The following is a 101,160-nucleotide window of genomic DNA, read 5'->3' as shown; positions in this document are numbered from 1 at the left end:
CAGGGTTTCCCCCATTGTGCAATATTCCCCACTGCTGCCTCCCGTAGGAGTTTGGGCCGTGTCTCAGTCCCAATGTGGCCGGTCGCCCTCTCAGGTCGGCTACTGATCGTCGGCTTGGTGCGCCGTTACCGCACCAACTACCTAATCAGACGCGGGCCCATCTCACACCACCGGAGTTTTTACCCCTGCACCATGCGGTGCCGTGGTCTTATGCGGTATTAGCAGTCATTTCTAACTGTTATCCCCCTGTGTGAGGCAGGTTGCCCACGCGTTACTCACCCGTCCGCCGCTAAGTCACAGACCTCGTCATTCCGAAGAAATCAAAAGTAAGTGCTTCGCTCGACTTGCATGTGTTAAGCACGCCGCCAGCGTTCATCCTGAGCCAGGATCAAACTCTCGTAAAAAAGTTCTCTCTCGGTCAGGAAAACTACTAGCTTTCCTATCCCGTTATTTACTGTTGGCATCAGATCTTCGCTTTCGCTCGATCTGATTTCCGTTCTGAATATTTCTCTTAGAAATTTTCAGGGTCGTTGTCTATTGTTCAGTTATCAAGGTTCTTTGTTTTGTTTTCGCATCTCAGCGACAACTTCTGTATCTTATCATGTCGCTTCCGATTTGTCAACAACTTTTTTCAGGTTTTTTCTTTCTTTTTGAAAGACATTTTTTTGCGGATGTTGCTAAACCACGCTCCCGCGCTGCTCTTATCCGGCAAAAAATCCACCCTCTTGCGTGGTGGATTTTTATAATATCATCATACTTGCATACTGTCAATGCTTTTTTTCATTTTTTTGATTTTATTTATGTTCAGGCTTTTTATTTAAAGGAGACCGCCATCTTCAGGACAGGGTTGTATTCATAGATCACCCGGAGAATATCATTTCCCTGGATCACGTCGTAAGCCTCCCGCCCAAAGGAAGTGGTATACAGCATCGTAATGATCATAAAGAGGATCCACACAATGATCAGTCCGCCTGCTGCCCCAAGCAGCGCCCCGCCAAGACGATTGAAAAAGCCAAGCACCGGAAGATTTGCCACAATATCCAACGCGAAGATGATAGCCCTCATCACCACCGTTATGATCACAAACGTCAGGATAAAAGCAAGAATATTGATGATCAGCCTTGCCGCGTAAGCCGAGATATATTCTATAAAGTTCTCTGCCCCCAGTTCATCATACATCTCGCTGTTATTGTTATTTAGAAGAAGTGCTTTGAACACGCCTGGTATATCCGCCCCCTCTATCGCCGCGATCTGGGTATCCCGCGGGATCTCCACACCTTCCAGCACGCTCTCCGCATCTCCGTCGTCCCCCTGCAATCCGTCCAGAAGGCTGCTGGATATGCCATACTGCGCCAGCTCATCGCTGGTAACATTTCCATTTACAATATCTTCCACTGTGATGCCCACCGCGTTCAGCTGGGCTTCTGTGATGCCGGCAGACCCCAGGACCCGCCGCACGTTTTCCACCGTGAGCCCTGTCTCGCCTTCATCTCCTTCTCCCTGGAGGACAGAGGACGCCATCCCTATGATAGACTGCTCTGCCTGACTTTCGATCATCTCATCCAGCGGTGTAACTGACATAATCCCCTGGCTGACGTAGGGCGTCAGGAAAAACACCAGAATAAATGTAACGACTGTGGCCACCAGGGAAACCGCGATCTTGACCGCTCCTCTGTATAGGCCTACGATTACGCATATGAGGAAAATCAACCCTGTAGTTATGATCACCCAATTCATATTTTCTCCTTATTTTACAAACCGGACGACTTCCATCCCGTTTGCATTCATCACTATGTATTTATTGACTCCAAAAACAGGGAACATTTCCAGGATCGCCTCATCCATCTCCCCTTCAAACTTGTGAACGCCGGCCCGGGTGAACACACTGCACTGCGTCCCGCCGTACATGATGACCTGCATGCCGCATATCTTCACATTCGAGTAGTCTCCGGTAAATTTCTCCGACATGACCATGCTACCGCTCTTATTATAAAGGCGCAGCTCATATCCTGCCTCCCCCTCATTCTTCAGCACCAGTCCTATATAAGAAGGACTGTAGAAAGCACTTTTAATCTGCTTATCCAGCTCAATGGTATTCTGAAGGGAGGGTGTATCCTGCCCCCGGTAGATCAGCACTCTGTCATTTCCCACTACGGCGGATGTATCCCCATCCATAAAAAAAGCAGTGGGCGCTATCACATCTTCATATGTATCTGTCAGCACCTCATAGTTCTCTGCCTGAGCTCCCGCCTCACCAAAATTGTAATAATAAATATTGGAAACTGTACGGCCGTTTTGCACGGTCATGTAAGATACCAGGAGAAGCTGTCCATTCTCCGAGAGACTGATATCCAGCGGATAGCCGTTTCCGGTCACTGTGGTGTCCAGCTCTGCAAGGATATTCCCCGCCGCGTCATAGCAGACGATCTGGGGGTCACCATCCCCGTGCAGTACTGCCGCCACAATCCCCTGGGAGGACACTGCCACTTTTTCTATGGGAAGCGTGGTCTCGATCTCACCTTTCACCCCCTCCTGATCTACCACGATCATGCTGTTCCCGCCTTTATCCGCCACAACCGCGGCATCTCCGAATGCGGAAACCATCGGATTCTGCATCTGATAAGACTGGTTCCACACCTCCTCCCCTTTCCTGTCCATCAGGACAATGCCGTCCCGGCTGTACTTGAGCACTCCGTCCCCGAATTCCCGGTAACTGCTGTTTCCGGCGTCTTCTGCCTCGTATACATCTATGATCCTCACGGAAGTGTAGGTCTGGAGATTGATCACCAAAAACACCCCCACCAGAACCAGGACCACAGCCGCAGCTGCGATGATCATCCGCCGTCGGGTCCTTTTTCTGTAGTCCTTCACCTGCGCATCCAGCTCCTGCATGGTGGGATCATGTTCCAGCTCTCCCGGCTGCTGTCCGGGATCCTGCTCTCTGCCCCTCAGGATGCGAAATCTGTCTCTTATCTTTTGCCTCATACATCAACCTCATTTTCTTCTATGGTTTGCTGTCCATGTGGTTATTATAACACACCTTCCCCAGTTCTCAAGTGACAATCCATAGGAGGGGACTCCGCCGGCCCTTTCCGCCCCGGCACAAGCCGCTTTTAGCCGGGCATCAGGGGAGCAGCAGTTTCTGGCCTATAAAGATCAGGTTCCCGTCTGTGAGGCCGTTCATTTTGCAGATAGCCTCCGCCTCATCTGTGGTCCCGTAAAGTTTCAGGCTGATCTTATCCAGCGTGTCACCTCTCTGTACTGTATAGTATTCCTCTCCGCTCTCCCCCTCCTGGATGGACATCCCGCTCTCCCCGGTCTGCACATCCCCGGCGCCTGCGCTGACATCAGAGGCGGCTGCGCCGTCCGGCTGTTCCTCCTGCTGATCTGCTGCGGCATCTTCTTCGGCAGTCACTGTGTTTTCACTGCTTCCCTGTACAGATTTCGAGAGGGTCTCTATGGAGGACTGTACGGAGTTCATTTTGTCATAATTATTCATGGCTGAGATACCGATGGCCAGCACAACGACTACCAGCAGAACACTCGTCAGGTATACAAGGTGGGAATTGCTCCTCTGCTCCTGCGCCTCGAGTTTTTCCTTTACTGCAGAACGAAAATTCTTTGCAGCTCGATCCTCAACCACTTCACTGGGTGTAACGCCGATCTGTTTGCGTGTATTGATCATATAATTCTGCATATCCGGATTTTTTTCATAAAATATGTAATATCCGCCCATCTGCATCAGCTCGTGAAATTTATATGCAAAATAAATCTCCTCATCCTCCTCGGGATGCTTCATAATAAAAATACTGTTTTTCTTCAGGCCCAGCTGCTCGTGGATCTGCACCATACTGCCGCTGAGCACAAGGGGTCTGCCGGGCGCGGCCAGAGCCCACCCAACTACATCCCTGCCGGGGAAATACTCTGCACACTCTCTGAGAGCCGCCTCCCTGGCCGGGTCGCTGATACAGATTTCGCCATTTTCCTCCGACACCTCTTCGATCCGAACCGCTCCGGTTATATAGACACATTCCAGTCCTTCCACCACTGCATTCTCCCCCAGCAGCAGCGCGCCTGTGGGCTCTTCCTTGGCCCGCGACCTCAACTGATCGAGGTAGGTATCCACGTAGTCTTCCAAATAAATCTTTGGAATATCCGAAACATTTCCTACCTGCCTGACATTTTTGGGAAATTTTCTTTCCATATACTCTCACCTCACTGAATATTTTTGCTTATCATAGCACACGGTTTTTGCGCATTTTAGCATTTAGTGGAGCCTGTCCATGGAAATTTACGTTATTTTCCCTCCGCCTTCGACGTTTTCGGACTGTTTCTCTTTTTCTCTGTGTCTATATATAGAAAAAGAGCCGGCCAAAAAGCCAGCTCCTCTTCTGTATATCCTGTCCTCTTATTTCAGGAACTCTTTTACTTTTGTGTAAATGCTTTCGCTGTCCAGGCCGTATTTCTTGACCAGCTCGACAGCCGGACCGGACTCTCCGAACGTATCGTTAATACCGATCTTCATCACTTTTGCAGGTGCTTTCTCCGCCACTACGTCGCAGACAGCGCTTCCCAGACCGCCGATGATGGAGTGTTCCTCCACTGTCACGATCTTTCCTGTCTTGGCTGCCGCCTTGATCACAGCCTCCTCGTCAAGAGGTTTGATGGTGTGGATATTGATGACCTCCGCGCTGATGCCGTCTGCCGCCAGCTTCTCAGCTGCCGCCAGGGACTCGGATACAGGAAGGCCTGTAGCGATGATGGTCACATCTGTTCCTTCCCGCAGTGTCACAGCTTTTCCAAGCTCAAATTTATAATCCGGATTGTCATTGATTACCGGCACAGCCAGTCTGCCGAAGCGCAGGTATACAGGTCCCTGGTGCTCGTAAGCTGCCTCCACTGCCGCTTTCGCTTCCACATCGTCGGAGGGGTTGATGACTACCATGCCCGGGATCGTTCTCATAAGAGCGATATCCTCGTTGCACTGGTGGGTAGCACCGTCCTCACCTACAGAGATACCTGCATGTGTAGCTCCGATCTTTACGTTCAGCTTGGGATAGCCGATGGAGTTGCGGACCTGCTCAAAAGCGCGGCCAGCCGCAAACATGGCAAAAGAGCTGGCAAAGGGAACCTTGCCTGTGGTAGCGATACCTGCCGCCACGCCCATCATGTTGCTCTCAGCGATACCGCAGTCAATGTGACGCTCCGGAAATTCTTTCTTGAATGTGCCTGTCTTTGTAGCGTTTGCCAGGTCAGCGTCCAGAACAACGACATCCCCATGTTTCTTTCCTAATTCTACTAAAGCATTACCGTAGCTTTCTCTTGTTGCGATCTTCTTTACATCTGACATAATGCTTCACCTGCCTTTTCTAATTCTTCCATAGCAGTCTTGTACTGCTCATCGTTGGGAGCGGCTCCGTGCCAGGATGCCTGGTTCTCCATGAAAGATACGCCTTTGCCCTTCACTGTCTTTGCGATGATAGCTGTAGGCTGGCCCTTCACTGTCTTTGCCTCTTTGAAGGCAGCATCGATGGCGTCAAAGTCATGTCCGTCTATATTGATCACATGGAAGTTGAATGCCTCAAATTTCTTATCAATCGGATAAGGTGAGTTTACTTCTGTGATAGCCCCGTCGATCTGGAGGTTGTTGTTGTCCACGATCACCACAAGGTTGTCCAGTTTTCTGTGGGCTGCCAGCATGGATGCCTCCCACACCTGTCCCTCCTGGATCTCGCCGTCGCCAAGCAGCGTGTATACCCGGTAATCATCGCCGGACAGCTTAGCGGAGATAGCCATTCCAACTGCTGCGGAGATGCCCTGTCCAAGAGAGCCGGAGGACATGTCCACACCCGGAATGTGCTTCATATCCGGATGTCCCTGCAGATAGGAACCGGTGTGACGCAGTGTAGTCAGATCCTCTACCGGGAAGAACCCTCTGTTTGCCAGAGCAGCGTAGTATCCCGGCGCTGTGTGGCCCTTGGAGAGAACAAAGCGGTCTCTGTCGGCCTTTTTGGGATCTTTTGGATCGATGTTCATTTCTTCAAAATAAAGATAGGTAAAAATATCTGCTGCTGACAGAGATCCGCCCGGATGACCGGACTTCGCGCTGTGGGTGGCTGTGATGACACCCTTGCGGACCTCGTTTGCAGTCTTCATAAGTTCTAATTTGTTCATGAAAAATGCCTCCTGGTGTTTATCGTTTCCTTACTTGTGTATTATTCTCCGAAAACTGCCTTGTAGTCTTCCTGGAATTTAAGAATTCCCGCATCTGTCAGAGGATGTTTGGTCATCTTCTCGATCACTGCGTAGGGAACTGTGGCAATGTCTGCGCCTGCCAGTGCACAGTCTGTCACGTGCATCGGATTGCGGACGCTGGCTGCGATGATCTGTGTGTCGATGTCTCCGGCAACTGCAAAGATCTCAGCGATCTCACGGATCAGGTCCACACCTCTCACAGAGATGTCATCGAGACGTCCCAGGAAAGGAGATACATAGGTAGCGCCTGCTCTTGCTGCCAGAAGCGCCTGGTTTGCAGTAAAGATCAGGGTCACATTTGTCTTGATGCCCTCAGCTGTAAGCTGCTTGCAGGCTTTAAGCCCCTCCACAGTCATGGGGATCTTTACGACCATGTTCGGATGGATCTTTGCGATCTCGCGTCCCTCCTTGATCATACCCTCAGCATCTGTGGTAGTAGCCTTTACCTCTCCGCTGATCGGTCCGTCCACGATAGATGCGATCTCAGCGATCACTTCCTCGAACACCCGGCCCTCTTTTGCGATCAGTGACGGGTTGGTCGTTACACCGCAGATAACACCCATGTCATTTGCTTTTTTAATGTCTTCCACCTTGGCTGTGTCGATAAAAAACTTCATTTTTCTTCCTCCTTGATTCGTTGAACGTCTGGCCTAAGCCCATTTGTCTAAATTATATCCCATAGGAAAGGAGGTGGTCAATAGGAGTTCTTTTTTATTAATAATTCGCTTAATTAATAATGCATAATTATTAATTCTATTTTTCTATATCTCATGTTAAATCCTTGTTAACATGGACGAAAACATCCTTTTTCGGAGTTTTCTCCATTACTGTAAGGAAACGGAATTACATTTTATTATTAATATTTTTTCAAAATACATTAATTTTTCTTTTTTCTGCTCTTCGGATAGGACGTAGTCCCCCGGATGATCAGCTTCGGTTCATACTCCACATGGTAGGTGCTGATAGGCTCTACCTCCGTGTATTTTTCCCTCCTGCTGTCAATCTTCTTCATAATAATATCGCAGGCATCCCGGCCTTTAAAGATGACAAAGTGCTCAATGGTGGTAAGGGACATTTTGTGCATGCTGGCGAACAGCGTGTTGTCGCACCCCATGACAGACACATCTCCGGGGACTTTCAGCTTGGCCTCCTGGAGAGCGTCCAGAATCCCAAAGGCGATCATGTCGTTCAGCCCCACAATGGCTGTCACATCCCTCTGTTCCTCCAGAAGCTCCCTGGTGAGTTCGTAGCCGATCTTGTACTCCGAGTCGATGTGAGCAATATCCAGATCGATCTCCTCGTCTGCAGCCTTGATGATCACCTGATCCTTAAGCCCGGCTCTCTCGAATTCTTTTAAAAATCCTTCCACCCGCTTTGACCTCTGCTTCTGCCGCACAGTCAACGGAGGTGCTATATAAGCAACTTTTCTGTGTCCCAACTCCAGTAGATGGCGGGCCATGATCCTGCCAAGTTTGGAGTTGTCCAGCTCCACCGCATCCACGTTCAGATGCTCATTCTGGTTGTTGACGATCACCACCGGGATCTCATCCGCCAGCTTTTCCACCCTGTCCATAAAACAGTGGCTGGGATTGCAGGTGTAGATGATCCCCACCGGGTGCAGCTCATTCATCATTTTCAGATAGCGCTCTTCCATCCGCAGATCTCTCTGGGTGTTGCAGACAAAGAGTCCGTATCCCTGCTCTTTTGCCCGCAGTTCGATCCCCTGTAGGAGCATGACATAGTAGGGGTTGGTGAGGTTAGAGCAAAAGACCACCAGGAGTTTCTCCCGGCGGCTTTCTTTCCGTGTTTTCCGTCTCGGCAGGACATAGCCCAGCTCTTCCGCTGCCTCCTCCACCTTTTTGACCGTCTCTTTCGAGAAAGACACATTGTACTTCCGGTTCAGCACCATGGAGACAGTAGACTGTGACACGCCTGCCGCCCGGGCAATATCTGTCGAAGTCACTTTTTTCTTTCCTGCCATCCTCTATATCTCCGTTCTTCCTTCCAGCGCCCGAAGGAGCGTCACTTCATCTATATACTCCAGATCTCCTCCCACAGGCACACCGCTTGCGATCCGGCTCACCTTGATCCCCACCGGCTTGATCAGCTTGCTGATATACATGGCTGTGGTCTCTCCTTCCAGGCTGGAGTTGGTCGCTATGATCACCTCATCCACATCATCCCGCAGTCGCTCCATCAGCTCTTTGAGGCGGATATCTCCGGGACCGATCCCCAACATGGGGGAGATGGCCCCGTGGAGCACATGGTAGACCCCACTGTACTTACCTGTCTTTTCATAGGCAGCCAGGTCCCTGGGCGTCTCCACCACCATGATGGTCCTGTGATCCCTGTCCGGATTGGCGCAGATCGGGCAGACTTCCTGGTCTGTCAGCGTGCAGCACTTGGCGCAGTAGCGCACATTGTCCCTGGCCTCCACAATGGACTGGGCCAGCTCATGGACCTGTTCTTTTGGCATGCTGATGAGATGGAAAGCCAGCCGCTGGGCCGACTTGGGACCGATCCCCGGCAGCCTGGAAAACTGCTCAATGAGACGGCTTATCTGACTGCTGTAGTAATCCATTCTGTTTCACCGCCGCTTCTGTCCTAGAACAGGCCCGGCATCCCGCCGCCCATTCCTCCTGTAAATTTGGACATGCCGGCCGCTGACTCCTGATCCACTTTCTCAAGGGCCTCGTTCACAGCTGCCACGATCATATCTTCCAGCATCTCCACATCATCCGGATCCACTGCCTCTTCGTCCAGTTTTACCTTCAGCACTTTCTTGGTACCGGACACAGTCACTTCCACTGCCCCGCCACCGGCTGTGGCAGTGAACTCTTTTGTCTCCATCTCCTTTGCCTGCTCTTCCATCTGGCGCTGCATCTTCTGCGCCTGCTTCATAAGATTTGCCATGTTTCCGGGCATGCCTCCCGGAAATCCTCCGCGTCTTGCCATAATATTCCTCCTTAATCTTCTATCGTAATATCCATATGGATCAGCTTCTCAATATCCACAAATCTGTCCTCGAAGCGTCTGCCCTCTTCCACCTGGCGGACATCCACCTCCATCTGCTTGCCTGTCTTCTCGGCGATCAACCTCTCGATCTCTTCCCGGTGCTCCGGTTTCGCCACAAAGGCAGCGCTCACCTCGTCCTCCAGGACGATCATGAGCCGGTCATTTTCCCCTGCGGCCAGGCGGGCCTTCTTTAGATAACTCCGAAGCATGGGGGAAGCCTCCTGGGCCACGGACCTGAAATCCGCCGCCACTGCCTTCACGTCTTCGCTGAGCGCTTTGGGAAGCTTCGGCGCCGGCGCAGGTTCCCTGGCTTCCTCTCTGACCACCCGGACCGTCTGTCCCGGCGCAGCGGCCACTCCCACCTCGCCCATCTTCTGCACTTCCGCCTCCAGGGCCCGTATTCTGGACAGAAGGGCGTCCTGGCCCACCTCCATCTGGGGACGGCACAGGCGGATAAACGTGACTTCCAGAAGCACTCTCTTCTGAGCCGCATATTTCAGCTTGCCTGTCAGCTCAGAAAAGATGCGGATATACCGGATCAGCTCATCCGTCTCGATCATCTGGGATTCTTCCTTGATCCTGGCCAGGTTCTCCGTGGACACATCCAGCACATCCTCCATCTCCTCCGAACTTTTCACCAGGAGAAGGTTCCGCAGATACCAGGTAAAGTCCGCCGCCATCTGGGACAGCTCCCGCCCCTGCATGACCAGCTCATCCACGGTCTCGATGACCTTTTTCACATCCCGCTCCAGCAGCTCACGCAGCAGACGGCTGAACACGTCCGCATCCACCGCGCCCAACACTTCCAGGACATTGTCATAGGTGAGCCGCTGACCGATATAAAAGGCTGTGCACTGGTCAAGAAGGCTCAGGGCATCTCTCATGGAGCCGTCAGCCATCCTGGCGATATAGCGCACCGCCTTGTCCTCTACATCCAGGTTCTCCTTTTCGATCAGCTCACGCAGCCTTCCGGAAATGGTCTCAATGGAAATCCTCTTGAAATCATACCGCTGGCATCTGCTCAGGATGGTCACCGGTATCTTGTGAGCCTCTGTCGTTGCCAGAATAAAAATGACGTATTCCGGCGGTTCCTCCAGCGTTTTTAAAAGCGCGTTGAAAGCTCCTATGGACAGCATATGAACCTCGTCGATGATGTAGACCTTGTACCGCCCTTCCGTGGGGCGGTAGGCCACTTCCTCCCGGATCTCCCGGATGTTGTCCACGCCGTTGTTGGACGCCGCGTCGATCTCGATCACGTTCATAGAAGTGCCGGCCGCTATGGACCGGCACATGTCACACTGACCGCAGGGGCTTCCCTCCACCGGGTGCTGGCAGTTGACAGCTTTTGCAAATATCTTCGCCACCGTAGTTTTACCTGTTCCCCTTGTCCCGCAGAAGAGATAGGCATGTCCGATCCTGTCTGTCTGTATCTGATTTTTTAATGTAGTTACGATCGCATCCTGCCCTTTGACATCCTCAAACTCACTGGGTCGGAATTTCCGGTATAACGCTGTGTAGCTCATCTGCTGCACTCCTTCTTATCAGTCTCTTTCATATTATCTATCCCCGAAGCTGATACCTGTCATCCTGGCTTCCTGGATGATGCCGGCCTCCGGGTCCACACATTTCAGCTTTCCTGCCACTTCCGCAAGAGGCACTTTCGTGATCTCGCCACTCTTTATCGCCATCATATAGCCGAAATCTCCCTCCAGGATATGCTCCGCGGCCGCAGCTCCCAGTCTGGTGGCCAGCACTCTGTCGTAAGGGCAAGGCGAACCGCCTCTCTGGGTGTGGCCCGGCACAGTGATCCTGACTTCCTGATCCATCTTCTTCTGGATCCGCTCTGCGATCTCATAAGCCACAGACGGATAATTCTCTTTCGCCTTCTTTGCCTTCAGCTCCTTTTTGGAGAGCTTTGCGTCATCCTTGGAAATAGCGCCTTCAGCTACAGCGATGATTGTAAAATGTTTGCCCTCGGCCGCTCTCTTCTTGATGGCATCCACGACCACCTTGATATCATAGGGAATCTCCGGAAGAAGAATGATATCCGCCCCGCCGGCGATACCTGCATGAAGAGTCACCCAGCCAACCTTATGTCCCATGACCTCCACGATAAAGACACGGCTATGGGATGTGGCTGTGGTGTGGATCCTGTCGATGGTATCTGTCGCTATGTCTACGGCACTCTGAAATCCGAATGTCATATCGGTTCCCCAGAGGTCGTTGTCAATGGTCTTCGGAAGCGTGATCACATTCAGCCCCTCCTCTCGGAGAAGGTTTGCTGTCTTGTGCGTCCCATTTCCGCCTAAAATCACAAGGCAATCCAGATTCAGCTTGTGATAGGTGTGCTTCATAGCCTCCACTTTGTCAAGCCCGTTTTCGTCGGGTACCCTCATTAATTTGAAAGGCTGCCTGGAAGTCCCCAGAATGGTTCCTCCCCTTGTCAGTATTCCCGAGAAATCTCTGGAAGTGAGCATCTGGAAATTTGAGTAAATAAGGCCCTTATAGCCATCCTGGAACCCATAGATCTCCACATCATTTCTCTTTGAACACACTCCTTTTACAACTCCACGCATGGCAGCATTCAGCGCCTGACAGTCGCCGCCGCTGGTAAGCATTCCTATCCGCAACATAGTCTGATCACTCCTTCCTTTTTATACCTAACATATTATACCCTATTTTCAAAGGGGGTACAAGGAAAAAACAGGCTTCCGCCCCTTCCCTCCCTTTACCTGACGCCCAAAAACGAGTATACTGTTAAAGGGAACGCCCTGCGTTTCCGGAAATCAAACAGAAAGCTGGTAACGAACTTATGGATAAACTGGACATCAAACTCTGGTCCCTGGCCGCCAAAGGCGAGATCGTCCCGGACAGGTCCCTTCTCAAGACCCCGGAGCAGATAAGGGAGATCAGAAGGAGCGCCGACCTGAACACGGCGGTTCTGGACCATGTGGCCGCCCACATAAAGGCGGGCATGAGCACCGCCGAGATAGACAGGCTGGTGTACGACTACACCGTCTCTCACGGAGGCATCCCCGCCCCGCTGGACTACGAGGGCTTCCCGAAGAGCGTGTGCACCTCCATCAACAATGTGGTCTGCCACGGCATACCGGATGAAAACGAGATCCTCCGGGAGGGGGACATCATCAACGTGGATGTCTCTACTATATTAAACGGCTATTTCTCCGATGCCTCCCGCATGTTCACCATCGGGGAGATCACTCCCCGGGCAGAGAAGCTTGTCCGGGTCACAAGAGAGTGCGTGGAGCTGGGACTTGCCGCCGCTAAGCCCTGGGGCCACTTAGGCGATATCGCCTGGGCCATCAATTCCCACGCACAGGCCAACGGCTACTCTGTGGTGGAGGACATCGGCGGCCACGGCATCGGCCTGGAGTTCCACGAGGAACCCTTCGTCAGCTACGTCACGCCCAAGGGAAGCGAGATGGTCCTGGTGCCCGGCATGATGTTCACCATCGAGCCCATGATCAACGAGGGGAGTCCGGACTTTTTCATCGATGAGGAGAACGGCTGGACTGTCTACACCATCGACGACGGCCTGTCCGCCCAGGTAGAGTACATGGTGCTTGTCACCGAGACCGGCGTGGAGGTCCTGACAAAATAAAAAAAACAAAACAAAAAGGACTGTGCATGTGCATAGTCCTTTTTTGCTGAGCTGTATGTCTTTCCGCCGCATGTATAATAACCACGCCGTGGCTATTATATCATAGTTACCAGTTTGAACAGGAAGTTTGCCGCCACACCGGCGCACAGGCCGCCGATGGTATGGCTGACGATCGCCTTTCCCGTCATGTGCGGGCACTTCAGGGCTGACATCATTCCCACATGTGTGCTCAGGTAGCCGCTCCAGCACATACACATAGCTGTAAACACCGCGATGTCATTTGCATGGACAGATCCTGCGGACACCATGTCCGGCACAAGGCCGATGGCTGCTCCCGCCGCTCCCAAGGCCGTGACCGGCACTGCCACGGCAGAGGCGGAGGAGAACCCGAACAGCGGAGTCAGGATGAAGTCGATCTTCTCTCCCAGCCAGGGAAGGAGTGCCACTCCCTCGTAGGCTGCTCCTGTATATGTACCATCGGCAGAAGGGCCGTTGGTAAGCATCATCACGATCGTGCAGATGACCAGGACGCCGGGGATGATGGCCATACCCACATCCACACCGTTCTTTCCGCCGTCCAGCAGGGACTCCAGGAGTCTTCCTCCCACACTGCCGCCTCGTACCTGACGCTTGTTGAGGAGGTCGTCAATGGACTCTCCCTCCGCCTCCGGCATGCAGTACTCTGTCACACCGAATTCCTTTTTTGTAAAAAGCATCATGATCCGCACGCTGATGATACTTCCGATGATAGCGCCCACATTTCCGATGAGGGCCGCCATTCCCACATTCTCTCCCGGAAGGCTGATGCCCAGCATGAAGGTGGTAACGATGAGTCCCATTCCAAACGCCGTCCCCAGGTTAGTCAGCGCCGGAAGCTGATACTTTTTAAAATACTTCCGGAAATTGGTGTCCTCCGCCAGGCCCAGGATCGCCGGGTTATCTGACAGATACGTGGTCATGATCCCCAGAGAAGCCGCGCCGGGCAGGTCGTACAGCGGCTTCATCAGCGGTGTGATCGCCTTGTTTACAAGCGCGATGACACCAAACTCCGAGAGGGCTCCCGAAACCGCGCCGGCGATGACCGCGATGGCCATGATATTGAACACCGTGTCGATCAGAAGCTGATAGGCTGTGTTCATAAGTGTCTGCATCATGTTGGCTCCGCCCATCACGGCCGCCAGTCCTCCGAAAATGGCAATAAAGACCGCCAGGAAGACAAACGCTTCCAGACTTACTGCTTTTTTAAATTGTTTCTGCATACTTTTCCCCATTTCTTTGTCTCTTTGTTAATTCAAAGACAATCAGTCTTTCCCAATACCATACATTAAATTCACTCCAACTGCAACTTTTTTTCTACTCTCAGTTGATTTTTTTTAATTTTCCACAGACAAAAAAAACTTATACCCCTGTTTTCGCATCATTTTTTACAAATTTTCTTAATTTTTTTGCAAATTATTATGGAAAGCGCCGCCCAAGAATTATATAATATTGTATATCACAGTAAAGGAGGAGGGCGCATATTATGAAACAGAACAATATGTTAGCCATGATTTTAGCCGGCGGCCGTGGTTCAAGGCTGCACGAGCTGACTAATAAGGTTGCCAAGCCTGCCGTTTCATATGGCGGTAAATACAAGATCATCGATTTTCCCATCAGCAATTGTGCCAACAGCGGCATTGATGTAGTCGGAGTCCTCACACAGTATGAGTCCATTCAGCTGAACAGCTATGTGGCAGCGGGACGCCGCTGGGGACTGGACGCGAGGGACAGCGGTGTGTACGTACTCCCGCCCCGTGAGAAAGCGGACGTGGATCTGAACGTCTACAGGGGAACCGCAGACGCCATCTCACAGAATATTGATTTTATAGACTCCTACTCCCCGGAGTACCTTCTCATCCTCTCCGGCGACCACATCTACAAGATGAACTACGCAAAGATGCTGGCCTACCACAAGGAGCATGACGCAGATGCCACCATCGCCGTCATCGAGGTTCCCATGAGAGAGGCGAGCCGCTTCGGCATCATGAACACGGACGAGGAGGGCCGCATCGTGGAATTCCAGGAGAAGCCGGCCGAGCCCAAGAGCAATCTGGCTTCCATGGGCATCTACATCTTCAACTGGAAGCTGCTCCGCAAGATGCTGACGGCCGACATGAAAGATCCGGACTCCAGCCATGACTTCGGCAAGGACATCATACCCGCCATGCTGAACGACGGCAAAAAGCTGGTGGCCTACAAGTTCAAGGGCTACTGGAAGGATGTGGGGACCATCGACTCCCTGTGGGAGGCAAACATGGACCTGCTGGACAAGAACAATGAGCTGGACCTGAATGACTCCACCTGGAAGATATACACGGAGGACGCAGTGGCGCTCCCACAGTACATAGGTCCTGATGCCGAGATCGACAGAGCCTTCATCACGCAGGGCTGTGTCATCGAGGGTTCCGTCAAGAACTCCGTTCTGTTTACCGGGGCAAGAGTGGGCGCAGGTGCGAAGATCATCGACAGCGTGCTCATGCCGGGCGCGGAGGTTGCGGAAGGTGCTGTTGTCCAGCGCGCTCTCGTAGCTGACAACGTAAAGATTGGAAAAGAGGCACAGGTCGGCAGCGCTGACAGTGAGCATATCGAGCTGGTCTCCAAACGCGTAAAGGGGGTTGAGTAATATGGCGAAAGCATTAGGTATTGTAAACTTTTCCGGAAACCACATCTGGGTAGAGGGGATGCAGGCTTACCGCCCTATCGGCGCCTTCTCCTTCCTGGGACGGTACCGCGTCATCGATTTCCCGATCTCAAATATGAGCAACAGCGGCATTGACCAGATCCAGGTATATATCCGCAGAAAACCCCGTTCTCTGGCAGAGCACCTGGGAACCGGGCGTCACTATAACATTAACTCCAAGCGCGGAAGACTCCACATCCTGTTCTCGGAGACAGGTCTGGAGCACGATATCTACAACAACGATATCGCCGCCTTCCAGGAAAATATGGAGTGCATCCGCAATGTAAACTGCGATTATGTGGTCATTGCGCCCAGCTACATGATCTACTCACAGGATTTCAGCGAGCTGCTCCAGACCCACATCGACTCCGAGGCGGACATCACTCTCCTCTATCACTCCACAGACGATGCAAAGGAGCACTTCCTGAACTGCAACACAGTCAATCTGAACAAGCAGAAGGGCGTCCTGTCTCTGGAGATGAACCGGGGCACCGCAAAGAACCGTCACATCTTCATGGACACATATGTGATGTCAAAGGAGCTCTTCATCGACCTGGTGAGCAAGGCTCACAAGACCTCCTCCATGTACAGCCTGGCGGATATCGTGAACGTGGCCTGCGAGGAGCTGGATGTGCGGGGCGTCTCCCACCGGGGATACTTTGCCTCCATCACCGACTTCAAGAGCTATTATGACGCGAATATCTCCCTCATTGACTTCAAGATGGCTCTCAGCCTCTTCGAGGATGAGTGGCCCATCTACACGAGGACCAATGACTCCTGTCCGACCCAGTATTTCGAGGGCTCCAATGTAAAGAACTCTATCGTGTCAAACGGCTGTCTCATCGAGGGGACCATCGAGAACTCTGTCATTGGCCGCGGATGCGTCATCAAGAAGGGGGCTGTCGTGAAAAACTGCGTGATCCTTCCCCATGTCATCGTGGACACGGATGTCCACCTGGAGAACATTGTGGCGGACAAGCACGCCAAGATCACTCACGTGAAAGAGGTTGTAGCTGCCCCCAATGAACCGGGATACATCAGAAGAAACGATATCATTTAAAAAGGCATAAAAAAGAAGCCCGTCATCTGTCGGGCTTCTTTTTTCATATCCTGTATCCGCTCTACCCCAGCATCATCCTGTCGTTGTCCAGCTCTCCGCCGCTGACCTCCTCGAATTTCTTCAGCAGGTCAGACACATGGAGCTTCCGCTTCTCCTCGCCGGACACATCGTAGATGACGCGTCCCTCGTGCATCATGATGAGGCGGTTGCCGTGGGCGATGGCGTCCTTCATATTGTGGGTGACCATCATGGCCGTGAGCTGGTTCTCTTCGATAATCTTGTCGGAAATCTCCAGCACCTTCTTCGCCGTCTTCGGGTCCAGGGCAGCCGTGTGCTCGTCCAGGAGCAAAAGCTTGGGCTTCTTGATGGCCGCCATGAGAAGGGTCACGGCCTGCCTCTGCCCGCCGGACAGGAGCCCCACCTTGGTGGAGATGCGCTCCTCCAGCCCCAGTCCCAGAGCCGCCAGCTTTTTCTTGAACTCTTCTCTCTCTTTTCTGGAAATCCCCCATCTGAGTCCTCTTCTGTGTCCTCTCCTGGCAGCGATGGCCATGTTCTCCTCAATGGACATGGTGGAGGCGGTGCCGGTCATGGGATCCTGGAACACCCGCCCCAGATAGACGGCTCTCTTGTGCTCCGGCAGCCGGGTAATGTCCACTCCGTCTATGATGATATTCCCCTCGTCCACCAGCCAGCTTCCGGCTATGGCGTTCAGTGTCGTCGATTTCCCGGCTCCGTTCCCGCCGATGATGGTGACAAAGTCTCCCGGGTTCAGGTTCAGGTCCACTCCGTCGAGGGCTTTCTTTTCGTTGATCGTCCCCTTGTTGAATGTCTTGTGGATGTTTTTTATCTCAAGCATGTATCCCATTTCCTAGGCCCTCCTTCTCACTGCCCAGCGGCCTTTTAAGTAGGGCACAGCCAGGAACACCGCAACAACAAGTGCGGAGAACAGTTTCATATAGTCTGAAGGCATCTTCAGCCAGAGTACCAGCGCGTACGCCACGTAGTAGAGGATGGCTCCCACGAACACCGCGGCCAGCGTGTAGGCAAAGGCAATCTTTTTGCCTGCGCAGAGCCTGCCAAATATCACTTCGCTGATGATCACAGCGGCCAGCCCGATGACGATGGCTCCACGCCCCATATTGACGTCCGCCGCTCCCTGATACTGGGCCAGGATGCCGCCGCACAGGCCCACCAGGCCGTTGGATATGGTCAGAGCCAGCACCTTTGTATAGTTGGTGTTGATGCCCTGGGCCCGGGCCATCTGCGGATTGCAGCCTGTGGCCCTGATGGCAGCGCCCATCTCGGTCCCGAAAAACCAGTAGACGATGGCCACCAGGATCAGACATCCCAGGATCAGCTTCAGGAAGAAAAAGACTCTGTCATCTCCTGTCACATATCTGGAGGAGGCCACCAGCCCCTGCTGGGTCAGACTGATACCCTGGTTGGATTTCCCCATGATCCCCAGATTCACGGAATACAGGGATACCTGGGTCAGGATACTGGCCAGGATCCCCGGTATGCCAAGGCCCGTGTGGAGAAGGCCCGTGACCATCCCCGCCGCCATGCCTGCCAGCAGTGCAAACACGAGGGAGAGCGCCGGGCTCATCCCTCCCTGGATCAGCATGACCGCCGTCGCCGCTCCTGTAGCTAAAGACCCGTCCACTGTAAGGTCCGGGAAATCAAGGATGCGGTAGGTTATATAAACTCCCAGTGCCATAATGCCCCATATGATCCCCTGTGCCGCTGTTCCCGGCATTGCCCGCAGCAGCGCCAGGGGGTCCAGGGAAAGAAAATATTCTGCTATCATTTTTCTGCCTCTGCCTTTCTTCTCTTATTCTGCCGCAGATGCGGACTCAATGGGCTCGTATCCTTCCGGGACCGTGATGCCCAGCTCCTCGCATATCTCCGGATTGTACATCCTGGTCGGCTCCGGTGCTGTCTGCACTTCCATGGACGTGATGTCCTCGCCGTTTGCAAGGATGTCATAGGCCATCTCGCCTGTGGTGTACCCCAGCTCATAGTAGCTGATGCACAGAGTGGCTATCCCCGCCACGCTGCATGTGCCCTGCTCGCTGGCCACTACCGGGACTTTTGCCGGCCGGCAGATATTGTCGATGATGCCCGGGTTGGCTGCCATGGTGTTGTCTGTCGGGATGTAGATGGCGTCCACCTCCTGGACCGCGCTGGTCACAACAGACTGGATCTCATTGGAGTCCGCCGCCGTGTACTCCTTGTAGTCCACGCCGTCCTCCTCCAGCTCCTTCTCAAACATCTCCGCCTGGTACTTGGAGTTGGACTCCGCGGAGCAGTAGAGGATGCCAACGGTCTTTACATCCGGCAGGAGCTCCATCATCACGTCCTCCTGCTCAGAGATGGGGGCCAGGTCGCTGGTACCTGAAATATTTACCCCTGTGGTCCCTGTCCAGTCATCTATGCCAAGGGCGCTGCCGTAGTCTGTCACAGAGGTTCCAAGAATAGGAATGTCCGCTGTGGCCTGGGCCGCTGTCTGGAGCGGCAGGGTGGCATTAGCCAGGATCAGGTCCACGTCAGAAGAAACAAAATTATTCATGATGGTGGAGCACATGGTCTGCTCCCCCTGCGCGTTCTGCACATCAAACTCTACATTGTCCTCACCGAACAGTTCCTTACATGCATCCTGGAAGCCTGCCGTCGCGTCATCCAGAGATGGATGCTCCATCTGCTGACAGATGCCGATCACATATTTGCCCGGATCATCACCGCTCCCGCTTCCGTCTGACGATGACTCGCTCCCGCAGGCCGCAAGACCGGCAGTCATTGTCATCACCATCAGGATTGCCGCTGCTTTTTTCAACTTCATCTCTTATTCCTCCCTGTTGCTTTTATACTTTAAAAATTTCTCACTTCACTGCGCGAAAGTCGTCTACGAAAGGTAGTATACAACGACAAAAAAAAGAAGTCAATCTATTTTTACAAAATAGACTGACCTCCTGCGAAATTTTTATTCCTTCTTATTTTTATTCTTTTTAGTCCTCCATGTAATCGTAGTACTCTTCCTCGCTTGCGAACAGCATGTACCTGCCCTCCACATATCCCATATAGCCTTTGTCTGTATTGTAACCCTTCATAAAAGAACAGCTCCCTTCTACAACCAAGTTTTCTTATCTTTAAACTCAGTGTAATCCGAAAGCTGTCCTATAAAAATGCCACCTCACACTCCGTACTGTTCCGTGAGCCGGCGTATCTCCCGGTGTACCTGCTCCACCACAGGCTCCGGTCCCAGGATCTTCACCTCGTCTCCCAGGGAGAAGACCCAGCTGATGAACTGGCCGCTCACCGCCACGTCCACATGTACCGTGAAATGCTCTTCATCCGCCGGTATCATCATGATATCCTTCCCGAACCGGTCAATGATCACTCCGGCCAGGCGGTTGTGCACCAGCAGCTTTACCTGCTCCTCCCGGCCGCCGAACATGCCGAAGCTCTTCTTCGTGTAGGCCGCCATGTCCAGCCCCCTGAAGCGCTCCCGCCCCTCTCTCTCCTCGTCGGACATGCGGATGCGCAGCATCTTGTCCACCCGGTAGTGCTTGATCATGTCCGCTTCCGAGTCATATCCTACCAGGTAGTAGTTCTCATTGTCCCAGGCAAGTCCCCAGGGGCTTATCTTATAAACGGCGCCGCCGTGGCGCAGCTCCATCTCCTTTTTTGCATTCCACTGAAAATACTGGAAGAGGATCTTCCTGTTGCTGGCAATGGCGCTGTAGATAGCGTCCACCGTGTAGTAGATGCTCTCGTTCATAGTCTTGATGCGGCCGGACACGTAGACCTGACGCTGCAGCTCCCTGGCCTCGTACTCGCTGACCAGGCTCTCCAGCTTCCGGATGAGCTCGTTGGATTTCTTTGCCGTGATGAACCGGGAGGACTGGATGGCGTCCACCAGCAGCTTCAGCTCCGGCATCTCGAACTGCCGGCCCACCACGTGGTAGCGGTAGGATCTGCCCCAGGGCTCCCCCTCCACCTCGATCCCCAGATGCTCCAGGTCCTTCAGGTCCGTGTAGATGCTCTTCCGGTCCGCCGTCACCTCATAGGAGCGCAGCGCTTCCAGGATTTCGGGCATGGTCAGGTAGTGGTCGTCGTCCGTCTTCTCCAGCATGATCTTCGCAAGATAGTAAAGCTTCAGTTTCTGGTTCTGTCCTCTGGGCATATGAAAAAGGCTCCCTTCCTGTTTGTTTTTCAAGTATAACACGCAGGAAGAGGCGCCTTCAACTTATATATTGACACTTATATATTATATAGTATTTCTTTCCGTCAGTTCAGAGCGTCATCTCTCAGACATCCGCTCAGGTCACTGCCAGCCAGCCTCCTCACCCCCAGCCAGTAGGCCATGGCTACGGCAAGGACGATACATGCCCCGTAGACCGACACTGGCACAAACGGCGCTTCCTCAAGAAAGACAGAGAGCTCCAGGTGGCTGGCGCTGGCCATAAAGACAGTTACAGGCACTGTGATGCCTAGTCCCAGCAGAATGGGCCGCCCGGCAATGACCGCCGCTTCAATGCAGAAGATTTTTCTCATCTCCCCGCTGTCCATCCCCACAGCCAGATACCGGGCAAATTCTCTTTTTCTCTGCCGCAGAAAGCCGAATGTATTTGTGAAAATGCCTGCAAGACCGATAACTCCCAGAAGCACACAGAAAGCTCCGCCTATCATCTGCGCCCCCTGGAGCATCTGGTCATTGGTCAGCCTCTCCTGGATCCGGTTCTCGCTCTCCACCTCCAGGGAAGGGGTCAGCAGCTCTGTCACTTGTTTTTCTATCTCATCCAGAGCCTGCAGATCCGCCCCCTCCGGCCCCAGTATGCGTATAAAGGTATCTCTGTCTTTGTCCAGCGCCTGCCCGGGAAGCGTTTTCCACAAAGAGAGGGGCATAAACTGCACCAGGGCATAATCTTCATACTCCTCCCTGAGGAGCGGCGCTTCCTCTGTGTAGGAAAGGACCGGTATATCCAGCGTGGCTCCGTCCTCCCCGCCCATGGCAAGCGTTTCTTTTTCTTCATTTACAAAGGGAATATACGCCCGCTCCCGGAAACTGCTGCTGGTGCTGTCCCAGATCCGGTTCAGCACAACCGTTCCCCAGACGCCCGGCTCCGCTCCGATCTGCTGGCAGTATTCCAGAAAGCTTGCATCGTCCATGACCACCACCTGGGAGGGGATCTGCCCGTCACTTTCCGTCCCGGCAAGAACCTTGTATCCGCCGGCCTCCACCAGCCTGTCACTGAACCAGTCCTCCCCCGGCAGCACCGTACCGTCCGCCTTCTGATAGGAAATGCTGCCTCGGACTCCCGGAATTTTCCTGACCTGCTCCGACAGAGAAAAATCTGCCAGATCCGTGTCTTTCACTGTCACCATCACATCCCAGGCGTCCTGGTACCTTTCAAAATAGGTGTATCTGGTACTGATCCCGGAGAGGGTAAAAAAGCACAGCATAGCCGTAAATCCGAGGAAAGACAGCGTGAGAGACAGATTGGAGATGCGCAGAGCTTTCTTCTGCATCTTCAGGGCATTTCCCGCCAGCTCCCCCTCGATCCCGAACAGACTTCCCAGGACCCTCTGGCGGCTTTTTTTCTTCAGTTGCAGCCCCGTCGGCTCACGCAGCGCCTGGAGGGGCGTCATCCTGGAAAGTTTCCGCGCCGGCGCCCAGGCAGAACAGAGTACCGTCAGCACGGCAGATATGGCTGTAACCAGCAGCACAGCGGGGTGGTACTGGAAAACAGCTTCGTGTCTGCCCGGCACATCTGCCGCAAATCTGTTGACAGCCTCCAGAATACCGGCACAGCCCGCAGTTCCAAGCAGGATTCCTGCGAGTACAGGCAGCGCGCAGAGGGCGGCCGCCTCCTGCACAAGGCACAGCCGGATCTGTCCCGGTGTGGCTCCAATGCTGGAGAAGATGCCGAACTGGCGCACCCTGGCCTGCATGGAGATCTCAAAGGCCGTGCGGATCACCAGAACAAGAGACACACACAGGACCAGCAGCACCGCAGCAAAGAAAGGCAGAAGCAGAGGCGGCTCGCTGTCCCGGGGATCTGTAACAAAATACCTGGACAGAAGTGTCTCGTGCCAGGATACATCCGCCATATCAATCCCCAGCTTCCCGCAGATCAGAGCAGTCTCCTTGTATACGTCCCCCATATCCTCAAAGCGCAGCTCCACCACAGTCTTGTCTTCCGAAAGTCCTTCATTTATCTCAGCCCGGTCAACCCCGGAAAATCCCCGGATCAGCTCCAGATCCTCCCGGTCAAAGGATCCCGCAATGCGCACATGCCAGTCCCCCTCTTCCAAAAGGATCCTCTCCACATCATAGGCCCAGAAATTATAAAAGAGACTACAGAGCAGGGACAGAAAAAAAGCGGCCAGCAGGGCCGCCGCCATGACAGAAACCCCGGCTGATCTGTTCTGCTTCAGATATCCTTTTGAATACTCCTTCCACATGGTTCTCACCTTACCTTTCTGTCACTGACGATCTGCCCGTCTTCCAGTGTGATGATGCGCTCCGCCTCAAGGGCCAGCTTCTCATCATGGGTGACAAGAAGAATAGTCTGGTGAAAGTTTCTGTGAAAGAGATGGAAAAGATCCATGATCTCCCTGGCATTTCTCCGGTCCAGATTTCCCGTAGGCTCGTCGGCAAGAAGGAGCAGCGGCCTGGCCATGAGAGCTCTCCCGATGGCCGCTCTCTGCTGCTGCCCGCCGGAGAGCTGCCAGGGCAGCGCTTTCAGCTTTTCCTCAAGCCCGAGCATCTCCACGATCTGACGGAAATACGCGGGATCCGGCTTTCTTTTGTCAAGAAGAAGGGGCATCTGTATATTTCTTTCTACTGTCATAGAGGGTATCAGATTATAGAACTGATAGATAAGCCCTGCTTTCCTTCTCCGGTACAGGGCTGCTTCCCTGGGAGAAAGCCTGCCAATGTCCGTTCCGCCCACAAGGACTTCTCCCTCCGTGGCTTTATCCACACTCCCCAGAATGTGAAGGAGCGTGGATTTGCCCGAGCCTGACGCGCCTGCCACTGCCAGGAACTCCCCGCTCTCCACAGTCAGATCAATGCCCCGCAGGGCTTCCACCTGAGCCTCTCCCTCTCCGTATACCTTTTTTACTCCGACACATTTTACAATCTCCATAGCCGCCTCCCCTTTTTTTCTGTCTGATGGTCCATCGCCATTTTTCTTTATCATAACAGAACAAAGTGACATTCCGGTGACAGCATTTTATGGAAAAAGTTATCTAACGATGGTACAGCCGGATCTCAAAGCAGGCTCCCCCGCCGGGCCTGTTGTATGCCTCCAGGGCTCCGTTCTGTGCTTCCAGGATCTCCTTTGCCAGGTAAAGACCGATGCCGATGCCATCCCTTCCGGCCTCTTCTCCCCTGTAAAACCGTTCAAACAGATGGGGCAGATCTTTCCCGAAAAACCCTTTTCCCTCATCCCATATACGGATCCGGACATAGAGAGGATTGTCCTCCCAGTCACAGCAAACAGCGCCGCCTTCCGGGCTGTGTTCCAGACAGTTTTTCATCAGATTCATAACCGCCTCCACAGTCCAGTCCGGATCCAGCCAGGCGCAGACCAACGGCTGCTCCGGCACATGGACAGCCACCTTTTTCCTCAAGCTCAGATCCTCCAGATTTTCCGCCGCCATTTCAAGGACAGTGAACACATCCACCTCTTTTTTCTGAAACTCCAGCGCCCCTGCATCCATGCGGGACATCAGAAGCAGCGCCTCCTCCAGACGGGTGAGGCGGTCAATCTGCCGCTCCACGGAGGCCAGATACTCCAGCGTGTTCTTCTCCTTCATCCTCTGTATGCACAGAGAGATGGCCGTTACCGGCGTCTTCATCTGATGAGCTATATTTGCCAGGTTCGCGGCAAACATATTTTTTGTCTCCCGGGCCCTGTCCCTTGTCTGCTGCAGGGCTGTCACTGTCTTGTACATCTCATCCCTCAGTCCGGAAAATGCATCTTCCCGGCGCCGCCCCAGCAGCCCCTGCCGCCCGGTACCGGCCTGCTCCAGATACCGGATCAGCTCTTCCACCTGCCGGGCCATCCTCCTTCTCTCCAGAAAAAAGGCAGAAAGAAACAGCAGGCACGTAGCCAGGAAGCCCGTCCCTGCCGCTGCATACATCCTGCTGTACCCCTTGTCAAAATCATCCGCACTGTAGCCGTAACCCTGCAGGTACTCTGCCCCTGTCCTTTCACCGGCCTCACCTGCACTCTTCAGCGCATTGATCACAGCACTGCCGGACTGCGGCGACTGCTGCACCACTTCCCGGCAGACCTCTCCCAGAAGGTCAAACTGCCTTTCCGCAAAATAACTGCCCATCAGTACTGTCAGCAGTGCAGCTGCTGCCAGAAAAGCGGCCATGACAGACAGAAATACGCCTGCCTTTTCTTTTTTTACCCGCATCCTGTTCCTCCCTTATCCACTCACATTTCCATCCTGTATCCAAAGCTGCGGACTGTCCTGAAACATGCCGGGTGTCCCAGCTTTTCCCGCAAACGTTTCACAGCCACAGTCAGCGTATTGTCATTAACGTAGCTGCCGTTACTGTCCCAGACCTGCCCCAGCAGGCTCTGTCTTGTAACTGTCCTTCCTATATTCTCCATCAGGAGCAGAAGGATCTGGTATTCTGTCTGACTGACAGGTACCTTTCTGCCGCCGCTCCAGACTTCCATCCGGCTTCTGTCCAGCCGGATCTCTCCGCAGACAAGGATTTGGCCCGGGCTGCCTCCTGTTCTTCTTAACAGCGCCAGTATACGGGAATAGAGGACTTCCAGCTCAAACGGTTTGGTCATATAATCATCGGCGCCGCCTCCCAGTCCGTTCACAATATCCCGTGTATCACCGCGGACCGTAAGAAAGATAACAGGAAGTTCCCGCCATCTGGCCCGTATCCAGCGGCACAGCTCCATCCCGCTGCCGCCCGGTATGTTCCAGTCCAGAATAAGCAGGTCCGGGATCTTCTCCGCCTCAAAAACCTCTCTGACTGCCTCTGGCCTGTCGTACACCATTACCTGGCAGTCTCTCTCTTCCAGATATTCTTTTACCATGCAGGATATCTGCGCATCGTCTTCCACGTACCAGATCTTTGTCATCGCTCTCCTCCGGTTTTTTCACGCTTCCCGGCCCTTCCGCCTGCCGCATATGCATGTACGGCAAGGCCGATCGCTGTTCCCAGAAACGCCGGGCACACCCAGCCAAACCCCTGCCCGGAGAGAGGCAGGAGCTTCAGGGCAGAGGCAGTCAGACCGTCCAGATGGAGCAGCGCCCTTGTCCCCTCCGGGAGCGCTCCCAGACCGTCAAACAGGGCGGCCACGCCCGTAAGGCCCAGCGCCCACCTTAGGACAACCGGGTCGTTCCCAAACCATCTGCCCGTCAGAGTCAGCAGGACCAGCACGATGGCAAGGGGATAGAGGAACATCAGGACCGGAAGGGAGTAGGCAATAATGGCATCCAGCCCCAGGTTGGCTACCAGGAAGGAGCCCACGCAGAAGACTACCGCCCAGACGTGATAGGACGGCCCTCCCGGGAACATCTCCGCAAAGGTTTCCCCACAGCTCGTGATAAGCCCCACTGCCGTCTTCAGGCAGGCCACCGTGACGATCACCGCCAGGATAAAGGCGCCGCCACCGCCAAAGTAGCTGTCCGCGATCCGGGCCAGGGCTTCCCCGCCGTTGCTGCTCACTTCCAGCTGTCCGGTACTCTGGGTTCCCATGACAGAGACAAGGAGATAGATGACTGCCATCAGTACAGAGCTGAATATCCCTGCTTTCACCGTGCTTTTCGCCACCTCTTCCGGCTCTGTCACTCCCAGCCCTCTGATGACATCGATGACCACGATGCCAAAGGCAAGCCCCGCCAGAGCATCCATGGTATTGTAACCCTCCAGTAGTCCTGTAGAAAAGGCGCTCTCCACATAGTCTCCGGAGGGGATCGCCTCACGGACACCACCCATGGGCGCAGTCAGTGCCCGCACAACAAGGACGGCAAGAAATGCAAGAAAGAGAGGGTTCAGCACTTTCCCGATCCATGTCATGATCTGCCCCGGCCTGAGGGCAAAAAACAGGACCGCCGCAAAGAAAGTAAACGAAAACGCTGCCTGAAAAAGGAAGCTCCCCTCCCCCGCAAGTATGCCTTCCATCCCCACAGTATAGGAGACACTGGCGCATCTGGGTATGGCAAAAAATGGCCCTATCGTCAGGTAGAGCGCACAGGTGAAGAACATACCGTATCCTCTTCCCACCCGGCTCCCCAGCCCCAGAAGTCCTGTTTCCCGGCTGATGCCCAGGGCGGCCACACCCAGAAGGGGCAGGCCCACACCGGTAATGAGAAAGCCTGCCGCGGCCTGCCAGATATGGCTGCCCGCCATCTGCCCCATGGACACGGGAAAGATCAGATTCCCCGCCCCGAAAAACATGCCAAACAGCATGCTGGCTACAAATATGGTCTCTCTGAAAGTCAGTTTTTTTGTCATTTCCACGCATCTCCTGTTTTTCATCATTGTCTTTACTATAGCACACTTTCCGGCGGGAAGGAACTGCCGGGAGTGATTGACAAAACTGGTGATCATAGGCAAGAGCAGGGAGGCTTGAAAAATCAAGCCTCCCTTTTATGTTCTCTCAATTGTCTCTTCTACGTCCTCATCGCCCCGTCCACAGATAAGATCTCTCCTGTCACATAGGAGGCCATATCGCTGGCCAGGAAAAGGAAAGCATTGGCAATGTCTTCTGGCTCGCCTACCCGGCGGAGCGGGATGGCGTTGATCAGAGGATCTATCATCTCCTTGGGGAGCGCCGCCACCATGTCTGTCTTTGTAATACCCGGCGCCACAGCGTTGACCCGGATGCGGCTTGGGCCAAGCTCCCTTGCCAGGGACCAGGTAAGTCCGTTCACGGCAGATTTGCTTGTGGGGTAAGCCACGCCCGAGGGCTGTCCACAGATGCTGACCATGGAGCTGGTATTCAGGATGCATCCGCCTCCCTGCTCTTTCATGATCTTCACTGTGGGCATGATGCAGTTCATCATGGCGCTTACATTTAACTGCATCACTTTTGCAAACTGCTGCGCCGTGTAGTTGTCAATAGGTGTGCTGTCCGACATGCCGGCGTTGTTTACCAGGATATCGATCTTTCCCAATGTCTCTTTGACCTTTCCGATCTCCCAGGCCACCGCCTCGGCATCCGCCAGATCCGGCCAGGCGCCGTACACTTCCCATGCCGGGTTTTCCGCTTTCAGAGATGCCAGGGCTTTGTCAACGGTCTCCTGGCGGGAACCGAACAAGACAACCTTTGCTCCGTTTTCCAGGAACTTCTCAACCGTTGCATATCCAATTCCGCGGGTTCCTCCTGTCACAATTGCCACTTTATTTTTGAGCATACACATTCCTCCTCGTCTGATTTTTATATTATTTTCTTATTATTGTCTGTTAAATACATTTTATAATGAATATTTTTTATTTACAATAGATTTTTTATGTTATTTTAATAACACTTTTTTCCTGTCTCAGATTGGATTATACTATAATACAGAACCACCTCAGAAAGGAAATGATGACAGATGATCGATAAGATGAAGATCCGGGGCGCCCGGGTTCACAATCTGAAAAATATAGATGTAGATATCCCTCTGAACAAGATCGTGGGGATCGCCGGCGTGTCCGGCTCCGGCAAATCCTCCCTGGCCCTGGGTGTCCTCTACGCGGAAGGATCCAGGCGGTATCTGGACGCCCTTTCCACCTACACAAGGCGCAGGATGACCCAGGCGGCCAAAGCCGATGTGGATGATGTGCTCTACGTGCCGGCAGCTCTGGCCCTCCACCAGCGCCCGGCTGTCCCCGGCATCCGCAGCACCTTCGGGACCGGCAGCGAGCTTCTGAACAGCCTCCGGCTCATGTTCTCCAGGCTGGCCAGCCACCGCTGTCCTTCCTGCGGCTGCTGCCTGCAGCCTACCCTGAAGGTGGCCGCCGAGCAGGAGCTGGTCTGCCCGGACTGCGGCGCCTCCTTCTACGCTCCCTCTGCAGAAGAACTGGCTTTCAACAGCCAGGGGGCCTGCCCTTCCTGTGACGGGACCGGGATCGTCCGGACAGTGGACCGCTCTACCCTTGTACCGGACGAGACCCTCACCATCGACCAGGGCGCCGTGGCTCCCTGGAACTCCCTCATGTGGTCGCTTATGACCGACGTCTGCCGGGAGATGGGAGTGCGCACGGACGTGCCCTTCTGCCAGCTGACAGACAGGGAGAAGGACATTGTCTACAACGGGCCCGCCGAGAAAAAGCATATCCTCTACAAGGCAAAAAGCTCCAACCAGGCGGCGGAGCTTGATTTTACTTATTTTAATGCTGTGTACACCGTGGAGAACGCCCTCTCCAAGGTGAAGGACGAAAAAGGCATGAAGCGGGTGGAAAAATTCTTAAAGGAGGAGGTCTGCCCGGACTGCGGCGGGACCCGACTCTCCCAAAAAGCAAGAGCGCCCCGGCTGCGGGGCTGCTCCCTGGATGAGGTGTGCCGGATGCCGCTTGCGGATCTGGCTGGCTGGGTGTCCGGCGTCCCCGCCTCCCTGCCGGAGGAGATGCGCCCCATGGCAGAGAGTATCTGCGAGTCCTTCCACACCCCCGCCCGGCGGCTCATGGACCTGGGCCTTGGCTACCTTTCCCTGGACCGCGCTTCCTCCACCCTCTCCACCGGGGAGCGCCAGCGGATGCAGCTGGCCCGTGCTGTCCGCAACCGCACCACCGGGGTGCTCTACGTGCTGGACGAGCCCTCCATCGGCCTGCACCCCGCCAACATCGAAGGGCTGAAAGGGGTTATGCACGACCTCATAGCAGACGGCAATTCCATCGTACTGGTGGACCATGACACACAGATCCTGTCAGAGGCCGACTGGATCGTGGAGATGGGGCCGGAGGCTGGCCTGAAGGGCGGCCATGTCATCGCTCAGGGCAGTATTCCCCAGATCATGGCAGATCCCGGCTCCATGATCGGCCCCTTCCTGGCCGGCAGGACAGACGGCTTCCGGCGGGAGCAGGCTCCGGCCTCTGACATGTTCTCCCACGGCCGCATCCACCTCTCCACCGGTTCCATCCACACCGTAAAGCCGCTGGAGGCAGACATCCCAAAAGGACGGCTCACTGCTGTCACCGGCGTATCCGGCTCCGGCAAGACCACCCTCATCCTGGAGAGCCTGATCCCCGCCCTGGAGGCACAGATCAAGGGCAGAAAACTGCCGGAACACGTGCGTTCCCTGGAGGCGGATGGGATCGGACAGGTAAAACTCATCGACGCCACCCCCATCGGCATCAACATCCGCTCCACCGTAGCCACCTACGCCAATGTCCACGATGAGCTGCGGAAGACATTTGCCAGGACACCGGGCGCAAAAGAAGCCGGCTACAAGGCAGGGGACTTTTCCTACAACACAGGGAAGCTGCGCTGTCCGGTCTGCGACGGCACCGGCGTCATCAGCCTGGATGTGCAGTTCCTGCCGGATGTGGAAGTCACCTGCCCCGGATGCCGGGGCTCCCGGTACAGCAAGGAGGCCGCACAGATCCGATATGCGAACAAGGAGGGGAAGTCCTTCTCTCTGCCGGAGCTGATGGCCATGGATGTGAACACCGCGCTGGATGTCTGCTGTCATCTGAAAAACGTCAGTCAGCGTCTGCAGATCTTAAAAGACCTGGGACTGGGCTACCTGACTCTGGGCGAGGAGACCCCGGGGCTCTCCGGCGGAGAGGCCCAGCGGCTGAAACTGGCCAGCGAGATGGGCCGCCCCCAGAGGGACTCCGTCTTTGTCTTTGACGAGCCCACCATCGGCCTCCACCCTCTGGACGTGCAGACCCTCCTTCTCGTCTTCCAGACACTCATCAGCCAGGGCGCCACTATCATTGTCATTGAGCACGACCTGGACGTGATCCGCAGCGCAGACTACGTCATCGACATGGGCCCCGGCGGCGGGGAGAGCGGCGGGCGGATTGTGGCAGCCGGAACGCCGGAAGAGATTAAGGCAAGTGCGCAGAGCGTGACAGGAAGATACCTATAGACAGATAAAAGGAGCTTCTTGTTGGTACCATTTGCAGCATTCTCTTCATTGCAGATTTCCTTAAGCTGCTTTCCTGCACCGAAATGGTCATAGATGAGATTGATCTGGGATTCTGTCAGCTGTGCCATAAGCTTCAGGAGTTTTTCTATCTGCGGATCCGTGTTTTCCTCCTGATAACGGTACTGCAGATCCACGTTGTAATCATCTCTATCCAGCGCTCCACCCGAAGATGAAATCCTCAATCCTACTATCAACACTACTTAGTAGCGAGTGTTTCTTCTTTTTTTCTTTATATCCGCATATATATACTTTATATAAATATAATCTGCTGCATTTTCCTGCGGCGGCAAAGGAGGGACAGGCATTGCTTCAGATATGCAGACGGAGAGATTTCCCCTATATGCTCTCAGCGGCGCTCCTTGGAAGCGTCTTTCATTTTCTGTATGACTTTTCCGGCGAAAATCCTTTTGCCGCGCTCATTTCTCCCGTCAACGAATCTGTGTGGGAGCATTTAAAGCTCCTTTTCTTCCCCATACTGCTTTTAACTGTCATTGAGTTTCTTATCCGCCACCCCAATCCCTGTGCGCTTTTCGGCGCCAGGCTGGCCGGCATCACAGCGGGCATGACAATGATCGTTGTCCTCTACTATCTGTACACTTTTGTCCTGGGGAGGAATTTCCTTGCGGCCGATATCCTGCTCTTTCTGACAGGCGTCTGCTTTTCCTACGTCATATCCGGCCACTTATTCCGGAAATTCCGCCAGGCAGACCCCATGCTCGTCTTTCTGGGATGGCTCCTTGCAGTGCTTTTATTCTTCTCATTTACCTGCTTTCCGCCGGACATATTCCTCTTCTATCCGCCCTAAAATGTAGTGGTATAGCGTCTGTTCATTTTGGGTATGCGAATAGTCTGTCAAAGGCAGAGAATTCCTGGTTGCCCAAGAAGAATTGTCAGGGAAGCGCAGACAAAAGAGACAACAGCATGGATATGGAGACACAATAGCACACCAGTACATGTAAAAGCGGACGTAATACTTTTAAAAAGTATTACGTCCGCTTTTACAATATTATTCACCTGTGAAAAAATTCTTGATTCTTGTAAACAGGCCGTCTTTAAAGCCGCCCTCATTGACTGTACTGTCCGTGATGACATCAGATCCCAGCGCCTCATCGTTTGTTCCGCTCAGGATACCGTCATCTGACCCTACGAAGAAAGTCTTTACTGAGTTCCAGATATTAGACAGCATGCCGTCATCGCCTGTCAGATTGTCCAGTGTGTCTTTTAACGCGTTCACATCGTAGTCATACTGGGAAATCTTCTCCATCAGAGCAACCACCTGTGCTCTCTGGTCGTCTGTCAGTGTAATCTCATTTTCTTCCGCTATATTATCAACAGCCTCACCGATCTCTTCCGGCTCTGTAAGTCCCTCGTCGAGCACCTCTGTCTTGACATCCTTCATGACCTCTGTGGCTTTCTCCTGTCCCACGCTGTCAGCAAGCTCACCTGTTGTCACAAGCTCCTCCATAGCAGCTTCCTTCTGGCCCTCGTCCAGGTTCTCGCCGCTGGCCGTCTCGTAAGCCATGATAATGCCTGTCAGGGCGCCGGTTCCGGACACCTCAAAAGGACATGCCGCAATGACATTGCAGTTCTCCATGCCCGCTGTAGTCAGTGTGCTGGCGATCATGGCGCTTGTCACGAAATTCAGGTTGGCTGTCTTCACTTTGATCCCACCTGATTCTGTGGGCTCTACATAGGCACAGCTGTTTGTGGTAGGTCCGATCTGTTCATCTGTGGCAATGCCTTCCATATACTGCACCTCGTCGGCGTGGGTGACAACAATGGTCTCCACCTCCTCCGGGGTAGTTCCAAAATACTCGTACATGGAAGCCCGCTGCTCCTCATTCAGGTTCTCGCCAAGTGTAACTACCTTTCCGCTGTCAGTATTTCCCTCATCTGTGTCTTCCTCTTCTTCTGCTGCATCTGTATTCTCATCTGCAGCGTCCTCTGTCTGCTGCCCGTCGTCTGTCTCTGTGCCGTCTGTTGTTTCTGTTCCATCTACGGTCCCGGATGTATCCGTGCTGCCGCCCTGCTGTGTTCCATCAGCCGCAGTTCCGCTGTCGCCGTTGCCTGTACCGGTCTGAGCGCCTGTTGCCCCAGAAGTGCCGGAGGCCGCGCCTGTACTGTCTGTTCCGGATGTTCCTGTCTCTGTACTCCCCGCATCCTGTACAGTATCTCCTGTCTCCGAGGCAGATACTGCCATAGGCATGCCGGCTGTCACCATTACCGCCGCCATCAGAAGCGGCAAAACTTTTTTCATCTTCATACTCTTGCGGTTTTAAAACCTTGTCTCCCTTTTTAATTATTTTCTGGCCGATGCAGCGCCATCACACGGCGGCGCTACCTTTCACCGTACCCAATATAACACATTCCGGCCGGATTGTACACGAAACTTTTCTTAAAAATGGATGAAGAATAAAGAAAGGAACCGCCCTGTCAGAGCAGTTCCTTCATTCTCTTCTCCAGTATTTTTTCTCCCACCACGCCTTTCATAGAGGCTTTTACCTCGCCTTTTTTCACAAACAGAAAGGTGGGCACGATGTCCGCCCCATATGATGCTGCAAGGTGGGGCGTCTCCGACAATTCCGCCTCACAAAACTTGATCTTTCCTCTGTATTTTTGTTCCAGCTCCTCCACAACAGGTCTTGTCATGGAACATTTCGGACACCATTTTTCGTAAAACATGACAACTACAGCCCCTGTTTCTTTCAGGACTTCTATATCAAAATTCTCCTCTGTCAGGTGATACATCAGGACATCCTTTCCGCTCTCCCGGGTCAGCATCTGGGATTGAGTATGCGGTACACTTCATGCATAGATCTGTGAAAGCAGTCAACAAAGCAGTTCTTCCTTCTGAGCCGGTACATCACACAGCTCCACCTGGATACTCCTCCCGGTCTTCTCCTTCCCATATGCCAGTCTCCTTCGCAAGATCTTCTCTCTATATACTATGCAGAAAGGTTCCTTATCTTCACCTGCCCGCGATCATCTTGCAGATCGGATTGCCCTTTGCCGAAAATTTTTTCTCATACTCCGTCATCACATTTCCCTGGTTCATGGCCGGATCTGCGTGGAGATCCCAGGTGCTCATAAGCACTCTCCATCCTGCTTCATCCGCCTGCTCCAGAGAAAACTGGAACAGATCCTGGTTGTCGGTCTTGAATTCCACCTGGCCCTCCGGCGCCAGCACCTGGTCGTATCTGGCAAAAAATTCTTTTGATGTGAGCCGCCTTCTTGCATGCCTCTTCTTGGGCCACGGATCAGAAAAGTTCAGGTAGATCCCTTTGACTTCCCCTTTTTCAAACACCTCCCCGATCTCTGCCGCATCCATGCAGATAAACCGTATATTTTCCAGGAGACGGGCGCCCCCCTCCTGCTCGCTTTTCTTTTCCTCTTCCAACTTATCCAGCCTCTCCACTGCCCGCAGAAGGACGCTGGAATATCTCTCAATGCCAATGTAATTCCTCTCGGGATGCCGGGCCGCCATCTCGGTGAGGAACTGCCCTTTTCCCATTCCGATCTCTATATAAACGGGATGTTCATTTCCAAAGACAGCCTTCCACTGCCCCTTGTGCTCCTTCTCGTTTTTAATCACCTTGTCGTGGGCTTCCAGTACACCCTCTGCTCTGGGTATATTTCTCAGACGCATTCCTGTGTCTCCTTTCCTTTTCTCCTGCATAAAATACAGGCGGAAGGGATATTCCCTCCGCCCGTAAATCTTATCACAACTTTCTTTAAAATTCAAAGATTGCCACTCCATAGGGAGGCAGCTTGTAGGCAAACGAGTACGGTCGCCCGTCACACTCAGACTTCACAGCCTTATAGATCTTCGGCCTGACTTCGCCCTTTCCGCCATACTGCAGGTCGTCGCTGTTCATAACCAGCTTGTACTGCTTTCTTCTGGGAACGCCCACGCGATAGTCATCTCTGGCCATGGGCGTGAAATTGATGACAAAGAGAAGGTTTTTCTTCCCCCCCTTTGCATGGCGCATAAAACTGTAAATGCTCCTGTCCCTGTCGTCCGCATTGATCCACTCAAATCCTTCCCAGGTGTCATCCTGGTCGTACAGGGCTCTGTTTTTCTTGTACAGGTGGAGCAGATCACGCATCCAGTTCTGAACAGCCTGATGCTCCGGCTCCGCGAGGAGGAACCAGTCAATTTCCCTCTTCTCGCTCCACTCTCTCAGCTGGGCGAACTCCTGGCCCATGAAGAGCAGCTTCTTCCCGGCATGTCCCATCATAAACGCATATCCCGCCTTCAGGTTGGCGTATTTATCAAATCCAAGTCCGGGCATCTTGTTGAGCATAGAACACTTCAGATGCACCACCTCATCGTGGGACAGCACAAGGATATATTTCTCACTGTAGGCGTAGCTCATTGCAAACGTCATCAGATTGTGAGCCCCCTTGCGGAAGTAGGGATCAAGTTTCATATATTCAGTAAAGTCATGCATCCAACCCATATTCCACTTCAGGCTGAAGCCCAGTCCATCGTCCTCCACATCTCCCGTCACTTTCGGCCAGGCCGTGGACTCCTCTGCAATCATCACTGCCCCGGGATTCCTTCCCAAAACAACCGAGTTCAGATGTTTGAAAAACCCTATAGCCTCCAGGTTCTTGTTGCCACCGTACTTGTTGGCGACCCACTGTCCGTCCTGCTTTCCGTAATCCAGATAAAGCATGGAAGCCACCGCATCCACGCGAAGCCCGTCCACATGATAATTTTCAATCCAGAACAGGGCATTTGAAATCAGGAAATTCTGCACTTCATTCTTGCCGTAGTCAAAAATCTTCGTCCCCCAGTCCGGATGTTCCCCTTTTCTCGGGTCCGCATACTCAAAAGTAGGCGTCCCGTCAAAGTCGGCAAGTCCGTGAGCATCTCTCGGGAAATGGGCGGGAACCCAGTCCAGGATCACGCCGATCTTATTCCTGTGCAGGTAATTGATCATCCAGGCAAAATCCTCCGGCGTTCCATACCTGGATGTGGGGGCAAAGTACCCTGTCACCTGGTATCCCCAGGAACCATCAAAAGGATGTTCTGCGATCCCCATGATCTCAATATGGGTATACCCCATATATTTGATGTATTTTACAATCTCCCTGGCGAATTCGCGGTAGTTGTAAAACCCATCTTCATCGTCCTCTGTCAGCGGGTGTTTCTTCCAGGATCCGATGTGTACTTCGTAGATCGACATGGGCTCTTTTGTGTAGTCCCACGATCTGCGGTTTTCCATCCAGTCGCCGTCAGACCAGCTGATCCGGGACAGATCCACCACTCTGGATGCAGTTCCCGGGCGCTTTTCTGCATAATTTGCAAAAGGATCTGCTTTCAGGATATATTCCCCTTTGTAGGTCTTAATGCAGTACTTGTACAATGACATCTCCGGAAGGTCCGGCACAAAGCAGGTGTAAATCCCCAGCGGCTCTCCCCTATCCATAGGATTCGCCTCTCTGTCCCAGTTATTGAAATCACCTACCACAGAGACAGACTCGGCGTGGGGAGCCCAGACAGCAAAATAGACACCCTCCTGATCTTTGTCCTTCACACGGTGGGCGCCGAGCTTTCTGTATATCTCATAATGGTTCCCCTGCCCGAACAGATAATGGTCAAGTTCCCCTATCTCATAAGGTTTTATGTTCTTCTTTACTGCCATGATTTCACCCTCTCATGTTCAATTTCTAATACATCTATTATACTTTATCACCCCACAAAAAGAAAGAGTTTTGAACAATCATTTTTGTCAAAACTCTTTCTTTTTTATACATTTTATACAGTTTTTAGATCCTAAAATCGTCTTCCTTCAGGATTATCCGATCGGATTCGTCCGTTCCTTTGCGGAACATTCTCCGGGCCAGATGTTTCACATTTGCCTTCTGGGAATGTTCGATGGCCGCATCCATGATCTCCTTTACCTCTGCCACAGACACTGCGTGATCTTCTCTCTGCATCACATCAATCCGGCTGTACAGCGCCAGGATTCCCATCTCATCCAGCTTATATCCATTCTCCTTGGCATATGTCTGCCCGAATGTAACCAGCTCATCGTTGATAAATACAGGAAGCTCCAGCCTGGATGTAAATTTCTTCTTAAACTCCGGATTGGCTGTAAAGAGTCTCTCCAGCGCCTTCTTCTGGTCCTCCAGCACAAACAGCAGCTCTCCGGTCTTCTTCTCCATCAGGATGTTCAGCTCCCGGACTGTCCTTGCATTGAGTTTTCCTGCCTTCTCAATGATGATGGCGCCGCCTCTGAGCTTCTGGATGATATTCGGGATATCTTTCTTGTTCAGCGACTCGCCTGTCACAATGGCCACCTTGCCCTGCTTCAGGTTCCTCTGCTTCTGGATAGCCTTTACCATATCCACAGCAAGGACCGTCTTGCCGGATCCTTTATGTCCGATGACCAGGATATTGCCGGTGCGGGATGTGCCGTTCCTGCGCTCTCTGCGGTCATTGTCCAGCACTTCCACAATCTGCTCGCTCATGCCCCGGACAGGAACGAAATAGGAGAAGAGCTGCTTCTGCTCCTCAGTAAGTCCCGCCTTCAGGCCGATCTCACTGGTGGCGCTCAGGTCATAGCGCCCTGTCACCACAAACCCGGTGTCAAAAGGCACGCCGCCTTTCCCTTTCTGGATCCGTCTCTGGATCTCCTCCTCCGTAGGCTCTTCGATGACAAGCTCCTCTGTCTTTCTGGCCTGTCTGGCAGCCTCTTTCTCTGCCTTCTTCTGTGCGCGCTTCTCTTTTCTTGTCAGCTTAGGCTCGGGCTCTTCCGGGATCTCTTCCTCTTCCTCATCAAAGAAATCGTCCTCGTAGTCTTCTTCGTCTATATCATCATAGTCTTCATAGTCATCTACAAGGTCATCCTCATCGTAGTCTTCTTCCTCATAGCCGTCCTCATCGAAGCTGTCCTCGTCGAAGCCATCCTCGTCATAGTCTTCCTCATCAAAGCTGTCTTCCTCGTAGTCTTCCCCGTCTTTGAAATCGGACGCCTCGTAGTCATCTTCATCCTCAAAGTCCGCTTCTTCGTAGTCGTACTCATCCTCCAGATCAGCTTCCTCATAGGACTCTTCTGCAAAAGCAGCCTGGAATTCATCGTCAAAGTCTGTGGCTTCGTCCTTTTTGCCGGACTGCTTCTCCTCTGTCTCCAGCTCTTCCATAAGCTGTCTCAGGTCTGCAGTCATGCCAGTAGCCAGAGTTTCCTCTTTCTCTTCCGGCTCCTCCTCTGCCGCAGGCTCCTCATAGTCATCTTCCTCATATGCATCTTCTTCCGGGGCCTCCTCGTAGTCGGCCTCCTCATATGCATCTTCTTCCGGGGCCTCCTCGTAGTCAGCCTCCTCATATGCATCTTCTTCCGGAACTTCCTCGTAGTCGGCTTCTTCTGTTACGGCAGCTTCTTCTGTCAGCTCTGCCTCAACAATTTCTTCCTCTGCTGCAGGCTCTTCTGCCTCTTCCTCAGGAGCAGATGCATTCTTTACTGCTTCCTTCAGTTCTGCAGTCACCTGACCGGAAGCGATGCGATCCAAAAGCGCCTCCTCTTCTTCGGCCTTTTGGCGGGCAAGGCGTTTTTCCTCATCAGCCCGCTGCTTTGCAAGAAGTCTCTCCTGCTCCGCCTGCTCTTCTGCCAGCCTTCTGGCCTCCTCGGCAGCTTTCTGCTCTGCGATCCTTCTGGCCTCCTCGGCAGCTCGCTGCTGTTCTTCTATCCTTCTTGCCTCCTCCTCACGGCGGCGCTGAGCCTCCCGCTTCCTCTCGGCAAGTTTCTCTTCATCCCGCTTTTTCTGGGCCTCAATGGCCTCGGCATTGTCCTTCTGTTTTGCCTCCCAGGCTGCCAGGATCTCCTCGATCTTCATCTGGCCTGTGATGCGCATATCTTCATCCCGCTTGGGGCTTGCTTTCTTCTCAATATCCTCGATGTCAATACCGCTGGCAACCTTAACGCCGTTGGCCAGCGCCTCCGCCAGCGTAGCACCCTTGACGGTTTTGCGGATGGGGGATTCTTCTTTGACCTTCTTCTGGCTCCTGTCAGGATCTTCCGGTTCACGAGCCGTCTCTTCCACAGCCGCACCAGCCGCGGCAGCCTGCTCTCTGGCAGCCCGGAGCTCATCCAGACGGATCTCCCTTGTCTCAGCGTCAATGGTACCGGAAGTCTCCGGAGCTCTCTGCTCAAAAGTTTCCTGCACCTCTTCCGCCATGGCTGTCTCTTCCGCCTCCTCTGCGGTGTCTTCGGCCTCCTCCTCTTCAAGGACTTCATCCTCTGCCGCAGCGTCTCTGCGGGAGACATGGGAAGATACGCCCCGCATGCTGTCGTACTTCTCCTGCTGAAGCGGAGTCAGGGGCTTATATTTCATCTTCAGTTCCATGGCCTGATAGACATATTTCCCTTCACTGAACCAGAGGATCAGGTCATCACACTCCTCCAGGCACTCGGCAGTCATACCGGCCTCATGGTAAAGTTTTGCCAGCTCATAGGCCCATTTCTCTACATACTCTGCCTTCTTGAAATCTTCAAGAGCCTCGATCTGCTCAGACAGAGGGGCTCGGCGGGCCTTCAGTATTTTATATTTTAAGATGAACTGATTGGGATCTTTCGGAGCCAGTCTCACAAACTCTTCATAGCAGTCCGAAGCCTCATCTGTGTCATTGATCTTCAAAGCAAGTGTTCCCAGCCTGTACACGGTCTTCCTGCTCCCCGGAGCCCTGTCGTAGGCCATGAACAATACATCCCTGCTCTTCTGATACTCCCCGTTATATTCATAAATCTCACTCACATTATTGAGCATGGATGCATTTTTTACGCGGCGCCAGTCGATCGTGTCAGCGATCTCCATGGCTTTCTTGTACTGCTTTTTTTCCATGTATTCAAGCATCTGCTCTGTTTTAACCCGATATTCATATTTATCCAATATTCTCACCTCAACAAATATGTTTCTATATAGCAATGTATATATTTTAACTCTTTTAGTGTATCATACAGGGTAGTCAATGTCAAAATATATCACAAAAATAGCCACTACGATCCTTTTATTGGTCATAGTGGCTATCTTTTATGAAATTTTATCATTTTTTATATTATCTCGGAGGATGAATGTCGATGATCAGGTTCCCAGCCTTTGCTCTTTCCCTTCGAACATTTATAACTCAAAGTTCGGATCAAGATCTCCAAAATCACTTATTTATATCGCCCTCATAATCACCTGTATAAAATATATCCTCAGTTATTATAATATCTATAGCCGTTGCTGTTACAGCCTCATCCCTTATTACGATAACTATGTCTGTAACCATATTGAGCTATTCCTTCTATAACTTATATTTTATACAGCTCCCTGATATAAATTCCGATATATTATTCGATGCTTCTTCACACATCTTCTAATATCTTTGAACTATATGTGGTATCTGTTCCGATATGTCTGCAGCTCTATCGATTATCTTTTATACCGATATATTGTACACTCCGATCATTTTCCTTATAAAACTTTATCGGTCCTTCTATCATAAAGGCTTATTCTTTGGGAACTGTCTGCTGCCATACCACTGACATATGGAAAATGAAATTCTGAATTGTCCAATGGATTAAGCCTCCTTCCGTTTGATTTCCCTGTAAATACTATATATCTCACCGACATATGAAATACATAATATTTATGCTTTGAGATCTTTCCTTTTTCATTTAAAACTTCCTTTCTCGTCAGAAGTTTTATTTTGGATTAGATCTCTTTTTGGATTGACTATATGATAGCACCTGCGCTTTTATTTGTCAACGCTATTTATTCTTTTTCTTTAAATTAATTTATAATTTTCTAATTGTATTAAATATTTCTGATAATTAGATCTTTTCCTCTCCCCGGATTGTTAACTAATCACAAAAATAAAGTTGACAATTTCCTCATTTTTATTATATACTTCAATCAGTTTTTATCACAGCGCTGCCCCCTGCAGCGCCATGGAAGGAGGATCACATACCATGTCTTCAACCAACAATCAGGCGTCGTCCGCCTCCCGGCTCTCCACACAGAGCCTGGTCCTTACCGCTCTTATGACCGCTGTCACCTGCATACTGGCTCCCATGTCCATTCCGATTCCCTTCAGCCCTGTCCCTCTGACCCTGACGAATTTCGTGCTGGAGATCTCCATCTTCCTGTTGGGATGGAAAAAGGCTACAGCCAGCTTTATCATCTATCTTCTGCTGGGACTGTGCGGGCTTCCTGTCTTTTCCGGATTTTCCGGCGGCGTCGGAAAGTTTGCAGGCCCAACCGGCGGATATCTGATCGGGTTCATCTTCCTGACTGTGATCGGCGGGCTCTTTGCCGAGCATTTCCACTGGAAGCGGAGCGCCTGTACAGTGGGCATGGTGCTGGGCATGGCGGTGACCTACGCCTTTGGCACAGCCTGGCTCTGTCTCCAGCTGAACTTAAGCTTCACAGCAGGGCTGTTCACCGGTGTCATCCCCTATCTCCCCGGAGACGCTGTCAAGATCGCCCTTGCAGTGGCATTTGGGCCTGTCCTGAAAAAGAGAGTGCGCTGATCTTTGATCCGCGCACTCTCTTTTTGTCTGTTTCTCTACAGGATGATGTCATCTATTTTCTTATAGTCATCCATCTCATATGCCTCTATAATATTTCCCTTGACTACATAGAGTACATTTTCTATGTACAGGCCCCTGGACACTCTCTGGCCATCCCCGTTGATCTGTTCCTCCATCAGGCAGGTAAAGCCTTGCTCCGGGTCATAGGAGAACACAAAGTACTTTTCCTGCGCTCCCTTGTACGCGGAAAATCCGATCACATTCCTCTCCGGGTCAATGAGAACCGCCTTGTAGTCATAGAACACGTCTGCGCTGTAGACATTTTCCAGGACCAGCGTGTACTCTTCTTTCACATCCGATGGGTCGCTGATGTTGAACATACTCAGCTTCACGCCCCCTGTAACTCCTGTCTCTTCATCCGCATCCATGCCAATGCCAAGGAGAAGCCCCTCCCCGTATGGATGCAGGTACTCAGAGAAGCCGGGGATCTTCAGCTCACCCAGTATTTCTGGATTTTCCGGGTCAGACAGATCCACGGAAAAGAGGGGATCTGTATTTCTGAACGTGACAAAATACCCTGTGTCTCCCATCAGCCTGGCGGAGTAGACCTGCTCTTCTTTTGCCAGATTGTTGATGCGCCCTATTTCCTTCAGATCCGGGTCCAGTATATAAAGTCCGTTGCCATTTCTGTCTGTGGTCACCACCCGCAGATTCCCCTCATACTCGTCTATGGAAAAGGAGTCGTCTATGGTGCCCGGCACAGTGCCCTTGCCCACTGCCTCCAGCTTGCCCTCCCCGTATGAAATTTTGTGGATCACAGTGCCCTTCTCCAGTCTCAGTCCTGCGTCCCAGGAAGTGATTTCATACCAGTAAATATTTTCATTGCTCACGTAGAGTTCTCCGTACCCTGCAAACAGGGCCTTGCTGTCGGCGATCTGATCCGGCGCCTTTATATCTGTAGATGTCATGACCAGGTACTGTGAAGGACTCTCTGTCTCCGGAAGGTAAATGGAGCCCTCACCTATGAGACTCCCCCCTGCCCGGGGAATGTAGTCCTCCCTCTGTTCCTGCCCGGCAAGCATATTCGGAGAAAATGAAGTAAACACATAGAGATAATCATCCACCATGCGGGAAGACTGATATGTCCCGCTCTGGGTCACTTCCCCCACCTTCCTGGGCTGCCCTTTGTCAGAGATATCATAGGTGACAAGAGCTGTTCCGCTGCTTACGCTGTAATAGTCTATTTCCGGGTAAGCCACGTCCCCGCCGGTCTCCTCCTCATCCAGCGCACGATCGTCCACCGCATCGGTGAGGAGCATGAGTCTGCCGTCTGCCACATAGAACTCCAGGATCTGTCCGTCCTCGCTGATGACCCCAGCCTCTTTCATCCCCCCCTCTGTATCTACGATCGTGATCTCTCCATCACCACTGAGCGTGTAGAGATATCGTCCGTCCGTCTTCACTATATCGCCCTCGCCCACGCCCTCCTGACGGATGTTGGTATCCGAATAACTGCCGGCGTAAGACGATGTCCCGCTGTCAGCTCCGGTCGCGGCGCTCTCTGTCACGTAAGGGGCGGCAGAGCCAGAAGCCACATCTCCCGCTGCTGCGTCCCGGGACTCCGCCTGAAATCCGCGAATCCCGCCTGACTCATCCACTTCGTGGTTTTCCTGATACTCCTCCAGATACGCATAGATATCATCATAGCTCTTAGCTGCCACCAGTTCCCCGACCTCTGTCTCTTTCGTCTCCTCGTCTGCGCCGCCGGATTCGTCTGGCAGAGCAAAGAAATCACCCACAGGATCTGCGCTGCCTTCCCGGACGCTCAGGGTGTAGGCCGCTCCCGCCAGGCACACCGCCGCCAGCCCTGCCGCCAGAGCCGCGATCTGACGGCCCTGGATGGAACGCCGAAATCCCCGGGAGTTTCCTTTGCTCTCCTTCTTTTCTCTTTCCCGCCTTTCAAGCATCTCCTTCACACGCTCAGGCTCCAGCGCCTCTGGTACCTGGAGTTCTTCTGAAGCAGACCGTATCTTTTCAAGCATTTCCTGTTCTTTCTTTTCCATGCAGATCTCTCCTTTCCTACTCCTTCAGTATGAGGCTCATTTTGGCCAGAGCCCTGCTCATTTTTGACCGCACTGTGGAAGGGCTCTTCTTAAGAGCCTCCCCGATCTCTTCACTTGTGTAGCCGCCGAACACAGACAGCCCCACAATGATCTGTTCTTCTTCAGTCAGGATGGCAAAGGCATTTCTCACGTCCACCGCCTTCTCCCATTCCGGGGCAGCCGCGTCTTCCTCTGTAAAGAAAGACAGCTCTGCCTTTTTCTGCTCCCTTTCCTGCCGCCGCCATTTTGTTCTGCATGTATTGGCCAGGATCGTAAAGATCCAGCTTTTGAACGCTTCCTCGCTGCGCAGGGTACCAATGCTCTCATAGGCCTTCACCACCGCCTCACTGACGGCATCCTCCGCGTCGTGGGAACTCTTCATCATGCAGAGTGCGAAACGGTACATATCCATATATACGGTACTGTACATGGCGGCAAAGCCTTCCGCATCACACTTCATACTATTTCCTCCCTCGTATCAGCCTGTCTGCCTCTTTTATATATAAGATGCTTTCCAGAGCTATTTTGTTGCATGAAAAATATATTTACAGAAAATATTTTGTCTTCCGTTCTCTCTTCCTGTATAAAAACAGCCCCGGCCAGATCTTTTTGTCTGACACGGAGCTGTCTGCACTGCATTTTCCAGGCTGCCTTTTCAGCCTTATCCTCTGTAGTAATTGATGAGGCATCCTTTCAGGATGATCTCTCTTTCTGTATCTGTCAGGTCGCCCATAGTGAACTCCAGCTCTTTCAAGCTGTCTCCCACCAGGTATGCCTTGATCACATCTGCCTTTTCCTCCACAGCCTTGCGGATGTCCGGAACGAAGATGTAGTCGCCGTTCTTAAAGCTCAGGTTCTGATGATCCTCTTTTGTAAGAAGCGGAAGCATACCCCAGTTGATAAGGTTGGAGCGGTATCTCTTTGTAGCGTACTCGATAGCGATATTGGCCCAGCCGCCCAGCACCTTCTGGCAGGACGCAGCCTGCTCTCTTGCGGATCCGTCTCCCGGCTTCACAGCGAAGATAGTGCTGCCCACGCCGATATTTCCCTTGCCCACTTCCGGGTATGTCTCCTGGATCTTTGCCATGACAGGCTTTAACTCCTCCAGGGCATCCAGCGGACACTCGCCCGCCTCAATGGCTTTCTGGGCTTTCTGCACTTCTTTTGCCCGGCCTACATAGGCAGGATCTTTTCTTGAGAGGGCAAATTCTGCAAGTCCCAGCGGGTTGGAGCGGTAGGATGACGTCTCGCCGGAGGGGATCAGCTCATCTGTCGTGGTAACCGGATCATGGATCTCGGACACCACCTTCAGGATCAGATTCTCCGGAAGGGCAGACATCTCAGGCCAGTCCTTGATGTTGGGGCCGAACTTGATCTCCACAGAAGGATCTGCCACACCGTGGCTGTCAAACACGCGATTTGCATAAATCTTCTGATCAAAGTGATATTTGGGGCCTTTGTATTCCACATCCATGGCCGTAGCCGGTGTGAGGAAACCTTTGTTTGCCGCTGTGGCAGCGATGGAACGGGCGTCCATAAGAGCCACGGAAGCGATCTGTCCGCTCTGCAGCTTGGATCCCTCCCTGTTGGGGAAGTTCCTTGTGGAGTGGCGGATGGAGAAGGCATTGTTGGCCGGTGTGTCTCCCGCGCCAAAGCAGGGACCGCAGAAAGCTGTCTTCACAATGGTTCCCGCCTCCATAAGGTCTGCCACCGCACCGTTCTTTACAAGTTCCATGTAGATAGGCGTACTTGCCGGGTATACACTGAATGTAAACTCGTCGGCGCCGATATATTTTCCGCGGATGATATCAGCCGCGGCGCAGATATTTTCAAACCCGCCACCGGCGCATCCGGCGATGATGCCCTGGTCCACGTAGAGTTTTCCGTCCACGATCTTGTTCTGGAGGGAGTAGTCCACCACGCCGTCCAGGCTGACAAGAGCTTTCTGCTCTACATCGTGGAGCACATCCTTTAAGTTGGCGTTGACCTCGTCAATCGTATATACATTAGAAGGATGGAAAGGCATGGCGATCATGGGACGGATCTCGCTCAGGTTCACGTACACCATGCCGTCATAGTAGGCCACTGCACCTGGATTCAGTTCCTTGTAGTCCTCCGGACGGCCGTGGATCTCAAAGAACTCGCGGATGGTCTCGTCAGTCTTCCAGATGGAGGACAGACAGGTGGTCTCTGTGGTCATAACGTCAATGCCAATACGGAAATCTGCGCTCAGCTTGTCCACGCCGGGGCCCACGAACTCCATGACTTTGTTGTTCACATAGCCATTTGCAAATGTAGCGCCAATGATCGCCAGAGCCACATCCTGGGGGCCTACGCCCTTGATGGGCTCTCCGTCCAGGTAAATGCCAATGACGCCGGGCATCTTAATGTCGTAGGTCTTGCCAAGAAGCTGTTTTACAAGCTCTGGTCCGCCCTCGCCCATGGCCATAGTTCCCAGAGCGCCATATCTGGTGTGGCTGTCAGATCCAAGGATCATTCTGCCGCCGCCGGCCAGCATCTCCCGGGCAAACTGATGGATGACTGCCTGGTGAGGAGGTACATACACACCGCCGTACTTCTTTGCGCATGTGAGGCCGAACATATGGTCATCCTCGTTGATGGTTCCGCCCACTGCACAAAGGGAGTTGTGGCAGTTGGTCAGTACATAGGGAACCGGGAATTTCTCCAGGCCCGATGCTCTGGCTGTCTGGATAATTCCCACGAATGTGATGTCGTGGGAGGTCAGTTTATCGAATTTGATCTGAAGGCGTTCCATATTTCCGGAGGTATTATGGTCCTTCAGTATGTTGTATGCCATGGTCTGCGTTGCTGCTTCTTCCTGGGTCACGGCCTGTCCGGTCTTCTGCTGCACTGCGGCCGCATCTTCCATGATCTCTGTGCCGTTCACAAGATAAACGCCTTTGTCGTAGAGCTTTATCATCTTTCCAAATTCCTCCTGTTTTTCATTTTTATTCGTCAGTTTATTTTATCCCGGTTCCCGGGAAAAGTCAATTTAATCCCAGCCAATTTGATACGAGCGCCGGACACGGAAATCCTGCGCCTCATCCATTGACATTTTCACAAAAACAGGGTAAAATATAGACTCGTGCAGCCGGGGCGGTAGCGGTGCCTTGTACCTGCAGTCCGCTATAGCAGGGGTGATATTGCGCGGAGGGCGACAGCTGGCAGAGCTGCCCTTGGTAAGTGACGTTGATATCCGGGTCTCACGCGACGGAAATCCGTGAACCGTGTCAGGTCGGGAACGAAGCAGCACTAAGCGGAACCTTCCGGGTGCCGTGAGGGTGCCTGGGTTGAGTAAACTGCCAAGGTAACGTCTGTTGGCCTGGTTCGAAGCGCAATGCACGTAAAAGATAATTCTGACATGATATAAATACAAAAAAGAACAGTGTCTCATCCTGTCCGGATCAGGCACTGTTCTTTTTTGCTTTTTTCTTTTTTTCCCGCAATTCCCGGAAAAACTGCTTCATCAGTGAACTGCACTCCTCCTCCAGTACCCCGGCCGTGATCTGGGCCTGGTGGTTAAACCTGTCCATCTGGAGCAGGTTCAAGATGGAGCCGGCGCAGCCCGCCTTGGGGTTCATGCAGCCGATCACCACCCGGTCCATCCGGGACTGGACAATGGCTCCGGCGCACATCTGGCAGGGTTCCAGTGTCACATACATAGTACACCCCTCCAGTCTCCAGTCCCCCATCTTCCGGCTGGCCTTTCGTATGGCTGTGATCTCCGCATGGGCCAGAGGATTCTTGTCCGTATTCCTCCTGTTGTACCCCCTGCTGATGATCTTTCCCTCATACACGATCACACATCCTATGGGCGTCTCCTCCAGCGCATACGCCTTTTTCGCCTGTTTAATTGCCTCTTTCATATATTTTTCATCTACATTTTGCACATTTACACACCACTTTATCAAAAATTGTACACCAGTTTTTTTATTCCGGACGTAACCCTTTTAAAAAGGGTTACGTCCGGAATTGAAATTGTTTCAATTGTGTCAACGTCTCACAGGGCGGCACCAGTATCCGAAATCTTCTTCCCTGTTTGTCTCTTCTTCTGTCAGCTCCACGTCCTCCTCATCCGCCCGGATGAATCTGGGGAAACCGAAGGCTTCCGCCGCCTGGGCCTCGCGGGGATGATAAATGCCGGGGACTCCCAGCCAGCACTGATCCTCCTCCAGTATGAGCAGGAGATGATGGTAGCTGTAATAGCCGTGAAGGAGGAAGCTGTTGTTTGCCAGCCGCCATTCGCACCGCTTCAGCTGGGCGATATCTCTGCGCTGGATCTTGATGCAGCGCAACTGCCCCTGCTCTCCTGATGCAGGCTCTTCCTCCCTCTCTTCCCGGGAGGGCGGCTGCCGGATCTCCTGCATTTCCTCTTCCTCAGGTTCAGGTGTTTCTTCTGTCACTGGCGCTGGCATTTCCGCTTTCTCGCCGGAACAGGACCCACCAGGTTCATTTTCTCCCGCCCCGTCCATCTCTTTATCGTTATCCTGCTCCTCTCTTTCTTCCCTGGCTTTCTGAGCTGCCAGCTGTGCCAGATCCGGCTCAGGCTCGCCTTTCCAGACCTGCATCTTCTCCACATCCACAGGCATGTCATCCCAGACTGCCGCAAATCTCCTGCGTCCTGCATTCTCCAGTATGACCCCTTCGATCAGCGGGTAATCCGAGGCACGCCCTGTATCCTCCGGCGTAAAAGTCAGGCGGTAATTGACAGCTGGATTCACGTGCTCGATAGCTCCCTGCCAAAAGCCAATGCACTGCCCTCCTTTTACATAGAAGATATAAACCTTCAGCTTTTTGTCTTCTGCAAGATGCAGTCCTTTTCCGTGAATGTGCACCACTGTGGACGAGTCAGCCTGCTCTACCTTCACAAAACCCACGTTACGGACGCGTTTCCCATCCTGATATTCATACAAATAGCGAATAAACCGTTTCAAACCTCCACTTCCATTCTTTGTCTGGTTATCACAATCTATTCGCCTATACGCCGGAAAATGCCTGTTCTGACCTCATCCGGATCATTTTGTCCACCCTGCTTTTCGGCTGTGCGCAGCGCCTCCCGAAAAAGGGCTGACTAGAGGATCGCCTTCAGCTCCTGGTAGAGTCTCTTGGCATAGCTGTCCGTCATACCGCAGATAAAATCCGTGACAAGGAGAAGACGCAGATACAGCTTTTCTGACTCGCCCTTTCCTCTTGCATGATAGTGGTAGGCGTCCTTATAGTTGCTGGAAATAAAATAAACCAGCCGTCTGTCGATGGAATTCAGCGCACTGTCATCCTCATCGTAGTGGATGACTGCCCGCACAAAACTGTCCATAAGGAAATCCAGTATCCCCGCCTCCACAAGCTCCATGAGATAGATCTGCCTGGTAGAAAACACTCTTCTCATCGCAACGTCTCCCAGCAGCTCCATCAGCTCCTCCGCAAATGTGCCGCAGAACAGATCTGCGGGATACTTTCCCTGCATGATGGCCTCATAATTGGATGTAAATCCAAAAGTCGCACAGGAAATGAGAAATCCCTGCACACGGACGATCCAGTTCTTTACCGCGTATTCTTCCGGATGATCCACCTGCTTTTCCACACCGCGGCGGTACAGCTCTTCCAGCTTCCCTGCCGGATCAAAGACAATTTTATTATTGTTTTTGATATTTTTCAGTTTCTTTAATTCTTCCATCAGTACATGGTAGGAAATAAATCCTTTAACGAACGCATCCTCTATATCCGCTGTCTTGTAGGCTATGTCATCTGCTGCCTCCAGAATAAACGTCAGCGGATGCCGGCATCCGTTTGTTCCCGTCTCTTTCTCAATCCTGCGGAACATCTCCTCGTCTGCCAGATAGTACCCCATCTTTTTTCTCTTGATATCTCCGCAGGCCTCATCGATCTCAAGTGAGGAGACCGGATACTTTACAATGGTGTTCAGCAGCGCATAGGTCAGATTCATGCCATTTTCATCCACAAGAAAATGCAGTTTTGTCACCAGGCGGAGAGCCTGAGCATTTCCCTCAAAATGATAAAAATCCTGCTTCATCTGCTCTGTCAGCACCTCATCCACCGGCCTGCCCCTGTAGGTGAGCAAGGGCAGGTTTCTCTCAAACCATTCCCGGATAGCCACCTCACCAAAATGCCCAAAAGGGGGATTGCCAATATCATGGATCAGGCCTGCACACTGGAGAATGCTACAGATGTCCTCTTTCATCTGCGGCGTAAAGGAGGGATCCTTCTTATATGTAAGAATATTTTCCGCAATATTCTGCCCCAGAGACTTGGCCAGAGAGGACACCTCCAGGGAATGGGTCAGCCGGGTTCTGATAAAATCGCTTTTGTCCAGCGGAAACACCTGGGTCTTGTCCTGCAGTCTTCTAAAAGACGCGCTTCCGATGATCCTGTGATAATCTTTTTCAAATTCGCTGCGCAAATCTGCAGACCCGGAGTGCCTCTGACTGCTGCCCCGGCTTCTCTTTGGAGATAAAAGCTGCTCCCAGTTCACGCTCATCTTCCTTTCTTTAATCGAGATAGATCGGCGGCTCGTAATCATTTCCAAGCAGCGCCTTCTTCCTCTCCTGATATCCAAGGAACGCCCATTCTGTCATGTCGGTCCACTGGTGGCTGCTCCTGTCATAGACCTGTACGTACCCGATCCTCTTGGGATGCATACGCACTGTGTTGGACTCGTACTCATGCCCTGTGTATGGATTGACCTCTCCCTTTTCCAGGTCTTCTTCCTCATCTGCAGCTTCGGCCCGCATCAGTATGTCTTCTGCAGTCTCCTGTGGATGCACTGCCTCCTTTGCTGCGGTCTCCTCTACTTTTTCTGACGGCGCTTCCTGCGGCTCTTCCTCATCCTGACGATCAGAAACAGGGGTTGCATCTTCCGTTTGCATCTCTTTTGCATCTTTCTTCGTGCGTCTCTGGAAGAAATCCCGCCAACTTCCTTTCGTTTTTCTGGCCGGGCGCTCCTGCGGCTCTTCTTTTGCCGCTGACACAGGCTGTGCTTTCTCTGCATCCGGCAGATCATCCGGCTGCACCGCATCTGTCTGCTCCTGCATGTTCTCTTCCTCGGCTGCATCTGCCTGCTCTATATCTGACTCTGCTGCGTATGCCTGCGCTGTGTCTTGTGCACTCTCTTCCTGTACTGTCTCTTCTGTCCACCCGGCCTCCGGATCGGATTCTCCACCTTTCTGATAGAAGACATTCTCTGCCACATCCGGCTGCACTTCTTCCTCCTGCGCCTCGTAGGACTCTGCATCTGCTGGCTGCAGCTCTTCCTCCTGCACCGCCGGCTCTGCCGCTTCCTCCGGAAGAGTCACAGCCTTCCGGTTCTTCTCCTCCAGCAACTCGTCCAGCCCTCTGTTGAGATCCACCAGCTCGCCAATGGTCATCTCTCTCTCTGTAGAGTGCTGACGTTTCTTTCCTTTCTTCTTTTCAAGGCGCAGCAATTCTGCCTCCGTGACACGGACATTCTCCTCATCCGCGCTCTCCGGCTGCTTTGCGTCTCCAAGTATATTCAGTTGAAATGGACAGTCAAGTATCTCCGCTATCATACGCATATCCTGCTCCTGGAAATTATCTCTTCCCAGGCGCTGGGTAAGATTCTGCCGGGACATCTTTTTCCCTGTCCGCTCTTCTATCATTTCTGCGAGTTCTTTGATCGTCATGCCTTTACGGCTTAAGATAATTTTGACCTGTTCTCCGAATGTAAGATCTAACATGATATTCCTCCTTATTCAATTAAATTATACTCACCCTGCATATCTTATGAATTCAAATCAGTAAAGTTTTTTGTTTCTTCATAAACCTATGCTTTTCCCTTTTCTTATTTTAGCAAAACATATAGAGTACGTCAATCCGGGTTTTACTCCATCCTCTCCCCATGGATTTCCCCGAACGCTCCGTCCGTGCTGCACACTGCTATCCTGGCATCGACCCCTGCCACCAGGTATTCCCTGTAATAGAATTCTTCTGGATACAGGTCCGGCTTTTTCAGGAGAAAGGGTACATCTTTTTCGTCAAACCCGATCTCAAAGCTCCTCGTGTCCAGCCCCATCCCCTTGCGCACCGCCTTCATAAAACTCTCCTTCAGCACCCACAGGCGATAAAAAGCCTCTGCCTCCGCTCCACCGGACGGCTGCCTTTCAATATAAGCAGTCTCGGAAGGCAGAAAGAAGCGCCTGGCCACTCTCATGCGTGTCTCCTTTATGGTCTCAATGTCGCAACCCACTTTTGCCTCTTTCTCTGTAGAAATGCTACACAGCACATAGCTGCCCGAATGGGACAGGTTAAAAACCTGGTCCGGCTCCGCCCCGTATTGTTCCCGCATTTTCTCCAACAGCATCCAGGCTCCTACGCTCTGCGCCCGGTCCTGAGGAAACCGGAGCTGATCCGCCTTCTGTTTCCGGAAATCGGGCACCCTTTCATAATATTTCCTGTATGTCTCCTCTTCTCTGAGAGCTGAGATCTCAGCTATCCATGTGTGAACCATTTAATTTCCTCTTTCTCTCTTTCCAGTCCGGCATAAATTTGGTCATGCAGCTCTTGAACTGCTGGTTATGGCTTGGCTCAATAAGATGACACAGTTCATGCACGATCACATACTCCAGGCATTCTTCTGGATAGAAAATGAGCCTGGTATTCAGCCGGATACGCCCTGTGTTCACTGTGCAGCTGCCCCATCTGGTCTTCATATCCCGCAAGGTCCATCCGGTCGCATGAACTCCCATGATCTTCTCCCACTTCCCGGCATATTCCAGAACTTTATTCCTCATTTTTTCTATCTGTTCTCTATCCACCGGCGGATATTCCCGATTCCCGGATGTCCTCTCCAGATGTCTGCGCATCCATCCTTCCTTTTCATACAGGAACCGTTCCACCCGCTCCCGGGGCGTCCGAAACGGAACCGTCACAAGCGCCTCGTCCTGCTCGGGCCGCACATACAGGTTGATATTCTTTATTCTTCTGTATTCCATGCGAACCCTGATCCCATGGATGTCAAATACTGCACCTTTCATTTTCTTCTCCCAGCCATTTTCCTGCAAGTCTCTTTACCACTCTCCACTGTGTAAACAGCGCAGAACTTTACACATATACTAGCACATATCACGGAGCTGCTCCATATGAAAATTAAAAAGGACTCCCTTACGTGCTAGCACGACGTGAGTCGACCAGATCTACCCCGCCATGCTCGATCGCCACAATGCTACGCATCGCGGCGATCCCGGGCGTTCGCCCTATGGAAGCATACGAAAAAGGACTCCCTTACGTGCTAGCACGACGTGAGTCCTTTTTCATATACTTCCGCATGGCTCATTGCCATCAGATATTCCAGTTTTTATCTTTGGAGGTTTTTAGGCGGGTCATGGCGCGGGCCAGGGAGGCCTGAGACAGGTAATATTCCTGGATACTCTGCTTATGGCGCAGGCGTTCCTGGGCTCTCTGGCGGGCCTCCTCGGCGCGCTTGACGTCGATCTCCTCGGGACGCTCCGCAGAATTCACAAGGACGGAGACACGGTTGTTGATGATCTCCGCAAATCCCTGGGACACAGCAGCTGTGATCCACTCTCCCTCGGGCGTCTTCAGATGAAGCTCTCCGTTCTCCACTGCCACGACCATGTTTTCGTGGTGGGCCAAAACACTGAACTGCCCATCCTCAATGGGAAGGATCAGATTCTGGCACTTTCCCTCGTAAAAAACCTTATCGCTGGATATGACCTTTAAAAAAAATGTATTCATCTAATCTCACTCCTTCTGCCGGACAAAAGGCACAGCGCCTGCTGTACTTAGGCCTGCTCAGCCTTGGCCTTCTCGATGACTTCGTCAATAGTTCCGACATTAAAGAATGCATTTTCGGGATACTCGTCCATCTCGCCGTCGATAATGGCCTTGAAGCCCCGGATGGTCTCTTTAAGAGGCACGTATTTTCCTGGTATTCCGGTAAATGTCTCTGCCACGGAGAAAGGCTGGGACAGGAAACGCTGGATCTTTCTGGCCCGACTAACTGTCATCTTATCTTCCTCTGACAGCTCCTCCATACCGAGGATGGCGATGATGTCCTGCAGCTCTTTGTACTTCTGCAGAATCTCCTGTACTTTTCTGGCTACCTGGTAGTGCTCCTGGCCGACTACGTCCGCCTCCAGGATACGGGAGGTGGACTCCAGCGGATCTACTGCCGGGTAAATACCCTGCTCCACGATCTTTCTTGAAAGCACGGTGGTGGCGTCCAGATGGGAGAATGTGGTAGCCGGGGCCGGGTCAGTCAGGTCATCGGCAGGCACGTACACAGCCTGCACAGATGTGACCGATCCGTTCTTAGTTGAAGCGATACGCTCCTGCAGGGCGCCCATCTCATTTGCCAGAGTGGGCTGGTAGCCTACGGCTGAAGGCATACGCCCAAGGAGGGCAGATACCTCCGATCCGGCCTGCACGAAACGGAAAATGTTGTCAATAAACAGAAGCACGTTCTGATGCTCTTCGTCACGAAAATACTCAGCCATGGTAAGCCCTGTCTCCGCCACGCGCATACGGGCTCCGGGGGGTTCATTCATCTGTCCGAACACAAGGGCTGTCTTGTTCAGAACTCCCGACTCACTCATCTCTGTCCAGAGATCGTTTCCCTCACGGGAACGCTCGCCCACGCCTGTAAAAATAGAATATCCGCCGTGCTCTGTGGCAATGTTGTGGATCAGCTCCTGGATCAGGACCGTTTTACCCACACCGGCTCCTCCGAAGAGGCCGATCTTGCCGCCCTTCGCATAGGGAGTCAGAAGGTCGATAACCTTGATGCCTGTCTCCAGAACTTCCACAGCAGGACTCTGGTCCTCAAAGCTGGGGGCTTTTCTGTGGATCACCCAGTGCTCTGCGTCTTCCGGTATCTTCTCTTTATCATCGATTGTCTCGCCCAGCACGTTGAAAAGCCTTCCAAGCGTCTGCTTTCCTACCGGGACCTTGATGCCCTCTCCGGTGGCTGTCACCTCCATCCCTTTATAGAGGCCGTCGCTGGAGGCAAGCATGATGCAGCGCGCAACATTGTTTCCAACATGCTGTGCCACTTCCATGACGCAGCGTTTTCCGCCGTTGTCCACTTCCAGTGCATCCTTGATAAACGGAAGATCTTCCCTGCTATCGAACTCAACGTCTACAACAGGTCCCATGACCTGTACAATTCTTCCTTTTGTCATAGTGTTTTATCTCACTTCCTTTTCTGTGCGTTGGCACCGCCGATCACCTCAGTCAGCTCCTGGGTGATGTCCGCCTGCCTTACACGGTTATAGGTTATATTTAATTCATTCAGCATATCCGTGGCGCTGTCTGTGGCGTTCTGCATAGCCTGCATACGGGAATTCTGCTCGCTGCAGTAAGACTCCACAAGACAGCCGTAAATAATACCGATCAAGTAGTTGGGGACAATGCTGTCCATAACTTTATGGGCCGAAGGGTACAGCGTAACTGCCTCTCTGTACACGCCGGCCATAGCCGCCATCTTGTCAGAGGCAAAGTTGATCCTCTGCAGGGGAAGAAGCTTGATCTTCTGGGTTTCAGCCTGGAGGGCATTGATCATCCTGGTATAAATGATATAGACATCATCCACCTCTCCCGCCTCGAAGAGTTCCACCATTTTTGCAGCGATCACTCTGGCCCGGTAAAGGTTGGGATCCTGCACCGTATACTTAAACTCAGAGTCCAGCTCATCTTCTCTTTTTGAAAAATAGTGCCTTCCCACTTCACCCAGGACGAACATCTTGTGTTTCCCGGGCTGGCGGATCAGCTCCTCAGCCATCTTCAGCACGTTGTGGTTGTATGCACCCGCAAGTCCCTTATCAGCCGTGATGACAATACACCCTATCTTCCTGTCTTCCGCCGGGATCCGTTCCCTGCGGTCAAAGAAATGGCTGTGCATATCCGGCACATGGCGCAGGATCCTGGTGATCTCCGCCTGCATGGCGTAGAAAAAGGGCTCTGTGTCCGCCAGTTTTTTCTTTGCCTGCTTCATCTTGGAGGAGGAGATCAGATACATGGCGTTTGTGATCTTCTTTGTCTCCTGGATGCTGGCCATCCTTTCTTTCAATTCTCTTGCATTTGCCATATTAACACCTGCTTACCTTTTCTCTTTAAATTCCTTTGCGGCATTTAAGATCTGTTCTGTCAGCTCATCATCCAGGATCTTCTTCTCCTCGATGGCCTGGCAGATCTCAGGATGACTGTCCTCAAAAAATGCAAGCATATCTATCTGGAACTGTTTTACTTTGTCCGTCTCTACATCTAACATAAGTTTGTGCGTGGCCACGCACAGTGTGATGACCTGCTCGTGAAGGCTCAGCGGATTTCCCAGCGGCTGCTTCAGAAGTTCTGTCAGGCAGCTTCCATATTTCAGCTGGGTCTTTGTAATGTCGTCCAGATCTGAGCTGAACTGAGTAAAGGACTCAAGCTCTCTCGCCTGGGCCAGGTCAATACGCACGCTTCCTGACGCCTTCTTCATTGCCTTTGTCTGAGCAGCGCCGCCCACACGGGACACAGAAAGTCCCACATTGACAGCCGGGCGCATTCCAGCGTTGAAAAGGTCGCTTTCCAGGAAGATCTGCCCGTCTGTGATAGAGATCACATTTGTCGGAATGTAGGCAGAAACATCCCCCGCCTGGGTCTCAATGATAGGCAGAGCCGTGATGGAGCCGCCTCCTGCCTCGTCACTTAAACGGCTGCTTCTCTCCAGCAGTCTTGAGTGGAGATAGAATACATCTCCGGGGTAAGCCTCTCGTCCCGGTGAGCGTCCAAGCAGAAGGGAAATCGCCCGGTAGGCCACCGCATGCTTGGACAGATCATCGTACACGATCAGCACATCTTTCCCCTGATACATAAAGTACTCTGCCAGCGCAGTTGCCGCATAAGGCACGATATACTGCAGAGGCGCGCACTCGCTGGCCGTGGAACAGAATATAGTCGTATAATCCATGGCACCGTGGGAGCGCAGAGAATTAACAAGCTGAGCCACTGTGGACGCTTTCTGTCCGATGGCCACGTAAATGCAGATCACATCTTTTCCTTTCTGGTTGATGATGGTGTCTGTGGCAATGGAAGTCTTTCCTGTCTGCCTGTCGCCGATGATCAGCTCGCGCTGTCCCCGGCCGATGGGGAACATGGAGTCAATGGAGAGTATCCCGGTCTCCAGCGGTACGCTGACAGACTTTCTCTCCACAATTCCGGGCGCCTCCTCTTCCACCGGGCGGTATCCCTCCGCCTCGATCTCGCCTTTTCCGTCAATGGGGGAACCCAGGGCATCCACAACCCTTCCAATATAGCCTTCTCCCACGGGAATACCGGCTTTTCTTCCTGTGCGGGCCACCTTTGTCCCCTCTTTTATATCGGAATCGTCTCCGAACAGGATACAGCTGACTTCATTTGTCTTGATATCCTGCACCATACCTTTCAGCCCTGTCTCCAGGGTGACGATCTCGCCGTACATGGCGTGATCTATTCCGTATACGGAGGCAATTCCGTCTCCAACAGAGACAACATATCCTACTTCCTGGTCTCTGCTGATCACATCATAATTTTCTATCTCTTCTTTAATAATAGAGATAATCTCATCTGAGTTGATCGAACTCAAGTTTTTCACCTCCAGGTCAATTTTTGTTCTAATCGTTTCAGCCGTCCCTGCATGCTGTAATCATACTCCCGGCCATTCACATGGAGAAGAAATCCGCCGATCAGCGACGGGCGCTCTTCCATCTCCCAGCTCACGCCCTTTGCATGAAATTCCCTGCACACAAACTGTTCCATACCTTTTTTCTGTTCTTCTGTCGGAGGAACCACATAAGCCAGGTGGGCGGTCACAATGCCGGCCATCTCGTTTTTATACTGGCGGTATGCACGGAAGATCTCCTGCATGATGCCAGCCTTTCCGTAGTCTGTTGTCACTTTTAGAAAGGTGCTGATCTTCTTGTCAAAGATCCGGTCGATCACCTTATGTTTTTCCTCTTTTGTCACGATGGGACTCTCCAGAACGGAAATAAGCTCAGAAGAGTCTGCAAAGATTTCCTCCGCTTCCCCAATCACTTCCTCCGGCAGCTCCATGTCATACAGCACCTTTGCGTAGCGGATGGCTGCCATAGAACAGTACGCGCCGCTATTTGCCTTTGCTGTCTTCATGGGAATCACCTGCTTCTCTCAGAAATTGGTCGTAAACTGCCTGGCTGTCCTTCTCGCCGCAGCTGTCCATCACGATCTTTCTGGCAGCATCCACGGCAAGCCCTGCGACCTCTGTCTTCATCTGTCGGAGTGTCTGTTCTCTTTCCAGGTCAATGGTTTCTCTGGCTGTCTGCATGATCTTTCCCGCCTCGGCATCCGCGTCTTTCAGAATACGGTCGTACTCCTTCTTCGCATCTGCCCTGGCCTGCTCTATCATGCGCCGGGATTCATCCTTTGCTCCGCTTAAGGCATCCTCATACTGACTTTTAAGCTCCATTGCCTTGGCCTGCTGGTCGTTGGCATTCTGGATACCGTCAGCGATCATGGCCCTGCGCTTTTCCATAATATTCATGACCGGTCCGATGAGAAATTTGCGCAGCAGCAGATAAAGAATGACCAGGTTGATCATTTCCAGGACAAAATTAAAGTCTAAACTCAGCACTTCCTAGTACCTGCCTTTCCTGTAATCAGCTTTGCTTATCTGCATACATTTTCTACTGCAGGAAGAAGATAATAAGAAGACCGATAATAAAGCCGTAAATAGCGGTTGCCTCTGCAAGCGCACATCCGAGGATCAGGGTCTTGCTGATCTTGCTCTCTGCCTCAGGCTGTCTTGCGATAGCCTCTGCTGCCTTTCCTGTTGCAATACCGATACCAACACCTGCTCCAATACCTGTAAGTACAGCAATAGCTGCTCCGATTGCAATAATTGTTCCTGACATAATTTTCAATCTCCTTTTCTTTACTCTTTTCTTGATTATTCCATTTCTTCATTCATGAAAAGCGCAGTCAGAAATACAAAGACATACGCCTGTAAAAGTCCGTCGAATATATCAAAATAGAAACTCAACGGAATAGGTACTAATAATGGAACCACTGCTTTGACCAGTTCCATTACCACAAATCCCCCCAGCATATTGCCGAAGAGACGCATGCACAGCGACAGAGGCCGGATAAAAATCTCCATCACCATGATCGGCGCCACAAAGGGAACCGGTTTGGCGAAGTGCCCTGCCCAGTGCTTCAGACCATTCCTGTGTATGCCTGAATACTCGATCAGAAGCATACTCATAATGGCCAGCGCCGCCGTCACATTCAGATCCTTTGTCGGTGGTTTAAAGCCTGTCAGCCCGATCAGGTTTGAAACTGCAAGGTAGAGGGCCACAGTGATCAGATAAGGGACATAGCGCCTGTTTTCTTTTCCAATGATGCCTTCAAAGAAATCCTGCGCCCATCCGATCGCTGACTCCAGTACAAGTTGGACTTTTCCCGGATTCTCCACTCTTAAGTTTCTGACAAAGATGACAGACAGTACCGTCAGAACCGCCATGATAATCCACGTCACAACAATGGACTCATTTACGGCGATACCGCCGAAAACGGGAATCTCGAAAACCGGCGTACAGTTCAGCTCTTCCATCAGTTTTTCTGTTAATTCTCCCGTACTATCCCCTTCCTTCTCTTATTTTTTCCTGTGAATATTACTGCTAACAAATACATTTGTCAATAAATTTTGCGCCCGGTTCACGCGCCGGAGCTTCGCCTGTTTTTTATGGATTTTTTCTGCTTTTTTCTTTCTTCTCCTCCGCAAAATTATGTGTTTTTTGCAAGGAAATCCGTCCCATCCCCAGCTGCAGTTTTTTCAAGATTATTTTTTACCAATTTATCACTTTTTTAGATTTTCATTTTCGTCATTTCGACAGATTTTTTCTCCGCCGCAGTTTTTTAAAATATACAATACCTCCATCTTCCCCCGTAAATCGCGGTGGTATTTCCCCGTTTTTTACAAACCCGGTCCTTCCCCTTGCAGTTTTCTCTTCTTTGACAGACAGGCTGTGCCAGCTCCCAAAAGCCGGCACAGCCTGTCTCCTTTTGTTCTGTATCTTATCTGCCCTCTGTCTCCAGGGCTCCTACTCGTCATAGTTTTCCAGCAGCGCCAGAGGCTCCCTTTTTAGATTCCGCCGCATGAAACCACCGGTGATCGCCGATGCCAGCACAAAGACAGCTGCCGCAGCCGCCGCGCCTCCCGCAGCAGGCTGGCTCTTCTTCGTCATCTCCTGAGCCTCGGCACCTGCCTCCTCCTCTGTCTCCAGGGCGCCGCTGCTGAACATGATATCATGGAAGCTGCCCGCCTCTGTCTGTCCAGCGGCCGCCTCCGTAAGAAGGGCTCCCGCGCAGCCGCCTGCCAGCACGCCTGCGGCAGTAAGGAGCAGCATTCCTGACAAAAGCGAGACGGCGCAGCCCTTCTTTGTAAGGCCAAGGCTCCTCTCGATCGCCGTGCGCCTCTCCTGCCGGGAGATATAGAGGTGCCCAAAGAGGGCCAGCACCAGGACCGTCATAAGACTCCCCCCTGCAAGCAGGACACCCGACGTGATCCGCCGGTTCTCAATCCCCTCCTCCAGGTCTGTGTACCCGTCGTCGTAGAAGCGGATTTCAAGCTGATCCAGCCCCAGGGTCCGGAATTTCTCCATGTAGGAGCGGATGCTGCCATTGGGAATCTGGAAGGTCGTATTGCTGGCGCTCATAGGGGCCGCGCTCACGATGTGGTCGGACCAATCCCCCTCCACAGAGCGCTCCGGCACGATCACCTCATTGAACCCCAGAGCGTCCCTGGCCCCGTCCTGGCGTATCTTCTGGGTGTAGATCCCCACGATCTTGTAAGTGTCCTCGTCAAACGCATCATAGAGCTCCCCCTGGGCATTTATGAGTCTGCCCGGCGGCGCACCCCCACCCCCGGAGGGCAGGTAGCTCTGGGCCGGTGAGGTGTAGGCTGCGTAAATGAGAGGCAGCCGTAACTCATCTCCCACCTCCAGGCCGTTCATCCTGGCAAACAGATCTGACACCAGGCACACATCCTCCCCCGATGCAAATTCCTCCTCTGTGATCTCCCTTCCTTTTTGCACAGAGGCATTGTCCGTGTAAAATCCCAACAGAAGATCCAGGCTGCTGACCGGCTGAACAGGGATCGTGTTGACAGCTATGTAGTTCTCATCCAGAATGTTCAGCCACTGCTGTCCCCGCTCTGTCTCGTAGAACCCCTCCGTCACCTCGTCCACAGACAGCTCCTCAAAGCTGCCCTCCACCTTCTCTCCCTCCGGCGTGTACTGGTCGCAGGTGATGTGGGAGATCTGATACTCCCCTGCCAAGTCCGCGTCGTTGTCTGTCCCGTGGCGGTCCGGGCTGCTGTATATGCACATGATGTACCGTTTGCCCGCCTCCAGCACGGGAGGATCCGGGTTGTAGTGGTCGCACACCCACAGGTCTCCCAGGAACAGATTCTCATTTCCCTCCAAAAGCCTTGCCACCTTCACCTTGATGGGCGCTGCCACTCCTGTCTCATAGGGCACTGCCTCCACCGTGATCTGCTGGTTGGTGGACTCCAGGTAATAGTCTGTATCATAGTCCGGCTGCACATTGTAGAGGACGCTGTCCTCCATATAGGCGCCAAAGAACACTTTCCTTTCCGGCTTTATGATGTAGTCCGCCCCCTCAAAGTCCAGTTCTTCTGTACTTACCCATCTCCCGTAATCCTGCTGCGCCCTGTAAGTGTAGTCTTTCTCCCGAGCATCCCAGACCGCCTCGTAGCTGGATGTCTCCCTGCGCTGCTCCACAGTGCCGATTGTTGTGAACCCCTGCTCCAGCTCCCGGATGCTCTCCCGGTTGATGTTCCACAGATTGATCCCCACTGCCAGCATAGCCGTGGCTGCCAGAATAAGGAAAAAGAAGACCGCCGTCCGCAAAGGGGTCCTGCGCATCTGCCGCAGACTGTTCCTAACGATCATATCTCATCATCCTTCCATCCTTCATCCTGTAGATCACATCCGCTTTCCGGGCCAGCTCCAGGCTGTGGGTCACCAGCACCACTGTGTAGCCCTTCTCATGGGCACACTCCAAAAGGAGTCCTGCTATGATCTCCTCATTCTCCGTGTCCAGATTGCCTGTGGGCTCATCCGCCAGGAGGATGTCCCCCTCCGCCGCCAGGGCCCGGGCGATGGCCACCCTCTGCTGCTCGCCGCCGCTCATCATCTTCGGGTACTGGCGCAGGATCTTCTCCGGGAGCCCGGCCTGGGCGATGCAGTCCATGGCCCGCCTCCTCGCCTCCCTGCCCGGGACGCCTTTGAGCTCCAGGGGATACATCACATTCTCCAGGGCTGTCAGGAGGGGAAAGAGATGGAAGGACTGGTAGACAACAGATGCCTTGTCCCGCCGGTAGGCGTCCCGGTCCATGGACGCCAGGTCCTCCCCATCTATGTAGATCGTCCCCTCGGACGGGAGGTCCAGGCCTGCCAGCAAAGACAAGAGCGTGCTCTTGCCGCTTCCCGACTCCCCGATCACCGCATACAGCTTCCCCTCATCAAAAGAGCAGGACACCTGTCGCAGCGCGTCTATCTTCTGATATTTGCTGATGTAAGAGTAGCTTACATCCTCCACTTTGATCCTCTCCATCTCTCTACTCCTTTCCCATAAGTGCGGCAATCACACTGAACCGCCCTGCCACGGCAAGGCTGACACAGGCCCCCGCACTGTAGCACAAAAGAAACGCACCTGCCACCCGGAAAAAAGCACCCGGGCTTCCCGTTCCCGCCGCCAGGCAGACCAGGGCGCCGCAGGCACACCCGGCAGCCGCCATCAGCACATGCTCCGAAAATATCTGGAGGAACACCCTCCTCCTGCCGGTTCCCAGAGCCCGCATGACAGCCAGCTCCATCCGCCGGTCCTGCATCACCAGACAGGAGACAATGTAGCCTGTCACCATCATAAGCGCCAGTACCAGCGGGTAGAAGGCCATCAAAAATCGTATATTTTTCTCAATACTCCTGGCCGCCTCCACATAGGCCCTGTCGTCCACCACAAGGGCATTGCCCTTATATATGCCCGTGGCGCCAAAACCCGCCGTGACCTCCATGAACCCGGCCTCATCCATCTCCTTTTTGAAAGCGTTGAGTTTCCCTGCATCTTTTATCTCAAAGCGCATCCTGGATGGCATGTATTCCACGCCCCCATCATCAAACCACTGTCTGGCTTCACTGAGCGGACACAGCACATCCTCCGCAGCCAGGTCGGCGTACCCGGCGATCTCGAGCTTAACAGTGCAGAGGGGTACCGTGAGCAGCACCACCGCCATCTCATCTTCCTGGTAGCCGGAAATCTCTGCCGTCACCTGATCCCCCAGTTCCAGCCCCCGCTTTTCCATAAAAGTCTTGTCCATAACGCACCAGGTACCATCCAGACTCTCCCCCTCATCCTCCCAGGTCACATCTCCCGGCTCCAGCTCCCCCGCGGCCAGGCAGTTGATGCCCGCCGCCTGCGCCGGAACTTCCTCCTGCTCCCCCAATAACACTGCGTTCAGATCCACTTTCTCCTCCATCTCTCCCAGATAGGGGCTCTCCCGCAGGGCATCCGCATACTTCCCTGCGATCCGGAGTCCGGAGTTCATGGATCCATTGTAGTTCCACACTTCGCCGCTCACTGTGTAAATCTCATCCAGCTCTGCAAGCTGCTGCCTGCTGCCGTCGATGTTGTCCTGGTAGAGCATGCCGAAACATACAGCCGCCATGCACACCAGCACCTGCAGGGCGCTCCTTTTCTTCTGCCTCCTGATATTGCGCAGGACAATATGCACTGCCTGGAGGAACCGCACGCGGCCGGTGCGCTTTTCCCGAGTGCATCTGCGGCACACGATCAAAGCCCGCCGCTTTGTTTCTTCCTCCTTCCCCCTCTCCCGGGGCCGCAGCCGCAGGCAGGCGGCCCGATACATCTGCCCGTCTGCCAGGAAAAGGGCCTCCTCCCTGCCGTGCACCTTCTGCAGCTCCATGCCATGAGTCTGTCCATACTCCCAGACACTGCGCAGGATTTCTTCCTTTGTCTTTATATTTGCGTCAACATAGAAACTAAATTCTTTCTTGTCTTCCCACTCAGCCGCCTTCTTATAGTCATCCCGGAACCTGGCAAACATGCCTCCCTGGCGCTCCATGGCCTCCATCTGCTCCAGGCAGGCATCCACATCAAGGTCCTTCTCTCCCATCCGCCTGATCTTCTCGCACATGTCCGCCGCCGCTTTCAGCTGCTTTTGATGTTCTAACAGCCTCTCTCTCTGCCTGACCACTGCCTCCTCAAGACTCTCCTCGCCATGCAGGACACTCCGTATCACATCCAGCTGCATGCCCAGCATGCGCAGCATCTTGACACGCTTCAGGATCTCCACATCCTCCCGGGAGTAGATCCTGTAGCCGTTCCCCTCATCCCTCTTCGGGGACAGGAGCCCCTCTTTTTCATAGTAGCGGATGTTCTGCCGTGATATCCCTGTCATCTGTTCTACCTGCTGGGTATTCACGCTCCCACCTCCTCTTGCTTTCCATCTTAGCATAAAGTGTGCAGCGGTCATACAGTCAAGAAAAATCTTTCCTGATCTTTATTTTCCTGTTCCAGTTAAGAGGTTTTTAATATTTTTTCTTCTTTCTTCATTTAATAAACACATTTTGGACACATTTTCTCTCTATAATAAGTGTCAGATAGTTGAAGAACACATCAACTATCTCCCCCCTCATAAAGTAGACGCAACGAAGGGTCCTCCCCTTCGTTGCACCACACTTTACTCTCATTCCTTTTAATAACTATAAAACAGATGGACCCGCGGCCGGAAAGGCTGGCGGGTCTTTTGCTGTCATCCCCTCAAAAAGATCATTGCCCTGCTGCCCCGAAAAGGTTTTTTAGATTTTCTTAATCTCACTTTAAGAATTTTTCGTGTTCTTTAAGTTTTCCTCCATACTTTGGACATATTTTCCTTCTATAATAAATCTCAGATAGTTGAAGAACACATCAACTATCTTCCCCCCTCATTAAGTACAGATGCCTGGCAGAATGGCATCACACTTTACTCTCATTCCTTTAGATAACTATAACAACGACGAAGCCCGTTAGCCCTTGTGGTTAGCGGGTTTTCGTTGCCTGCGGAACTTTTCGAAACGAAGCCAGATACCATTGCCAATCCCCTGCATATGCCTTATTATATATAGAAATGAAATTTTTCCGGGAGATCTGTCTATTATGGAAATCAAAAAGCAAACATTTGCATCTGACACTTCAGGAAGGAGTGTGTCCGGCTGGGCAAAGGCTCTGGCCATCCTGCTGGCAGGACTCATCACCGCCCACCTGGGAGTGACGCTCTTCCTCCTTTCAGAACTGGGGACGGATACGTTCACTGTCTTCATACAGGGGCTGTCCCGCCTGTCCGGTCTTACTGTCGGAACAGTACATGTTATCGTTCTTTGTATCCTTATGATCCTCATGCTTCTTGGAACAAAAGGATATGTGAAGCCCGGAACCGTTGTCTGCGCTTTCTGCGGCGGCCCCATCATCGATCTTTTCACCTGGCTTCTGGGCGGATGGATCAACCCACAGGCCGGCATGGCCCTTCGCATCGTGAGCATGCTCCTTGGCTGCGTTATTTTATCCGCCGGCATGTCCATTGTCATCAACAGTAATGCGGGCACCGGCCCCAATGACCTGGTGGCTGTGATCCTGTCTGACAAGATCAAGTCTGTGCAGTTCCGATGGGTGCGGGTGGGCTGCGACCTCTTCTTTGTCGTGCTCGGCTTTCTCCTGGGCGGCACAGTGGGCGCCGGCACGCTGACTGCGGTCTTTCTGACAGGCCCTCTTGTACAGTTCTGGCTTCCCCGCACAAAAAAACCTGTACAGGCTATTTTGAAGGAAGATTTGTAAGAATAAGAGCAAAAGGAAAGAGACGTCCTCTTCAGGTCGTCTCTTTCTTGCATATCACCAGATATTCTTATATCAATAATTCTTGTTAAAGTTCTTGTACGCTCTTTCTACCGCGAGCCGCTACACTCTCCTGCGCTTTCTCCACGCATAAGCGCCAGCTACCGAGAAACCGGACACGGCTGCGAGCATCAGCCAGAGCATGATCCCTGTGCTGTCGCCGGTCTTAACTGCTTTGTCACCGCCAGTTCCTGTCTGGCTGCCGTTCTGACCGCCAGACTGCTCTTTCGCAACGATCCGGAATGTCACTGTCTTCTCTGCGATCTCATAATTTCCGCCTTCATTGTCTGTAATGGTCACAGAAGCAGTTCCCACACTCACATTGTCTGTGTAGGTGACCGTATACTCATCAGCCGGAATGACTGTGCTGCCATCTTTTACGGTGACGCCCGGCTTCTTTGCCGTTCCGTCGTAGATGTACGTGTCTTTTTCAAGTTCCACTGTCGGGTCTGCCACTTTCTTCTCTGTCACGGTCAGTCCTGTGATCACCGCAGATACCTCTTCCCCGTCGTGTGCGTAGGTAACGGTAACGGACTCATCTCCCACCGCCAGGAAGGAACCTTGTTCATACACGATACCCAGAGCGGAGGCCGGGATTGTTCTCACAAGTCCGTTTTTATAAGTGATCTCAACCGTCAGGCCAGTCGGATCAAACGGATCACCGTAGCTGTACCCGGATCTGTCCGGCGTACCTGTAATCTTCATAGCCGCCGGCGGATTTGCCTGGATCGCCAGGTCAATGGTGCCGGACACTTCATTGTAATGCTCTGTATCTTCCGGGATAAACACCCACACATATTCTGTGCGGTCCGGTTCAAATACGGTGCCGTCTGCCAGCTTCAGCGTACCTGCCGCCTCTCCGGTCTTGTCAAGCTGCACGCCTGTCGGATCATCTGTGGAATAGAGTGTTTCGCCATTGTAGGACACGTCTCCCACATCCGGATTGGCCTTTCCGGCATCAAAGCTCCACACAGCATATGCCTCCGCATAATTCTGATCTGCTGCCTTTACAGCTTTGACAGTCACCGGTCCGACTCCCTTGACCGTCACGGTTCCGTCCTCACTTATCGCAGCAAACTCTGTGCCTTCTGTCACTTCCCAGGTTACTTTTCCCTCACCGGAACCGCCGGATGTCTGGAGGGTAAAGACATCTCCGTAGGAAATGGTTCCCGCCGGCATTCCCGTAATGGCAAGCACAGCCTGGGCCGCTTTTCCGATCTCAAAGGAGGCTGTGCCATTTACAATGAAATTGCCGCCCTCTCTGTCTGTCACGATCACCTTTGCTTCTCCGGCATTTACATTATTTTCATAAGTCACTGTATATTCGGAATCGGGGATCAAAAGTCCTCCTGCATACACAGTTACCGCAGGCTCTTTTTCCGTTCCGTCGTAGATATATCCGCCTTCCGGGATGGCAAGCCTGATGTCCGGCTCTTCCACTGTCTTCTCGGATACAGTCAGGCCGTCAATCTTCGCTGTGTGGGTCTCGCCTGCTTCTGTGTACGCCACTGTCACGGATGTGTCTCCCGACCACAGGAACGCACCATGCTCATAGCGGATCTCCATTTCATTGTCTGTCAGGACTTTTCTGTCGCCATTTACATAGACAGCCGTAACGGTAACACCTGCAAGATCCACAGTGTCTCCGTATACGTATTCGGTCTGCTCCAGTTTGCCGCTCACTTCTATGCGATCCACAGTCACAGCCTGGACTGTCAGTTCTATAGATCCTGTCACACTGTTATAATTGTCTGTATCCTTCGGCACAAATGTCCATGTATATGACTCCGTGCCTGCCTGGAGAGTAGTCTCATTCAGCGAGAGCGTTCCCTTGGCGCTTCCTGTCATCTGAAGCTGCACATCTTTCCAGGAAGTGCTTGTATAGAGCACGTCATTTGCGCAGGTCACTGTTCCCACATCCGGGTCTGCCTTCTGAACTGACAGAGTCCCTTCAGCCTTTGCTCCGGCATAGTTGCCCTTGCCCGGATAGGAGACTGCCACTGCATAGTCACCGGCAGGAATGCCAGACAGTTTTTCCGCCGGGAGAACTGCCCTTCCATTGACGATATCCACGGTGTATTCTTTTTGATCCACCGTGAATGTCACGCTGCCAGTCGGCATATCGGTCTCGCTGATACCTGTCAGCACAGCGACAAGAGAAATATCCTCTCCATAGACTGCTGTCTCCGGGACATCCAGACGGATGGACGTGGAGGCAGGGGATATGGAGAACAGTTTTGTATAATCGATCGTGCAGTTTTTACTGTACTCTGTACTCTTGATGACCACCTGCGCGCCATTTCCGGCATTTACGTTATTTACATACTCTACTGTATACTCCTCTGCCGGGAGCTGTACAGTCTTCTCCTTGTCGATCCACACAACGACTGCCGGCTCTTTTGCCGTACCGTCATACACATAGCCGCTTTCCGGCCAGTCCGGGAAGGCAAACTGCTCAGAATCTTTAATAGTAATCTTCTGGATCTCAATTGTTGTTTCAGCTCTGGATGCCGTCGTGTTTTCCGAATCCGGTATGGATGCTTTCAGTACATATGTGCCTGCATCTACAGGAGCTCCCTGGAGGGCGGTGTTCTCTGTGCTCTCATACCAGGTGAAGACTACATCCTCGTAAGAAGCGCCTTTGATTTCCAGTTCCTTTTCTGTTGGAACTGCAAAAGGCTTTGTGTCGTAATCCTTTGTTGTCTGGTAAGTATCTGCAAAGGCAATGCTGCTCTGCGCTTTCTCAACTGTCAGTTTGCCCGGTATATAGGTAATATTATAGTTTCCGGTCACATCGCTCTTGGCCGCATTTTGGATCTCTGCGTCTGCCACAGTGATCACACCATTGTCTGTGACTTTCGATGTGTCAGCTGACAGCTTCACAGATACAACCGCATCTCCTTCAGCCAGGCCGTCTGCTTCCACCTGCTTCATATCCTCATCGATGTTCTCTCCGTAGGTGATGGTCTGGTCCTGTGCTGTAATGGTCACATCCCTCTTTGCGATCTCAAAACTTCCCTCAGCTGTTCCTGTATATTTTTTACTGTTGTCATTCGCTGTCACAGTGACTGTCACGGTCCCGGCGCTGATCAGATCATCCCCGAATGATACTTCATACTCTGCCTCCGGAACAGTTTCCCCGTTCAGTGTCACTGACACATCACCTTTGGAGACAACTTTTTCTGTCCCGTCATACACATAGCCGTCTGCCCCTGTTACTGTGACAACTGCACCGGCCAGGCTCAGTTTGCCTGACGTGGACACTGCCACGGGGATGCTCTCTGTATTGTCCGCTTTGTCAGTGACGGTCAGCGTAAATTGATATTCTGTCTGCGGCTCCATCCCTGTGATGGCAAACTTGCCATTTCCCTGATCTGCAATATTCGGAGCTGAGGAGCCGCCAGAATTATAGGCCAGGCTGTAGCTCTTGATGTCAGAGAGTGTGTCGTTTGCAGAAGCAGTCACTGTGGCGGAGGTATCCTGCACAGAAACGTCTGCTTTCAGTCCAGTCGGAGCGGTCTTGTCGATTGAAAACTTAGCATATCCTCTGACAATCGCTCCCGTATTCAGATTCCTAAGATAATAGGTCTTGAAGATTTCTCCTTCTCCTACGACAGTAATCTCATTCCCCCACTTTGTACCTGCATTTGCGGTATCTGCAATGCTGTATCCCTGAGGCGGCTGCAGAACAACATCTGACTTGTACCAATAGTCTTCGCTCTGCTCTGTCGGACTATATGCAGTCGGATTACTTTCGTCTGTGTAATAGTCGACACCTACCGCTACTTCCTCCGTATCGCTTCCATCCTGGTATTTAACTGTCAAAGTGTATTCTTTTCTGTAACTGTTTCCACTGTCACCTTGTTCCTCCGCTGGAGCAAGCCCTTTCTCCAAAGTGTTGATAGAAATATCCACACTGCCTCCATTCATAATAGAATAGTGAGCAAGCTCCTTATTTCCACAGCTAACTACCACAGCCTCTTTTCTAGCATCGCCCCGGACATTTAACTTAATATCTGTTCCGTAGGCTACTTCCGTACTTTCCAGCTGTACAGAAAGTGGAATCGCTTCATTCGGATCATAGTCTTTTGAAGCAAGATTCAGGATACTATCTGTACCGACTCCGTACAGGGAAGTCGTATCTGAATCATAATTGTATGTAATCATATTCAAGCCGGTTCCAAAGCTGTATCCGGCGTTGACAGAGCCCCCACTGCCAGCCAGGAACAGTGTCCCGTCACTTCCGATCGTACCATCGTCACTGTTCGTCACGTCCACCAAGTAATTCTGACCGTCCGGCATAGTGACGATATTCCACATATGGCCGCCAGCACCCGTTCCTCCTTCCATTATCCCTGTTATCGTATAGCAAACTATAGAAGATGTATCAAATTTCGTCAGATCACAGAGATACTGGAACGCCTTGGCATACCCTTCGCATACTACCGTGGTATCCTTATCGCCGTCAAAGACATAGACCAGCTGCCACGGGTCCCCATAAGGTGTACCGGCATTGTCCGCCGCACCGTGATTGTAATCTGTCAGTTTGCATATTTCCTTTTTATATCCCAGCAGCTTTTGGTAGTCCGATGCATCCTTATACTTAGTTACAATCTCCTGAGCCTTGGAAGCTGCTGCCACTGCTGACTTGGCTTCAGTTCCATTCACTGTATATCTAGCACCGTCCAGCCGATATGCAGATGCAACTGCAAAGGAAATTTCCGCAACACGAACAGATGTCTCACCTTCCGCCGGCCTATAATAACTGTAACTAAAAGCACTTCTATCTGTCTTATCGAACCAGTACAGCTCATACGGACAGTCTACCAAAAGCACATCCATGATCTTACCCATAGATGTACTCAGCGCTTGCTCCACTGTCTGACTCCCCAACTCTTCACTTGTCCACGACAGTGCAAGATCAATCCCAATCTCCGTCGATCCTCCATCGGCCGCAATTTTCTTGATCTCGTCTTTGAGCTTGTTATAGATCGCCTTCTCTGAATCATTCAACACCTTGTCGCCATAATTGGCCAGAGTGGAAATACCGCTGTTAAGTCCCAGTATATTCATCACATACCCGTCCAGCAGCTCCTCATTATCCGGCAGTCCCGGATCTTCCGGCACTATGACGCCAGTTTCCGTGAGGATCTCTGTATCCTGCTCCTGTGCCGGTTCTTCCGCCGACACGGTACTTGCGGAAAAGGGCATCATACTGCACGCAAGCGCCGCAGACAGGACAAAGGCTAAGATCCTCCTCCTTCTTCCTCTCATAAAGTAGCTCCTCCTTTTTTCTTATATTTACAGGTTTTATTTGCTCATGTCATACTCCCCCAGGTGCACTTTCCCATACTATTTTCATAATACCCCTCCCTGGGTATATTGTCAATAAATACCTTCTGTTTTCTGACATATTTAATAAAGAATTAACCCAGCGGAAGTATGCCGCAAAGTATGCCGCAGAGATTGACGTTCCATCTCTGCTTTTTTATAATTTTCTTATCAGAAATCCATGACAGAAAGGAGTTTTTTTATGAAACGAAATCTAAGCTGCGATGTGGCTGTTGTGGGCGGCGGTTCGGCAGGGATTGCCGCTGCCATCGGTGCCCACGATGCAGGCGCAAAAGTGCTCCTTCTGGAGAGAAATCCGTACTTTGGAGGCCAGGCCACTCATTCACAGGTTCACGCCTACTGCGGTTTCTGTACCAACGGAGACGACTGGAAACAGGTGGTAAAGGGTGTAGGGCAGAGGGTCCTGGACAAGCTACACTCCATGGGACGCTTCGACAGCTTCACCTACTCTCCCACAGGAAATCTCTACGTGCCGCAGGATCCGGAATATACAAAGCTGGCGCTTGATGAGCTGGTGGAGGAGTCCGGTGTGGATTATCTGCTCTGCTGCCAGGTGGTCCAGGCGGACACAGAGGGCGGACGTATCCGCCGCCTCACCTGCGCGGACGATGCCGGCCTTTTTACCGTGGAGGCTGAAGTCTATGTAGATGCCAGCGGTGAGGCCAACCTGTCCGCCATGGCAGGGGCGCCTGTAGAGTTTCACTGCGACCAGAGCGGCTGTCTGGTCTTCCGCATGGGAAATGTCCGGCACGGGATGGACTATTCTCCAGCCAGGATCAAGGCCGCTGTAGAGCAGGCCATAGCCGACGGAATGACCGGCTTTTCCGCCACTTACGGCACAGTATGCCGGGCCCAGGATACAGATGACTACACGGTAAATATCATCAGCATGCAGATCCCGGGACTGGATGCCGCGACACAGACAAAATACGAGATGGAGGGCCGCAGACAGGTACACCTCTACGCGGAAGCCTTCCGCAGATATCTCCCCGGGTTTGAAAATGCTTACCTCATCTACTCCGGGCCCCGCATGGGTTACCGGGAGAGCCGCCGCATTGCAGGGGAGTATCAGCTCTGCCGCGAGGATGTAAAGACTTCACGCAAATATCCGGACACCGGGATCGCCAGAGGCGGCTGGGGCGCGGAGCTCCATCTGGGCAGCGAGGACGTGGTCTTCGGGGAGGAGCGGGGCGCCAAATATTTTGACATCCCTCTCCCCTGTCTGCGGCCAAAAGGCATGAAAAACCTGTGGTGCGGCGGCAGGATCATCTCCGCTGACCTGATCGCGGCATCCTCCATCCGGGTCATGGCCACAGGATTTGCCACCGGACAGGCTGCCGGCGTGGCCGCTGCGCTCAGCACAGGCCGGGGCGATTATGACACAGCTGCGATCCGGGCCGAGCTGGAACGCCAGGGAGCGCTAATATAAAAGCAAGCTCCCATTTCGGTTAAGTTTCACCTTGTTGATGTCCCTGTCACTCCTGTGATATGATTTTTTATTATGACTGCCACGGCATCCGCACAGGCAAAAAAGAGGGGGAATACATTTCCATGCACACGCACACCTTGAACGACCAGCAGATACTGGCAAAGCTCGCCAAGAGTCCCCAGCAGGGACTGGCTCTCCTGATGGAGCAGTACACAGGACTCATCTGGCATATTGCGGCCAGCCATCTGCACAATCCCGAGGATATAAAAGAATGTGTCAATGAAACCTTTGCACGCTTTTATTTCCAGCGGGAGAAATATGATCCAGAAAAGGCTTCCCTGACTCTTTATCTGGCCTCCATCACAAGGAATCTGGCCATCTCCCGCTATCGAAAGGAACAGGGCCAGCACATCGCCTTATCCAGAGCAGTCACATGTTCCGGCGCCGGGACTTCCGCAGGAGAAACGGCTGGCGGGCAGGGCCTTTCCTGCCCGGAGGACAGGCTGATCTCCCTGTCAGAGCTCCGCGCAGATGTGGAGAAAGCCATGGAGACGCTGCAGCCGGAGGAGGCAGCTCTCATCCGCATGAAATACTACGGCGGCATGACCACAAAAGAGATCGCCGCCTCCTTAGGACTTCCCTACGAGACCGTAAAAAAGCGCCACCACCGCAGTCTGAAAAAGCTGCGCCGTTCCATGCTCCTCTCTCTCATCCTCCTGGCGCTGCTACTCCTGTCCGCCTGCACCTACTGTGTGCTGCGCCACTACAATATCATTCCATCTCTCTGGGAGATCCTTGTTGGAGAGGGCGGGCCGCCGGAAGAGGACGACAAAAATGGTAAGGATAAGCCCAGACCTCTGTTCCTCTCTTCCGACCGTCCCCTCTCCCAACCGGACAGCGGGACACCTGAGGCGGTTTCCCGGGAGGAGACCGGCTCCGCAGTCCCGGGGGACTCCTTCTCCAGCTCGGAAGATGACAGCCGGGACATTCCTCACTCCTGGGTAGACGGCTACGGCCCTGTCCTGTCTCCGGACACGACTGCCTACTCTCTTGCAGAGGAAGTGCATTTCGAGACAGAGTACGTCACCGGCATTCTGGAGGACGCTATCTATGCAGAGGGAAATCTCAAAGTCTCCTTCCTCATACAGGCAAGGGAAGGCTCCTTCTCCGAGCTGGCGTCCCGGTATTTCCCGAATCTCAGCTACCTGGCGTTGCTACCGGACTTTTGCAGTATCTACCAGGAGGACCTGCTCCTCGCCGACATAGTCAGCGCCTCTACGCGCCACACGGGACCGGACTATCAGTGGACCTGCCTTGTCTTTTCCGGCGTAGACCTCCCCCGGCAGGATAGCTCCGTAGAGCTTTCTCTTACCTCCACCCTCTCCCAGGAGTCACTGGCGCAGATCCCCTGTGAGCTGGGTATCCCCTTTACGCTGACGCCCGCACCGATACAGGAGACCGGAAACCTTCTGTATGAGTTGGGAGATGACTACAGCATCCTTGCTGTTCCCCGTCGGGAAAATGGCTCTCTGGTCGTCTCACTTTGTCCCTTCTCCGCCGATGGCGTGCCGGCCATCCTTTCTTCCCTGATCTGGGGCTCCTACGGCTCAAAAGGTGAGGGCGAGATTACCCTTGCAGGCGAAGACGGTTCTGTCTATACTGGCACCTGCGTGCAGTACAGCCCCGGCGCCACCACCAAGGATTACTACGACTGGGATTTCGGCCCTGTCCCACCGGGGAACTACACGCTCCACATCCCCTATCTGTACCTGAGTTCTGTCCTTCCGGAAGATTTCTCCATCCCCATTGATCTGGAGACATGCACATGGGAGGACAAAAACTGGACTGTAGGGAGCGGCAGCATCACTGTGGACAGCGTGACCCCCATCCCTCTTGTACCGGGCCAGCGGATCCCCGGCACCTATGTGTCTGCCTCTGACTGCCCGGGAGAACGGGCCTGGAAAATCTGCCTGAAGCCTCAGACAGATACCTCCGGGCCGGAGATCTTTGATCTCTTTCTCAGCCAGAAGACAGATTTCCTCCCGGACAGCAGCCATATCTGCAACGCAGGCAGCAGTATTGGAAAGTCATTCCTCGAGGACGATCCACAGGTCATAGAGCTTCTTGTGTGCCTGGACACCTTCACCCGCGACCCATCCTCCTTCTGCCTGACCTCCGATGACCCCTTCCACTCAGGCCGGGACGGCGTCAACTACCGCTGGAATGTAGAGCCCGCCATCCCTCTGACGGTGGAGTGATCGCTCCGACCCGGAACAAGACCATACGTGTGAAATGTTAGTATTTACCATGTTGATAGCCCTCCTTTCACATGCTATTTTTTAAGCAGGTCTGTCCACCCTTCAAAGCGGATAGACAACCAAAAAATATGTGAGGAGGGTTTTCTATATGAGAAAACGGATAACAGGTCTTCTCCTGGGCATCTGCCTGGTCATCTCCATGCTGCCTGTGACGTCGTTTGCCGCAGCTTACATGGCTCACAGCTATGAAGAGTGGTGCGATTTCATTGAGCGGTATCCGGGGGACCAGTTCGGGTATGGCTTTGAGATCTCCGCATCTCAGGGATTCACCTGGCCCGAGGAAGAAGTCACTATCACCATTGAAAAGAACCTGTATGTAAATGGCACCTGGGTGATTCCGGAGAATGTCACCGTTCTGAACCATGCCCAGGTCAACGGCAATCTTTCCATAGAGGGCGTATGGAAAAACGAGGTCAAACAGATCACTGAGACTAACTACGTGACCGGCTCTGTAAGGGGCAATGTGACCGTAAAGGATGGCGGTCAGTTTGTCGCCCAGAACAACGGCAGCAACTTTTCCGATATGACAGTCGAAAACGGCGGAACGCTGACCATCGACACCTACGGCTCCACCTATGTGGAACCCGGCAAAACCCTGACCCTTGCCTCCGGCGCCATTGTGAATGGAAACGGCGGCATCCAGCTTGGGGGAACGCTGTGCGGCGAGGGCGTCACGCTGCCCCAGTCCACCTCCATCACTGTCAACGGCAGATACAGCGGCACCCAGGCCGACGCGGTCATCTCAGGGGATGTAACCGTCCTCTCCAATGTGCGGGTGAGTAGCGGCACCCTCACCGTCCCCGCTGGCAGCAAACTGACCTGCAGCCAGATATATGTATCCCCCTCCCACTCAGGCGCGGACACGGTGGGTATCCTGCGCATCGACGGGGAGCTGGCAGTGACAAGTCTCATGCTGCTCTCAGGGGATGACACGGCCGACGCCGGCCGCGCGGAAGTGCAGCTTGGCTCTGAGGGCGTGCTGAACATGCAGCCCCGCTCGGAGATTTCTTCCCTCAGTCCCAGCGCCTCCATCACGGGAGACGGGACCCTGAAGCTCTTTGCCCCGTCGAATGAGGCAGGTTTCCCCTATAACTGCCCCACAATTGTTGTAGATTACACCTGGCCCTACATTGATGACGGTCTGGACCTTGCGCTGGAGAGAGGCTATCTGGCCGATACAGTCACCATCTGGAAAAGCTGGGTGGAGGGACTGCAGTGCGACCACGACTGGGTGGCGGGAACGGTGGTGGAACCAACCTGTACAGAGGAGGGGTACACCCTCTACACCTGTTCCAAGTGCATGGCTACAGAGACACGGGACATACAGCCCGCCCTTGGCCATACCTCCGACGGCAACACAGACTGCTCAAAAGACACACTGTGTACACGCTGCGGCACTGTCCTCATTCCTTCCGGGCACCAGTGGACAGCAGACACCTCCCAGGAAAATAAGATCATCTACACCTGCACACGCTGCGGCCAGGAGACTGTGTACGAGCTTTCACTTAAGGATGATATGCAGATCGGATTTTCTTCCGAGGCCCTAGCTTCCCTCTCAGAGCAGGCTCTCGCCGCCGGATATGAGACCGTTCTCATCACCTCCGGCGAGGCGGACACAAAAGACCTGACAGAGGCCCAGCAGAAGACAGCAGCCTCTCTGTCTGACGATGTAAGGGTGTTTGACATCACCCTGCAGGCCGTCACCTACAGCGCCGATGGTACGATCGAAAAGTCCGAGGCGCTCCACGACTTTGACGGAACTGCCACCATCCGCCTGCCCTACGATCTCCCCACGGACATGACAGGCCGTCAGCTCAAGGCCTGCTATCTGGCAGAGGACGGATCCACAGAAGACAAAGGCGCCGTATCCTACAGTGCGGGCACGGCTGTCTTCACCACAGACCACTTTTCTTCTTACGCAGTGTATACGGCAAAGACCAGTGAGCAGCCCGGCGGAGGTACCGGCGGATCTGGCGGTTCTGGAAGCGGTTCCGGCAGTTCCACAGAAGAAGGCTTCTCTGCAGGCAGCGCGCAGGGGACTCCTTCCCAGAATCACACTGGGACAAAAGCTGTAAAGACCGGGGATACAAACAATCTGACGCTGATCCTCCTCCTTCTTTCAGCCTCCCTTGCGGCAGGCTGCGCAGGAATGGCAGTAAGAAAGAAGAAGTAAGAGCGCGTCTGAAAAGAAGCATACAAAAATTTGTCCGAAAATGGAGCGGCCGCCATGGCCGCTCCATTTTCGCTCTCTACACATGATTTTATTTTCCCTTTTACTGGTTATCTAAAGCTCCAGCGCCTTAAAATGCATAAACCGCATTCTAGGCTTTCCCTGTTCTGCAAAAAAGGCATCAAGTCTCCGGCACATCTTCTGCAGCCAAGCATGAGAATCTCCCGGACACAGAGGATCATATATCTCCCTGTAGCTCTCAAGGAGCTGGATAACCAGCGCGTCCAGCCGCTCTCCGCCGGTCATGGTGTGTTCCCTGTCAAGTGGAAGATATCCAAGTAAATCAAGCTGCTCATTGACGCTTTCAAGACAAATTGCCGGCCCGTTCAGTATGATCAGATGCCGCAGCATGGTCCTTCGCGGGATCTCACCCTGGAGACGCATCTGCCGGCGCAGCTCCGAGTCATAGCGGGTACTTGTAATGTGTTTTCGCAGAGTCCTGATGCTGCGCTCCCCCGGCACGGTCACATAGTGGAAAGCATCTGTAAAATAAATGTGCCGGAAATATTTTCCTCTCTCCTCAGGCCGGATATGCAGTTCCTCCAAAAGCTCCCGTGGTATCCCTGCCAGATACCTCTCCTCCAGCTTCTGAAGCAGACTGCACTTTTCTATGCAGGGAGCACTGTTCCATTTTTCCGGCGTGTCATAGACTGTCTCGCTGCGGTCAAAGTATCCCTGGATAAGAAATCTTTTTTCCTCTTCTGTCAGTTCCAGTGCTCCTGCCAGCCGCAGACACTGCTCCCTGTTCACAGGCGTGTAACGGCCAGTGCGCCAGTAGCGGATCTTGAGACTCTCCGTCCCAGTCCGGGGCTCTCTCCCCAGCATTCTCTCACAGAGAAGCCGGTCCACTTGAATCTTACTCTTCAGCTTGTATCTTCTCTGGATGCAGGCCATTCTCTCCTGCAGCCACTTCACCTCCGGCCGGTCCGCCCCGGTCGTCTGAAGATTCTGCCTGGCTGTGTCAAATATCTTTTTTTCTATGTGCTTTTTCTCTTCTTCTGTCTTCATACAATTTGTCCCCTTCTGTCCTTCTATAGTGTTTATTCGCACCAGAAGGGCAAAAGGGGACAAATTTAAAATTCTAATTTTACATTCTTCATCCTACAGCACTGCCTGATCTATTCCGCTGCCGGATACTCATTGCACAGCAGCCTGTAAGGCTCCTCATCCTCCTCGATCTCGGGGAACCTTCCTACATTTTCATAGAACCGGTTGTCCGTGTTGTCGTCATTGCACATGGACACTTCCCCCAAGAGGACCGGGCCGCTTCCCTCCTCCACGTCAAAGTCGTGATACAGGTAGGGCGTGATGGTGATGGACTCTCCCGGGCAGAGCCTGATCTGGGTTCCTGCCGGTACGGTATAGGTATGTCCGTCGCAGTGAACGGTCACCGGCGTGTCCGCAAACTCTTCTTTTTCATTGGAATTGTACACCCGGATCAGCACATTGCCGCCGCCCCGGTTGATGATATCCTCCATCTTGTTCCAGTGAAAATGCATGGGGGAGTGCTGTCCTTCTTTTATATAAAGGAGCTTCTCCGCATAGGGCTTCGGATACTTTTCATCGTGCACGTTGCCGTTGCGGATGGTGATAAGGGAAAATCCCACTTTGTCGAAGTCCCCAAGGCCGTAATCTGTGATATCCCAGCCCAGCCCGTTGTCCCGGATCTCATCGTACTCGTGCCCTTTTGTCTTCCACTCCTCCGGTGTGAAATGACAGAAGGGCGGAAGGCTGATCCGGTACTCACGGATCATGGCCTCCATCTCTTTTAATGCCTGGTTAATTTCTGAACGCTTCATTTTTCTCCTCCCTCTGCCCCACATGCTCTTCCATCCACCTGTACAGATCCTCGTACACCTGCTGCCGGTCTTGCTCATTAAGCACTTCATGCCGGTCGTTCTCATAGAGCTTCATGCTCACGTCCTTCACTCCCGCTTCTTTGTACAACCGGAAGAGCTTTTCCACATCTTTTCCAAAGTTGCCCACCGGGTCCTTCCCGCCGGACATAAACAGCACCGGAACGGTCCTTGGAATCCGCAGGGCTCCTTTCTTTCCGGCGATCTGCTTCATTCCCTCAAACATCTGGTAGTAGCCGTTGACTGTGAAGGTGAAGCTGCAGAGCGGATCTGCCTCGTACTTTTCCCGCATCTGGATATCTGAAGTGACCCACTCCCGCCTGCTGTCGCAGGGCTCAAAGCTGCGGTTGTATCCGCCCAGTCCCAGATTATCTATCAAACGGCTCCTGTAATCCCAGCCCTTCACCGCTGCCAACAGCCGGCACAGGAGCTGTCCCGCACACAGGACAGGCACGCTCTTAGATCCCGTGCCCATGATAATGGCGCCCGCAAGGCCCCTGCCGTGCTTCAGAAGATACTGGCGCAAAAGGAATGATCCCATACTGTGTCCCAGCATAAAATAAGGAACGCCGGGATATCTGTCCCCGGCGCGTTCCCTGAGCGTATGGATATCTCGGATGACACAGGCATTGCCATCCGGCTCATGGAAAAATCCATACTTTTCTTCTGATGTAACGGATTTCCCATGCCCCAGATGATCATTTCCTGTTACATACCATCCTTTTTCTGCAAGCCAGGAGGCAACCCCGTCATAGCGGTCTATGTATTCCACCATGCCGTGGCTGATCTGAAGCACCGCTTTCACCTCGCCCTCCGGGATCCATTCCACACCGTGGATATCCGTCTCTCCATCCGCGGACGGGTAAAAGAATTCTCTCTTCATATTCTTCCTCCTAGCGGTCCTCCATCTTGACGTAGTCTCTGTGTTCTGCCAGCGCTTTGTACGCGGGGCGGATGATCTTGTCTACATTTTTCAGCTCTTCCAGCCTGTGGGCGCTCCAGCCCACAATGCGGGCCGCCGCAAAAATAGGTGTGTAGAGAGCCTGGGGCAGCCCCAGCATGCTGTACACAAGTCCGCTGTAAAAGTCCACGTTGGCGTTAACGCCCTTGTAGATCCTTCTCTTCTCTCCGATCACTTCCGGAGCCAGATGCTCCACCGTCTCATAGAGGGCATACTCTTTCTCGTATCCTTTTTCAGCGGCAAGCTGCTTTACAAATGTCTTGAAAATATCTGCACGTGGATCGGAGACAGAGTACACCGCGTGCCCCATACCGTAGATCAGTCCCTTCTGATCAAAAGCCTTCTTGTCCAGCAGGTCGCACAGATACTGGCGGACCTCATCTTTGTCTTCCCAGTCATGGACATTTTTCTTCATATCCTCAAACATCTGCGTCACTTTAATGTTGGCGCCGCCGTGTTTCGGTCCCTTCAGGGACGCCATGGCAGCCGCGATCGTAGAATACGTATCTGTGCCCGACGATGTGACAACATGGGTGGTAAAGGTAGAGTTATTTCCGCCGCCGTGATCCATATGGAGTACCAGCGCCATGTCCAGGATCTTGGCCTCCAGATTTGTGTACTGGCGATCTTCACGGAGCATCATCAAAATGTTTTCCGCCGTGGAGAGCTCCGGTTTGGGTGCATAGATAAACAGATCTTCTCCCATGCGGTAATTATAGGCATGATAGCCATATACCATCATCATGGGGAACTGGCTGATCAGATTCAGGCACTGGCGGAGCACATTGGGAATGGACGTGTCATCTGCCTTTGCGTCATAGGAATACATGTTCAAAATAGAGCGGGAAAGACTGTTCATCATGTCACGGCTTGGCGCTTTCATAATGACATCTCTCACAAAATTGGGGGGAAGCGTTCTTCTCTCCACCAGCGTGTCATGGAACTTTTTCAGCTCCTTCTCACTTGGAAGCTCGCCAAAGAGAAGCAGATATGTGATCTCCTCAAATCCATAGTGGTCTGCATCCAGGAAACCTTTCACAAGCTCTTTGATGTTATATCCCCGATAGTAGAGTTCTCCCTCGCAGGGCACTTCCTGTCCATCCACCACCTTCTTGGCGATAATATCAGATATGTTGGTAAGTCCTGCCAGAACACCTTTTCCGTTTAAATCACGAAGACCTCTTTTTACCTCATATTTTGTATAGAGCTCTTTATCAATGGCAGTATTTTTTTCACAGAGTTCTGCCAGATGCTCGATCTCCGGCGTGATCTCAAAAAGTGCTCTTGCTGCTGGATAATGTTTCTCCATCTTCTGTTCTCCTCTCTTTATTCTATTCATGATTGTCAGGCTGCCCATTTATCTTCCGATAAATGATATTACTAAGCAGCGCGAAGTCTTCCAGTGTCAGAGTCTCTCCGCGTACACCGGGCCCTTTGCCCAGCTCCTCTATACTCTCTTCAACAATTTCCCTGGGAAGATCCAGCTCTGCTGAGTTTTTCAGTCCATTTGCCAGCGTCTTTCTGCGCTGGTTGAAAGATGCCCGTATCATGCGGAACATCAATTTCTCATCCTCCACCCGGACCGGCGGTTCCCGGTGCACAGTCAGCCTTATGACTGCAGACCCGACTTTGGGCCTGGGCATAAAACAATTGGGAGGCACATTTGCCACAATATAGGGCTGCGCATAATACTGCACGGCCAAAGAGAGGGCACCGTAGTCCTTTGTCCCCGGCCCCACCTGCATCCGGTCTGCCACTTCTTTCTGCACCATCACAGTTATGCTCTCAATAGGCACATGGCTCTCAAAAAGCCCCATGATGATGGGCGTTGTGATATAGTAGGGAAGATTGGCCACCACTTTCACTGGCTTTCCGCCATTTTCTTCGTCCACCAGCTTCTGAATATCCATCTTCAGTATGTCCTGATTAACAATATTTACATTGTCGTAATCCTTCAGGGTATCTGCAAGAATCGGGATCAGCGCCTTGTCGATCTCCACCGCTGTCACCTTACCCGCTGCCGCAGCCAGATACTGCGTCATAGTTCCGATGCCGGGGCCGATCTCCAGAACATAATCGTCTTTTGTTATATCGGCCGCCGCAATGATCTTATCCAATACACGGGTATCTATAAGAAAATTCTGTCCAAATTTTTTTTGAAAGGAAAAATTATATTTTTTCAGTATCTCTATTGTATTCTGGGGATTTCCCAGTGTAGGTATGGGCATCGCCCCGCCTCCCTCCATCATTTAGTCTCTCATGCCGTATAATATTCTGGCGTTTTTCTCTGTCTGTGCCACGACTTCTTCGCAGGAAATTCCCTTGATCTCTGCAATCTCTTTCACTACATAGGGAAGGTTCAAAGAACTGTTCCTCTTCCCTCTGTTTGGCACAGGTGCAAGATAGGGACAGTCTGTCTCCAGCACAATGGATGAAAGAGAAATATCTTCCACCACTTCCTTAAGCCTGCGTCCGTTTTTAAATGTGACAACACCGCCCACACCTATGAAAAAGCCCATCTTCACATATTCCCGGGCCAGCTCTTTTGAATAAGAAAAGCAGTGGATCACCCCCATAAGTCCCCGGGCATGTGACTGCATGATCTCCAGCGTGTCGGCCGCCGCATCCCTGCTGTGTACGATAACCGGCAAAGACGACTCCCGGGCCAGCTCGATCTGACGCACAAACCACTTTTTCTGCACCTCCCTGGGTGCCTCATCCCAGTAATAGTCCAGTCCGATCTCCCCCACGGCGACAACCTTATCCCTGCCGCACAGCCCGCGCAGCTCCCGAAAACTTTCCTCGTCCAGCTCTCCTGCGTGATCCGGATGAACCCCAACGGCTGCATAGATAAAAGGATAGGCTTCCGCCAGAGAGATGGATGTCCTGCTGGATTCTATAGAAGCTCCCACATTGACGATCGCTCCGACACCGCCCTCTTCCATGGAGGCAAGAAGCGCGTCTCTGTCCATATCAAACTGTTCGTCGTCATAGTGTGCGTGAGTCTCAAAAATCATGCTGTTTCCATCCAATTCCATTTCTGATCTAAAATTAGTAGAACAATTATACCATAATTTCTCCCCAATTCATATAATATGAAAATTAATTTTTTGTTAAGGATTTGGGTTACCCTCTTGCCCGGAACTCCTCTTCCAGCTTTTGGATCTCTTCTATATTCATGCCGGTCAGGTCCGCAATCATCTCAGGATCCATGCCTTTCTCCAGCATACGAAAGACAATATCCTGTCTCTCCTGCCGTATACCCTGCTGCAAACCCTGCTTCATGCCCTGCTCTCTCCCCTCCTGCAGACCCTTCTCCATGCCCTCCTGCAGGCCTTTCTCCATGCCGGTTTCCCAGGCGCTGCTCATGATGGCATCGTGGTCCCTGATGGCCTTCTGTCTGGCCTCGTACTCCAGCCTGGCCCTCTCGTCCGCGCTCATCCTCTCCAGCTCCCTGTATGCCTCCTCAATATATTCACTTGTACCTGCCATATCCTCCAACTCCTTCCGGTTCTTCCCTGCCAGGAAGCGCATCCAACGGATGACCTCATCATCACTCTGCAGTTCTTCCGGCAGCTTCTTAAGCTCCAGGATCTGCATCTCCAGAAGGTCTGTGTACTTTTTCCCTGTCTGTTCATCACACAGGCTGATGATCCGGTGGCATTTCTCGTCATCCGCAAAGCGGATAAAATCCAGTATGCTCACATGGATACACTTTTTCAGTTTCGTGTAGGGATCGCCCCTTCCGATCTGCTCTGTGTACATTTTGCTCAGATAGAACAGAGACCTGGCGTCCCACTGTCCGAACGGGTAAGCCTGCATCTCCATATTGATCTGAGCCCCGTCTTCCATTAGGGCCCGGACATCCAGGATGCCCAGCTTCTCGTCCGGGTATTCCTGCCGCAGCGCCGTGGGGAGCAGCACCGTCTCCCGGACAGCCGCCGGGTCTGTCCCCAGCAGGGCAGCGATAAAGCCTTTCCGCACTTTGGGATTGTACATCAGTCCCTTAAAACACACATCCACGGTGGGAAGCATGATAAAATTGTCATTTTTCTTCGTCACAGTCTTCTCCTTTCCTGCTTGTCTCATACAGGAAAGAGCTCTGCTTTCATATTAGCACATTTTCCAGAGCCATCAAAGGCGAAGCCCTGTTCCTGCATTATTCCTTTTGTTTACAAATCGGATCTAATGCCTGGAATACAGGCTCCGAAAATAAGATATCTGCTGCTTTGAACATCTGCAGCATGAAGATAGATCTTACAGGCAGCGTACATTGCCACCCAACTGATTTTAAAATAACATAATCCGATTGATTATGCAATCCATTTCCCGCTTTTTTCATAATTTTGTTTTCATAAAAAAGCTGCGGAGGTTATACTCCACAGCTTTTTCTTTATGACAGGCCCCTTTTCTAGCAGATCTCTGCTCCTGCCGGCATTTCTTTTTCCGGTGTCATGAGAGCCAGATTGCCGTCTGCATCTTCCGCGCAGAGCAGCATTCCCTCGGAGAGAACGCCAGCCAGTTTCGCAGGTTTCAGGTTCACAAGGACCATGACCTTCTTGCCTACCATCTCCTCAGGCGTGTAGTTGGACTTGATGCCGGACACGATCTGTTTGATCTGGCTGCCCACGCGCACTTTGGAGCAAAGCAGCTTCTTGGACTTCTTCACTGCCTCGCACTCAATGATCTCGCCTACCTGGAACTGCATTTTTCCAAATTCCTCAAAGGTGATCTCCGGTTTGGCCTCTATGTCGATGACTTCTGTCTCCTCTTCTTTTTCCTCCACAGCCGGGTGAAGCTCCTCCACCTTTTTCATGACTTCTTCCAGATCCAGCCTCTGGAAAAGGATCTCCGGCTTCTCTGTCACCTTGCCATCTCCCAGCTGTGCCAGGATCTTCTCTGATGTCTCAGGCATAAAAGGCTCCAGCGCTCTGGCGCCGGCCTTGATGCTCTCGATCAGATTGAAGAGCACTGTCTCCAGGCGGTCTTTCTTCGACTCATCTTTTGCCAGAGCCCAGGGCATAGTCTCATCAATATATTTGTTGCAGCGTTTGAACAGGGTAAAGATTTCTGTGATGGCATCCGCCACGCGGAGGTCTTCCATCTTCTTTTCCACTGCTTTCGGCATATTCTCTGTCACAGCCTTCAGATCTGCGTCTACTTCCTCTGCGGCGCCCTTATCAGTCACAGTTCCGCCGAAATATTTGTTTGTCATGGAAATCGTACGGTTTACCAGGTTTCCAAGGGTGTTTGCCAGATCAGAATTCATCCTCTCCACCATCAGCTCCCAGGAGATCACGCCGTCATTGTCAAAGGGCATCTCATGGAGAACAAAGTAGCGCACTGCATCCACGCCGAAGAAATCCACCAGCTCGTCAGCGTAGAGAACATTTCCTTTGGACTTGCTCATCTTGCCGTCTCCCTGAAGAAGCCAGGGATGGCCGAACACCTGCTTCGGAAGAGGCAGATCCAGAGCCATCAGGAAGATAGGCCAGTAAATAGTATGGAAACGGATGATATCTTTTCCGATCAGATGAAGATCTGCCGGCCAGTTTTTCTTAAACTGTTCTGTGCTCTCCCCGTCACAGTCATATCCGATCCCTGTGATATAGTTTGTCAGTGCGTCCAGCCACACGTACACTACGTGATCCGGGTCGAAATCCACCGGAATGCCCCATTTGAAGGATGTTCTGGACACGCACAGGTCCTGCAGTCCGGGAAGCAGGAAATTGTTCATCATCTCATTTTTCCTGGACACCGGCTGGATGAACTCCGGATGGGTATTGATATGCTCGATGAGCCGGTCTGCATATTTGCTCATTTTAAAGAAGTAGGCCTCTTCTTTTGCCGGCTGCACCTCCCGGCCGCAGTCCGGACATTTGCCGTCCACAAGCTGGGACTCTGTAAAGAAGGACTCGCAGGGTGTGCAGTACATTCCCTCATAATATCCTTTATAGATATCTCCCTGGTCATACAGCTTCTTGAAGATCTTCTGCACCTGTTTTTCATGGTCTGCGTCTGTAGTGCGGATAAATTTGTCGTAGGATGTGTTCATCAGATCCCAGATCCGCTTGATCTCCCCTGCCACATTGTCCACAAATTCCTTTGGCGTAACGCCTGCTTCCTCAGCCTTCAGCTCAATCTTCTGGCCGTGCTCATCGGTTCCTGTCTGAAAGAACACATCGTATCCCTGGCTTCTTTTGTACCTTGCGATGGCGTCCGCCAGTACGATCTCGTAAGTGTTCCCGATGTGGGGCTTGCCTGATGTGTAGGCAATGGCTGTTGTAATATAATACTTCTGCTTTTCCATACTCTCTTCTCTCCTTTATAAATAAAAAAGTCCTCCCTGACTTCCTTGGGAAATCAGAGAAGACGAATTTACCGTGTTACCACTTCTCATTCACTCCTGCCTCGCAGCAGAAATCTCGTCAGGTGCCGGTCCGGCCGACATCTCTCCGCTATAGAGGGCGGTCCCTTCGCAGACTTACATTGAGCATTTAGCGAGGTATTACCGAGCTTAGTGCGAAAGTACACCTGAATGCCTGGCGAGGTTCTCCCTGTTCGTCTGCGCCGCTCGGAAGCCATCTTCAGCCCGCTTCCGTCCATTTCCTCTCAGCATGTGGAAATTTCTCTGTAAAACTTTCCCGGACCTACTCTCTTCGTCACAGCGTTTCTGTTATGAAAAATAATCTGTCTCAAATCGTAGCATAGGGGAAGAGAAATGTCAAGGCAGCTCTTTCTTTCCTACTAAAAGCAGGTGAAGGCTCCGTCAACAACAAAGTCCGCCCCGGTGGTAAACGTGCTCGTATCTCCCGCCAGATACACACAGATGGACTGCAGCTCCTCCGGCTTTCCCATGCGCCCCAGGGGCGCCATCTCGTTCCACTTCTCGATCAGCGGAACAAGAGTCGGAGAGTTGAGCGTCAGCTCCGTCCCTATATATCCCGGACTGATGCTGTTCACCCGCACTCCCCTCTTCGCCCACTCAATAGCCAGAGACTTTGTGAGCTGGATCACCCCTGCCTTTGAGGCATTATAAGCACACTGAGGCTGAGGGACATTCACGATATGCCCGGACATGGAGGCTGTGTTGATAATGGAACCCCCTCCGTGTTCCAGCATGTATTTCCCGGCGGCAATATCTGTGAGAAAAATTCCGTTTAAGTTGATGTTGATCACCTTGAGCCACTGCGCGTAGGTCATCTCCTCAGCCGGCGCATTGATACAGATGCCTGCGTTGTTATGACAGAAATCAAGCCCTCCCAGCTCTTCCACAGTTTTCTTCACCATCTGGTCCACCTGTTTCGGGTCTGTACAGTCTGTCCCAATGGCGATTACTTTTCTTCCTGTCTCCCTTGAGATATACTCCGCCGTTTTCTGCGCTTCTGCCAGATCGAGATCCACAATGGCCACATCTGCTCCGGCCTCAGCGAAAGCAGTGGCCGTACATTTTCCGATACCCCTGGCGGCGCCTGTAACAAATCCCTTTTTCCCGTCCAGTCTCATCTTTTCAATAATTCCCATGACAATGCTCCTTTCCTTAATTGTATCCAGATCATTTGAAATATAAATATACGGTATAGGATTATTTTACAATACAGCGGACGCCTCCCGCAACGGCTTTATCTCTTTTCCAGCCGGGAAATCACGTTTTCTCCTCTACCGCATATACTGTTAAAAACCCTTGTTGGAAATAAACATGAACGATTGCTATCCCTTTTTCAACACCCCTCTCCCCTACGCCTATGACGCCCTGGAGCCCTTCATCGACGAAAGGACCATGCGGCTGCACCACGACCGGCATCTCCAGACATATATCGACAACCTGAACCGGCTCCTTGAGGCTGATCCGTCTCTCCAGAAGTATTCTCTCACAGAGCTTCTGGTCAGCCAGGACCGGCTTCCCTGCCAGCTCCGGACAACCCTTATCAACAATGCGGGCGGCGTATTTAATCACCGCTTCTTCTTTGAAGGCATGACAAAGACAGGCACCCGGGGTCAGGCGCCCGCTCTCTTTCGGCAGATAACCAGGCAGTTCGGCAGCATGGAGCACTTTAAGTCCTGTTTTAAAGAGGCCGCCCTCTCCGTGTTCGGCTCCGGCTATGCGTGGCTTGTCTGGGAAAAGGGCGGTTTATGCATCGCCACCTCCGCAAACCAGAACACGCCGGATCTGTGCCGCACCGTGCCGCTGCTGGCCATAGATGTCTGGGAACACGCCTACTATCTGAAGCATTACAACATGCGCGCCGCCTACATCGACGACTGGTTCCGGGTCGTAAACTGGTCCTGTGCGGAAGCCCGTTTCCGCCGGTGCCGGATCATATGAGCAGCATCTCCTGCTCCAGACCTTTTCCGGTCTTCAGCAGCTCCTGCCTGAGCTCTTCCAGCTCCTCCGGCAGGGCCGCACTCATCTTCTCCAGGTCCCGGAGCGCTCCCGGCTCCATCTCATATCCCGACGACAGGTGGCGGCGGTAGAGCTCTGCATTCATATGCAGCGGCCTGACATCCGGGAAAAGATTGTCCCGGATGAAGCAGAAGATGCGAAGCCCGCCGAAATCCATATCCCCGCTGTGCAGGTATTCCACTGTCCTGCCCTTCAGCGCTCCCGCCAGGGCCTTCAGGAAATCCCTCTCCTTGGGAGAGAGGAAGCCGTGGGTGAAGACATACAATGTTTCCTCCTCAAAGGGCTCGCAGACAAAGCTGGCCCTGTTCTCTATCGTCACGATCCGCCGTATGTCCTGCTCCCGGCAGATGCGGGCGTTCTTCAGCGTCTCGCTGTTGAGGACCGTGCCGTACCGCAGCTTTCCCAGGTCCACAGTCTGCCCTTTGATCTCCAGGCGTAGCGGTCCTTTCACCTCCATCTGCTGGGAGTACTCTTCTATGTAGAGCCAGGAGAGCACCTGAGCGTCATCCATGGCCCTGTCTATATCCGGGTGGTAATCCCGGGCCATCTGGACCACCCATCCTCTGAACCCGGCCGGGTCCTCCCTGAAGATCTTGGGACGCCCCAGATACCGGCTGCTGAATATCTGTACATAGACAGGCTCCTCCAGCTCATCCAGCCCCTTCAGACAGGCAAAGTACTGCTCCTTCCTCCCCTGTCCGAAGATCCGGCTCACCTCCTTTGCCTTCAGCTTTCCGCTGTCCGCCTCCCTCCAGCGGTCTCTGACATAGTCCCTGAGCCACTGTCTGCGCAGCGCTCCGCCCAGCTTCTCCAGCTCATGTTTGTACGCAGCGGCAATCTCATACTTGGGCGTCTTCCCCGCCAGTTTATAATAGACGGGCATGTCTTTGTTATAGTAGTGGAATTCACTGAAATCCTGCTTATAGTTCTGCCAGCGCACCTCCTTTTTGGGGATCAGGCCCAGGCGCTCCAGCTCCAGCATCTCCCGGGCCACCAGGTCACGTCCTTCTCCCCTCGGGGCGCCGGCCTCCCTCTCCGCTCTGTCGAAATCCTCCTGATGGATCTTCAGGCTGCGGCGTCCTTCAAGGGAATGGTTCCAATCATTTTTCTTTTTTTCATAGTTTTCAATGATCTTCCTGACAATGTAGCCGCCTCTGTATCCGTCCATAGAATCACCTCCGCTCCTGGTCTGTCTTTCGCCTGTTTTCCGGCTTATTCTTCAGCCTCCTCCAGAAGTTCCTCGAACTCCTGCTTCTCAAACTCCATGATGGAGATGTTCTGCTTGTCCGGGTTGGCAAAGACAAAGGTCTTATCCACGTTCTCCAGATAGTTCTGTATCTTGTCATTGGTGGCACTGATGATAGCCTGGAAGCCAAGTCCCCGGATCAGCTCGATGCAGGTTGCCACCTTCTCCGCGTCCATCTTGGAGAAAGCCTCGTCCAGGATGACAAGGCGGATGGTGGGGTTCCTCCTGACTCTGGGCGAGTAGTCCAGACGATAGAGCTGGGCAAAGCTGGCCAGAAGCGCCACATAGAGGGGATTCTGGCCCTCCCCGCCGGAATTCTTGGAGATCATCTTCCCAAGACCGATGTGCATATTTTTCTCGCCCCGCACAATCTGCTGCATGTCAAAGGAGAGGTAGGTCCGGTAGTCCGAGTATTTCCGCATGTTCTGCTTCGCTTCCTCCAGCTCCTCCGCCGAGGCGTTCTCCGGCGGGATGAAGATCTGGATCAGGTCACCTATCAGCTCCCCGTACTTCTCCTCGTGCTCCATGGTAAACAGATTCATCTGGTTCTCCATATTGTAGGAGAGCCGGGAAGGGTCTATCTCCAGGGCATCGTCCATGAACATGTCGTAGTACTCCCCGTAGGCCCCCTTGTTCCTGGTGATCACAAACTGGTACTTATCCTTTCCGAAGTCCAGCCTGCTGATGATCCGGTTCAGCTCGTCCTTTCGCTGGAGCGCCTCCTTGATGGCGCTGCGTATCTTATAGATGAAGTCCTCCTTGAAGTGCTGGACCGCGGTCCTGGCCTGCTCTGCCGCCTTCTCCTTGTACTCCTCCAGGTGGTCGCACTGGAGCGTGTTCAGGAGCTTCTCGTAATCTCCATTGTCCTCCGCACTGGCCGAGAAGGTGCGATGAGGATACTCCCGCAGGTAGCTGCTGCGGATATCCACCAGCTCCTGGTATCGCTTCTCCCTCTCCTCCCGGCAGGCAGCCTGCTCCCGGAAGCAGAGATTTTTCAGATACTCATAGTTGGAGCTCTTCCTGCTCTCCATGTAGGACTGGAAGCTTTCCGCAAATTCTTCGTTTTCTTTGAAACTTTTCTGTTTCTCATTTAACTCCTCATCCAGGTCCAGATACTCCTGATCCGCCTCCTGGATCCTTCTCTCATGCTGCCAGATAGCCTTCTGGATGCTGTCCGCCTGCTGCTTTTTCCTTGTCTGACGCTCTCTTAACTCCTCCTTCTCCCGCTCGAGCCTGCCTACATTCTCTTCCTTCAGCTCCTCTATCCGGCTCTGCAGCATTTCTCTTTCCTTTTCCTTCTCGCCGATCATCCGGATATCCCTGATCATGCTCAAGTACTCTCCGGCGGGGCGGTCCAGGTAGTCCATGGCAAGGACAGAGCGGATCTCCTCCTGGCGCTCTTCTAAGGGCACTCTCTGCTTCTCCAGCTTCTCCAGCTTTTCCTCCAGCCTCTTTCTCCTCTTTCGGAGACTGTTCTCTCCAATGCAGGCCCGCTCTGTGTAGTTCTCCGGATTGATGTGCTGCAGCTTATAGCTCTTGTACAGCATGCACCCGGGGGTGATGCCCACGGTTTGCTGCCGCAGCTCATCGATATCCCGGCACTTGATCACCCTGCCAAGAAGGAAATCCGTGTAGGCCTGGGCGTAGTCTGTCCCCGCCTTCACCTCCTCTGCCAGAGCTCCCTCCCTGACCGGGTGGCTGTCCTGCATGAGACGCTCCGTGTCCACCACGGCGGCACGCCAGAATTTCTTTTTGTCCATGGTCTCATAGATCTCCATGGCCTCCTTTGCGTAGGCCGGCTCCACCATGAGTGACAGCTTGTTGTTCCCCAGATAGCCCTCCACCGCATTGTGCCATGTCTCGTCCCTGACCTCCAGCATGTCCGCCAAAATCTGTACATTCACAAATTTCCCGGCCCTCTTCTGGAGCTCCTCCCGGATATAGTATCTGGCCTCCTCCAGCTCCCGGGGATAGGCTTTCTTTCCCTGCTTCAGATCAGCGATCTCCTGCCGGCCCGCCTGCATCTCCTTTTTCAGGGAACGGAGCTGGGCGCCCGTCTCCCCTCTCTCCTCCTCCAGCTCCCGCCGGATGTCGGCAAAATTCTCCTTGAGCCGCTGAAGCTCCTCTTCTGTGATGCTGCCCTGGCAGAGCCTTTCTATATCTCTGAGCATGGAGTTGGACACCATGTCCTGCTTCTTCCACTCCTCCATGCTCTCCCTTGTCTTCTGCAGGCTGCTCCTGCTGGCAGACAGATGCTCCAGGAACAGGTTGACCTGGGAGAGCTTGTCCTTCAGCTCCTCGTACCCGGTCTGGGCAATGCGGACGATGATGTCCTCATACTGCCTCTGCAGCTCTTCCGCCTCCCGGTCGGTCTTCTCCTTGAGCTTTTGCTGCTCCTTTTTTTCCTTCTCCTCCTGGGACTTTCGGTCCCGGATACCCTCCAGACGGCGTCGGAGCTGGAGGATCTCCAGGCGCAGGGCCCGGTACAGCCAGCTCTCTTCCTCTGTCTTCTTATCTTCGTACAAGGAGAAACTTTCTTCTATTTTTGTCAACGATTGGATTTCTTTCAGTGTTGCCTCAATCTTGCTGCGCATCTGCCCGTATCGCATGACGCTCTCCTGCATGTCCTGGATCTCAATATCCTGCTCCATGCAGATGTACTCCTTCACAAAGTCCTCCAGCCGGATGTTCATGCGGAAGGGGATTGCCCTCTTGAAAAGCCTGGGGAACTTCTCCTTGTCCAGTCCTCCCAGGTACACATCATAGAGCTGGCGGCGGAACCTTTCATTGCTGGGGCCGCAGTAGTAGCCGTCCTGGGGGAAGTTTCTCTGCAGATACTCCCGCACCTCCACGGTGGACAGGACACGCCCCTCTCCCCGGTACAGGTTGGAGAGCAGCGGCCCCTGATGCCAGAAGAACAGACGGCTGATCTCATTTGTGGCCGTCTCTACATCAAAGACAATACCCACGCACTCCTGCTCCCCGATGACGCTATTTGTAAATTCCAGCACAATGGTGCTGGAAAAATTTTTGTTTCTCCGGTACTGGGACTCATTGTTGTCGCTGATGTTGACCATGCCCCGCAGATACTCGATCAGACTCCGGTCCGAGTCGTCGGCTGCCGCCTTGTTGAAAAAGCCCCTTCCGTCCGTGTTGGCGTACAGGACGATCTGCAGCGCGTCAATGACGGTAGACTTTCCGCTTCCCGAGTGGCCGGTGAAAAAGTTCACTTCCCTGTTCAGCGACAGCACCTTTCTGTCTATGTAATGCCAATTATTCAGACAGATCTTCGATAATATTTTGAACGCCTGTTTCGTCTCCACTGTTCTCCTCCTCGCCAAATGTCTTTAAAAGGGCCCGTATGTCATCCCCGGTGAGCACCATATTTATAGTGGGGTAGATGATCATCCTTGTCCCCTCGTTTAACTCCTCCAGTATATCGAGAGGTTCTATGATCTGGTATTTTTTCAGAAGCGCAATGCTGCGCCGTATCTCCGTGGGAGACGGCAGGGACTTCATCACCTGGAACTCCCCGGCCTTGCCGTTCACCGCCCCCAGCGTTGTCACGATCCTCGTGCTGGACGATGCCTGAGCCATCTGCTCGTCATACAGTATCTTCAGCACAAGGAGATAAATGGTGGCAAGCCGCGGGATCTTCTCCCCCATGAGCATGCCGTCCCGTATATAGATCACTCCCAGATAAATATTTTCCACAAGCTCGATACCCGCCACCTGAAAGTATTCCTTCAGAAATTCCATGTGCATGGCACAGATCTTATACTCCCTGCTGTACTGCCACTTTTCAGCCCGCCTGTCGTATTTTCGCTCCAAAATGAATGTCTGTCTGTAAAGGAGCCGGATCACCTCCGTGATCTGCTCTTTCTCCTCATCACTCAGCTGTTCTACATAATCGATCATATTCTTCTTAAACCCTCCTGCGCACAAATGTCAGCTTCGGATAGCGGTATTTTCTGCTCTCCACCAGACCGCCTTCCTCGATGACCTGATACTTGCTGCCGTGCTTTGTACTATAATCATAGGCAAGGATGATCTTCTCAAAGTCCTCGTCATCCTCCACCTTCAGATCTGCGAGCCGCATCTGCTCGCCGTCCATGTGCTCCTCGATAAATTCCTCGATCTGCTTTCTCGTATACCGGGTGTGGATGCGATTCAGCTTCAGAACATCCTCCCTGGAAAGTTCCTGAGAGTCCTCCTCCCGCTCCAACTGGCTGACAAAATCTTTCCTGGGCTTTCTCCTCTTGTAGAGGGACTTCTCCGAGAGGATCTCAAAGAGAGACAGATTCATCCGGGAGGCGGTCTCCCGGAGCCTCTCCTCCTCCTTGCCCTCTTTTCCAAGCTGGTTCAGGAGCTGGATCACAAGCCCTTTTGTGTCCGTCTCCCCGTTCAGGAGATAATTGAGCCTTGTCACAGTGGCCCGGATATACTTTGTGTTCTCCTTGTCCATATTGGCGATGCGCCGCTCAATATCATCAAAGCTCCTCTCGATCCGGTCCAGTATATCCAGCCCCTCCTCGCCAATGCGGTCATAGATACTCTCATCCTCCCGCATTTTCTCCAGGCACTCCTTTATATCCATCTTGTAAATGTAGAAGTTATCACTTGTCTTTAAAATGTGGTATTTCTTACGTACCACTTCCTCCACATACCCTTCCAGGTGTTCTGAAAGAAGCTGTCCGTACTCTCTCTGCTCCAGCAGCCGCCCGTAAAACCGGTCCATATTGTGGAGCATGTCCTGCAGTGCCTTGTTCAGCTTTCTCGTATTGACCAGGGCCGACCGGAGCATGGCGCTGTTCAGCCTGGGATTGTTCTGGAAGGAATACAAAGTGGCGTACACATTCTGGATGTACAGCTCCGTGTCCTCCATCCCCTCACGGGTCAGCCGGTCAAAGGCCTCTATAAAAATAGCCGCATAGTCGGGGATAACAATGTGGGTCACCAGCGTATTGTAATCCTCGATCTTTTTCAGCCACTGTGCCTTAAGAAGCCAGTTCAGTATCCTGGACGCCGGCGTCTCCAGCATGTCCAGCTCATCCTCCGTCTCCTCCGCCTCCAGGGTGATCTTTTTCTGGGTATAGAAATCTCCCAGGATCTCCAGGCACACCTCCCGGCTCAGGAAATAGTTGTTATACTCGTATTCTTCGTTGATCTGAAGCAACGCTTCTACATAAATATCCCGGTTCCTGGAGCGGAACAAACTCCAGAAGGAGTCCGGGATCTCATATATATACTTCATAAATTTCTCCTGTCTTGTATATGGAGTTATTATACCATGGCCGCACAGCGGCCATGGGCCTCCGGCAGATGCGCAGCAGGGTGAAGCGGGTTTCTCGCTTCAGATTGCGCTTTTGCGCAATCATTATACCATATCTCCCAAACCCGTGGAAACCGGTTTTCTCCCATGGAATTTTCTCAAAACCAGCCGCATATCTATAGATAAAATGCTCCGCCCGTTCCAGGAGGCGTTCTATGCGAAAAAAATGTACTGCCCTTATCCTTCTGCTTTCCATCCTTCTCCCGGCTCTGGCCTCCTGCGGCCATCTTCCCGTCCCCGACGAAGATGCTCTCTTCCGGCAGTTTACCCTGGATCTTTTCCGTCAGGAAGTGTCCGCTGACACCATCACCCTGAACTATACAGTACAGGAGCCGGAAAGCTACGGCATCCAGGATACACCGGCGAGCCTTGGCTCTTTCAGCACCGACACAGCTGTCTCCGCCGCATCTATCGAGAACTGCCTTTCCCTCCTTCAGGATTTCAGATACAGAAAGCTCTCTCCGGAAAACCAGCTCACTTTCGATGTTCTCAAATCCTATCTGGAGACAGCCCTTTTGGGCGCCCCCTACGCTCTCTACGAGGAGCCCCTGAGCCCCCTCACCGGCGTCCAGTCCCAGCTTCCCATCCTTCTGTGCGAGTTCTCCTTTGACACACCGGAGGACGTGGATACCTATCTGTCCCTCCTGGAGGAAATGCCGTCCTACTTTACGTCTCTCATCTCCTTTGAGCAGGCAAAAGCGGACGCCGGACTTTTTATGTCCTCCCGGAATGCCCAGGACATTATCGACGAGTGCGCTGCCTTCACTGCACTCGGGGACAGCCATTACCTTTTTTCTTCCTTCATCTCCAGGCTGGAAGGACTATCGGATCTGCCCCCTGTTCAGAAAGAAGCCTGCATCTCGCAGCACCGGGATCTCATCTATGACTGCGTATTTCCCGCCTACAACCGGCTGGCCGCCGCCATAGCTGCCCTGAAGGACACCGGCACAAACGACGGAGGACTCTGCTACTATCCGAACGGAAAAAGATACTATGAGTATATTGTGAAGCGGGACACCGGCTCCGCCCGCACAGTCCCCCAGCTTCAGAACCTGACCCGCAGGCAGATGGCAGAGGATCTGTCTGCCATGCAGTCCGTGACGCCTCTATCCGGCGAAGACTCTTCCTTTGCGCTGGCGGACAGCAGCCCGGAGGCCATCCTGGCAGACCTGAAAGAAAAGACAGCCGGGTCCTTTCCCTCTCTGCCGGAGGTAACCACCGAGATTAAATTTGTACAGGAGGAGATGGCTGAATATGTAAGCCCTGCCTTCTACATGGTTCCCCCGGTGGACAATTCCCAGGAGAACGTGATCTACATCAACCGGGGACATCTCCCGGACGACCTGACTCTCTTCACCACACTGGCCCACGAGGGCTACCCGGGACATCTCTACCAGAACGTGTACTACGCCTCCACAGATCCGGATCCCATCCGCAGTCTCCTCTCCTTTGGCGGCTACACGGAGGGCTGGGCCACCTATGTGGAGATGCTCTCCTACTACTTCACCGGTATAGATGAAGACAGAGCTCTCCTGGAGCAGAAAAATGCTTCCCTCATCCTGGGACTCTACGCCCTTGCCGACATGGGTATCCACTACGACGGATGGTCCCTCACCGAGACGGTCTCTTTTTTCCGGAGTTTCGGCATTACGGATACAGAGACGATCCGGGAGATCTACGACCTCATCATCGGGGATCCCGGTAATTATCTGAAATACTATATCGGGTATGTGGAATTTCTGGAACTGAAAAAGACAGCTGTAAAAGAGTGGGGAGAGGATTTCTCCCAGAAGCGTTTCCACAAGGCGGTGCTGGACACAGGGCCTGCGCCGTTTGAGATCGTGGAGAAGGCGGTGAAGGAGAAAAAATAGGAACGGAACATCTTTGCAATGCATTTTTCACAGCCGCCGCAAAAGGCTGACAGCGGCGGCTGATTTTACTGGAAAAGATAGCTGTATTTCCGCACCTGCCATCTCAGGATCTGCTCAACCCGTTCCAGCACCTCCCCTTGGTAGTAGGGTCTGCATCCCTCCAGTATCTCCACTGCCTCTTTTATAGAAAACCGGAAATGCACCTGCTGTCCATATAGCTCTTCCGCCGCATCCATCTGTTCGTCAAAACTCCTTGAAAATGGCTTTGCCTCTATCTTCTCCATGCATTTTTCCAAATCTTCTCCCAAGGGAAAGTCAGTCATTGTATCCGCAAGTAAAGCCAGTCCATGATCAAAATAAGGGCAATGTCGAAACCGTCTGGTTTCCGGGTGATAGACTACCCCAATATTATTGGTATGCCTGTCCTCATTCAGAAAAAAAGCGTCTATCTCCAGCATAGCTGTAAGATATTTCCCAAAATCTGTCATTCCTGTGATCTCTGCGATCGCATTGACCAAATAACAGATCCGCTCCTTCACGTCCGCCATAGAAGCCATGGTCCTTGCCGCACTTTTCCCTGTGTACAGACGGATCAGCTTTTCGACTGTGATAAGAGACTCTCCCTCCATTAAGAAGCTCCTGCTCCTGCATCCGGTATACACATGTGATTTAAACTCCATTTTCATCGGTTCATAGTCAACGGCTGCCAAAATATCCGACCGGGACAGAAGAGATGATACGACTGTTTCCGCCAGCCCTTCATAGCCCATGCAGTCTGCCTTATACCAGTATATTCCATCCTTCGCCTTCAGCTGGTTTCCCTTTGATGAGTGCCCCCTCAGATCATCCCGGTTCAGAATATCCAGCTTTATCCATTCTGACATAACGCATCCTCCCTGTAATGTATTCTGATCCACTGATCGTCCTCAGCCATTCTTCCTTTTGTCTCTTCTATGATCAGCATGGGATCGTAAAAGTCGACACCCATATCTCTCAGAAGCTCCTTTAAGTGAAACCTTGTCCCGGGAACACATCTGTCCTCCAGAAACTCCCTAAATTCTTCCCATCCGGGAGTTTTGTTGACTCCAAAGGCTGTCAGGGGAAGCTGATTCGTACGATTTTCCACATAGACCGTCTGATTTTTCCAATCCACATCTATCACCGTACACACCCTGTCTTTATACATATATTCCAGCTGCATCTGAACAGAGGGATGCCTCTCCCACCGCCTGATCTCTTCAACATACCGATATACAGTAGGACGGCTGACAGACAGTTCTCTTGCAATCCTTGCAACGGAAACACCCTTCCGGTACATTCTCCGTATAGTATCAGCCTTTTCCTCTTTCAGCCCTTTTCTCCCGGCTCCCCTGGGATTTGCCGGCCTGACTCCGCGCATCAGATCATCGTACTTCTTTGCCTTTTTCATAATTTTCTTCCATTGCTCTGGATCGTCCGTCCCGAAGATTTCCAAGCACTTACAAAGAAGCTTTTGCTCTTTCTCCATACCACTCCCTCCCTTCTATTCTCAGGATATCATAAGACTTTTAATATGTAAATAAATTAATTTTTTTACTTTTATTTTTATCTGCTTTCTCTTTGCACATATAGATATTTCCCCATAAATATGCTAAGGTATTCTCACAGGCTTCCTCCAGGAAGACCTGGATAACTCAGAACAAAGACACCGGTACTCCCGGCCTTTACACAGAAAGGAAAAGACTTATGAAAATAGAAATTCCCGGATATCCTTCACTGGACCTGAAATATCTCCTTCTGGACTACAACGGCACCATCGCCCTGGACGGCATCATCTCAGAGGCTGTTGCTAACAAGATCCGCCAGCTCTCTGACCTGTTCCAGATCTACGTGCTGACGGCTGACACAAACGGCACTGCCCGCCAGATGTGCGAGGGCCTGCCGGTGGAGATACTGACCTTCCCAAACGACGCCGCCATGCAGGAAAAGCAGAATATCCTCTATTCCCTTGGCAAGGAGAACTGCGCTGCCATCGGCAACGGGCGCAACGATCTTCTCATGTGCCGGGAGGCCGCCTTCTCCGTCTCTGTCCTTGGTCAGGAGGGCATGTACGGAAGACTTATGACTGCCACTGACCTGTGCGTCCCTTCTGTCCTGGACGCCCTGGAGCTCTTCCTGAAACCCCACCGCATCATCGCGTCCCTGAGAGGATGATCAGAAAACAGTATATGCCGTTTTTCCTGCTTGTTTTCTCCAATATATTATGTTATATTGATAATAGAAAAGGGAAACCACAAGCGGCTACCCTCGATAATGATTAACTATTTTAAACAGTCGTCACTATGGTCAGATAGTGGCGGCTACTTTTTTTCTCTGAAGATCTGATAACATAGACCTACAAGGGCTGCAATGAATATCAAAAGCTGGATTAAATCCGCATATGTAATATACATGTGCATCACCCTCCTTTCTTTCGTACCTCAAAGGGCATGATGGACGGAGGGTTAACCTCCAAAATGGAGGATAGCCGCCTGGCTTCAGTTTCCCTGTTTTTATAGTAACATAATTCCGTTTTTAAATCAACATAATTCCCCCTATCCCATTATCCCCGCAGCCAGCACCACGCTGGCCGCCAGCCCGGCAAATGTGGCGATAAGAGCGCCTGCCAGGGTAAATCTTGTCTTTGTCACCTTTGCCGTCATAAAATACACGCTCATAGTATAGAAAATGGTCTCCGTGCAGGACATGCTGATGGAAGCCACAAGCCCTATGTAGGTGTCTGTGCCAAATTCCTTGAAAATATCCAGGAGAAGCCCGGTGGCCGCCGAGGAGGAAAACATTTTCACGGCAGTGAGCGGCACCAGCTCTCCCGGAAATCCAATATAGTCTGTCATCCTCCCGAGCTGAAAGGCCAGCATATCCAGAAATCCCGACGCTCTCAGGATACCCACCGCGATCATCAGCGCCACCATGGTAGGCATGATCTTCACCACAATGTGAAATCCGCTGTTTGCCCCCTCGATAAACGCATCGTACACCTGCACCCGCCTGGACACCCCAAAGCAGACGACCCCCAGTATCACCACAGGGATGATCATATTTGAGATGATCATAAATATTTCCATCTACATCCCTCTTTCCACTGCTCACAGCTCTTTTACATCTCTTTTATGTATATGTGCCAATCTTGAAAACAATCTCAAAAAAGTCTATACTATTTACAGAAATTTTACACAGCAGAAGGTGATCTCATGCAGCATACAGCACAGAATACAAGCGATTTCAGCAAGGGGAGCGTGGCCGGAAATATCCTGAGGCTCGCCGTCCCAATGACCTGCGCGCAGCTCATCAACGTCTTATATAATGTGGTGGACCGGATCTACATCGGCCACATCCCCCATACATCCACGGAGGCACTGACAGGGATCGGTCTCACGCTCCCTGTCATCACCATCATCACTGCCTTTGCCAACCTGTTCGGCACAGGCGGCGCCCCTCTTTTCTCCATTGCAAGGGGCGGCGGCGAGACGGAAAAGGCAAAAAAGATCATGGCAAACTCCTTTACCATGCTTCTTGTAAGCGGGCTCATCCTGGCTGTCCTTTGCTATGTTTTCCGGCGCCCGCTGATGTACCTTTTCGGCGCCAGCGACGTGACCTACTCCTATGCGGACGCCTACCTCACCATCTACCTGTGCGGCACTCTCTTTGTGATGGTGAGCCTTGGCATGAACAACTTTATCAACGCCCAGGGGTTCGGAGTCACAGGAATGCTCTCCGTGTCCATCGGAGCTGTGCTGAACCTGGTCCTTGACCCTCTTTTTATCTTCGTGTTCGGCATGGGCGTCCGGGGAGCCGCGCTGGCTACCATCATCTCCCAGTTCGTCTCCGCTGTGTGGGTCTTCCATTTCCTCACCGGGAAGAAGGCGGTGATCACTCTGTCGCCCGCTTACATGAAACCGGAGCCGGCTGTCATAAAGAAAATTACCGGACTGGGACTGTCCGGCTTTATCATGTCCATCACAAACGGCTCTGTCCAGATCATGTGCAACGCCACCCTGCAGCGCTACGGCGGCGACCTGTACGTGGGCATCATGACGGTCATCAACTCCGTGCGTGAGATCATCACCATGCCCGCCAACGGGCTGACAAACGGCGCCCAGCCTGTCATGAGCTTCAACTACGGCGCCGGGGAATACAAACGGGTAAAATCGGCGATCAAATTCACCTCCTGGGCGTGTATTGTATTTTCCTTTTTCGCCTGGGCCCTTTTGTTTTTCTTTCCCCACTTTTTCATCCACCTCTTCAACAGTGACCCGGAGCTCATCGAGAAGGGCGTGCCCGCCATGCGCATCTACTTTGCCGGCATTTTTATGATGTCCCTGCAGTTTGCCGGTCAGTCCACAGCCGTGGCTCTCGGCCGCTCAAAGCAGGCCGTCTTCTTCTCCCTGTTCCGGAAGGTGATCATCGTGATTCCGCTCACCCTGCTGCTTCCGGCCGTAGGCGGCCTTGGCACGGACGGCGTGTTCCTGGCAGAGCCTATCTCCAATGTGGTTGGCGGCACGGCCTGCTTCGTCACCATGCTGCTGACCGTGTGGCCCATGCTGAGCCGGAAGGAGAAAGAGACCACCGAAAAGACAAAATAGAAGGAGGGCCCTCATGTCAATGTCATTTAGTTAAGGCACTGAAATGATAACTCTCTTTTAGGCAGAGATTAGGGATTCCTAGCTCTGCCTATTGTTTTCCTTTTTAGAAGAAAGTTTGTCTGTGTTCAAGCAGCATAAAAAGAC

The 101,160-nt window shown here is 52.6% G+C and carries 79 protein-coding genes, 1 rRNA gene and 1 other RNA gene; 15 read left to right on the top strand and 66 right to left on the bottom strand.

All coding sequences use genetic code 11. The annotated features are described in order from the left end of the window. From INF30_RS10525 to INF30_RS10470, 12 genes are all read right to left on the bottom strand, one after another. A 16S ribosomal RNA gene (locus INF30_RS10525) occupies positions 1-404 on the bottom strand; the annotation flags it as partial. A 409-nt stretch (positions 405-813) separates the two neighbouring features. Further along, positions 814-1,737 carry a CvpA family protein gene (locus INF30_RS10520; protein WP_226395152.1) on the bottom strand — a complete coding sequence of 308 codons (924 nt, stop codon included), beginning with the start codon at positions 1,735-1,737 and terminating at the stop codon, positions 814-816. 9 nt (positions 1,738-1,746) lie between these two features. Next, positions 1,747-2,985: a DUF5711 family protein gene (locus INF30_RS10515; RefSeq protein ID WP_226395151.1), complete on the bottom strand. Its 1,239-nt coding sequence runs from the start codon at positions 2,983-2,985 to the stop codon at positions 1,747-1,749. Positions 2,986-3,124: 139 nt separating this feature from the next. Further along, complete coding sequence (locus INF30_RS10510) at positions 3,125-4,204, bottom strand: LysM peptidoglycan-binding domain-containing protein (protein WP_226395150.1); 1,080 nt, start codon at positions 4,202-4,204, stop codon at positions 3,125-3,127. Positions 4,205-4,408: 204 nt separating this feature from the next. Continuing rightward, positions 4,409-5,350: a transketolase family protein gene (locus INF30_RS10505; RefSeq protein WP_076779614.1), complete on the bottom strand. Its 942-nt coding sequence runs from the start codon at positions 5,348-5,350 to the stop codon at positions 4,409-4,411. Next, positions 5,338-6,174 (bottom strand): transketolase, encoded by an 837-nt coding sequence (locus tag INF30_RS10500; protein WP_076779615.1) that lies wholly within the window; start codon positions 6,172-6,174, stop codon positions 5,338-5,340. Before INF30_RS10500 ends, INF30_RS10505 begins: the two co-directional genes overlap by 13 nt. 41 nt (positions 6,175-6,215) lie before the next feature. Continuing rightward, positions 6,216-6,872: a fructose-6-phosphate aldolase gene (gene fsa / locus INF30_RS10495; protein ID WP_076779617.1), complete on the bottom strand. Its 657-nt coding sequence runs from the start codon at positions 6,870-6,872 to the stop codon at positions 6,216-6,218. Between the two features lie 260 nt (positions 6,873-7,132). Further along, positions 7,133-8,236 (bottom strand): LacI family DNA-binding transcriptional regulator, encoded by a 1,104-nt coding sequence (locus INF30_RS10490; protein ID WP_076779619.1) that lies wholly within the window; start codon positions 8,234-8,236, stop codon positions 7,133-7,135. A 3-nt stretch (positions 8,237-8,239) separates the two neighbouring features. After that, a complete protein-coding gene (gene recR / locus INF30_RS10485; RefSeq protein WP_076779621.1) occupies positions 8,240-8,836 on the bottom strand; it encodes a recombination mediator RecR in 597 nt (198 codons plus the stop codon). Positions 8,837-8,859: 23 nt separating this feature from the next. Continuing rightward, a complete protein-coding gene (locus INF30_RS10480) occupies positions 8,860-9,210 on the bottom strand; it encodes a YbaB/EbfC family nucleoid-associated protein (protein WP_076779623.1) in 351 nt (116 codons plus the stop codon). 11 nt (positions 9,211-9,221) lie between these two features. Then, positions 9,222-10,793: a DNA polymerase III subunit gamma/tau gene (gene dnaX, locus INF30_RS10475; protein ID WP_226395149.1), complete on the bottom strand. Its 1,572-nt coding sequence runs from the start codon at positions 10,791-10,793 to the stop codon at positions 9,222-9,224. A 33-nt stretch (positions 10,794-10,826) separates the two neighbouring features. Continuing rightward, positions 10,827-11,903: a 6-phosphofructokinase gene (locus INF30_RS10470; RefSeq protein ID WP_226395148.1), complete on the bottom strand. Its 1,077-nt coding sequence runs from the start codon at positions 11,901-11,903 to the stop codon at positions 10,827-10,829. A gap of 179 nt (positions 11,904-12,082) precedes the next feature. Here INF30_RS10470 and map point away from each other — a divergent pair, with 179 nt between their 5' ends. Then, positions 12,083-12,892, top strand: a complete 810-nt coding sequence (map, locus tag INF30_RS10465; RefSeq protein ID WP_083582579.1) for a type I methionyl aminopeptidase — start codon at positions 12,083-12,085, stop codon at positions 12,890-12,892. A 95-nt stretch (positions 12,893-12,987) separates the two neighbouring features. On the opposite strand, the gene INF30_RS10460 is transcribed toward map, so the two are convergent. Next, positions 12,988-14,163, bottom strand: coding sequence for a CD0519/CD1768 family membrane protein (locus tag INF30_RS10460; protein WP_226395147.1), 1,176 nt, complete (start codon positions 14,161-14,163; stop codon positions 12,988-12,990). A 251-nt stretch (positions 14,164-14,414) separates the two neighbouring features. On the opposite strand from INF30_RS10460, the gene INF30_RS10455 reads away from it, so the two are divergent. Both INF30_RS10455 and glgD read left to right on the top strand, forming a co-directional pair. Continuing rightward, a complete protein-coding gene (locus INF30_RS10455; protein ID WP_076779633.1) occupies positions 14,415-15,554 on the top strand; it encodes a glucose-1-phosphate adenylyltransferase in 1,140 nt (379 codons plus the stop codon). Position 15,555: 1 nt separating this feature from the next. Continuing rightward, positions 15,556-16,671 carry a glucose-1-phosphate adenylyltransferase subunit GlgD gene (glgD, locus tag INF30_RS10450; RefSeq protein WP_226395146.1) on the top strand — a complete coding sequence of 372 codons (1,116 nt, stop codon included), beginning with the start codon at positions 15,556-15,558 and terminating at the stop codon, positions 16,669-16,671. A 61-nt stretch (positions 16,672-16,732) separates the two neighbouring features. On the opposite strand, the gene INF30_RS10445 is transcribed toward glgD, so the two are convergent. The 10 genes from INF30_RS10445 to INF30_RS10400 form a co-directional block, all read right to left on the bottom strand. Beyond that, a complete protein-coding gene (locus INF30_RS10445) occupies positions 16,733-17,527 on the bottom strand; it encodes an ABC transporter ATP-binding protein (RefSeq protein ID WP_226395145.1) in 795 nt (264 codons plus the stop codon). A gap of 12 nt (positions 17,528-17,539) precedes the next feature. Beyond that, positions 17,540-18,478 (bottom strand): ABC transporter permease, encoded by a 939-nt coding sequence (locus INF30_RS10440; RefSeq protein ID WP_076779642.1) that lies wholly within the window; start codon positions 18,476-18,478, stop codon positions 17,540-17,542. A gap of 24 nt (positions 18,479-18,502) precedes the next feature. Continuing rightward, the gene (locus tag INF30_RS10435; RefSeq protein ID WP_076779643.1) at positions 18,503-19,510 is read right to left on the bottom strand and encodes an ABC transporter substrate-binding protein; all 1,008 of its coding nucleotides are present in this window, start codon (positions 19,508-19,510) and stop codon (positions 18,503-18,505) included. Between the two features lie 351 nt (positions 19,511-19,861). Continuing rightward, positions 19,862-20,854 (bottom strand): helix-turn-helix transcriptional regulator, encoded by a 993-nt coding sequence (locus INF30_RS10430; protein WP_191384150.1) that lies wholly within the window; start codon positions 20,852-20,854, stop codon positions 19,862-19,864. A 104-nt stretch (positions 20,855-20,958) separates the two neighbouring features. After that, positions 20,959-23,136: an ABC transporter permease gene (locus INF30_RS10425; RefSeq protein ID WP_226395144.1), complete on the bottom strand. Its 2,178-nt coding sequence runs from the start codon at positions 23,134-23,136 to the stop codon at positions 20,959-20,961. Positions 23,137-23,141: 5 nt separating this feature from the next. Then, positions 23,142-23,822: an ABC transporter ATP-binding protein gene (locus tag INF30_RS10420; protein WP_226395143.1), complete on the bottom strand. Its 681-nt coding sequence runs from the start codon at positions 23,820-23,822 to the stop codon at positions 23,142-23,144. A 103-nt stretch (positions 23,823-23,925) separates the two neighbouring features. Beyond that, on the bottom strand, positions 23,926-25,104 hold the full coding sequence (locus INF30_RS10415) for a sensor histidine kinase (RefSeq protein ID WP_226395142.1): 1,179 nt from the start codon (positions 25,102-25,104) through the stop codon (positions 23,926-23,928). 20 nt (positions 25,105-25,124) lie between these two features. Next, positions 25,125-25,793, bottom strand: coding sequence for a response regulator transcription factor (locus tag INF30_RS10410; protein ID WP_226395141.1), 669 nt, complete (start codon positions 25,791-25,793; stop codon positions 25,125-25,127). Beyond that, the gene (gene brnQ, locus INF30_RS10405) at positions 25,790-27,172 is read right to left on the bottom strand and encodes a branched-chain amino acid transport system II carrier protein (RefSeq protein WP_226395140.1); all 1,383 of its coding nucleotides are present in this window, start codon (positions 27,170-27,172) and stop codon (positions 25,790-25,792) included. The genes INF30_RS10410 and brnQ overlap by 4 nt, the downstream gene beginning before the upstream one ends. A 158-nt stretch (positions 27,173-27,330) precedes the next feature. Further along, positions 27,331-28,074, bottom strand: a complete 744-nt coding sequence (locus INF30_RS10400; RefSeq protein WP_330601308.1) for an SDR family NAD(P)-dependent oxidoreductase — start codon at positions 28,072-28,074, stop codon at positions 27,331-27,333. 180 nt (positions 28,075-28,254) lie between these two features. On the opposite strand from INF30_RS10400, the gene INF30_RS10395 reads away from it, so the two are divergent. Together INF30_RS10395 and INF30_RS10390 are read left to right on the top strand one after the other, a co-directional pair. Beyond that, entirely contained in the window at positions 28,255-30,735 is a 2,481-nt protein-coding gene (locus INF30_RS10395; protein WP_226395138.1) for an excinuclease ABC subunit UvrA, read from the top strand. 364 nt (positions 30,736-31,099) lie between these two features. Further along, complete coding sequence (locus INF30_RS10390; protein ID WP_083582580.1) at positions 31,100-31,600, top strand: DUF6512 family protein; 501 nt, start codon at positions 31,100-31,102, stop codon at positions 31,598-31,600. 201 nt (positions 31,601-31,801) lie between these two features. Here the strand turns inward: INF30_RS10390 and INF30_RS10385 are convergent, their stop codons facing one another. From INF30_RS10385 to INF30_RS10365, 6 genes are all read right to left on the bottom strand, one after another. Further along, positions 31,802-33,052, bottom strand: coding sequence for a DUF1002 domain-containing protein (locus tag INF30_RS10385; RefSeq protein ID WP_226395137.1), 1,251 nt, complete (start codon positions 33,050-33,052; stop codon positions 31,802-31,804). A 176-nt stretch (positions 33,053-33,228) separates the two neighbouring features. Next, the gene (locus INF30_RS10380) at positions 33,229-33,543 is read right to left on the bottom strand and encodes a thioredoxin family protein (protein WP_076781091.1); all 315 of its coding nucleotides are present in this window, start codon (positions 33,541-33,543) and stop codon (positions 33,229-33,231) included. Positions 33,544-33,569: 26 nt separating this feature from the next. Further along, positions 33,570-33,704 (bottom strand): hypothetical protein, encoded by a 135-nt coding sequence (locus tag INF30_RS14650; RefSeq protein WP_264176908.1) that lies wholly within the window; start codon positions 33,702-33,704, stop codon positions 33,570-33,572. 59 nt (positions 33,705-33,763) lie between these two features. Then, positions 33,764-34,441, bottom strand: a complete 678-nt coding sequence (trmB, locus tag INF30_RS10375; protein ID WP_226395136.1) for a tRNA (guanosine(46)-N7)-methyltransferase TrmB — start codon at positions 34,439-34,441, stop codon at positions 33,764-33,766. Between the two features lie 85 nt (positions 34,442-34,526). Continuing rightward, complete coding sequence (glgB, locus tag INF30_RS10370) at positions 34,527-36,446, bottom strand: 1,4-alpha-glucan branching protein GlgB (RefSeq protein WP_226395135.1); 1,920 nt, start codon at positions 36,444-36,446, stop codon at positions 34,527-34,529. A gap of 124 nt (positions 36,447-36,570) precedes the next feature. Next, positions 36,571-39,642 carry a hypothetical protein gene (locus INF30_RS10365; protein WP_226395134.1) on the bottom strand — a complete coding sequence of 1,024 codons (3,072 nt, stop codon included), beginning with the start codon at positions 39,640-39,642 and terminating at the stop codon, positions 36,571-36,573. Positions 39,643-40,754: 1,112 nt separating this feature from the next. Between INF30_RS10365 and INF30_RS10360 the strand changes: the two genes are divergently transcribed. Beyond that, complete coding sequence (locus tag INF30_RS10360; RefSeq protein ID WP_076779666.1) at positions 40,755-41,315, top strand: biotin transporter BioY; 561 nt, start codon at positions 40,755-40,757, stop codon at positions 41,313-41,315. A 35-nt stretch (positions 41,316-41,350) separates the two neighbouring features. Here the strand turns inward: INF30_RS10360 and INF30_RS10355 are convergent, their stop codons facing one another. The 3 genes from INF30_RS10355 to INF30_RS10345 form a co-directional block, all read right to left on the bottom strand. Next, the gene (locus tag INF30_RS10355) at positions 41,351-43,378 is read right to left on the bottom strand and encodes a beta-propeller domain-containing protein (RefSeq protein WP_226395133.1); all 2,028 of its coding nucleotides are present in this window, start codon (positions 43,376-43,378) and stop codon (positions 41,351-41,353) included. 16 nt (positions 43,379-43,394) lie between these two features. After that, positions 43,395-43,877, bottom strand: a complete 483-nt coding sequence (locus tag INF30_RS10350) for an RNA polymerase sigma factor (RefSeq protein WP_076779670.1) — start codon at positions 43,875-43,877, stop codon at positions 43,395-43,397. Between the two features lie 201 nt (positions 43,878-44,078). Further along, a complete protein-coding gene (locus INF30_RS10345; protein WP_226395132.1) occupies positions 44,079-46,358 on the bottom strand; it encodes a hydratase in 2,280 nt (759 codons plus the stop codon). A gap of 163 nt (positions 46,359-46,521) precedes the next feature. Here INF30_RS10345 and ffs point away from each other — a divergent pair. Continuing rightward, positions 46,522-46,783: signal recognition particle sRNA large type (gene ffs, locus INF30_RS10340), an RNA gene on the top strand. A 59-nt stretch (positions 46,784-46,842) separates the two neighbouring features. Here the strand turns inward: ffs and tadA are convergent. From tadA to INF30_RS10255, 17 genes are all read right to left on the bottom strand, one after another. Then, entirely contained in the window at positions 46,843-47,328 is a 486-nt protein-coding gene (gene tadA, locus INF30_RS10335) for a tRNA adenosine(34) deaminase TadA (protein WP_207649018.1), read from the bottom strand. A gap of 102 nt (positions 47,329-47,430) precedes the next feature. After that, positions 47,431-48,372: a hypothetical protein gene (locus INF30_RS10330; RefSeq protein WP_226395131.1), complete on the bottom strand. Its 942-nt coding sequence runs from the start codon at positions 48,370-48,372 to the stop codon at positions 47,431-47,433. A 137-nt stretch (positions 48,373-48,509) separates the two neighbouring features. Then, a complete protein-coding gene (locus tag INF30_RS10325) occupies positions 48,510-49,928 on the bottom strand; it encodes a deoxyguanosinetriphosphate triphosphohydrolase (RefSeq protein ID WP_226395153.1) in 1,419 nt (472 codons plus the stop codon). A 16-nt stretch (positions 49,929-49,944) separates the two neighbouring features. Then, on the bottom strand, positions 49,945-51,150 hold the full coding sequence (locus INF30_RS10320; protein ID WP_226395130.1) for a helix-turn-helix domain-containing protein: 1,206 nt from the start codon (positions 51,148-51,150) through the stop codon (positions 49,945-49,947). Between the two features lie 143 nt (positions 51,151-51,293). Then, a complete protein-coding gene (locus INF30_RS10315) occupies positions 51,294-51,920 on the bottom strand; it encodes a 4'-phosphopantetheinyl transferase family protein (RefSeq protein WP_226395129.1) in 627 nt (208 codons plus the stop codon). Next, entirely contained in the window at positions 51,898-52,446 is a 549-nt protein-coding gene (locus tag INF30_RS10310; protein WP_226395128.1) for a M48 family metallopeptidase, read from the bottom strand. Before INF30_RS10310 ends, INF30_RS10315 begins: the two co-directional genes overlap by 23 nt. Positions 52,447-52,750: 304 nt before the next feature. Continuing rightward, on the bottom strand, positions 52,751-53,167 hold the full coding sequence (gene atpC, locus INF30_RS10305; protein WP_076779683.1) for an ATP synthase F1 subunit epsilon: 417 nt from the start codon (positions 53,165-53,167) through the stop codon (positions 52,751-52,753). A gap of 47 nt (positions 53,168-53,214) precedes the next feature. Next, positions 53,215-54,612 carry a F0F1 ATP synthase subunit beta gene (gene atpD, locus INF30_RS10300; protein WP_076779685.1) on the bottom strand — a complete coding sequence of 466 codons (1,398 nt, stop codon included), beginning with the start codon at positions 54,610-54,612 and terminating at the stop codon, positions 53,215-53,217. Between the two features lie 11 nt (positions 54,613-54,623). After that, entirely contained in the window at positions 54,624-55,517 is an 894-nt protein-coding gene (gene atpG, locus INF30_RS10295; protein WP_226395127.1) for an ATP synthase F1 subunit gamma, read from the bottom strand. A gap of 12 nt (positions 55,518-55,529) precedes the next feature. Further along, positions 55,530-57,035: a F0F1 ATP synthase subunit alpha gene (gene atpA, locus INF30_RS10290; RefSeq protein ID WP_226395126.1), complete on the bottom strand. Its 1,506-nt coding sequence runs from the start codon at positions 57,033-57,035 to the stop codon at positions 55,530-55,532. A 5-nt stretch (positions 57,036-57,040) separates the two neighbouring features. Next, positions 57,041-57,577, bottom strand: a complete 537-nt coding sequence (atpH, locus tag INF30_RS10285) for an ATP synthase F1 subunit delta (protein ID WP_226395125.1) — start codon at positions 57,575-57,577, stop codon at positions 57,041-57,043. Further along, positions 57,555-58,058, bottom strand: coding sequence for a F0F1 ATP synthase subunit B (gene atpF / locus INF30_RS10280; protein WP_076779693.1), 504 nt, complete (start codon positions 58,056-58,058; stop codon positions 57,555-57,557). Before atpF ends, atpH begins: the two co-directional genes overlap by 23 nt. A gap of 52 nt (positions 58,059-58,110) precedes the next feature. Further along, positions 58,111-58,338 carry an ATP synthase F0 subunit C gene (gene atpE / locus INF30_RS10275; RefSeq protein ID WP_226395124.1) on the bottom strand — a complete coding sequence of 76 codons (228 nt, stop codon included), beginning with the start codon at positions 58,336-58,338 and terminating at the stop codon, positions 58,111-58,113. A 35-nt stretch (positions 58,339-58,373) separates the two neighbouring features. Beyond that, on the bottom strand, positions 58,374-59,036 hold the full coding sequence (locus INF30_RS10270; RefSeq protein ID WP_226395123.1) for a F0F1 ATP synthase subunit A: 663 nt from the start codon (positions 59,034-59,036) through the stop codon (positions 58,374-58,376). 490 nt (positions 59,037-59,526) lie between these two features. Beyond that, on the bottom strand, positions 59,527-61,398 hold the full coding sequence (locus tag INF30_RS10265; protein WP_226395122.1) for an ABC transporter permease family protein: 1,872 nt from the start codon (positions 61,396-61,398) through the stop codon (positions 59,527-59,529). Beyond that, positions 61,388-62,062, bottom strand: coding sequence for an ABC transporter ATP-binding protein (locus tag INF30_RS10260; RefSeq protein WP_226395121.1), 675 nt, complete (start codon positions 62,060-62,062; stop codon positions 61,388-61,390). Before INF30_RS10260 ends, INF30_RS10265 begins: the two co-directional genes overlap by 11 nt. Before the next feature lie 4 nt (positions 62,063-62,066). Beyond that, on the bottom strand, positions 62,067-63,950 hold the full coding sequence (locus INF30_RS10255) for a MerR family transcriptional regulator (protein ID WP_226395120.1): 1,884 nt from the start codon (positions 63,948-63,950) through the stop codon (positions 62,067-62,069). Positions 63,951-64,663: 713 nt separating this feature from the next. Here INF30_RS10255 and INF30_RS10250 point away from each other — a divergent pair. Further along, positions 64,664-65,338, top strand: a complete 675-nt coding sequence (locus INF30_RS10250; protein WP_226395119.1) for a YczE/YyaS/YitT family protein — start codon at positions 64,664-64,666, stop codon at positions 65,336-65,338. Positions 65,339-65,458: 120 nt separating this feature from the next. Here the strand turns inward: INF30_RS10250 and INF30_RS10245 are convergent, their stop codons facing one another. After that, entirely contained in the window at positions 65,459-70,669 is a 5,211-nt protein-coding gene (locus INF30_RS10245) for an Ig-like domain repeat protein (protein WP_226395118.1), read from the bottom strand. Between the two features lie 259 nt (positions 70,670-70,928). On the opposite strand from INF30_RS10245, the gene INF30_RS10240 reads away from it, so the two are divergent. The 3 genes from INF30_RS10240 to INF30_RS10230 all read left to right on the top strand — a co-directional run bounded on the left by INF30_RS10240 (position 70,929) and on the right by INF30_RS10230 (position 76,667). Continuing rightward, on the top strand, positions 70,929-72,176 hold the full coding sequence (locus INF30_RS10240) for an FAD-dependent oxidoreductase (protein ID WP_076779726.1): 1,248 nt from the start codon (positions 70,929-70,931) through the stop codon (positions 72,174-72,176). A gap of 59 nt (positions 72,177-72,235) precedes the next feature. Continuing rightward, on the top strand, positions 72,236-74,434 hold the full coding sequence (locus tag INF30_RS10235; protein ID WP_226395117.1) for an RNA polymerase sigma factor: 2,199 nt from the start codon (positions 72,236-72,238) through the stop codon (positions 74,432-74,434). A gap of 148 nt (positions 74,435-74,582) precedes the next feature. After that, a complete protein-coding gene (locus tag INF30_RS10230; protein ID WP_226395116.1) occupies positions 74,583-76,667 on the top strand; it encodes a ribonuclease P Rpr2/Rpp21/SNM1 subunit in 2,085 nt (694 codons plus the stop codon). Positions 76,668-76,778: 111 nt separating this feature from the next. Here INF30_RS10230 and INF30_RS10225 read toward each other — a convergent pair whose 3' ends face one another. The 9 genes from INF30_RS10225 to INF30_RS10185 all read right to left on the bottom strand — a co-directional run bounded on the left by INF30_RS10225 (position 76,779) and on the right by INF30_RS10185 (position 87,065). Continuing rightward, entirely contained in the window at positions 76,779-77,732 is a 954-nt protein-coding gene (locus INF30_RS10225) for a hypothetical protein (RefSeq protein ID WP_226395115.1), read from the bottom strand. A gap of 110 nt (positions 77,733-77,842) precedes the next feature. Next, entirely contained in the window at positions 77,843-78,523 is a 681-nt protein-coding gene (locus tag INF30_RS10220) for a D-lyxose/D-mannose family sugar isomerase (protein WP_226395114.1), read from the bottom strand. Continuing rightward, complete coding sequence (locus tag INF30_RS10215; protein WP_076779737.1) at positions 78,504-79,463, bottom strand: alpha/beta fold hydrolase; 960 nt, start codon at positions 79,461-79,463, stop codon at positions 78,504-78,506. Before INF30_RS10215 ends, INF30_RS10220 begins: the two co-directional genes overlap by 20 nt. Before the next feature lie 10 nt (positions 79,464-79,473). Further along, positions 79,474-80,850, bottom strand: a complete 1,377-nt coding sequence (locus tag INF30_RS10210) for a citrate/2-methylcitrate synthase (RefSeq protein WP_226395113.1) — start codon at positions 80,848-80,850, stop codon at positions 79,474-79,476. A gap of 22 nt (positions 80,851-80,872) precedes the next feature. Then, positions 80,873-81,769, bottom strand: a complete 897-nt coding sequence (rsmA, locus tag INF30_RS10205) for a 16S rRNA (adenine(1518)-N(6)/adenine(1519)-N(6))-dimethyltransferase RsmA (RefSeq protein ID WP_076781103.1) — start codon at positions 81,767-81,769, stop codon at positions 80,873-80,875. A 21-nt stretch (positions 81,770-81,790) separates the two neighbouring features. Further along, a complete protein-coding gene (locus INF30_RS10200) occupies positions 81,791-82,558 on the bottom strand; it encodes a TatD family hydrolase (RefSeq protein ID WP_076779741.1) in 768 nt (255 codons plus the stop codon). A 109-nt stretch (positions 82,559-82,667) separates the two neighbouring features. Beyond that, on the bottom strand, positions 82,668-83,603 hold the full coding sequence (locus INF30_RS10195) for an Rpn family recombination-promoting nuclease/putative transposase (protein ID WP_226395112.1): 936 nt from the start codon (positions 83,601-83,603) through the stop codon (positions 82,668-82,670). 349 nt (positions 83,604-83,952) lie between these two features. Continuing rightward, positions 83,953-85,851, bottom strand: coding sequence for a methionine--tRNA ligase (gene metG, locus INF30_RS10190; RefSeq protein ID WP_191384362.1), 1,899 nt, complete (start codon positions 85,849-85,851; stop codon positions 83,953-83,955). Between the two features lie 437 nt (positions 85,852-86,288). After that, a complete protein-coding gene (locus INF30_RS10185; RefSeq protein ID WP_226395111.1) occupies positions 86,289-87,065 on the bottom strand; it encodes an SDR family oxidoreductase in 777 nt (258 codons plus the stop codon). Positions 87,066-87,240: 175 nt separating this feature from the next. On the opposite strand from INF30_RS10185, the gene INF30_RS10180 reads away from it, so the two are divergent. Continuing rightward, the gene (locus INF30_RS10180; RefSeq protein WP_226395110.1) at positions 87,241-87,867 is read left to right on the top strand and encodes a superoxide dismutase; all 627 of its coding nucleotides are present in this window, start codon (positions 87,241-87,243) and stop codon (positions 87,865-87,867) included. Here the strand turns inward: INF30_RS10180 and INF30_RS10175 are convergent. From INF30_RS10175 to INF30_RS10160, 4 genes are read right to left on the bottom strand one after another with little or no spacing between them, the layout of a single operon-like run. After that, a complete protein-coding gene (locus tag INF30_RS10175; protein WP_226395109.1) occupies positions 87,860-89,113 on the bottom strand; it encodes a Wadjet anti-phage system protein JetD domain-containing protein in 1,254 nt (417 codons plus the stop codon). The two genes, INF30_RS10180 and INF30_RS10175, sit on opposite strands and share 8 nt — an antisense overlap. 44 nt (positions 89,114-89,157) lie before the next feature. Then, positions 89,158-92,514 carry an ATP-binding protein gene (locus INF30_RS10170; protein ID WP_226395108.1) on the bottom strand — a complete coding sequence of 1,119 codons (3,357 nt, stop codon included), beginning with the start codon at positions 92,512-92,514 and terminating at the stop codon, positions 89,158-89,160. Beyond that, the gene (locus tag INF30_RS10165) at positions 92,465-93,109 is read right to left on the bottom strand and encodes a DUF4194 domain-containing protein (protein WP_226395107.1); all 645 of its coding nucleotides are present in this window, start codon (positions 93,107-93,109) and stop codon (positions 92,465-92,467) included. Before INF30_RS10165 ends, INF30_RS10170 begins: the two co-directional genes overlap by 50 nt. A gap of 7 nt (positions 93,110-93,116) precedes the next feature. Then, complete coding sequence (locus INF30_RS10160) at positions 93,117-94,445, bottom strand: Wadjet anti-phage system protein JetA family protein (protein WP_226395106.1); 1,329 nt, start codon at positions 94,443-94,445, stop codon at positions 93,117-93,119. A 233-nt stretch (positions 94,446-94,678) separates the two neighbouring features. Here INF30_RS10160 and INF30_RS10155 point away from each other — a divergent pair, with 233 nt between their 5' ends. Continuing rightward, positions 94,679-96,394, top strand: a complete 1,716-nt coding sequence (locus INF30_RS10155) for a DUF885 domain-containing protein (RefSeq protein ID WP_226395105.1) — start codon at positions 94,679-94,681, stop codon at positions 96,392-96,394. Between the two features lie 65 nt (positions 96,395-96,459). On the opposite strand, the gene INF30_RS10150 is transcribed toward INF30_RS10155, so the two are convergent. Together INF30_RS10150 and INF30_RS10145 are read right to left on the bottom strand one after the other, a co-directional pair. Further along, positions 96,460-97,278: a hypothetical protein gene (locus INF30_RS10150; RefSeq protein ID WP_226395104.1), complete on the bottom strand. Its 819-nt coding sequence runs from the start codon at positions 97,276-97,278 to the stop codon at positions 96,460-96,462. Continuing rightward, positions 97,263-97,901, bottom strand: a complete 639-nt coding sequence (locus INF30_RS10145) for a helix-turn-helix domain-containing protein (protein ID WP_226395103.1) — start codon at positions 97,899-97,901, stop codon at positions 97,263-97,265. The genes INF30_RS10150 and INF30_RS10145 overlap by 16 nt, the downstream gene beginning before the upstream one ends. Before the next feature lie 218 nt (positions 97,902-98,119). Between INF30_RS10145 and INF30_RS10140 the strand changes: the two genes are divergently transcribed. Then, positions 98,120-98,587, top strand: a complete 468-nt coding sequence (locus INF30_RS10140) for an HAD family hydrolase (RefSeq protein WP_087174366.1) — start codon at positions 98,120-98,122, stop codon at positions 98,585-98,587. A 380-nt stretch (positions 98,588-98,967) separates the two neighbouring features. On the opposite strand, the gene INF30_RS10135 is transcribed toward INF30_RS10140, so the two are convergent. Continuing rightward, on the bottom strand, positions 98,968-99,498 hold the full coding sequence (locus INF30_RS10135) for a spore maturation protein (protein ID WP_226395102.1): 531 nt from the start codon (positions 99,496-99,498) through the stop codon (positions 98,968-98,970). A gap of 126 nt (positions 99,499-99,624) precedes the next feature. Here INF30_RS10135 and INF30_RS10130 point away from each other — a divergent pair, with 126 nt between their 5' ends. Continuing rightward, a complete protein-coding gene (locus tag INF30_RS10130; protein WP_226395101.1) occupies positions 99,625-101,016 on the top strand; it encodes an MATE family efflux transporter in 1,392 nt (463 codons plus the stop codon). The last annotated feature ends 144 nt before the right edge of the window (positions 101,017-101,160 follow it).

Source organism: Claveliimonas monacensis, from assembly GCF_014982975.1.
GTDB lineage: Bacteria > Bacillota > Clostridia > Lachnospirales > Lachnospiraceae > Claveliimonas > Claveliimonas monacensis.
This window is presented reverse-complemented; position numbering and strand designations above follow the sequence as displayed.

Coding starts and splice junctions, on each gene's coding strand:
- INF30_RS10350 (WP_076779670.1), bottom strand. CDS start 43,877: ATGAAGTGTGATGCGGAAGGCTTTGCCGCCATGTACAGTACCGTATAT.
- glgB (WP_226395135.1), bottom strand. CDS start 36,446: ATGGCAGTAAAGAAGAACATAAAACCTTATGAGATAGGGGAACTTGAC.
- INF30_RS14650 (WP_264176908.1), bottom strand. CDS start 33,704: ATGGGAAGGAGAAGACCGGGAGGAGTATCCAGGTGGAGCTGTGTGATG.
- INF30_RS10140 (WP_087174366.1), top strand. CDS start 98,120: ATGAAAATAGAAATTCCCGGATATCCTTCACTGGACCTGAAATATCTC.
- INF30_RS10410 (WP_226395141.1), bottom strand. CDS start 25,793: ATGACAAAGATCTGGTACGTGGAAGACGATGCGCAGATATCCTGCATG.
- INF30_RS10310 (WP_226395128.1), bottom strand. CDS start 52,446: ATGAAAGGTGCAGTATTTGACATCCATGGGATCAGGGTTCGCATGGAA.
- INF30_RS10425 (WP_226395144.1), bottom strand. CDS start 23,136: ATGTGGAAGGAGTATTCAAAAGGATATCTGAAGCAGAACAGATCAGCC.
- atpH (WP_226395125.1), bottom strand. CDS start 57,577: ATGAAGACAGCAAAGGCAAATAGCGGCGCGTACTGTTCTATGGCAGCC.
- INF30_RS10320 (WP_226395130.1), bottom strand. CDS start 51,150: ATGTTAGATCTTACATTCGGAGAACAGGTCAAAATTATCTTAAGCCGT.
- INF30_RS10240 (WP_076779726.1), top strand. CDS start 70,929: ATGAAACGAAATCTAAGCTGCGATGTGGCTGTTGTGGGCGGCGGTTCG.
- INF30_RS10175 (WP_226395109.1), bottom strand. CDS start 89,113: ATGGACGGATACAGAGGCGGCTACATTGTCAGGAAGATCATTGAAAAC.
- INF30_RS10230 (WP_226395116.1), top strand. CDS start 74,583: ATGAGAAAACGGATAACAGGTCTTCTCCTGGGCATCTGCCTGGTCATC.
- INF30_RS10490 (WP_076779619.1), bottom strand. CDS start 8,236: ATGGCAGGAAAGAAAAAAGTGACTTCGACAGATATTGCCCGGGCGGCA.
- INF30_RS10130 (WP_226395101.1), top strand. CDS start 99,625: ATGCAGCATACAGCACAGAATACAAGCGATTTCAGCAAGGGGAGCGTG.
- INF30_RS10470 (WP_226395148.1), bottom strand. CDS start 11,903: ATGTTGCGGATAGGAATGCTTACCAGCGGCGGCGACTGTCAGGCGCTG.
- glgD (WP_226395146.1), top strand. CDS start 15,556: ATGGCGAAAGCATTAGGTATTGTAAACTTTTCCGGAAACCACATCTGG.
- trmB (WP_226395136.1), bottom strand. CDS start 34,441: ATGCGTCTGAGAAATATACCCAGAGCAGAGGGTGTACTGGAAGCCCAC.
- INF30_RS10430 (WP_191384150.1), bottom strand. CDS start 20,854: ATGCCCAGAGGACAGAACCAGAAACTGAAGCTTTACTATCTTGCGAAG.
- INF30_RS10135 (WP_226395102.1), bottom strand. CDS start 99,498: ATGGAAATATTTATGATCATCTCAAATATGATCATCCCTGTGGTGATA.
- INF30_RS10345 (WP_226395132.1), bottom strand. CDS start 46,358: ATGATAAAGCTCTACGACAAAGGCGTTTATCTTGTGAACGGCACAGAG.
- INF30_RS10355 (WP_226395133.1), bottom strand. CDS start 43,378: ATGGAAAAGAAAGAACAGGAAATGCTTGAAAAGATACGGTCTGCTTCA.
- INF30_RS10500 (WP_076779615.1), bottom strand. CDS start 6,174: ATGAACAAATTAGAACTTATGAAGACTGCAAACGAGGTCCGCAAGGGT.
- INF30_RS10385 (WP_226395137.1), bottom strand. CDS start 33,052: ATGAAAAAAGTTTTGCCGCTTCTGATGGCGGCGGTAATGGTGACAGCC.
- INF30_RS10455 (WP_076779633.1), top strand. CDS start 14,415: ATGAAACAGAACAATATGTTAGCCATGATTTTAGCCGGCGGCCGTGGT.
- atpD (WP_076779685.1), bottom strand. CDS start 54,612: ATGACAAAAGGAAGAATTGTACAGGTCATGGGACCTGTTGTAGACGTT.
- INF30_RS10480 (WP_076779623.1), bottom strand. CDS start 9,210: ATGGCAAGACGCGGAGGATTTCCGGGAGGCATGCCCGGAAACATGGCA.
- INF30_RS10510 (WP_226395150.1), bottom strand. CDS start 4,204: ATGGAAAGAAAATTTCCCAAAAATGTCAGGCAGGTAGGAAATGTTTCG.
- INF30_RS10435 (WP_076779643.1), bottom strand. CDS start 19,510: ATGAAGTTGAAAAAAGCAGCGGCAATCCTGATGGTGATGACAATGACT.
- INF30_RS10415 (WP_226395142.1), bottom strand. CDS start 25,104: ATGCGGGTAAAAAAAGAAAAGGCAGGCGTATTTCTGTCTGTCATGGCC.
- atpG (WP_226395127.1), bottom strand. CDS start 55,517: ATGGCAAATGCAAGAGAATTGAAAGAAAGGATGGCCAGCATCCAGGAG.
- INF30_RS10505 (WP_076779614.1), bottom strand. CDS start 5,350: ATGTCAGATGTAAAGAAGATCGCAACAAGAGAAAGCTACGGTAATGCT.
- INF30_RS10380 (WP_076781091.1), bottom strand. CDS start 33,543: ATGTATCACCTGACAGAGGAGAATTTTGATATAGAAGTCCTGAAAGAA.
- dnaX (WP_226395149.1), bottom strand. CDS start 10,793: ATGAGCTACACAGCGTTATACCGGAAATTCCGACCCAGTGAGTTTGAG.
- INF30_RS10145 (WP_226395103.1), bottom strand. CDS start 97,901: ATGGAGAAAGAGCAAAAGCTTCTTTGTAAGTGCTTGGAAATCTTCGGG.
- INF30_RS10200 (WP_076779741.1), bottom strand. CDS start 82,558: ATGATTTTTGAGACTCACGCACACTATGACGACGAACAGTTTGATATG.
- INF30_RS10245 (WP_226395118.1), bottom strand. CDS start 70,669: ATGAGAGGAAGAAGGAGGAGGATCTTAGCCTTTGTCCTGTCTGCGGCG.
- INF30_RS10265 (WP_226395122.1), bottom strand. CDS start 61,398: ATGATCGTTAGGAACAGTCTGCGGCAGATGCGCAGGACCCCTTTGCGG.
- INF30_RS10210 (WP_226395113.1), bottom strand. CDS start 80,850: ATGGAGAAACATTATCCAGCAGCAAGAGCACTTTTTGAGATCACGCCG.
- INF30_RS10515 (WP_226395151.1), bottom strand. CDS start 2,985: ATGAGGCAAAAGATAAGAGACAGATTTCGCATCCTGAGGGGCAGAGAG.
- INF30_RS10400 (WP_330601308.1), bottom strand. CDS start 28,074: ATGCTCAAAAATAAAGTGGCAATTGTGACAGGAGGAACCCGCGGAATT.
- INF30_RS10440 (WP_076779642.1), bottom strand. CDS start 18,478: ATGATAGCAGAATATTTTCTTTCCCTGGACCCCCTGGCGCTGCTGCGG.
- INF30_RS10460 (WP_226395147.1), bottom strand. CDS start 14,163: ATGGGGAAAAGTATGCAGAAACAATTTAAAAAAGCAGTAAGTCTGGAA.
- INF30_RS10395 (WP_226395138.1), top strand. CDS start 28,255: ATGATCGATAAGATGAAGATCCGGGGCGCCCGGGTTCACAATCTGAAA.
- metG (WP_191384362.1), bottom strand. CDS start 85,851: ATGGAAAAGCAGAAGTATTATATTACAACAGCCATTGCCTACACATCA.
- INF30_RS10225 (WP_226395115.1), bottom strand. CDS start 77,732: ATGAAGACAGAAGAAGAGAAAAAGCACATAGAAAAAAAGATATTTGAC.
- atpE (WP_226395124.1), bottom strand. CDS start 58,338: ATGTCAGGAACAATTATTGCAATCGGAGCAGCTATTGCTGTACTTACA.
- INF30_RS10360 (WP_076779666.1), top strand. CDS start 40,755: ATGTCTTCAACCAACAATCAGGCGTCGTCCGCCTCCCGGCTCTCCACA.
- INF30_RS10365 (WP_226395134.1), bottom strand. CDS start 39,642: ATGGAAAAAAAGCAGTACAAGAAAGCCATGGAGATCGCTGACACGATC.
- fsa (WP_076779617.1), bottom strand. CDS start 6,872: ATGAAGTTTTTTATCGACACAGCCAAGGTGGAAGACATTAAAAAAGCA.
- INF30_RS10235 (WP_226395117.1), top strand. CDS start 72,236: ATGATTTTTTATTATGACTGCCACGGCATCCGCACAGGCAAAAAAGAG.
- INF30_RS10250 (WP_226395119.1), top strand. CDS start 64,664: ATGGAAATCAAAAAGCAAACATTTGCATCTGACACTTCAGGAAGGAGT.
- recR (WP_076779621.1), bottom strand. CDS start 8,836: ATGGATTACTACAGCAGTCAGATAAGCCGTCTCATTGAGCAGTTTTCC.
- INF30_RS10160 (WP_226395106.1), bottom strand. CDS start 94,445: ATGAAGTATATATATGAGATCCCGGACTCCTTCTGGAGTTTGTTCCGC.
- INF30_RS10420 (WP_226395143.1), bottom strand. CDS start 23,822: ATGGAGATTGTAAAATGTGTCGGAGTAAAAAAGGTATACGGAGAGGGA.
- INF30_RS10215 (WP_076779737.1), bottom strand. CDS start 79,463: ATGAAGAGAGAATTCTTTTACCCGTCCGCGGATGGAGAGACGGATATC.
- INF30_RS10270 (WP_226395123.1), bottom strand. CDS start 59,036: ATGGAAGAGCTGAACTGTACGCCGGTTTTCGAGATTCCCGTTTTCGGC.
- INF30_RS10315 (WP_226395129.1), bottom strand. CDS start 51,920: ATGGTTCACACATGGATAGCTGAGATCTCAGCTCTCAGAGAAGAGGAG.
- INF30_RS10155 (WP_226395105.1), top strand. CDS start 94,679: ATGCGAAAAAAATGTACTGCCCTTATCCTTCTGCTTTCCATCCTTCTC.
- atpC (WP_076779683.1), bottom strand. CDS start 53,167: ATGAATACATTTTTTTTAAAGGTCATATCCAGCGATAAGGTTTTTTAC.
- INF30_RS10260 (WP_226395121.1), bottom strand. CDS start 62,062: ATGGAGAGGATCAAAGTGGAGGATGTAAGCTACTCTTACATCAGCAAA.
- map (WP_083582579.1), top strand. CDS start 12,083: ATGGATAAACTGGACATCAAACTCTGGTCCCTGGCCGCCAAAGGCGAG.
- INF30_RS10220 (WP_226395114.1), bottom strand. CDS start 78,523: ATGAAGCGTTCAGAAATTAACCAGGCATTAAAAGAGATGGAGGCCATG.
- INF30_RS10180 (WP_226395110.1), top strand. CDS start 87,241: ATGAACGATTGCTATCCCTTTTTCAACACCCCTCTCCCCTACGCCTAT.
- brnQ (WP_226395140.1), bottom strand. CDS start 27,172: ATGACAAAAAAACTGACTTTCAGAGAGACCATATTTGTAGCCAGCATG.
- INF30_RS10520 (WP_226395152.1), bottom strand. CDS start 1,737: ATGAATTGGGTGATCATAACTACAGGGTTGATTTTCCTCATATGCGTA.
- INF30_RS10165 (WP_226395107.1), bottom strand. CDS start 93,109: ATGATCGATTATGTAGAACAGCTGAGTGATGAGGAGAAAGAGCAGATC.
- INF30_RS10445 (WP_226395145.1), bottom strand. CDS start 17,527: ATGCTTGAGATAAAAAACATCCACAAGACATTCAACAAGGGGACGATC.
- rsmA (WP_076781103.1), bottom strand. CDS start 81,769: ATGCCCATACCTACACTGGGAAATCCCCAGAATACAATAGAGATACTG.
- INF30_RS10185 (WP_226395111.1), bottom strand. CDS start 87,065: ATGGGAATTATTGAAAAGATGAGACTGGACGGGAAAAAGGGATTTGTT.
- INF30_RS10150 (WP_226395104.1), bottom strand. CDS start 97,278: ATGTCAGAATGGATAAAGCTGGATATTCTGAACCGGGATGATCTGAGG.